The 115,343-nt window shown below is 44.2% G+C and carries 115 protein-coding genes, 6 pseudogenes, 7 riboswitches and 1 other annotated feature (2 of these 129 running past the window's edge); of the genes and pseudogenes, 80 read left to right on the top strand and 41 right to left on the bottom strand.

Features of this window, described 5'->3' with window-relative positions:
• The 8 genes from RBH91_RS07915 to RBH91_RS07950 all read left to right on the top strand — a co-directional run.
• Positions 1–122, top strand: partial view of an ABC transporter permease gene (locus tag RBH91_RS07915; RefSeq protein WP_307894083.1) — the end only. 805 nt of this gene lie to the left of the window's left edge; 122 of the gene's 927 nt are visible here — the last part of the coding sequence; its start codon lies off the left edge, out of view; it ends in the stop codon at positions 120–122.
• 5 nt (positions 123–127) lie between these two features.
• Complete coding sequence (locus tag RBH91_RS07920) at positions 128–1,090, top strand: ABC transporter permease (RefSeq protein WP_307894084.1); 963 nt, start codon at positions 128–130, stop codon at positions 1,088–1,090.
• A 3-nt stretch (positions 1,091–1,093) separates the two neighbouring features.
• Positions 1,094–2,092, top strand: a complete 999-nt coding sequence (locus tag RBH91_RS07925) for an ABC transporter ATP-binding protein (RefSeq protein ID WP_307894085.1) — start codon at positions 1,094–1,096, stop codon at positions 2,090–2,092.
• Positions 2,093–2,122: 30 nt separating this feature from the next.
• Entirely contained in the window at positions 2,123–3,745 is a 1,623-nt protein-coding gene (locus RBH91_RS07930; protein ID WP_307894086.1) for a peptide ABC transporter substrate-binding protein, read from the top strand.
• An 89-nt stretch (positions 3,746–3,834) separates the two neighbouring features.
• Positions 3,835–4,758 (top strand): S66 peptidase family protein, encoded by a 924-nt coding sequence (locus RBH91_RS07935; protein WP_307894698.1) that lies wholly within the window; start codon positions 3,835–3,837, stop codon positions 4,756–4,758.
• A gap of 19 nt (positions 4,759–4,777) precedes the next feature.
• On the top strand, positions 4,778–5,875 hold the full coding sequence (locus RBH91_RS07940; RefSeq protein WP_307894087.1) for a mandelate racemase/muconate lactonizing enzyme family protein: 1,098 nt from the start codon (positions 4,778–4,780) through the stop codon (positions 5,873–5,875).
• Positions 5,872–6,759 carry a C40 family peptidase gene (locus tag RBH91_RS07945; RefSeq protein WP_307894088.1) on the top strand — a complete coding sequence of 296 codons (888 nt, stop codon included), beginning with the start codon at positions 5,872–5,874 and terminating at the stop codon, positions 6,757–6,759. The genes RBH91_RS07940 and RBH91_RS07945 overlap by 4 nt, the downstream gene beginning before the upstream one ends.
• Before the next feature lie 21 nt (positions 6,760–6,780).
• Positions 6,781–7,794, top strand: a complete 1,014-nt coding sequence (locus RBH91_RS07950) for an ABC transporter ATP-binding protein (RefSeq protein WP_307894089.1) — start codon at positions 6,781–6,783, stop codon at positions 7,792–7,794.
• 81 nt (positions 7,795–7,875) lie between these two features.
• On the opposite strand, the gene RBH91_RS07955 is transcribed toward RBH91_RS07950, so the two are convergent.
• Entirely contained in the window at positions 7,876–8,742 is an 867-nt protein-coding gene (locus RBH91_RS07955; protein WP_307894699.1) for a dimethylarginine dimethylaminohydrolase family protein, read from the bottom strand.
• Between the two features lie 187 nt (positions 8,743–8,929).
• Between RBH91_RS07955 and RBH91_RS07960 the strand changes: the two genes are divergently transcribed.
• The 13 genes from RBH91_RS07960 to RBH91_RS08020 all read left to right on the top strand — a co-directional run bounded on the left by RBH91_RS07960 (position 8,930) and on the right by RBH91_RS08020 (position 19,296).
• A complete protein-coding gene (locus RBH91_RS07960; protein ID WP_076762333.1) occupies positions 8,930–9,448 on the top strand; it encodes an acyl-CoA thioesterase in 519 nt (172 codons plus the stop codon).
• Positions 9,449–9,579: 131 nt separating this feature from the next.
• The gene (locus tag RBH91_RS07965) at positions 9,580–10,317 is read left to right on the top strand and encodes a DUF421 domain-containing protein (RefSeq protein WP_307894090.1); all 738 of its coding nucleotides are present in this window, start codon (positions 9,580–9,582) and stop codon (positions 10,315–10,317) included.
• Between the two features lie 257 nt (positions 10,318–10,574).
• Positions 10,575–11,882, top strand: a complete 1,308-nt coding sequence (locus RBH91_RS07970) for a pectate lyase family protein (RefSeq protein ID WP_307894091.1) — start codon at positions 10,575–10,577, stop codon at positions 11,880–11,882.
• Positions 11,883–12,001: 119 nt separating this feature from the next.
• On the top strand, positions 12,002–12,334 hold the full coding sequence (locus RBH91_RS07975) for a PadR family transcriptional regulator (protein ID WP_307894092.1): 333 nt from the start codon (positions 12,002–12,004) through the stop codon (positions 12,332–12,334).
• A 5-nt stretch (positions 12,335–12,339) separates the two neighbouring features.
• Entirely contained in the window at positions 12,340–13,089 is a 750-nt protein-coding gene (locus tag RBH91_RS07980) for an HAAS domain-containing protein (RefSeq protein ID WP_076762337.1), read from the top strand.
• 79 nt (positions 13,090–13,168) lie between these two features.
• Positions 13,169–13,666: a small multi-drug export protein gene (locus RBH91_RS07985; RefSeq protein WP_307894093.1), complete on the top strand. Its 498-nt coding sequence runs from the start codon at positions 13,169–13,171 to the stop codon at positions 13,664–13,666.
• Positions 13,667–13,670: 4 nt separating this feature from the next.
• Positions 13,671–14,192, top strand: a complete 522-nt coding sequence (locus RBH91_RS07990) for a DinB family protein (RefSeq protein ID WP_307894094.1) — start codon at positions 13,671–13,673, stop codon at positions 14,190–14,192.
• Between the two features lie 47 nt (positions 14,193–14,239).
• A riboswitch (guanidine-I (ykkC/yxkD leader) is annotated at positions 14,240–14,339 on the top strand.
• Between the two features lie 59 nt (positions 14,340–14,398).
• A complete protein-coding gene (locus tag RBH91_RS07995; protein WP_307894095.1) occupies positions 14,399–14,728 on the top strand; it encodes a DMT family transporter in 330 nt (109 codons plus the stop codon).
• Positions 14,728–15,042 carry a DMT family transporter gene (locus tag RBH91_RS08000; protein ID WP_307894096.1) on the top strand — a complete coding sequence of 105 codons (315 nt, stop codon included), beginning with the start codon at positions 14,728–14,730 and terminating at the stop codon, positions 15,040–15,042. The genes RBH91_RS07995 and RBH91_RS08000 overlap by 1 nt, the downstream gene beginning before the upstream one ends.
• Before the next feature lie 117 nt (positions 15,043–15,159).
• On the top strand, positions 15,160–16,062 hold the full coding sequence (purU, locus tag RBH91_RS08005; RefSeq protein WP_307894097.1) for a formyltetrahydrofolate deformylase: 903 nt from the start codon (positions 15,160–15,162) through the stop codon (positions 16,060–16,062).
• Positions 16,063–16,128: 66 nt separating this feature from the next.
• Positions 16,129–16,343 (top strand) — a binding site (T-box leader).
• A 60-nt stretch (positions 16,344–16,403) separates the two neighbouring features.
• Positions 16,404–17,501 (top strand): glutamate 5-kinase, encoded by a 1,098-nt coding sequence (gene proB, locus RBH91_RS08010; RefSeq protein WP_307894098.1) that lies wholly within the window; start codon positions 16,404–16,406, stop codon positions 17,499–17,501.
• Between the two features lie 14 nt (positions 17,502–17,515).
• A complete protein-coding gene (locus tag RBH91_RS08015; protein ID WP_307894099.1) occupies positions 17,516–18,763 on the top strand; it encodes a glutamate-5-semialdehyde dehydrogenase in 1,248 nt (415 codons plus the stop codon).
• A 107-nt stretch (positions 18,764–18,870) separates the two neighbouring features.
• Positions 18,871–19,296, top strand: coding sequence for an organic hydroperoxide resistance protein (locus RBH91_RS08020; RefSeq protein WP_307894100.1), 426 nt, complete (start codon positions 18,871–18,873; stop codon positions 19,294–19,296).
• Between the two features lie 58 nt (positions 19,297–19,354).
• Here RBH91_RS08020 and RBH91_RS08025 read toward each other — a convergent pair whose 3' ends face one another.
• Complete coding sequence (locus tag RBH91_RS08025) at positions 19,355–19,801, bottom strand: MarR family winged helix-turn-helix transcriptional regulator (protein WP_307894101.1); 447 nt, start codon at positions 19,799–19,801, stop codon at positions 19,355–19,357.
• Between the two features lie 174 nt (positions 19,802–19,975).
• Between RBH91_RS08025 and RBH91_RS08030 the strand changes: the two genes are divergently transcribed.
• Together RBH91_RS08030 and RBH91_RS08035 are read left to right on the top strand one after the other, a co-directional pair.
• A complete protein-coding gene (locus RBH91_RS08030) occupies positions 19,976–20,389 on the top strand; it encodes an organic hydroperoxide resistance protein OhrB (protein WP_076762346.1) in 414 nt (137 codons plus the stop codon).
• Positions 20,390–20,483: 94 nt separating this feature from the next.
• Positions 20,484–21,134 carry a hypothetical protein gene (locus RBH91_RS08035; protein WP_307894102.1) on the top strand — a complete coding sequence of 217 codons (651 nt, stop codon included), beginning with the start codon at positions 20,484–20,486 and terminating at the stop codon, positions 21,132–21,134.
• Between the two features lie 58 nt (positions 21,135–21,192).
• Here the strand turns inward: RBH91_RS08035 and RBH91_RS08040 are convergent, their stop codons facing one another.
• The gene (locus RBH91_RS08040; RefSeq protein ID WP_307894103.1) at positions 21,193–21,663 is read right to left on the bottom strand and encodes a guanine deaminase; all 471 of its coding nucleotides are present in this window, start codon (positions 21,661–21,663) and stop codon (positions 21,193–21,195) included.
• Positions 21,664–21,811: 148 nt separating this feature from the next.
• Here RBH91_RS08040 and RBH91_RS08045 point away from each other — a divergent pair, with 148 nt between their 5' ends.
• Positions 21,812–22,444 carry a histidine phosphatase family protein gene (locus tag RBH91_RS08045; protein WP_076762349.1) on the top strand — a complete coding sequence of 211 codons (633 nt, stop codon included), beginning with the start codon at positions 21,812–21,814 and terminating at the stop codon, positions 22,442–22,444.
• 62 nt (positions 22,445–22,506) lie between these two features.
• Here RBH91_RS08045 and RBH91_RS08050 read toward each other — a convergent pair whose 3' ends face one another.
• From RBH91_RS08050 to RBH91_RS08065, 4 genes are all read right to left on the bottom strand, one after another.
• On the bottom strand, positions 22,507–23,250 hold the full coding sequence (locus tag RBH91_RS08050) for a hypothetical protein (protein WP_307894104.1): 744 nt from the start codon (positions 23,248–23,250) through the stop codon (positions 22,507–22,509).
• Positions 23,247–23,561 (bottom strand): DUF5082 domain-containing protein, encoded by a 315-nt coding sequence (locus RBH91_RS08055; RefSeq protein WP_307894105.1) that lies wholly within the window; start codon positions 23,559–23,561, stop codon positions 23,247–23,249. The genes RBH91_RS08050 and RBH91_RS08055 overlap by 4 nt, the downstream gene beginning before the upstream one ends.
• 207 nt (positions 23,562–23,768) lie before the next feature.
• Positions 23,769–26,057 carry a 5-methyltetrahydropteroyltriglutamate--homocysteine S-methyltransferase gene (gene metE / locus RBH91_RS08060; protein WP_307894106.1) on the bottom strand — a complete coding sequence of 763 codons (2,289 nt, stop codon included), beginning with the start codon at positions 26,055–26,057 and terminating at the stop codon, positions 23,769–23,771.
• 150 nt (positions 26,058–26,207) lie between these two features.
• Positions 26,208–26,397: riboswitch (cobalamin riboswitch) on the bottom strand.
• A 141-nt stretch (positions 26,398–26,538) separates the two neighbouring features.
• Complete coding sequence (locus tag RBH91_RS08065) at positions 26,539–27,492, bottom strand: S8 family peptidase (protein WP_076762353.1); 954 nt, start codon at positions 27,490–27,492, stop codon at positions 26,539–26,541.
• 291 nt (positions 27,493–27,783) lie between these two features.
• Between RBH91_RS08065 and RBH91_RS08070 the strand changes: the two genes are divergently transcribed.
• The 3 genes from RBH91_RS08070 (at position 27,784) to RBH91_RS08080 (ending at position 30,332) form a co-directional block, all read left to right on the top strand.
• Positions 27,784–27,942 (top strand): transcriptional regulator SplA domain-containing protein, encoded by a 159-nt coding sequence (locus tag RBH91_RS08070; RefSeq protein WP_307894107.1) that lies wholly within the window; start codon positions 27,784–27,786, stop codon positions 27,940–27,942.
• Positions 27,943–28,080: 138 nt separating this feature from the next.
• A riboswitch (M-box (ykoK) riboswitch) is annotated at positions 28,081–28,245 on the top strand.
• Positions 28,246–28,496: 251 nt separating this feature from the next.
• A complete protein-coding gene (gene mgtE / locus RBH91_RS08075) occupies positions 28,497–29,852 on the top strand; it encodes a magnesium transporter (protein ID WP_076762354.1) in 1,356 nt (451 codons plus the stop codon).
• A 90-nt stretch (positions 29,853–29,942) separates the two neighbouring features.
• Positions 29,943–30,332 carry a hypothetical protein gene (locus RBH91_RS08080; RefSeq protein WP_307894108.1) on the top strand — a complete coding sequence of 130 codons (390 nt, stop codon included), beginning with the start codon at positions 29,943–29,945 and terminating at the stop codon, positions 30,330–30,332.
• Between the two features lie 32 nt (positions 30,333–30,364).
• Here RBH91_RS08080 and RBH91_RS08085 read toward each other — a convergent pair whose 3' ends face one another.
• Positions 30,365–30,697, bottom strand: coding sequence for a MerR family transcriptional regulator (locus tag RBH91_RS08085; RefSeq protein WP_076762356.1), 333 nt, complete (start codon positions 30,695–30,697; stop codon positions 30,365–30,367).
• 191 nt (positions 30,698–30,888) lie between these two features.
• Here RBH91_RS08085 and RBH91_RS08090 point away from each other — a divergent pair, with 191 nt between their 5' ends.
• The 3 genes from RBH91_RS08090 (at position 30,889) to RBH91_RS08100 (ending at position 31,970) form a co-directional block, all read left to right on the top strand.
• Positions 30,889–31,044 carry a hypothetical protein gene (locus RBH91_RS08090; protein WP_094777347.1) on the top strand — a complete coding sequence of 52 codons (156 nt, stop codon included), beginning with the start codon at positions 30,889–30,891 and terminating at the stop codon, positions 31,042–31,044.
• 109 nt (positions 31,045–31,153) lie between these two features.
• On the top strand, positions 31,154–31,327 hold the full coding sequence (gene fbpA / locus RBH91_RS08095; RefSeq protein ID WP_076762357.1) for a Fur-regulated basic protein FbpA: 174 nt from the start codon (positions 31,154–31,156) through the stop codon (positions 31,325–31,327).
• Positions 31,328–31,508: 181 nt separating this feature from the next.
• Positions 31,509–31,970, top strand: a complete 462-nt coding sequence (locus RBH91_RS08100; protein ID WP_307894109.1) for a MarR family winged helix-turn-helix transcriptional regulator — start codon at positions 31,509–31,511, stop codon at positions 31,968–31,970.
• Here RBH91_RS08100 and RBH91_RS08105 read toward each other — a convergent pair.
• From RBH91_RS08105 to RBH91_RS08115, 3 genes are all read right to left on the bottom strand, one after another.
• On the bottom strand, positions 31,967–33,811 hold the full coding sequence (locus tag RBH91_RS08105) for a DNA ligase D (RefSeq protein WP_307894110.1): 1,845 nt from the start codon (positions 33,809–33,811) through the stop codon (positions 31,967–31,969). The two genes, RBH91_RS08100 and RBH91_RS08105, sit on opposite strands and share 4 nt — an antisense overlap.
• Before the next feature lie 3 nt (positions 33,812–33,814).
• Positions 33,815–34,690, bottom strand: coding sequence for a non-homologous end joining protein Ku (gene ku, locus RBH91_RS08110; RefSeq protein ID WP_307894111.1), 876 nt, complete (start codon positions 34,688–34,690; stop codon positions 33,815–33,817).
• A 792-nt stretch (positions 34,691–35,482) separates the two neighbouring features.
• Positions 35,483–37,129 carry a diguanylate cyclase domain-containing protein gene (locus RBH91_RS08115; RefSeq protein WP_307894112.1) on the bottom strand — a complete coding sequence of 549 codons (1,647 nt, stop codon included), beginning with the start codon at positions 37,127–37,129 and terminating at the stop codon, positions 35,483–35,485.
• A 291-nt stretch (positions 37,130–37,420) separates the two neighbouring features.
• On the opposite strand from RBH91_RS08115, the gene RBH91_RS08120 reads away from it, so the two are divergent.
• The 4 genes from RBH91_RS08120 to RBH91_RS08135 all read left to right on the top strand — a co-directional run bounded on the left by RBH91_RS08120 (position 37,421) and on the right by RBH91_RS08135 (position 41,209).
• Positions 37,421–38,062, top strand: a complete 642-nt coding sequence (locus RBH91_RS08120; RefSeq protein WP_307894113.1) for a DedA family protein — start codon at positions 37,421–37,423, stop codon at positions 38,060–38,062.
• Between the two features lie 47 nt (positions 38,063–38,109).
• A riboswitch (yybP-ykoY riboswitch) is annotated at positions 38,110–38,282 on the top strand.
• A gap of 50 nt (positions 38,283–38,332) precedes the next feature.
• Complete coding sequence (locus RBH91_RS08125) at positions 38,333–39,100, top strand: TerC family protein (RefSeq protein WP_076764100.1); 768 nt, start codon at positions 38,333–38,335, stop codon at positions 39,098–39,100.
• Positions 39,101–39,377: 277 nt separating this feature from the next.
• Positions 39,378–40,133, top strand: a complete 756-nt coding sequence (gene sigI, locus RBH91_RS08130) for an RNA polymerase sigma factor SigI (protein ID WP_076764103.1) — start codon at positions 39,378–39,380, stop codon at positions 40,131–40,133.
• Positions 40,130–41,209 (top strand): anti-sigma factor domain-containing protein, encoded by a 1,080-nt coding sequence (locus RBH91_RS08135; protein ID WP_307894114.1) that lies wholly within the window; start codon positions 40,130–40,132, stop codon positions 41,207–41,209. Before sigI ends, RBH91_RS08135 begins: the two co-directional genes overlap by 4 nt.
• 12 nt (positions 41,210–41,221) lie before the next feature.
• Here RBH91_RS08135 and RBH91_RS08140 read toward each other — a convergent pair whose 3' ends face one another.
• Both RBH91_RS08140 and RBH91_RS08145 read right to left on the bottom strand, forming a co-directional pair.
• A complete protein-coding gene (locus RBH91_RS08140) occupies positions 41,222–41,419 on the bottom strand; it encodes an alpha/beta-type small acid-soluble spore protein (protein ID WP_076764108.1) in 198 nt (65 codons plus the stop codon).
• Positions 41,420–41,556: 137 nt separating this feature from the next.
• Positions 41,557–42,276: a DUF1836 domain-containing protein gene (locus tag RBH91_RS08145; RefSeq protein ID WP_307894115.1), complete on the bottom strand. Its 720-nt coding sequence runs from the start codon at positions 42,274–42,276 to the stop codon at positions 41,557–41,559.
• A 141-nt stretch (positions 42,277–42,417) separates the two neighbouring features.
• On the opposite strand from RBH91_RS08145, the gene htpX reads away from it, so the two are divergent.
• The 5 genes from htpX to RBH91_RS08170 all read left to right on the top strand — a co-directional run bounded on the left by htpX (position 42,418) and on the right by RBH91_RS08170 (position 47,380).
• Entirely contained in the window at positions 42,418–43,311 is an 894-nt protein-coding gene (htpX, locus tag RBH91_RS08150; protein ID WP_076763677.1) for a protease HtpX, read from the top strand.
• A 157-nt stretch (positions 43,312–43,468) separates the two neighbouring features.
• Complete coding sequence (locus tag RBH91_RS08155; RefSeq protein WP_307894116.1) at positions 43,469–44,818, top strand: TrkH family potassium uptake protein; 1,350 nt, start codon at positions 43,469–43,471, stop codon at positions 44,816–44,818.
• 112 nt (positions 44,819–44,930) lie between these two features.
• Positions 44,931–46,934 carry a penicillin-binding transpeptidase domain-containing protein gene (locus RBH91_RS08160; protein WP_307894117.1) on the top strand — a complete coding sequence of 668 codons (2,004 nt, stop codon included), beginning with the start codon at positions 44,931–44,933 and terminating at the stop codon, positions 46,932–46,934.
• A gap of 102 nt (positions 46,935–47,036) precedes the next feature.
• The gene (locus RBH91_RS08165) at positions 47,037–47,198 is read left to right on the top strand and encodes a protein YkzP (protein WP_164470268.1); all 162 of its coding nucleotides are present in this window, start codon (positions 47,037–47,039) and stop codon (positions 47,196–47,198) included.
• Complete coding sequence (locus tag RBH91_RS08170) at positions 47,195–47,380, top strand: hypothetical protein (RefSeq protein ID WP_307894118.1); 186 nt, start codon at positions 47,195–47,197, stop codon at positions 47,378–47,380. The genes RBH91_RS08165 and RBH91_RS08170 overlap by 4 nt, the downstream gene beginning before the upstream one ends.
• Positions 47,381–47,443: 63 nt before the next feature.
• On the opposite strand, the gene RBH91_RS08175 is transcribed toward RBH91_RS08170, so the two are convergent.
• Positions 47,444–48,469, bottom strand: coding sequence for an acyltransferase family protein (locus tag RBH91_RS08175; RefSeq protein WP_076797434.1), 1,026 nt, complete (start codon positions 48,467–48,469; stop codon positions 47,444–47,446).
• Positions 48,470–48,789: 320 nt separating this feature from the next.
• On the opposite strand from RBH91_RS08175, the gene RBH91_RS08180 reads away from it, so the two are divergent.
• The 3 genes from RBH91_RS08180 to RBH91_RS08190 all read left to right on the top strand — a co-directional run bounded on the left by RBH91_RS08180 (position 48,790) and on the right by RBH91_RS08190 (position 51,703).
• Positions 48,790–50,994 (top strand): PAS domain S-box protein, encoded by a 2,205-nt coding sequence (locus RBH91_RS08180; RefSeq protein ID WP_307894119.1) that lies wholly within the window; start codon positions 48,790–48,792, stop codon positions 50,992–50,994.
• A gap of 7 nt (positions 50,995–51,001) precedes the next feature.
• A complete protein-coding gene (locus RBH91_RS08185) occupies positions 51,002–51,499 on the top strand; it encodes a methylated-DNA--[protein]-cysteine S-methyltransferase (RefSeq protein WP_307894120.1) in 498 nt (165 codons plus the stop codon).
• 90 nt (positions 51,500–51,589) lie between these two features.
• On the top strand, positions 51,590–51,703 hold the full coding sequence (locus tag RBH91_RS08190) for a hypothetical protein (RefSeq protein ID WP_223831590.1): 114 nt from the start codon (positions 51,590–51,592) through the stop codon (positions 51,701–51,703).
• A gap of 7 nt (positions 51,704–51,710) precedes the next feature.
• On the opposite strand, the gene mtnA is transcribed toward RBH91_RS08190, so the two are convergent.
• The 3 genes from mtnA to RBH91_RS08205 all read right to left on the bottom strand — a co-directional run bounded on the left by mtnA (position 51,711) and on the right by RBH91_RS08205 (position 55,059).
• Positions 51,711–52,772: an S-methyl-5-thioribose-1-phosphate isomerase gene (gene mtnA, locus RBH91_RS08195; RefSeq protein WP_307894121.1), complete on the bottom strand. Its 1,062-nt coding sequence runs from the start codon at positions 52,770–52,772 to the stop codon at positions 51,711–51,713.
• A 5-nt stretch (positions 52,773–52,777) separates the two neighbouring features.
• Entirely contained in the window at positions 52,778–53,971 is a 1,194-nt protein-coding gene (mtnK, locus tag RBH91_RS08200) for an S-methyl-5-thioribose kinase (protein WP_307894122.1), read from the bottom strand.
• An 82-nt stretch (positions 53,972–54,053) separates the two neighbouring features.
• Positions 54,054–54,197: riboswitch (SAM riboswitch) on the bottom strand.
• Between the two features lie 82 nt (positions 54,198–54,279).
• Positions 54,280–55,059: a carbon-nitrogen family hydrolase gene (locus tag RBH91_RS08205; RefSeq protein WP_307894123.1), complete on the bottom strand. Its 780-nt coding sequence runs from the start codon at positions 55,057–55,059 to the stop codon at positions 54,280–54,282.
• 94 nt (positions 55,060–55,153) lie between these two features.
• On the opposite strand from RBH91_RS08205, the gene RBH91_RS08210 reads away from it, so the two are divergent.
• From RBH91_RS08210 to RBH91_RS08230, 5 genes are all read left to right on the top strand, one after another.
• A complete protein-coding gene (locus tag RBH91_RS08210; RefSeq protein ID WP_307894124.1) occupies positions 55,154–56,344 on the top strand; it encodes a pyridoxal phosphate-dependent aminotransferase in 1,191 nt (396 codons plus the stop codon).
• A 49-nt stretch (positions 56,345–56,393) separates the two neighbouring features.
• A riboswitch (SAM riboswitch) is annotated at positions 56,394–56,493 on the top strand.
• An 86-nt stretch (positions 56,494–56,579) separates the two neighbouring features.
• Positions 56,580–57,797 (top strand): 2,3-diketo-5-methylthiopentyl-1-phosphate enolase, encoded by a 1,218-nt coding sequence (mtnW, locus tag RBH91_RS08215; RefSeq protein ID WP_307894125.1) that lies wholly within the window; start codon positions 56,580–56,582, stop codon positions 57,795–57,797.
• Positions 57,794–58,462, top strand: coding sequence for a 2-hydroxy-3-keto-5-methylthiopentenyl-1-phosphate phosphatase (gene mtnX / locus RBH91_RS08220; RefSeq protein WP_307894126.1), 669 nt, complete (start codon positions 57,794–57,796; stop codon positions 58,460–58,462). Before mtnW ends, mtnX begins: the two co-directional genes overlap by 4 nt.
• Positions 58,453–59,079 carry a methylthioribulose 1-phosphate dehydratase gene (locus RBH91_RS08225; RefSeq protein WP_307894127.1) on the top strand — a complete coding sequence of 209 codons (627 nt, stop codon included), beginning with the start codon at positions 58,453–58,455 and terminating at the stop codon, positions 59,077–59,079. Before mtnX ends, RBH91_RS08225 begins: the two co-directional genes overlap by 10 nt.
• Before the next feature lie 18 nt (positions 59,080–59,097).
• The gene (locus tag RBH91_RS08230) at positions 59,098–59,637 is read left to right on the top strand and encodes a 1,2-dihydroxy-3-keto-5-methylthiopentene dioxygenase (RefSeq protein ID WP_307894128.1); all 540 of its coding nucleotides are present in this window, start codon (positions 59,098–59,100) and stop codon (positions 59,635–59,637) included.
• 27 nt (positions 59,638–59,664) lie between these two features.
• On the opposite strand, the gene fosB is transcribed toward RBH91_RS08230, so the two are convergent.
• Together fosB and RBH91_RS08240 are read right to left on the bottom strand one after the other, a co-directional pair.
• On the bottom strand, positions 59,665–60,117 hold the full coding sequence (fosB, locus tag RBH91_RS08235) for a metallothiol transferase FosB (RefSeq protein ID WP_307894129.1): 453 nt from the start codon (positions 60,115–60,117) through the stop codon (positions 59,665–59,667).
• Positions 60,114–60,437 carry a YkvA family protein gene (locus tag RBH91_RS08240; RefSeq protein WP_307894130.1) on the bottom strand — a complete coding sequence of 108 codons (324 nt, stop codon included), beginning with the start codon at positions 60,435–60,437 and terminating at the stop codon, positions 60,114–60,116. Before RBH91_RS08240 ends, fosB begins: the two co-directional genes overlap by 4 nt.
• A 202-nt stretch (positions 60,438–60,639) precedes the next feature.
• On the opposite strand from RBH91_RS08240, the gene RBH91_RS08245 reads away from it, so the two are divergent.
• Positions 60,640–60,885, top strand: a complete 246-nt coding sequence (locus tag RBH91_RS08245; protein ID WP_076763795.1) for an aspartyl-phosphate phosphatase Spo0E family protein — start codon at positions 60,640–60,642, stop codon at positions 60,883–60,885.
• A 66-nt stretch (positions 60,886–60,951) separates the two neighbouring features.
• On the opposite strand, the gene RBH91_RS08250 is transcribed toward RBH91_RS08245, so the two are convergent.
• Complete coding sequence (locus tag RBH91_RS08250) at positions 60,952–62,463, bottom strand: sporulation kinase KinD (protein ID WP_307894131.1); 1,512 nt, start codon at positions 62,461–62,463, stop codon at positions 60,952–60,954.
• Positions 62,464–62,699: 236 nt separating this feature from the next.
• Here RBH91_RS08250 and RBH91_RS08255 point away from each other — a divergent pair, with 236 nt between their 5' ends.
• Positions 62,700–63,149 (top strand): MarR family transcriptional regulator MhqR, encoded by a 450-nt coding sequence (locus tag RBH91_RS08255; protein WP_148955829.1) that lies wholly within the window; start codon positions 62,700–62,702, stop codon positions 63,147–63,149.
• Between the two features lie 24 nt (positions 63,150–63,173).
• Here the strand turns inward: RBH91_RS08255 and motB are convergent, their stop codons facing one another.
• From motB to RBH91_RS08270, 3 genes are all read right to left on the bottom strand, one after another.
• Positions 63,174–63,953: a flagellar motor protein MotB gene (gene motB, locus RBH91_RS08260; protein ID WP_307894132.1), complete on the bottom strand. Its 780-nt coding sequence runs from the start codon at positions 63,951–63,953 to the stop codon at positions 63,174–63,176.
• The gene (gene motA / locus RBH91_RS08265; RefSeq protein ID WP_076797428.1) at positions 63,946–64,749 is read right to left on the bottom strand and encodes a flagellar motor stator protein MotA; all 804 of its coding nucleotides are present in this window, start codon (positions 64,747–64,749) and stop codon (positions 63,946–63,948) included. The genes motB and motA overlap by 8 nt, the downstream gene beginning before the upstream one ends.
• Positions 64,750–64,950: 201 nt before the next feature.
• Positions 64,951–67,044 (bottom strand): ATP-dependent Clp protease ATP-binding subunit, encoded by a 2,094-nt coding sequence (locus RBH91_RS08270; RefSeq protein WP_307894133.1) that lies wholly within the window; start codon positions 67,042–67,044, stop codon positions 64,951–64,953.
• 220 nt (positions 67,045–67,264) lie between these two features.
• Here RBH91_RS08270 and RBH91_RS08275 point away from each other — a divergent pair, with 220 nt between their 5' ends.
• The 5 genes from RBH91_RS08275 to queF all read left to right on the top strand — a co-directional run bounded on the left by RBH91_RS08275 (position 67,265) and on the right by queF (position 70,922).
• The gene (locus tag RBH91_RS08275; RefSeq protein ID WP_307894134.1) at positions 67,265–68,299 is read left to right on the top strand and encodes a YkvI family membrane protein; all 1,035 of its coding nucleotides are present in this window, start codon (positions 67,265–67,267) and stop codon (positions 68,297–68,299) included.
• Positions 68,300–68,379: 80 nt separating this feature from the next.
• Positions 68,380–68,424, top strand: a riboswitch (PreQ1 riboswitch).
• Positions 68,425–68,580: 156 nt separating this feature from the next.
• Entirely contained in the window at positions 68,581–69,240 is a 660-nt protein-coding gene (queC, locus tag RBH91_RS08280; protein ID WP_076763866.1) for a 7-cyano-7-deazaguanine synthase QueC, read from the top strand.
• Between the two features lie 2 nt (positions 69,241–69,242).
• On the top strand, positions 69,243–69,683 hold the full coding sequence (queD, locus tag RBH91_RS08285) for a 6-carboxytetrahydropterin synthase QueD (RefSeq protein ID WP_148955823.1): 441 nt from the start codon (positions 69,243–69,245) through the stop codon (positions 69,681–69,683).
• On the top strand, positions 69,676–70,407 hold the full coding sequence (gene queE / locus RBH91_RS08290) for a 7-carboxy-7-deazaguanine synthase QueE (protein WP_307894135.1): 732 nt from the start codon (positions 69,676–69,678) through the stop codon (positions 70,405–70,407). Before queD ends, queE begins: the two co-directional genes overlap by 8 nt.
• A 17-nt stretch (positions 70,408–70,424) precedes the next feature.
• Positions 70,425–70,922, top strand: a complete 498-nt coding sequence (queF, locus tag RBH91_RS08295) for a preQ(1) synthase (RefSeq protein WP_009328607.1) — start codon at positions 70,425–70,427, stop codon at positions 70,920–70,922.
• 586 nt (positions 70,923–71,508) lie between these two features.
• On the opposite strand, the gene RBH91_RS08300 is transcribed toward queF, so the two are convergent.
• From RBH91_RS08300 to RBH91_RS08320, 5 genes and pseudogenes are all read right to left on the bottom strand, one after another.
• Positions 71,509–72,300, bottom strand: coding sequence for a DUF817 domain-containing protein (locus RBH91_RS08300; protein ID WP_307894136.1), 792 nt, complete (start codon positions 72,298–72,300; stop codon positions 71,509–71,511).
• 108 nt (positions 72,301–72,408) lie between these two features.
• Positions 72,409–72,630 (bottom strand): helix-turn-helix domain-containing protein, encoded by a 222-nt coding sequence (locus RBH91_RS08305; protein ID WP_268510871.1) that lies wholly within the window; start codon positions 72,628–72,630, stop codon positions 72,409–72,411.
• A 10-nt stretch (positions 72,631–72,640) separates the two neighbouring features.
• Positions 72,641–73,123 carry a DUF2975 domain-containing protein gene (locus RBH91_RS08310; RefSeq protein WP_307894138.1) on the bottom strand — a complete coding sequence of 161 codons (483 nt, stop codon included), beginning with the start codon at positions 73,121–73,123 and terminating at the stop codon, positions 72,641–72,643.
• A gap of 793 nt (positions 73,124–73,916) precedes the next feature.
• Complete coding sequence (locus RBH91_RS08315; protein WP_307894139.1) at positions 73,917–74,228, bottom strand: hypothetical protein; 312 nt, start codon at positions 74,226–74,228, stop codon at positions 73,917–73,919.
• 68 nt (positions 74,229–74,296) lie between these two features.
• Positions 74,297–75,668 (bottom strand): annotated as a pseudogene (locus RBH91_RS08320) (lipase family protein).
• A gap of 52 nt (positions 75,669–75,720) precedes the next feature.
• Between RBH91_RS08320 and RBH91_RS08325 the strand changes: the two are divergent.
• Positions 75,721–76,060 (top strand): annotated as a pseudogene (locus RBH91_RS08325) (DUF1433 domain-containing protein).
• Positions 76,061–76,586: 526 nt separating this feature from the next.
• Here the strand turns inward: RBH91_RS08325 and RBH91_RS08330 are convergent.
• Positions 76,587–77,242, bottom strand: a pseudogene (locus tag RBH91_RS08330) (ribonuclease YeeF family protein); the annotation flags it as partial.
• A gap of 254 nt (positions 77,243–77,496) precedes the next feature.
• Between RBH91_RS08330 and RBH91_RS08335 the strand changes: the two are divergent.
• Positions 77,497–78,618, top strand: a complete 1,122-nt coding sequence (locus tag RBH91_RS08335; protein WP_307894140.1) for a response regulator aspartate phosphatase — start codon at positions 77,497–77,499, stop codon at positions 78,616–78,618.
• A gap of 677 nt (positions 78,619–79,295) precedes the next feature.
• On the opposite strand, the gene RBH91_RS08340 is transcribed toward RBH91_RS08335, so the two are convergent.
• The 4 genes and pseudogenes from RBH91_RS08340 to RBH91_RS08355 form a co-directional block, all read right to left on the bottom strand.
• Entirely contained in the window at positions 79,296–79,475 is a 180-nt protein-coding gene (locus RBH91_RS08340) for a hypothetical protein (protein ID WP_307894141.1), read from the bottom strand.
• Between the two features lie 24 nt (positions 79,476–79,499).
• A complete protein-coding gene (locus tag RBH91_RS08345; protein ID WP_307894143.1) occupies positions 79,500–80,069 on the bottom strand; it encodes a hypothetical protein in 570 nt (189 codons plus the stop codon).
• 171 nt (positions 80,070–80,240) lie between these two features.
• Positions 80,241–80,362: pseudogene (locus tag RBH91_RS08350) on the bottom strand (hypothetical protein); the annotation flags it as partial.
• Between the two features lie 616 nt (positions 80,363–80,978).
• Positions 80,979–81,167: a YkvS family protein gene (locus tag RBH91_RS08355; protein WP_076797425.1), complete on the bottom strand. Its 189-nt coding sequence runs from the start codon at positions 81,165–81,167 to the stop codon at positions 80,979–80,981.
• Between the two features lie 169 nt (positions 81,168–81,336).
• Here RBH91_RS08355 and RBH91_RS08360 point away from each other — a divergent pair, with 169 nt between their 5' ends.
• The 6 genes from RBH91_RS08360 (at position 81,337) to RBH91_RS08385 (ending at position 88,031) form a co-directional block, all read left to right on the top strand.
• The gene (locus RBH91_RS08360) at positions 81,337–81,531 is read left to right on the top strand and encodes a hypothetical protein (RefSeq protein WP_076764006.1); all 195 of its coding nucleotides are present in this window, start codon (positions 81,337–81,339) and stop codon (positions 81,529–81,531) included.
• 231 nt (positions 81,532–81,762) lie between these two features.
• Positions 81,763–82,365, top strand: coding sequence for a cell wall hydrolase (locus RBH91_RS08365; RefSeq protein ID WP_076764004.1), 603 nt, complete (start codon positions 81,763–81,765; stop codon positions 82,363–82,365).
• Between the two features lie 206 nt (positions 82,366–82,571).
• Positions 82,572–83,912 (top strand): polysaccharide biosynthesis protein, encoded by a 1,341-nt coding sequence (locus RBH91_RS08370; protein ID WP_076764002.1) that lies wholly within the window; start codon positions 82,572–82,574, stop codon positions 83,910–83,912.
• An 83-nt stretch (positions 83,913–83,995) separates the two neighbouring features.
• Positions 83,996–84,493, top strand: a complete 498-nt coding sequence (stoA, locus tag RBH91_RS08375) for an endospore biogenesis thiol-disulfide oxidoreductase StoA (protein WP_076764000.1) — start codon at positions 83,996–83,998, stop codon at positions 84,491–84,493.
• 261 nt (positions 84,494–84,754) lie between these two features.
• Entirely contained in the window at positions 84,755–86,662 is a 1,908-nt protein-coding gene (locus tag RBH91_RS08380; protein WP_307894144.1) for a heavy metal translocating P-type ATPase, read from the top strand.
• A 274-nt stretch (positions 86,663–86,936) separates the two neighbouring features.
• Positions 86,937–88,031, top strand: a complete 1,095-nt coding sequence (locus RBH91_RS08385) for a M24 family metallopeptidase (protein ID WP_307894145.1) — start codon at positions 86,937–86,939, stop codon at positions 88,029–88,031.
• A gap of 130 nt (positions 88,032–88,161) precedes the next feature.
• Here RBH91_RS08385 and RBH91_RS08390 read toward each other — a convergent pair whose 3' ends face one another.
• A complete protein-coding gene (locus tag RBH91_RS08390) occupies positions 88,162–88,296 on the bottom strand; it encodes a hypothetical protein (RefSeq protein ID WP_261379687.1) in 135 nt (44 codons plus the stop codon).
• A gap of 108 nt (positions 88,297–88,404) precedes the next feature.
• Here RBH91_RS08390 and RBH91_RS08395 point away from each other — a divergent pair, with 108 nt between their 5' ends.
• The 12 genes and pseudogenes from RBH91_RS08395 (at position 88,405) to RBH91_RS08445 (ending at position 101,121) form a co-directional block, all read left to right on the top strand.
• Positions 88,405–89,376, top strand: coding sequence for a LacI family DNA-binding transcriptional regulator (locus tag RBH91_RS08395; protein WP_076762656.1), 972 nt, complete (start codon positions 88,405–88,407; stop codon positions 89,374–89,376).
• A 133-nt stretch (positions 89,377–89,509) separates the two neighbouring features.
• Positions 89,510–90,355, top strand: coding sequence for a glucose PTS transporter transcription antiterminator GlcT (gene glcT, locus RBH91_RS08400; protein WP_148955808.1), 846 nt, complete (start codon positions 89,510–89,512; stop codon positions 90,353–90,355).
• 222 nt (positions 90,356–90,577) lie between these two features.
• Entirely contained in the window at positions 90,578–92,674 is a 2,097-nt protein-coding gene (ptsG, locus tag RBH91_RS08405; RefSeq protein WP_307894146.1) for a glucose-specific PTS transporter subunit IIBC, read from the top strand.
• A 98-nt stretch (positions 92,675–92,772) separates the two neighbouring features.
• Positions 92,773–93,039: a phosphocarrier protein HPr gene (locus RBH91_RS08410; RefSeq protein ID WP_003181247.1), complete on the top strand. Its 267-nt coding sequence runs from the start codon at positions 92,773–92,775 to the stop codon at positions 93,037–93,039.
• Entirely contained in the window at positions 93,039–94,757 is a 1,719-nt protein-coding gene (gene ptsP, locus RBH91_RS08415; protein WP_307894163.1) for a phosphoenolpyruvate--protein phosphotransferase, read from the top strand. The genes RBH91_RS08410 and ptsP overlap by 1 nt, the downstream gene beginning before the upstream one ends.
• A 120-nt stretch (positions 94,758–94,877) precedes the next feature.
• Complete coding sequence (locus RBH91_RS08420; RefSeq protein ID WP_307894165.1) at positions 94,878–95,111, top strand: splAB operon transcriptional regulator SplA; 234 nt, start codon at positions 94,878–94,880, stop codon at positions 95,109–95,111.
• A gap of 74 nt (positions 95,112–95,185) precedes the next feature.
• Positions 95,186–96,214 carry a spore photoproduct lyase gene (gene splB, locus RBH91_RS08425; RefSeq protein ID WP_076762651.1) on the top strand — a complete coding sequence of 343 codons (1,029 nt, stop codon included), beginning with the start codon at positions 95,186–95,188 and terminating at the stop codon, positions 96,212–96,214.
• A 207-nt stretch (positions 96,215–96,421) separates the two neighbouring features.
• A complete protein-coding gene (locus tag RBH91_RS08430; protein ID WP_307894166.1) occupies positions 96,422–96,556 on the top strand; it encodes a hypothetical protein in 135 nt (44 codons plus the stop codon).
• An 898-nt stretch (positions 96,557–97,454) separates the two neighbouring features.
• Positions 97,455–98,381, top strand: a pseudogene (locus RBH91_RS22655) (cache domain-containing protein); the annotation flags it as partial.
• 15 nt (positions 98,382–98,396) lie between these two features.
• Positions 98,397–99,323, top strand: a complete 927-nt coding sequence (locus tag RBH91_RS22660; protein ID WP_404802503.1) for a methyl-accepting chemotaxis protein — start codon at positions 98,397–98,399, stop codon at positions 99,321–99,323.
• A 127-nt stretch (positions 99,324–99,450) separates the two neighbouring features.
• Complete coding sequence (locus RBH91_RS08440; RefSeq protein WP_307894170.1) at positions 99,451–100,236, top strand: SDR family oxidoreductase; 786 nt, start codon at positions 99,451–99,453, stop codon at positions 100,234–100,236.
• Between the two features lie 12 nt (positions 100,237–100,248).
• Positions 100,249–101,121, top strand: coding sequence for an NAD(P)-dependent oxidoreductase (locus RBH91_RS08445; protein ID WP_076762648.1), 873 nt, complete (start codon positions 100,249–100,251; stop codon positions 101,119–101,121).
• Positions 101,122–101,175: 54 nt separating this feature from the next.
• Here the strand turns inward: RBH91_RS08445 and RBH91_RS08450 are convergent, their stop codons facing one another.
• Complete coding sequence (locus RBH91_RS08450; protein ID WP_307894172.1) at positions 101,176–101,952, bottom strand: CAP domain-containing protein; 777 nt, start codon at positions 101,950–101,952, stop codon at positions 101,176–101,178.
• A gap of 343 nt (positions 101,953–102,295) precedes the next feature.
• Here RBH91_RS08450 and RBH91_RS08455 point away from each other — a divergent pair, with 343 nt between their 5' ends.
• Positions 102,296–104,404 (top strand): peptidoglycan D,D-transpeptidase FtsI family protein, encoded by a 2,109-nt coding sequence (locus tag RBH91_RS08455; protein WP_307894173.1) that lies wholly within the window; start codon positions 102,296–102,298, stop codon positions 104,402–104,404.
• A 160-nt stretch (positions 104,405–104,564) separates the two neighbouring features.
• Positions 104,565–106,376: a PAS domain-containing protein gene (locus tag RBH91_RS08460; protein WP_307894175.1), complete on the top strand. Its 1,812-nt coding sequence runs from the start codon at positions 104,565–104,567 to the stop codon at positions 106,374–106,376.
• A gap of 17 nt (positions 106,377–106,393) precedes the next feature.
• Here the strand turns inward: RBH91_RS08460 and RBH91_RS08465 are convergent.
• Positions 106,394–107,574, bottom strand: a pseudogene (locus tag RBH91_RS08465) (aminotransferase A); the annotation flags it as partial.
• Positions 107,575–107,770: 196 nt separating this feature from the next.
• Entirely contained in the window at positions 107,771–107,926 is a 156-nt protein-coding gene (locus RBH91_RS08470; protein ID WP_162274724.1) for a hypothetical protein, read from the bottom strand.
• A 173-nt stretch (positions 107,927–108,099) separates the two neighbouring features.
• Between RBH91_RS08470 and RBH91_RS08475 the strand changes: the two genes are divergently transcribed.
• The 3 genes from RBH91_RS08475 (at position 108,100) to RBH91_RS08485 (ending at position 111,034) form a co-directional block, all read left to right on the top strand.
• Complete coding sequence (locus RBH91_RS08475) at positions 108,100–108,621, top strand: RDD family protein (protein ID WP_307894176.1); 522 nt, start codon at positions 108,100–108,102, stop codon at positions 108,619–108,621.
• 102 nt (positions 108,622–108,723) lie between these two features.
• Positions 108,724–110,043 carry an MFS transporter gene (locus RBH91_RS08480; protein ID WP_307894177.1) on the top strand — a complete coding sequence of 440 codons (1,320 nt, stop codon included), beginning with the start codon at positions 108,724–108,726 and terminating at the stop codon, positions 110,041–110,043.
• A gap of 73 nt (positions 110,044–110,116) precedes the next feature.
• Positions 110,117–111,034: a chemotaxis protein gene (locus tag RBH91_RS08485; protein ID WP_307894178.1), complete on the top strand. Its 918-nt coding sequence runs from the start codon at positions 110,117–110,119 to the stop codon at positions 111,032–111,034.
• 31 nt (positions 111,035–111,065) lie between these two features.
• On the opposite strand, the gene RBH91_RS08490 is transcribed toward RBH91_RS08485, so the two are convergent.
• The 4 genes from RBH91_RS08490 to RBH91_RS08505 form a co-directional block, all read right to left on the bottom strand.
• On the bottom strand, positions 111,066–111,527 hold the full coding sequence (locus RBH91_RS08490; protein ID WP_076762194.1) for a YkyB family protein: 462 nt from the start codon (positions 111,525–111,527) through the stop codon (positions 111,066–111,068).
• Positions 111,528–111,666: 139 nt separating this feature from the next.
• Entirely contained in the window at positions 111,667–112,968 is a 1,302-nt protein-coding gene (locus RBH91_RS08495) for an MFS transporter (RefSeq protein WP_307894180.1), read from the bottom strand.
• Between the two features lie 87 nt (positions 112,969–113,055).
• On the bottom strand, positions 113,056–113,553 hold the full coding sequence (locus RBH91_RS08500; RefSeq protein WP_083696907.1) for a L,D-transpeptidase family protein: 498 nt from the start codon (positions 113,551–113,553) through the stop codon (positions 113,056–113,058).
• A 190-nt stretch (positions 113,554–113,743) separates the two neighbouring features.
• Complete coding sequence (locus RBH91_RS08505) at positions 113,744–114,601, bottom strand: metallophosphoesterase (RefSeq protein WP_076762197.1); 858 nt, start codon at positions 114,599–114,601, stop codon at positions 113,744–113,746.
• Positions 114,602–114,745: 144 nt separating this feature from the next.
• Between RBH91_RS08505 and fadH the strand changes: the two genes are divergently transcribed.
• Positions 114,746–115,343: the 5' portion of a 2,4-dienoyl-CoA reductase gene (gene fadH / locus RBH91_RS08510; RefSeq protein WP_076762198.1), read on the top strand. 167 nt of this gene lie beyond the right edge of the window; the window shows 598 of its 765 coding nt (coding positions 1–598); its start codon is at positions 114,746–114,748; its stop codon lies beyond the right edge, outside the window.

Here is a 115,343-nt window from a genome sequence, read left to right on the forward strand (position 1 = left end):
ATTATCCCGTCATCATGGGGACCACCGTCTTTTACAGCATCATCCTCATCGTTATGCTATTTTTAGTCGATATGGCCTACGGAATCCTAGATCCGCGCATTAAACTGCATAAGAAAGGGTGAGATATATGAGCCTCCCAGTTCGTACGGAAAATGACACACCGCCGGGCGGGCATATCCCGAATGAATGGTTTTCGCCTAAGAAGCAGGAAAGGGGTGAAAGCGAATCTGTTGTAAGGCCAAGCCTTTCATACTGGCAGAATGCCTGGCGGATTTTACGAAAGAACAGGCTGGCGATGGCCGGTTTAAGCATTTTGATCTTCCTCTTCGCCATGGCGGTACTCGGTCCGATTTTTTCTCCCCACAGCGTCACACAGCAGACGCTCTCCCAGCAAAACCTGCCGCCGTCCCCGCAGCATTGGTTCGGAACGGACGAGCTTGGCCGCGATGTTTTTACAAGAACGTGGTATGGGGCAAGGATTTCTCTTTTTGTCGGCGTGATGGCAGCTTTGATCGATTTTGCAATCGGTGTTCTCTATGGCGGCATTGCCGGCTATAAAGGCGGCAAAACCGATCATGTCATGATGCGGATCATCGAAGTCTTGCACGGACTTCCATACTTATTGGTCGTTATCCTTCTCATGGTGCTGATGGGTCCCGGACTGGGAACGATTATCGTTGCGCTGACGGTCACCGGGTGGGTCGGCATGGCGCGCATCGTCAGGGGGCAGGTTTTAAAAGTAAAGCATGACGAACATGTTCTCGCTTCCCAAACCTTCGGTGCCAATACAGGGCGGATGATCAGACGCAATCTGCTTCCGAACATGATGGGAGCGATCATCGTCCAGATGACGCTGACAGTGCCGTCAGCCATATTTGCCGAAGCCTTTTTGAGCTTCCTTGGCTTGGGGATTCAAGCCCCCTTTGCCAGCTGGGGCGTGATGGCGAACGACGGTTTGCCCGTTATTTTGTCAGGGCACTGGTGGCGGCTGTTTTTTCCAGCTTTCTTTATTTCATTAACGATGTTCGCCTTTAACGTTCTTGGAGACGGTCTGCAGGATGCGTTAGATCCAAAGCTGAGGAGGTCATGATGTTTGCGAAAAAAAGTACTGGAAGTCGAGAATCTGCATGTTTCATTTGCGACATACGGAGGGACCGTTAAAGCCGTCCGCGGCGTCAGTTTTGATTTATATGAAGGGGAAACATTTGCGATTGTCGGCGAGTCAGGCTGCGGAAAAAGCGTGACTTCACAAACTATCATGAAGCTGCTTCCGAAGTTTTCCGCAACCATTACAGACGGTTCGATCCGCTTTAAAGGAAAGGATTTGCGCCATTTGACTGAAAAGGAGATGAGGTCGATCCGCGGCGCCGAGATCTCGATGATTTTTCAAGATCCGATGACTGCGCTGAATCCGACCTTAACCGTCGGCGATCAGCTGAGAGAAGCGCTGCTGGAGCATCGGACGATCTCCAAGGATGCGGCGGAAAAAGCCGTGCTTTCCATGCTTGAGCTCGTCGGCATCCCGAATCCGAGAGAGCGTTTGAGGCAGTATCCGCATCAATTCAGCGGCGGGATGAGACAGCGGATCGTTATTGCGATGGCGCTGATCTGCGAACCGGAGGTCCTGATTGCCGACGAACCGACAACAGCGCTTGATGTCACCATTCAAGCGCAGATCCTTGAGCTGTTTAAGGATATTCAGCGAAAAACCGGAGTCTCGATTATTTTAATTACCCATGATTTAGGGGTCGTCGCACAGACGGCCGACAGAATCGCGGTGATGTACGCCGGAAAAATCGCGGAGGCGGGACCGCGGAAAGACATTTTTTATCATCCTCAGCATCCGTACACAAAGGGGCTGCTGAAATCCGTTCCAAGGCTTGATCTTGAAGAAGCGGAGCTTGTCCCGATTGACGGGACGCCGCCGGATTTGTTTTCACCTCCCGCAGGCTGTCCGTTTACAGCCCGCTGTTCATTTGTAATGGAGGTGTGTGAAAGGCTGTACCCTGTGAAAACGGAAGTCTCAGCGGGGCATGATGTGTGCTGTTGGCTTCAGGATGATCGGGCAAAGCGGACTGTATTATCGATATAAGTGTTGGATCATATGAAATGGGGGGATTTGATGAAAAGGTTGTGGCGTACTTTGGTCATCGCGGTGCTTTTCGTGATGCTGTTCGGATGCACGGCAAATGAACAGGCTGGACAGGAAGCGGAAAAGAAGGGGAAAGAAGCAGAAAAAGAACAAATACTGAGGCTGAATAATGAAAATGAACCGACTTCATTCGATCCGCCAATCGGCTTTAATAATGTGTCATGGCAGGCGCTCAACAACTTGATGGAGGGATTGACAAGGCTTGGCGCAGACCATGAGCCTCTGGCGGCGTCAGCGGAAAAATGGGACATTTCTGAAGATGGGAAAACATATACTTTTACAATTCGCGAGCAAGCGAAATGGTCCAATGAAGACCCGTTGACAGCGGGTGATTTTGAATATGCGTGGAAGCGGCTGCTTGATCCGAAAACAGGTTCGTCCGCCGCGTTTTTAGGCTATGTTATCGAGGGCGGTGAAGCGTTTAACAGCGGAAAAGGCACAAAAGATGATGTGAAAGTTGAAGCATTGGATGACAAAACACTTAAAGTCACATTGACAAGCCCGCAAAAAGCGTTTTTAAACATTGTGGCCAATCCGGCGTTCTTTCCTGTCAATCAAAAAGTCGCCGAAGAAAATCCAAAATGGCATGAGGAAGCCGAGACTTTTGTCGGGAACGGACCGTTTAAGCTGACAGAGTGGAAGCATGATGAAAGCCTGACAATGGAAAAAAGCGATACGTATTGGGATCAGGATACTGTAAAGCTTGATCAAGTCACATGGGCGATGGTCGATGACAGAAATACCGACTATCAAATGTTCCAGTCGAATGAGCTTGATACATCCTATGTACCGGCAGAAATGAGCGAGAAGCTGATGGGCTCTGATCAGGTGAAAGTCTTCGAGCAGGCAGGGATTTATTTTTACAGGTTCAATGTCAATATGGAGCCGTTCCAAAATGAAAAGATCAGAACAGCGTTCGCGATGGCCGTTGACCAGGAGGAAATCGTTGATTATGTCACGAAAAACGGGGAAAAAGCGGCGCATGGCTTTGTTTCTCCCGGGATGAAGGGGCCGAACGGCAAGGACTTTCGCGAGGAAGGCGGCGATTTGGTTAAATACGATGCAGATGAAGCGAAAAAACTGTTGGAAAAAGGCATGAAGGAAGAAAATTATCAAAAGCTTCCTGCGGTTACATTGACATACAGCACAAAGCCTGAGCATAAAAAAATGGCAGAAGCGATTCAGCAAAAGCTGAAAAGTACGCTTGACGTCAATGTGAAACTCGCAAATATGGAGTGGAACACATTTCTTGAACAGCAAAAGGCGCTGAAATTTCAATTTTCCCAAAGTTCTTTTCTGCCGGATTACGCAGACCCAATCAACTTTCTGGAAAGCTTTCAAACCGATAATTCGATGAACAGAACCGGGTGGAGCAGCAAAGAGTATGATCGGCTGATCAATGCGGCAAAAAATGAAGCTGATGAAGAAAAACGGCATGAGCTGATGCATCAGGCTGAAAAGCTGTTATTTGCCGGAATGCCGATCATTCCGATCCACTTCTATAATCAAGTCCATTTGGAAAAGGAGAATGTAAAAGGCATTATCCGCCACCCGGTCGGCTATATCGAGCTGAAATGGGCCGAGAAGCAATAATCTGCAAGAAACCTTGTCCGCCTGTGGTCTTCTGTGCACCTTTTAGCACAAGAGCCGGGCGGATTTTTCACAAAAGGGGGTAATCTGTGTTGAAAATTGCGCCTCAAGGATTAAAAAGAGGAGATGCGGTCGGAGTGATCGCACCCGCCAGTCCGCCTGATCCCGGGAAGCTTGATGCAGCCGTCCGGTTTTTAAAAGATCTGGGGCTCCATGTCAAAATGGGCCGTGCCGCTGCAAAAAAACACGGCTATTTGGCCGGAAAGGATGAAGACCGTCTGCGCGATTTGCATGATATGTTTGAAGATCCTTCTATTAAAGCGGTGATCTGCGCGTGCGGAGGATATGGCACGGCAAGAATCGCCCAGCAAATCGATTATCGGATGCTGAAAAACAACCCGAAAATATTCTGGGGCTACTCAGATATTACGTTTTTACATACAGCCATCCGGCAGAACGCCGGTCTCATCACCTTTCACGGACCAATGCTCAGCTCTGATATCGGACGGGATGATGTCCACCCGCTGACAAAATACTCTTTTCAGCAGCTGTTTCAACAGATGACGCTCACCCTTACAGATGAGATCACGCCTTTAGAGACGGTTGTGGAAGGAAAAGCGAAAGGGGAGCTGACCGGCGGAAATCTCGCCCTCCTGGTGACAACGCTCGGTACGCCGTTTGAAATTGATGCAAGAGGGAAGCTGTTATTGATTGAAGATGTCGATGAGGAGCCTTACCGAATTGACCGGATGCTTAATCATCTGAAAATGGCCGGGAAATTTTCTGAGGCGGCCGGGATTCTGGTTTGTGATTTCCACAATTGCACACCGAAAAAACGCGAAGAATCACTGACACTGCAAGACATTTTCCAAGACTACATCGTTTCTGAGGGAAAGCCGTCGCTGTCGGGCTTTAAAATCGGCCATTCATCACCGAACATCGCTGTGCCGCTCGGAGCGGAAGCCGTATTGGATGCCGATCAAAAACAGCTGACGATCGAACCGGGTATTTCTTGAAACATAAAAGGAGGTCGGCATGAAAATTACCGATATCAACACATACCGTATCGCTGTTCCATTGAAAAAACCTTTTAAAACCGCGCTTAGAACTGTACATACACTAGAGGCCGTCATTGTCAAAATGTCGGCTGAGAACGCGGCGGCGGGCTGGGGGGAAGCGCCCCCGACCGCCGTCATCACCGGTGAAACCCTTGACAGTATCGAAGGTGCGATCAAAGAGGTGCTCGCCCCGGCGCTGATCGGCCGCAGTTTATTAAGGGCGGAAGCGATTTTTCATGACATCGAAAAGCTGATGATCGGCAATACAAGCGCAAAGGCAGCCGTAGAAATGGCCGTTTACGATTGTTTAGCGCAGATGTGCGGGCTGCCCTTGTATCAATTTTTAGGAGGTTACAGGCGGGAAATTGAGACGGACTTTACCGTCAGCGTCAATCCACCTGAAGAAATGGCGGAAGATGCCGCCCGCTATATCAAAGAAGGGTTTCGTATTTTAAAAATAAAGGTTGGAAAAGACGACATTCATACAGATATCGTCCGCATCCGCGAAGTCCGCAAGCAAGCGGGGAACAACATTCGAATTCGGCTTGATGCCAATCAAGGCTGGACGGCAAAGCAGGCCGTCAGAGCCATTCGGAAAATGGAGGATGAGGGCCTTGATATTGAGCTTGTTGAACAGCCGGTCCCTAAACATGATCTTGAAGGCTTAAAACAAGTAACAGATGCAGTAGATACACTGATTATGGCGGACGAAAGCGTCTTTACCCCAGAAGAGGCTTTTCAAGTGCTTAAAACAAGAAGCGCTGATCTCATCAATATTAAGCTGATGAAAGCGGGCGGCATCAGGCAGGCGCTGAAGATCAATGCCATTGCAGAAGCATGCGGGGTGGAATGCATGACCGGAAGCATGATCGAAACGAGGCTCGGCATTACAGCAGCAGCCCATTTTGCTGCAAGCCAAAAAAATGTAACAAGATGTGACTTTGATGCCCCGCTTATGCTGAAAGAAGATATCGTTGAAGGCGGTATCAGCTATGAAGGCAGAAAAATGACATTGCCTGATGCTCCGGGACTTGGGATTGACCATATCAAAATGTTAAGGGGGGATGACGGGTGAATGTTTATACAGCCGCTGTATCAGTGGCTAATGTCTGGACGCATTGGGGAGCGCCGCGCAAGGTTGATGAAATGATGCTGTCACAGCCTGTTCGAATCAGAAGCTGGCTTGACTCGTTAACATATGAGGACCGTCTTGAGCTATGTACGGAAAATCTTATTCAAACACAAGTGTTATTCGGCGAAAAAGTAGTGGTGCTTGATGAAAAGGATGGCTGGGCCTCTGTCGTCATTCCCGGGCAGCCGTCTGCAAAAGATAAGCGCGGTTATCCGGGCTGGATTCCAAAAAACTGCCTGGCAAGAACACATGAACCGCAGACGGAAGCATTCGCCGTCATTCAAAAACCGACAGCTTTTTTATATGACGAAGAAAAAACAAAAGAGTTCGAATTGAGCTTTCTCACAAAGCTTTCGATGTTATCCGAAGACAGAGCCTGGTTTGAAGTCGCTACACCACTCGGCCGCAAATGGCTGAAAAAAGCAGATGCGAGAATCTCGGCAAGCGCCAAAGGCTCCGGAAAAGACATTGTTCAAACAGGAAAAACTTTCTTAAACCTGCCGTATCTTTGGGGAGGAATGAGCGGGTTTGGCTATGACTGTTCAGGCTTTGCCTTCAATATGCTGAAAGCAAACGGATATCACGCGCCGCGGGATGCCGGTGACCAGGCGCAAGGAGGAAAAGAAATTTCCTTCAGCAGTCCCGAGCAGGGGGATTTGCTGTTTTTTGCATATGAAGAAGGCAAAGGACGGGTTCACCATGTCGGCATTTACTGCGGAAACGGTCAAATGCTGCACTCTCCAAAAACAGGAAAATCAATTGAAATCATATCTCTCAAAGACACGATATATGAAAAAGAATTGTGTGCAATAAGGCGCTACTTTTAACCAAAAACGGGGGAGATCGGCTTGAACAGAGACACTTTATTAAAAGTCAGCCGGCTGAAAATGCATTTTGACGCCGGAAAAGGCAAAACAGTTAAAGCGGTTGACGGCATTTCTTTTCACATAAAAGAAGGGGAAACATTCGGGCTTGTCGGTGAATCAGGGTGCGGCAAATCGACAACCGGCCGCGTATTGATGCACCTTTACGAACCGACTGAAGGTGAGGTGACATACCGGGGGATCAACATTCACAACCTGAATGACAGAGAGGCGTTTCAGTACAAACGCAAAATCCAAATGATTTTTCAGGACCCGTACGCCTCATTAAATCCGCGGCTAACGGTCAGGGACATCATGCTGGAGCCGATGGAGATCCATGATCTGTACGGGGGAAGAAGAGCGCGTCTCGAAAAAGCGGACGAGCTTTTGGAAGCAGTCGGCCTGCACAGAAGTTTTGCAAATCGCTATCCGCACGAATTCAGCGGCGGCCAAAGGCAGCGGATCGGCATTGCCAGGGCGCTCACACTTGAACCGGAGTTCATCATCGCGGACGAGCCGATTTCAGCCCTTGATGTATCCGTACAGGCTCAAGTCGTTAATCTCCTGAAAACATTGCAAAAAGAAAAAGGGCTCACCTTTTTGTTTATCGCCCACGATCTCTCAATGGTCAAGCATATCAGCGACCGCATCGGCGTCATGTACCTCGGACACATGGCTGAAATCACAGACAGCGCCCGGCTCTATAAAGAGCCGCTTCATCCGTATACGCAAGCCCTTTTATCGGCCATTCCGATTCCCGATCCCGACATCGAAGACAAACGGAAGCGAATCATTTTAAAAGGTGAGCTTCCAAGTCCGATCGACCCGCCAAGCGGCTGTGTCTTCAGAACGAGATGCCCGGCCGCTATGGACATTTGCGCGGCGCAAAAGCCTGAGTTAAAAGAAGCGGACGAAGGCCATTTCGTCGCCTGTCATTTATATGACGGAGACGTGGGGAAAGAAGCGGACGGCATGAAGGTGACGCTGCAGGCCAGATAAAGCGCGACCCGTGGTGTGAAAGAATAAAGGAAGATATCGAACGTCCGATTTCACATAAAAAAGGAGCCTTATCGGGCTCCCTCACCTGCAGCTCCTGACAATCGGCATTGTACAGCATCTAAAAGAGCCGCCGGATTTTATAATCTCTGACAGGTCGATTTCAATGACTGTATAGCCTCGTCTCCTGAGCTGTTTGTTGACATCTTGATTATCGGGAAGGCTGATCACGGTTTTATGACCGATGGACAGTACATTCGTTCCGAGAGTGAACTGTTCATCGTCAGTTATTTCGATCATATCGTAGCGCTTGCTGAGCATCTGATACTCTTTTTCTCCCAAGGCTTTTGGGTAGACGAGCGCTTCGGTTGGAGAAAGTATATTAAAGACGCAATCCAAATGGAGAAATGTTTCTTCGAACGGCACAGGAATCACTTCATATGAAGGAAGCTGTCGCTTCAGCTCTTGAACCGCTGAAAACGTTGTCCTATGGCTGATTCCGGCATAAACCGTGTTTTGGTCAATAAGAATGTCCCCGCCTTCAATCTTATATCCCTGATTAAAGGTGGTGCAGGTGATGCTTTCCTTTGCTAGCCATTCCTGCAGAACATTTTCTTCGCCTTGGCGGATATCTGCTGATAGCCGAGAGGAAAAAACGGTTTCGCCGACGATAAACCCGATATCCCGGGTGAATACTTGCTCTGGAAATTGGCTCAACGGCGGCAGCAGCACCACTTCAACATGTTGTTTTTCCAGTTCTTGAATTAGTGTTTCATGCTGGCGGACAGCAAGTGTTTTATCGATATTTTCTTTATGGAAGTATTTTTGCGTTTCATTGATGACTTCTGCAATTTCCATATACTCCGGCCTGCATAGCACAACTTTTTCTAAAATGTCATATTCGCTCGTACAGTTGGCTTTATGGTCTTTTTTCGGTACGGCTGAATCCATGTTCTCTCCCCCGTCTCTCTTTAATACTTTCATTATTCCCTTCCCAGCAAAGGAAATAAACGTTTTAGCAAGAAAATCTCACAAGTGATCCGGATAAAAAACTTTAGACAAATGAATTCTAATAGTGTTTAATAAAGAAAATTCCACTTTACAAACACAGGACACAGACATCAAAGGAGTAATGGATATGAAGGGACCAGAAAAAAGATACTGCCGGGAATCAAAAGTTGTCAAAACAAGCCGCGTATTTCCGCTCGATACAAACAATCACAACACCTTGTTCGGCGGAAAGCTGATGAGCTATATTGACGATATTGCTTCGATATCTGCGGCGCGCCATTCCAGGTGTGAAACGGTTACAGCTTCAATGGATTCCGTCGATTTTCTCGAGCCGATCCGCCAGGAAGATTCCGTTTGCCTCGAATCTTATGTGACTTGGGTCGGGAGAACATCGATGGAGGTATTTGTGAAGGTGATTAAAGAACATTTACTATCAGGCGAACGAAAGCTTGCCGCCACATCCTTTTTAACATTCGTGGCCCTTGACAAAGACGGAAATCCTCAGGCTGTTCCGCAAGTTGAGCCGGAGACGGAAGAAGAAATCATGCTTCATCAAACAGCCCAACAGCGCGCGGAAGAACGCAAAAGTCATCGAAAACACAGTAAAGCACTTGCCCAGGCGCTTGCCGTAGACAAGCCTTGGTAAACATTTGAATGTAAGCTGCTGTAACTCATCCCTCTTATCTAGGGACTGCGGTTTCAGCAGCTTTTTGAATATATCACGCAAATAAAGTTGAACATAAAAGAAATGACAAAAAAGGGAAGAAGAAATGCAATATGAATTTTGGACATTTTTGGATATTTTTGATCAAGCCGGCTTTAGTGTTCACCATTGCCTATATTCTTTTTCGGATAGCAGGAAAGAAAGCCGTTTCCCAAATGACGAATTTTGATCTTTTGCTGACCTTCGCCATCGGAACGATTATCAGCGAACCGATTCTTACTTCTAAAATTTCGATGTCCATTTATTACGCACTTACTTTTCTTATCTTTTATTTGGCTGTTGAAAAGCTGTCACTGCACAATAAATGGAGGTGGTTTCTTGTTGTCAGCCCGACCGTTCTGATCAGAAACGGGGATATTGATGAAAAGGGCTTGAAAAAGGAGCGGCTTACCGTTAATGAACTGCTCGGCAAGTTGCGCGAAAAAGGATATGCCGATCCCCGTGACATCGATCTTGCATTGATCGAAGAATCAGGTCAAATCAGCGTCATCCCAAAATCTGAAGCGAGGCCGGTTCAGCCGCGTGATTTAAATATCAGGACTGAACGAAACTTTGTACCGATTCCCCTGATTTTGGACGGTGAAATCATCGAACACAATTTAAAATATTTGAAAAGAACGAAAGAATGGCTGTTCGAAAAGTTGGATGAAAAAGGAGTATCACAAGCGAAGTTGTCATCCGTTACACTTGGTACCTTAAACGAAAACAATGAACTCATGATTGATATGGAAAAAACCGGCGCTCCGTTATCGAACAGCCCTTATCTTTATAAACCCGGCCGGGACAAGTAAAACTATCGCCGAATAGGCGATTTTTTTTATTTTATTATTTCGAAAAATTTTATCCGATATTACCCTTCTTCCTCATCCTTTGTTTTCAGCCACTTCACCTCCGTTTATCGGGAAGTTATGCCCTATGTTTGATGGGGAATATGTCATTGATCGACAGAAGTATGACAAAGAAGATAGGAGGAAAATATGTTGTTTTTTGTATTTTAATAGAATATATTAGTTTTTGTGAAAAAATTTTGATAGAAGGAGCAAGTATAATGAAAAAGCTTTTTGGATTCATGATGCTGTCTGCCATGCTGCTGCTCAGCTCTTCTTTGTCCGTCCAAGCGAAAGACTACGGACGTGAAACCCTGGGCTCAAAAGACGGCTGGGGCGCTTATGGAGAAGGAACAACCGGAGGAGCCGACGCTTCCTCTGACCACGTCTATACAGCTGAAAACCGTAAGCAGCTTGTTGAAGCATTGGGAGGAAATAACAGCAAAAACGGCACCAATGAGACGCCGAAAATCATCTATGTGAAGGGAACGATTGATCTTAGCGTTGATGATAAAAACAAGCCTTTAGGCTATGATGACTATAAAGATTCTGAATACAGCATTGAGAAGTATTTAAAAACTTATGATCCAAAGAAATGGGGAAAAAAAGAGCCGTCAGGAAAGCTTGAAGAAGCAAGACTCCGGTCTGAAAAGAACGAGAAAGAGCGCGTGATCATTAGAGTCGGCTCAAATACGACCATCATTGGAGCTGGAGAAGATGCGAAAATCGTCGGCGGCGGTCTATATATCAAAGGCGCCGAAAATGTCATTATCCGCAACATCGAATTTGAAAATGCCTACGATTTCTTCCCAGGCTGGGATCCGACCGATGGAAGCAGCGGAAACTGGAATTCGGAATTTGATAATCTCTTAATTGAATCATCTAAGCATATCTGGATCGACCATTGCACATTCAATGACGGAAGCAAGTCTGATGAAAAGACCGAGACTTATTTCGGACGCGAATTCCAGCATCATGACGGATTGCTGGATATTAAAAAGCAGTCCGACTTCATCACTGTTTCCTATAATGTATTTTCAGGCCACTCTAAAAACACGATTGTCGGATCAAGCGACAGTTATAAAGCCGACAACGGACATCTGAGAGTGACATTCCACCATAATATGTACGAAAATATTAAGGAGCGTGCTCCGCGTGTACGTTACGGCAAAGTGCACATTTACAATAACTATTTTAAAAGCACGAAAGAAAGCTACAACTATTCATGGGGTGTAGGATATTCTTCAAAAATTTATGCTGAAGACAATTACTTTGATCTCCCGGAAGAAACGAAGACTTACAAATTGATGAAAGTCTTTAAAGGTGACGCATTATATGAAAAAGACACACTGGTGAATGATCAACAAAGCGTGTCAAAGATTGATGTTGTCAGCACATATAATAAAGAAAAAAATGCGTCGATAAAAAAATCAGTGGGCTGGACGCCTAAGCTGTATGAAAAAATCGATGACGCAGAAGATGTTCCGGAAATTGTCGAAGAACAGGCCGGCGCGGGAAAATTACAATAGCTATAAGGCGGACATGCTTGCATGTCCGTTTTTTTATTTTAGGTATCTTGCAATGCAAAATAGTGTGTGGTACGATTCAGGTATCTTGTATTGTAAGATAATGAAAGAAGGAGATTGTGATGAGTTCGACACAAATGCTGAAGGGAATCTTAGAAGGATGTCTGCTGGCCGTCATCTCGGAAGGGGAGATCTATGGCTATGAAATGACAAAGGTGCTTGCGAAATACGGTTTTTCGGATATTAGCGAAGGGAGCATATATCCGATACTTTTGCGCATGCAAAAGGAGAAATGGGTCAATACAGAGCTGAAGGCGTCGCCGAACGGGCCGGAGAGAAAATATTATACGCTTGCCCCCCGCGGTGAAGAAGAGCTTCATTCCTTCATGATGCGGTGGAAAATGTTGTCTGAAAGCGTAGGCGCATTGCTCGATAAAACAGTTGATGAGGAGTGAAGCATGTGCTGTCTAAAGATATGCAGCAAGTTTTAGACGATATGAGAATATACTTAATGTCCGCAGGAAAAAGCGACAGGGAAATTGAAGGGATCATGGATGAATTGACGGTTCATGCCGAGGAAGGCGAAAGGGACGGAAAAAGTGTTCGGCAAATTTTCGGAGACTCTCCAAAGGCATATGTTCAAGAGATTTCAAAAGAGCTTTCATCAAGACCGATGGAGATTGCGCAGATCGTGTTTATCATTTTTCTTGGCGCTGTATCTTATTTTATTTTCAATGATGCTGTTCATGACAGCCTCGAATATTCGCTTTATGTGCTGGCGGGCTATCCGATTTATCTTTTGCTGGGAGCTGTTTTGACTTCTTTTTTAGGCCGGATTTCAGCATTTAAAGCAAAGAAAACCGCTGTTTTGTATATGTCGATTTACTCCATCTTTATGTTTTCTTCCATCTTGGCCATCATCTTTGCCGACCGCGTATATGGCACCCCGGTTCTGTCGATTGACGGGGCGGGACGCTGGCTGATTATGGGGCTTTCTTTCATCTGCATTGTTCTTGTTTCTTTCTGGGCGAAAGTAAAAGTTTTGGCCGCACTGCCTGTTCTTTTGGCCGGCGTTCATGTCATGTTTCAAGTCCTTGGATGGGATTCGGAGGCATGGGGGATTGCAGAAGCGTATATCCCTTATATCGGCTTGATTGTACTTATGGCCTTTGAAGCCAAGCGTTCCAAAAAAACGGCTGAATATGAATGAAATACCGGAAATCTTTAGATTTTTAAAAGGAGCTTTTTTAGCAGTTTGAATCTATCAAAATATGAAAGGTGACTGATAAATGGACATTTTATGGGGATACATTCTCGTCTTTATTTTAGCGGCGATTCCCTGGTTTGAGGTGATCGGAGTCGTTCCGCTGGCGATTATTGCCGGGCTCAAACCCGTTCCCTCCGCTGTCATCGCTCTGTTTGGAAATCTGTTGACCGTTTTGATGCTCATTGTGTTGATTGACAAAGTGAAGCGGTGGCTGAACGGAAGAAGAAAGGAGAGTGTGCAGAAAGATAAGCTGTCAAAGCGGAAAAGCAGGGCAAAGAAGATTTGGCACACTTATGGACTGCCAGGCCTCTCCTTCATCGGCCCTTTTTTTATCGGCTCCCACCTGACCGCTTTTATGTGCATGGGATTTGGGGCAGGACGGAGGAGAACCGCCTGGTGGATGACGGGAAGTCTTGCTTTGTGGACGACGGCATCCGCGATCGCCGCCTATTATGGATTCAGCTTTCTCGCTCCTGAGCATGAAGGAATCCTGAAAAATATCTTTAAACAAGAGGAGTGAAGGGATGTCATTTGTTAAAGATCTGCATACCGATGAAGAAATGGCGCCTGCCGTCGCTGTTCTTTTTTCAGCGGTCAACGAAAATATCGAGCGCCTGAAGTCGATCGTCTCCGGCATCAGCCAAGAGGCGCTCGAGTATAAAGGCGAGCATGGCAGTGAAAACAGCATCGCGCAGCTGGTCTATCATTTAATCAATGTGGACATTCGCTGGGTTTACAGGCTGAAAGAAGAAGAGTTTCCAAGAGAACTCGAAGAAAGCTACGGGCCGATGACGGATGAAGACGGACTTCTGCCTGAAGTGAAAGGGGTGCCTCTGTCCGTTTTAATCGAACTTTATGACAATGTGCTGGAGCTCTTGAAACATACCGTTAAAAAGCTTTCGGAAACCGACTTGCTGAAGAAGGTTCCGTATGAAGACGGTACTGCGACAATCCGCTGGGGGATTTGGCATATGTCAGACCATAACCGCTATCATCAGGCGCATATTCAGGCATTGCTCAAAGAATTCCGCAAACAGGATAGTTGATATTTTGCATAAAATTTGATATAATATCAGTTAACAAATTTCATATCGTTAAAGTTTTCTAGGGTTCCGCGCATTGGATGTGGTCTGGTCCGAGAGAAAACACATATGAAGTTCATATGCACACGGAGGGACAAAAGCCCGGGAGTATCGTTGCCATCGATAACCCGGGTTTTTTCTGTGGCTGAAAATGAATGGAGGGAATGCATATGAGATGGGGCAGTGTTGTACTCGCAGCCTTGTTTGAAATTTTTTGGGTGATGGGGCTGAAACACGCCGATTCAGCTATTGAATGGATCGGAACGGCGATTGCCGTCGCGGCCAGCTTCTATATATTGGTGAAAGCGGGCGAGAAGCTCCCGGTCGGCACCGTTTATGCCGTGTTTACCGGCCTCGGTACAGCGGGCACGGTTCTGTGCGAAATCATTTTGTTTCATGAACCGGCCGATATTGCCAAGCTTGTGCTGATTGGCGTTTTGCTGTCCGGTGTGATCGGACTGAAGCTTGTGACAAATGAGGAGAAAGGGGAGGTTTCATAATGGAATGGATCTATTTAATTGCCGCCGGATTGCTGGAAATGCTCGGTGTGACGATGATGAACCAATTTCATAAGGATAAGCGGCTGAAATGGATCTTTTTGCTGATGGCTGGGTTTGCCGCTTCATTTTTCTTGCTTTCCCTTGCCATGGAAGCTTTGCCAATGGGGACGGCCTATGCGGTATGGACCGGAATCGGCACCGTCGGCGGCGCGCTTGTCGGCATTCTTTTTTACGAAGAGCCAAAAGACGGAAAACGCATCTTTTTTATCGCGCTTATATTGGGATCTGCCGTCGGATTAAAGCTGCTGAGCTGAATGGAAGGTCTCCCGTCCGTCTTTGATAAAATAGGTGTACACAAATTGATTTTTCAATGAACTCAAGTATAATGAAGAGATAGTTTACGAATTACAAGCAAAGAGGGTTTTTACGAAATGAAAGCATATATGAAACAACAGTTAAAGCAATATCAGGACATCAATAATGAAAAGGCTCGACTGCTCGTCAGCTGTCCGGATCAGCCGGGAATTGTCGCAGCCGTTTCCGCGTTTTTATTTGAAAGTGGCGCGAACATTATTGAATCCAGCCAGTATACAACAGATCCTGAAGGAGGCCGGTTCTTTCTCAGAATCGAGTTCGAAGCTGCAGGAATTCGTGAAAAAATCGGACAGATGAAAGAAACATTCGCGTCTGTCGCGGAGTCTTTCCAAATGACGTGGAGCATCACACCTGCAAGTGAATTAAAACGGGTCGCCATCTTCGTTTCAAAAGAACTGCACTGTCTGCATGAGCTGTTGTGGGAATGGCAGAGCGGCAATTTGATGGCGGAAATTGCTGCGGTTATCAGCAATCATGAAGACGCCAGAGAAATCGTTGAATCGCTGAACATCCCGTTTCTCTATATGAAAGCAAACAAAGACATCCGCAAAGAAGTTGAAAAACAGCAGCTTGAGTGGCTTGAAGAATATCGCGTAGATGTCATCGTCCTTGCCCGCTATATGCAGATTTTAACGCCTGACTTTGTTGCGGCGCACCCGCACAAAATCATCAATATCCACCACTCGTTTCTGCCTGCATTTATCGGAGCCAACCCGTATAAGCGCGCATACGAAAGAGGCGTCAAATTGATCGGGGCGACATCTCACTATGTGACAAATGAACTGGATGAAGGTCCGATTATCGAGCAGGACATTGAACGCGTTGACCACAGAGATCATGTGGAGGCGTTGAAAAACATCGGCCGGACGATTGAAAGAAGCGTTCTTGCAAGAGCGGTCAAATGGCATCTGGAAGACCGGATTATCGTGCATGAAAACAAGACCATCGTCTTCAATTAAAAATTGCTGCCGATCAAAGAAAAGTTCTTGACAGCGGTGTTTTTCCTAGGCATAATAATAAAAAATCAGCGAGCGTTGAAGAGGACCAGTAAGCAGATCTTTCTGTGAAAGAGAGTGAAATGGCATGCTGAAACATTTCACCACAAGAAACCTGCCGAACCTGCCTCAGAGTCTTAGGGGGAAAACCTAGGCGCATACCCTGCGTTACAGGGAAAGCGGAATGTGCTTTTTTTGCGCATTCAATGAAGGTGGTACCGCGGAAAGCCCTTTTCGTCCTTTTCTATTTGACGAAAAGGGCTTTTTTTATTGGCTTCTGCCTGATCATCTCGGAGGGGAAAAACGTGAAAAAACAACGGATTGTCATTAAAATCGGAAGCAGTTCATTAACGGACTCAAAAGGCGGCATTGACGAGGTAAAAGTCAATGACCATGTCCGGGCGATTGCCGCTTTGAAAAAAGAAGGCCACGACGTGATTTTTATTTCTTCCGGCGCTGTCGCCGCCGGCTTTTTTCAGCTCGGCTATCCCGCAAGGCCGGTCACATTAAAAGGAAAACAGGCTGCGGCTGCCGTCGGACAAAGCCTTTTAATGCAGCAATATATTCAGCATTTTGCAGAACACGATTTAATACCTGCGCAAATCTTATTGACGAGAAATGACTTTGCCAAAAGAGAACGGTATCGAAATGCATATGCGACCGTCACGGAATTGATCGAAAGAGGACTTGTTCCCATTATTAATGAAAATGATTCGGTTTCTGTTGAAGAATTGACATTCGGTGATAATGATATGCTCTCCGCCTTAGTGAGCGGATTGATACATGCTGACAAATTAATCATTTTAACGGACATTAACGGTCTTTATGATGCGAATCCCGCTGAACATCCGGATGCCCGGCGCTTTGATTATATCGCTGAAATAACAGACGATCTTTTAAATTATGCGACTTCCATCGGCTCAAAAGTCGGAACGGGCGGAATGAAATCAAAGCTTTTAGCTTCAAAAACCGCTCTTTCGTTAGGCGTCAATGTTTTCATCGGTACAGGATCGGGTGAAGACAAGCTGATACAGATATTAAAGGGGAACGGTGACGGAACATACATCGGCCAGTCTGACCTGTCTTCTGTCAATAATCACAAGCAGTGGATCGCCTTTCATTCGCCTGTTTCAGGAAAAATCATCGTTGATGAAGGAGCGGAACTGGCGATTACGGAGAACGGAAGCAGCCTGCTGCCAGCGGGAGTGACGGATGTACGCGGGGACTTTTCAAAGGATGCAGTCGTTGAAGTGTACGGTCCGAATGGATTGGCCGGGAAAGGCCAGACGCTTTATTCCGCTCGAGAGCTTCTCCAGGTGAAAGGAAAACGAAGTGATGAGTTTCATTATGAAAAAGGAATTGAAGTTATCCATCGAAACGACTGGATTAGCATAAAAGAATAAGGGGCTGAACAATAATGAGTGAAGTGATTGAAAAAGCAAAAAAGGCGAATGCCGCAAAAGAAGAGCTTGTTCACCAGACGACGGAAAATAAAAACGAGGCGCTTTCCTTGATTGCCGAAGCGCTTCGTTCCCATCAAGATGATATATTGGAGGAAAACCGCAAAGACATTGAAATGGGCAAAGAAAAGGGGTTTTCACCCGCGCTGTTGGACCGGCTTTCCTTAAGTCCTGAAAGGCTGAATGATATCGCAGATGCCATCACTCTTCTCATCAAGCTTAATGATCCCGTGGGAGACAGCCTTGAAACCATTCGCAAAGAAAACGGACTGTTGATCGAAAAAGTTCGTGTGCCGATCGGTGTTGTCGGGATGATCTATGAGGCTCGTCCGAATGTAACGGTTGATGCTGCCACACTTTGTTTGAAAACGGGAAACGCTTGTGTGCTCCGCGGCAGTTCATCTGCGATCAACAGCAATAAAGCGCTCGTCCGCGTGATTCGTGCAGCGCTGGACAAGTCGGTGCTGCCAAAGGATGCCGTCCAGCTGATCGAAGATACGAGCAAAGAAACGGCTAAACAGCTGTTTACTTTAAATGATGGTTTGGATGTGTTAATTCCAAGGGGCGGAAAAAACCTCATCGATATGGTTGTCCGGGAATCGACGGTTCCGGTGCTTGAGACAGGAGCGGGGAACTGCCATCTCTTTATTGATGAATCGGCACAGTCCGCTATGGCGCAGCAGGTTGTCATCAATGCGAAGACACAGCGGCCGTCAGTCTGCAACGCGATCGAAACGGTGCTCATTCATGAAAACTGGGCGGATCAGCATACGAAAGATCTGCTTCAAAAGCTTGAGGAGGCAGGCGTCAAAATCAAAGGAGACCAAACGGTTTGCGAGCTGCTTCCTTCAGCGGAGCCTGCTGAAGAGCTTGACTGGGAGACAGAGTTTTTAGCCCCTCTCATCAGCATTAAAACCGTCAAGAGCCTTGATGAAGCAATCCGCCATATCCACCGATACGGAACAAGGCATTCAGAAGCGATTCTGACCGAAAATGAGGAAAACGCCCGCTTTTTCTTAACATCTGTAGATGCGGCTGCGGTTTACCATAATGCTTCCACCCGGTTTACCGACGGGTTTGAATTTGGATACGGAGCCGAAATCGGCATCAGCACGCAAAAGCTTCACGCCAGAGGCCCGATGGGTCTTGAGGCGCTGACTTCCTCAAAATACATCATTAAAGGGAACGGACAAATTCGCAGTTGAAAAGCGGACATCCTGCCTATAGAAGGGCAGGATGTTTTTTTGTTGCAACATTTATTTATTTTGTATAAAATTTAATTGTGCACAATTAAAAATAAAGGAGAATGATCATGACTAAACCGCTTCTTACCGCTCAAGCAACCGCCAAAGGAGGCAGAGACGGACAAGTGACCTCTTCAGATCGCGTATTGGCATTGGAGCTTGCTATGCCAGGAACACCGAAAGCAAAAGAACAAGAAAAAACGACCAATCCTGAACAGCTGTTTGCGGCAGGATATGCGGCATGCTTTGACAGTGCGTTGCAATTGACCGCCAAAAAAGCACGCCTCCACATTGAAACAGAGGTAACGGCAAATGTGAGCCTTCTAAAAGATGAAGCTGACGGAGGATATAAGCTTGGCGTCGCACTTCAAGTGAAGGGCACAGATATTGAAAAAGCTGAATTGGAAAAACTCGTTCACAAAGCACACACAGTCTGTCCGTATTCAAAAGCAATTTCCGGTAATCTAGACGTGAGTCTTAAAGTCATTTCATAAAAAGAGGCGCCTTCATATCAATTGAAGGCGCCTTGATTTCTTTAAAGAACTGCGCAGTTCAGCTGTTTTCTTTCGTCAATGATGCAAGGAGAGAATGGAGCGAGTGTTTTAAATCTTTTAGCTCTTCATCCGTCAAGTCTGTCTGCTCCAGCATATCAGCGGGAATGCGGCTTGCTTTTTGTTGAAGCGACTTGCCGCTTGCTGAAAGCTTCACGACCACAGACCGTTCATCTTCAGGAGACCGCTCTCTTGTAAGCAGTCCGCCCTGTTCCATTCTTTTCAGCATCGGGGTCAGCGTTCCTGAATCGAGATAAAGGAGCTTCCCCATTTTTTTCACGCTCAATTCTCCGTGTTCCCATAATAAAAGAAGTGCTAGGTACTGGGGGTACGTAATATTCAATTCGTCAAGCAGCGGCTTGTACAATTTCGTCATTTCGCGCGAGCTTGCATAAAGCAGAAAACACAGCTGCCGTTCAAGCTTCATATGTTCAAATTCATTTGCCATCAGTTCACCAACTCTTTTTTTGTTCTTTTTTATTGTATAAGATTTTTTCCCCTTTTCCTATTCTTTGCACAAAAACAATGGGCAAGGGTTTTCTTAAAATGCATAAGCCGATGTTTAAAATGCTTATTTTGTGAAATATAAAGAATAAGGAAAAAACGTAAGGAGGAAAAAATGATGACTGCATTATTCACAGCGAAAGTAACGGCAAAAGGCGGAAGAAGCGGACATGTTAAATCAGATGACGGTGTGCTCGATCACAACATTGTGATGCCGAATGAAAAAACAGGGGGCGAATCAGGAACAAATCCTGAACAGCTGTTTGCCGCAGGATATGCGGCATGCTTCGGCGGAGCTTTGGAGCATGTCGCCAAAGAACAAGGGATCGAGATTGACTCTGAGGTGGAAGGACGCGTCAGTTTGTTGAAAGATGAAAATGACGGCGGCTTTAAGCTTGGCGTTCAGCTGCTCGTCTCCACAGGCGGGCTTGAAAAAGAAAAGGCGCTGGAACTTGTCAAGGCCGCGCATGATTTTTGCCCATATTCCAAAGCGACGAGAGGAAATATAGATGTCGATCTTGAAGTAAAATAAACCCGAGCTTAATTCCGAGAAAGCAAACAAAAGCTTGTTTGCTTTCTTTTTTAAAATGAGACAGCAAAAAACAAAGCCCTGAAAGGAGCAGCATATGAAACATTTCAAAACAGCGATCGTGCTCTGCGGTCTGGCTGTGTTCTCGATGATCACAGCCTGTGGAAGCGGTGCACAGGAGGATGGCGGGAATCAAAAAACAGCAGAAACAGCGGATCGCAAAAAAGTTGATTTGAGAAAATACTCTCTTGATCAAAACAGCCGTACAGAAGACGATTTTGATCTTATAGGAAAGCTTATTCATGCTGAAGATGACCAAATGACACTCAAGATCAAAGATCGGGAATTGATTATTCCAAAAAGCAAGCATTTTAAAAGTGAAGAAGATCACGATGATTTAATAGGGAAGCTTATTCAAGTAGAAGTGGACGGAAAGACGCAGGAAGCGGAAGAGGCAGAGCTGATGCCCCAGGCGAAAGCTGACGAAAACGGCGTCTATGAGCGGGAGGCTGACGGCGGCCAAAAGGTCATCGGAACGCTTGTCAGTGAGTCTGATCATGATGTAACGATCCAAACCGAAGCGGGGGATAAAACGTATCAGAAAGCATCCGGTTATGAAAGAGATATAGCCGAGGCGCCCGAAAAATTGAAAGGCAAAACCGTAAGGCTTGAGATCCAAAAGGATGGGAAAGTGGAAAGTCTGGATTTTGAAGCCGAAGATCAAAAACTTGATTGGTATAAAGAATGATCGGCATCGGAAACTTTGTAAATTAAAAGGAGCTTCCCGAAAAAAGGAAGCTCCTTTATCAATACTCTATTTTATTATCCGTGTTTTCCCACGTGAGGAAAGGCTCCAGTTTATCCTGAAGCTCCATTTTATAAAAAGGAATGTTTCGTTCGCTTCGTTTTTTCATGATTTCTTCATAAATAAAAGTATCGTCAAAGCCTGCTGATGCTGCATCAGAATGCTTTGCGGCAAAATATATTTCTTTCGGCCTCGCCCAGTATATCGCCCCTAAACACATCGGACAAGGTTCACAGCTTGTATACAAAATGCAGTCGTCAAGCTGGTAATCGCCAAGTGCTTCACAGGCAAGCCGAATGGCCGTCACTTCTGCATGTGCAGTTGGATCATTGCTGGTTGTCACATTGTTTTTTCCTTCGGCAATGATTTTGCCGCCCTTGACAATCACAGCGCCAAAAGGCCCCCCTGTTCCTGATTTCACGCTTTCAACTGCAAGGTCGATTGCGCGCTGTAAGAATGTTTCGTGATTCATGTCTGTATCCTCCTTGGTTGTCTTGCCTTTTTATTATAGCTGATGGTTCCCGTAAAACAAACGTAGTTCAGAATATTCTTTATATTTGATCCGAAGACGTTGATCGAATACAATAAATGCTAGTATCATAAGGACGGGAGAGGATTGTTTGCTTACCTTGTACATTGCAAGACACGGCCAGACGGAGTGGAATATTGAAAAGAGAATGCAAGGCTGGGAGAATTCCGATCTAACAGCGCTCGGTTTAGCAAATGCGAAGGCGCTCGGCGAAAAGCTGAAAGATGTTCAATTTCAAGCGGCTTATGTCAGCACAAGCGGGCGCGCCGTTGATTCTGCCCGGGCGATTCTAAAGGGCCGCTCCATTTCCTTCGTTCAAGACGATATCTTTAAAGAAATCGGCCTAGGCTCTTGGGAAGGAAAAACATATGACGAAATCAAACAACATGATCCTGCCATGCTGGAAGCCTATTTTCAAACGCCTGAACAGTACATGCCGAATGGAGGGGAGAGTTTTCAGGACTTTGAAAGGCGGGTCAGACAAGCGCTTACTCTCATTCTCCAGAAGCACAAGGAAGGGAATGTTCTCCTTGTCAGCCATTCTGTTTTTATCTTGATGCTCTTGAATATTGTTAAGAAGCGGCCGATTCGTGAATTATGGAACTCAAGCTATGTCCATGATACAGCGCTTGCAGTTGTCAGCATATCTGAAGAAGGAAGCGCAGTCATTTTAAAAGAAGGAGACGGGGAGCATCGAATCAAACAGACGAATGTCATTTGGTAGTGCTGTACTTGCTCCTGTGGATGGATAAAGACATAAAGCCTGACCCCAGGGTCAGGCTTTTATTATGTATGGGAATGATTGACGCCATTCTGCTCCTGTTTTGCTTTCTCGCTGAAGCTTGCCAGGATGGCGGCGGCGTTTTTTTGGTTTTCGTGAAGACATACGGTTTTGAGATCGGACAGGGCCGCTACAGCAGCTTTTTTGGCAAACGTGAAAGCCGTATAGGAGAGAGGGCCTTTTGCAACCTGCTGATAAGCCAAAAGGCAAAGGTTCCCCGCGATGTTGCGGCTTAACAGGCGCCGTACAGACCACAGCCGCTCTTTTCCATGATCATCAAACTGGATATATAAGGCCTTCCTGTTTCCCGTGAACAGGCCTGACAGCCCGTTTTCTTTCAATTGTTTCATTAAAATCAACGGTTCAGACAAAAGCGACGCCGTCATTTTAAAGCCGTCAGCGGAGCTTTTGGAAGCCGCCAAAAACGACATGATGGGCGGGTAGCCGGCAAGGTGCCCTCCATTCTGAAAAAGCCGGTCGGCAAGCATTTGATCTGTTTTTTTTATATGGGTTTCAGTATAGCGGAGCAAATGCTCCAGGTCATCAAGCGTATGCAAAAATCCTTTCAGTTCATATTCCATTTCGGTTTGAGCCTGATCGATATCACTTGTTTTCGCTGCTTTCACACTTGAGAGCAGGACATGAAGGTGACGATGCAAAAGATGCATCAGATCACTGATTTTCTGATGTGAATGGCGAAATTGGCGGGCGAGAGCATGTAAATCATTTACATTCAGTCGAATGCTCATATCGGCTTCTCGGCTTCCAGCTGAAGCCGTTCGATCTCCTCGGCAGCTTGCTGTTTAATGATTCTCAGCTTGTCATACACACGAGATTCCGCGCGGTCAAGATCATCCAAAAGTGCATCATACATTTTCCGTGCCTGCCCCCGCCAGCCATTGATATACATTTGATGAGCTTTGAGAATGCAGGAGCTTTCCTGTCTCAGCTCAGCTATGGCAGAATTCAAATCTCTCACATAATGTTGAAGAGAATGAATGTCTTCTTGGTATGCTTTTCTTCTTAATTCCCGTTCTTGGGCATTTCCATCGTCAATCACTACATATTTTCCTTCCCTTCCATCATCTACTATGAATATGTTAAAAGAAAAGAATCCGGAAGAAAATCGTACGAATGAATCAAAAGTCTTAATGTTTTTTCGCTGAACAGACTTTGGATAATGGTTCTTTTGATCTAAACAGGGCGGCAGGCAAGAAAAAGAACCATCCGTTCATTCGGATGGTTCCCTCCTGAATTTTTTGTGAAATTAAACAGTCTGAGCCAGTTTATCCCTTGCTTGTTTAGCGGCTTCGACCATGTTTTTTAATGCGGCGATCGTTTCTTCAGGCTGTCTCGTTTTTAATCCGCAATCAGGATTGACCCAAAAACGGTCAGCCGGGCAAACTTTCAGCGCATCCTCAATGATTGTCAGCATTTCTTCAGTAGGAGGGACGCGCGGACTGTGAATATCATAAACGCCGAGCCCGAGCCCTTTTAAATAAGGATGCTGTTCAAGATAATCAAGGAATCCGCCGTGGCTTCTGCTGTGTTCGATCGTAATGACGTCTGCGTCCAAGTCTTCAATCGTATCCACGATATCTTCAAAGTTGCTGTAGCACATATGTGTGTGAATCTGCGTTGTGTCTTGAACAGATGAAGTGGACAGTCTGAAAGCTTCGGCAGCCCATGTGAGATACTCATTCCAATCCCGTTCTTTCAGCGGAAGGCCTTCCCTTAATGCAGGCTCATCGACTTGGATGATTTGGATTCCGGCTTTTTCAAGCGCTTCGACCTCTTTGCGAAGGGCATGCGCGATTTGGAAGGCGATTTCTTTTCTCGGCAGATCATAGCGGGCAAATGACCAGTTTAAAATCGTCACAGGTCCTGTCAGCATGCCCTTTACTTTTTTAGAAGTCAATGACTGCGCATAAACCGTTTCTTTTACCGTCATCGGCTCTTTAAATTCAACATCCCCATAGATCACAGGCGGACGGACGCAGCGGGAGCCGTAAGACTGAACCCAGGCGTATTTGGTAAAAGCGAATCCCCCAAGCTTTTCACCGAAATATTCAACCATGTCAGTCCGTTCGAATTCTCCGTGCACAAGGACATCAAGCCCGATGTCTTCCTGAATGTCAATCCATCTTTTTGTTTCCTCTTTAATAAACGACCTGTATTGTTCGTCTGACCATTCTTGTTTCCGCCACTTTTGCCGTGCGCTTCGCACTTCAGCGGTTTGCGGGAAGCTTCCGATCGTCGTTGTCGGCAGAACAGGAAGGCCGAGAGATTCATTTTGAATCCGCAGTCTTTCTTCAAATGCCGTCAGACGGGCAAAGTCTTCCTCAGTCAGTTTGTCTCGTTCTTCGGCAAAAGCTGTATTGGTCGCGGCGCCGTATCGTTTTAGAGCTTGAAGGTGTTCGTTTGCATCATTGATCTGGCTTTGTACGGCCGCTTTCCCGGAAACTAAGCCTTCCTTCAGAAGCGTAAGCTCTGAAAGCTTTTCCTTAGCGAAGGATAAACCGTTGATCAAATCATCGGCAAGCTGTTCTTCAGGGTGCTTTGCTACCGGAACATGGAGCAGGCTGTTTGAAGGCTGAATCCAGATTTCGCTGGCCCCGAGTCCGCTTATCAGCTCGGCCGTCCAATCAAGACGCTCTTCAAGATTGGCTTTCCAAATGTTTCGTCCGTCTAAAATGCCCGCGGCAAGCACTTTATCTTTCGGGAAGCCGTGCGCTTTCAGGTGCTCGAGGTTTTTGCCTTTGTCATGAACGAAATCAAGTCCGATTCCTTCAACAGGAAACGAAATCAGTTCTTTATAGGCATCGACTGAATCAAAGTATGTTTGCAGAAGTACATTCAGCCCTGACACGTTATCTTTAATCTTCTCATAGATTTCTTTTGCAGCGGCTGCTTCAGCAGGTGAAGCCGTGACAAGAGCGGGTTCGTCAATTTGCACCCATTTGACGCCTTCCTGTTCAAGCTCTTTTAGAAGTTGGGTGTAAAGCGGGATCATTTGCTGATAAATGTCTTTGATGTCTTGTGTCTCGTAGCCTTTTGCCAGCGCTACAAAAGTGTAGAGCCCAAGAATGACGGGCTTCGTTTCCACGCCCAATGCCGTTTTTGCTTTCTTATAATCTTCAAGCGGTTTGTTTTTTGTTAAGCGGTATTGTGCATTTTTTTCGTATTCAGGGACGATGTAGTGATAGTTTGTGTTGAACCATTTCGTCATTTCGCAAGATACAGCTTCTTTTGTTCCTCTTGCCATTGCAAAATAAGTATCCAACGGGTCGTTTAAATCCTTGAATCTTTCAGGAATCCAGTTGAACATAACCGCCGTGTCAAGAACATGGTCATAGAACGTAAAGTCTGAAACCGGTATGATATCGATTTGCTGATCAAGCTGAGTTTTGAGCGCTGCAAAAAATTGTTCGTCGATTTCTTTCAGAAAGGTCTCGCGATCTGTTTTTCCTTTCCAATAAGCCTCAAGCGATTTTTTCCATTCCCTGTTCAAGCCGATTCTTGGAAATCCCAAGCTGCTTGTTTTCACATTTGTCATTCAGGTATCCTCCTTTTAATGTTCAATAAAAAAAGACACTCACTCTCCGGACAGATTGAAGGTGAATGCCTAATACAGCATTTTTGCGAACGAGAAATAAACGTAGCCTATTGTTACGTCAACTCGAACACCTCCTATCGACCGTAGGTATATGGTGCATCAGAACAGGCAGGTCTCCTGGCTCGTGGATCAACAGTTATTTCACCCTTCCCATATAGAAACAGTGGGTTTTTTGAAATAACCTACTCATTTACAGTGGCGGGACCGCGTTGGATTTTCACCAATCTTCCCTTTTAAAATCTAACCTCGCATTAGATTACCGTGTTCCTAGTGTTGAAATTGTTTAGTAGATTATATACCCTCATGTTCTTTTAGTCAAAATAATTTTTGAATTCTTACTATTAAAAAGATTCTTCATTATCAGCCGGGAATTATCCGACATCATGAAAAAGCCGCCGACCAATGTCGGCGGCTCCGGTTGTTAAAGGGAAAGAAGTTTTGTTTCGCCAGCCTTTTCAGCTAAAATCTCAGGAGCTGTCAAATATAAAAATCCGTTTCCGATCAGCGCCTTTGAATAATCGAGAGGAAGAGTCCTGCGGATCAGCTGAGCGTATAGTTCCGGCTCTGTCAGTTTTCGTTTAAATGCGTCCTCTTCCATTGATTTTATAAGAGCAAGCGCGCCGCTGGCATGAGGAGTAGCCATCGACGTTCCGGTTAACTTCCCGTATTGCTGACCAGGCAATGTTGATAAGATTTCTTCGCCTGGTGCGACGAGATCTATTTCCTTATTGGCGTTTGAAAATTCAGACGATTCTCGCGTCAGCGATACAGAGCCGACAGCAATCACTTCATTGTACGCGGCCGGATATGAATATTCCTCTGTACGGTCATTTCCGTCGCCTTCATTTCCGGCTGCACAGACGACGAGAACACCGCTATTGACGGCATTTGCCACAGCTTCTTTCAATTCGGGAACATCGGCCGGTCCGCCAAGCGACATTGAAATGATGTCCGCTTTTTGTTCAACGGCATAATTGATGCCGTTGATAATCCATTCATATGCACCGCTTCCGTCTTCTCCGCCGAGCACCTTAACGATTAAAAGGTTTGCCTCAGGGGCAACACCGGAAATCCCGCCGTTTTTGTCATTGGCAGCAATCGTACCCGCAACATGGGTGCCATGTCCATTATAATCATTAAACTGATCTTCTTTTCCGTTGTCATCGTCAGTGAAGTTTTTGCCTCCGATAATTCTATCCGCTAAATCAGGATGGGTTGCGTCACAGCCTGTATCAAGCACTGCCACAGTGACATCTTTTCCTTTAAAACCTTGTGACCACAGCTCCGGTGCCTTAATCGCATCGATTCCTTCCGGCAGTTCATTCACGTCCATCAGCTTCGCGTCAGTGACATAAGGAATTAATCGCATTTGCATTTCAAAGCCCTCCTTGTTTTGTGCTGCTTTAGATGGGTTACAAGGTGCGTGATTATATTTTAAAACATTTATTTTGCTAAAAAAAGGTTCATTTGTATGAATTTTATGAAAAATCTAAAAAATAGAGAATAGGTGAGGAAAGTCGAATAATAGGAAATGATGCTGTTATTGTAAGCAATAAGACCTGAGCCGAATGGTAAAAGAGATGAAAGAATAACTAGATCCATGAGAGTTGATTTCCTCATATTATCGGGAGCAAAAGGCCATCCTAATGAAAAAAGGAGGTGGCTGATGATGAAAGAAAAAGAAGAATACCAAAGGCAAGAGCTTTCAATCGAACAAGCCCAATATGTACCCCATCCGAAATTTGACGAAGAATACGCGCTTTTGCTGCATGAAAACTATCATTTGCTGTCAGAGGAAGACATTCCAAAGCTAAGCGAAGAATAGCGGGAAAATGCTGCACTTGACGAAGAACAGGTTTATTTTTGACGAAAAAGGGAATTAACGTGACCAAGAACGTATTAAAGTTGTTTTTTTTATTGACAGTCACCCTTTTTTTCTGTAATCTCATTGTGTCCGGTAAATACAGCTCTTCGTTAGGTGAGGCTCCTGTATGGAGATATGCTGCTGCCCAAAAATGTCCAAAGACGCCAATGGGTCAACAAGAACCATCGACATAAGGTGGTTTTTAACGCAGCTGGCATGCTGCCTATGCCATACAGTGCTAAAGCTCTACGATTGAAGGCGTTAGGGTTTTATTTTTGTATGGCTTTTAACACCTTCATTTAATGAAATAGGTGTTTTTTTATTTTTTAAGGAAAGTCAATCTTTCCGGATCATACAAGGAGGTGTGAGTATGGATTCTCCCCATTCGAGGCGGTTTAAACATACGAGAAACATTATTTGGCACAAAACACTGATTCACGGTGAGGAGATCCATACATATCACCCCTTTTGCTATGGTGGTATAGGGATCTCCTAAAAAGGAGGTACAGATTGCCATGGTACAAAACATGACATATGATGAACTGATTTTACGAATTATTATTTTGCTTAGAGATGGAAAACGAAAAGAGTTTCAAAGCGTTTTAGAAGAACTGCAGCCGTATGATATGGCAATTTTGTTCAAGGAAATGCCTGAAAAGCACCGCGGACGGTATCTGTCTTTTTTAACAGTTGAAGACATCACCGATTTAATGGGTGAGCTTGATAAAGAGGAGCAGCTGTCCGTTTTAAACAAAGTCGGCAAAGAAAAAGCGATCCATGTGATGAACAAGATGGACAATGACGATCTTGCCGCCCTCTTAGAGGAGATGGATCCGAAGCTCAAAGATCAGCTTCTTTCAAGCATGGAAGCGGAAGAATCAGAAGCGGTCCGCGTGCTGATGAATTATCCGCCGGAAACGGCGGGAAGAATCATGACAAACCGCTATGTGTGGATTCCGCAACATTATACGGTCAAAGAAGCCGTTGTAAAGCTGAAAAGCTTCGCCGAAATCGCCGAATCGATCAACTATTTGTACGTTATCAATGAGAACAAACAGCTCGTCGGCGTTTTATCCTACCGCGATTTGATTTTAGCTGAACCTGATGAAAAGGTTCAGGATCTCATGTTTACGAGAGTCATTTCGGCAGAGGCGCTCCAAGATCAGGAAGAGGTCGCAAGGCTTATTGAACGATATGATTTTCTGGCAATTCCCGTGGTGGAAAAAAACCACGAGCTTGTCGGAATCGTAACGGTGGATGACATCATCGACATCGTTATCCAAGAAGCGAATGAAGACTATGAAAAGTTCGCAGCTTCAGGTAAAGCGATCACGTTTGATACAAAATCGTTTGTCGCCGCATACCGGCGCCTGCCTTGGCTGATATTGCTTCTGTTTATCGGTTTGATCTCCGGAAGCATCATGAGCTATTTTGAAGACACGCTGCAGCGGGTCGTCGCACTGGCCTTCTTTATGCCGATGATCGCCGGGATGACAGGGAATACAGGAACCCAGTCTTTAGCCGTTGTCATCAGAGGCCTTTCAAAAGAAGAACTGAACAAAAAAACGATTTTTCGTCTGATTTTCCGCGAGCTGAGAGCCGGCATCATTATCGGCCTGGTGTGTGCGGTGGTGATTACGGGAATCGCGGTTGTCTGGCAGGGGAATTTGCTGCTAGGATTTGTGGTAGGAACTTCGCTTTTTGCCACGCTGATCATCGGAACGATGGCTGGCACGGTCGTCCCGATTATTCTCCACAAATGCAATGTCGACCCAGCGATCGCTTCAGGACCGCTGATCACAACCTTAAATGACATCCTGTCTCTTTTGATCTACTTCGGTATTGCAACTGCTTTTATTCATGCATTATAAAGCAGCCGCCCTCCTCATAAAGGAGGGTTTTTGCTTGCCAGACGCCCTGAAAGTTTATATATTTTAGGCAGAGATCAGGGAGGTTGAGGCATGCAAAGGATAGCAGCGATTGTGATATGTTTGGCTTTTACGGTGATCACCGGGTGCCAGAATGAGGATGAGGGGAAAGACCGGCGGCTGGCCGCCGTTGAAAACATGCTGGAGGCCATATTGGAGGAAGACCTGTCTGAAATGAAGCGGTTGTACGTTGAGGGAGCTGTTCCTTCTCCGGAAACGATCCTTAAAGAAAAGCAAAAATGGGGGATTTCCGGACTTAACGCCGATGATTTTCAAATATCTGAAGCAAGCATCCACGTTTTTCATGCCGCTTACAAGATGGAAAACAGCGGAGAGTCCGGAAGGGTCGCGTTTCGGATTCGCGATGATCCCGACAAAGGCATCATGATTGATTTTATCGGACAAATCAGCAGGAAATCATGAGGCGAATCATTCGGCGGGAATGATTCGTTTTTTTAGCGGTTTCTGTATTTAAAGTGAGCGTTAAGCTGCCCTTCGAGCATTTTTTTCCTCAGCTGCTGATCGTTTTTTTTGCTTTGTTCTTTTTTGCGCATGTCCTTGAGAATTTCTGCCGTCTGAACGCCGTCTTCACGCTTGTTTGCAATATCCATCAGCCGTTCTACATCGGCAAAGGAGTACTTTCGCGTGCCTCTTGAAGAGCGCTGCGGATAGATCAGCTTCCGTTCTTCATAATAGCGGATCTGCCTGACTGATAAGCCTGTGAGCTCGCTGACGATGCCAATTGATATCACCTTTTTATCTTTATAAGAAAGGTCTTCGACTGTCATTTTCCCACCCCTAAGATGACTTTTTTTGTATTATATAAGAAAATGCGAGAAAAAACCTGGCGATTGTAAGAAAATCTAACATGAATTAAATATTTTTAAAAAAAATACGGAAGAAAAGTTTACAGAAAAGGTGCAGCGGGAAGATATGTCTTGTATGCTGTGGTAACAGAGCAGATTAGGAGGAATTTATGATGAAGGAACACCAAGCTGTCTCACTCGCAAAAGAAATCGTGGCGTTAGACAATAAAAGGGATGAACTGTTCGAGACATTAATGAAGCTTGCCGGAAAGGATGCATTTCCGCTCCTGCGGGCGGTGCAGAACGGCTTTTATCAGAAATCCTCTTAAATCAGGAAAGGGGAGCGAAAAGAAGTGCAATTTTTACATGACCTTTATTTTCAGTTAACAAAAAAGTCGTATTCTTGAATAACAGGATACACGAAGGAAGGGAGAAGCTATGAGCAAATTATTAAAAAACGCATTGGAAAAAGAGAGAAATCACTATTCGAAAAAACTGATTTCCCTTGGCGTCTATCATCAGGAACATTTACAGAGGATGACGATTACAGAGCTCAGAAACGAATATTTTTATTTTTTTCAAAAACATAAAGCCCGCCCGTTTTCAAAATAAGCCATTTTGAAAAATGCGGGCTTCTTTTTCATATCTTAAAAAAAATAAGCAGGAGTTTTCTTTCGTATAACGAAAATATATACATATAGAATATAGGAAAATAATGACCTTACTTTTTCGTATTTGTAAGGGTTTTCATTTTCCTGGGTTCATTAAGAAAATAGTATAAGAGGTAGATGATATGAGACTTTCGTTTAATGAGGAAGAAGTTCTCCGTGCTATGTCATTGTACAAGGTTTTTGCCAGGGCTTTTAAAAGCGTATCTGAACATAGTATTCGGGACAGTAAGGAACATGGTTTTAACCCGACAGAATTTGCTGTATTGGAGCTTTTGTATACAAGGGGAGCCCAAAAACTGCAGCAAATCGGCTCCAGGCTGCTCCTTGTAAGCGGGAACGTAACGTATGTGATTGACAAATTAGAAAAAAACGGTTTCATCAAACGAGAGCAAGACCCGAAAGATAAGCGGTCTGTTTACGCGAACTTGACGGAGAAGGGAAGGGCTTATCTCGATGAGATTTATCCGATTCACTCTTTAAGAATCGCGCGGGCTTTTTCAGGTTTGACAAAAGAAGAACAGGAGCAGCTGATGGCCCTCCTGAAAAAAGCCGGAATTCACAGCCAGCATCTTTTGTTTCGCTAAACCGAACGGCCGCTTTCTTTTAAGTGTTCGAGAATAGCTTTGATCTGTTTGTCTTGGGGCTGTCTGAAAAAGCGTTCGAAAGGACAACCCAGTTCTTTTGTCCGCTGGACGACAGCCTCCATTGTAAAATCAGCGGGAGACAGGCTTGAGTTGACTTCAGTCCAAAACAGCGGTGCGGCTACTGTGCCAAACGCATTTCCCCTTGTGGAGTAGGGGCAGATGATCGTTTTACCGGGAGCATGCTGGACATAGTCAATATAAAGCTTTCCGCCCCTGTTTTTAATGAGGCGTTCCGTTGTGAACAAATCCGGAAAAAGCGAGACGCAATAGGATGCGGCAAAGCTTGTGAAAGAACGTGTGTCTTCATAGGTAAACGCATTTTTTGAAATCGGTATATAAATCTGAATCCCTTTATTTCCCGACAGCTTGGGAAAAGAAGCGAGACCCAGCTGTTCAAATAATCGGCGCAGCTCCTCCGCCGCGCGGACGGCAAGGGGAAATTCCGATTGTGATGGCGGATCAAGATCAAATACGATTTCAGTCGGATGAACTGTATCAGCTGTTTGAAAAGGAATATGAAATTCCAGTGCCAGCTGATTGGCAAGCCACAATAAAACAGAGTAGTCTTGACAAATGATATGGTCGTGCTCTCCATCTTTTATAGATGTAATAAATTCGGGAGCGTAATCAGGTTTGTTTTTTTGAAAAAAAGATTCTCCGCCGGACCCATGGGGATAGCGAATAACTGTGAGTGCCCGGTTTTCTAAAAAAGGAAGCAGAAAATCGCCGATTTCATTCAAGTAGCTGATATAATCGGCTTTTGTTTTGCCGTTTTTGGGAAAGATCACTTTATCAAGGCTTGTCAGTTGCAAATCAGGGTGGACATTTCTGGAGTGCAGCAGCAGCCGCGTGTATGTGCAGTCTTCCCATGCCACATCGAATTCAAATGATTCAAACGAAACCTCCCGCAATGTTCCATAATGGATCGTCAAATAATTCACTGTCAGGCAAATGGAAGGATCGATTGTATATTCGCCGGTCTTTATTTCGGTTCCATGTTCTTTTACGATGGCGAGAATCGCGTTTCTTTCCTGTTCCTCAAGTCCGTGTGAGACTGATCCCATTTCTTTGATTTGACCGCGGTCAAAAACAGCTATCGTAACATAGCCGTTTGTCATATTATAGCCTGTCATAAATACGGTGGCTTTTTTGTAGTTTTTAAGCTTGAGCCATTCTGCGGTTTTTTTGTTTTCCATCCAGCGGCTGTCTTTTTTCTTCGCAACAATTCCTTCTCCGTCAAGTCTTTTTACTGAATCCCAGAGAGAGTGAAAGTCCCGCGTTTCAGGGATATATTGAATCCGTTCAGTTGAAATTGGATCGGGAGCCAAGGGGAGGCCGAGGCATTTCAGCAACTCAAAAAGCTTCTGTTTCCGTTCTGAATAAGGCAGTGAAGAAATGTTTTCCCCTTTATATGCCAGCAGATCAAAGGCTAGATATTGGCACGGTTTATGTTCCGCCGCTTTCTCGATCAAGTCGGCTTTTTTAGTCAAGCCCCTTTTTTGAACATATTCAAAATTTGAACGATAACGGTTTGTCAAAGATACGACTTCACCGTCAAGCGTCATCGGGAGGTGTTTTTCAAGGCCGGCAAGCTTTTCTTTGACATATGAAGTTATTTCCGGAAACACGCTGTCCAAGGGCTGTCCGTTTCTGCTGATCAAGGAAATCTCGGTGCGGGAAACGCTTAAAAGCGCCCGGTATCCGTCATATTTGGCTTCATACCGCCAATTGCCTCCTGAAGGAGGAGCCGCTGTAAGAACGGGCTGCATCGTTAGTCCCATCTTTTATTTTGCCTCGGTCGCTTTTTTTCGCGTCGTTTTCCGTTTTTTCTCCACTGTTCCTTGTGCCTCGGCTGTTTTGGCCTTCTTCTCCTGTTTTTGCGGCGTTTTCGATCGTTCGATGCTTGCTTGAAGAGCGCTCACAAGATCGATGACATCTTGGCGCGGCGCGGCATTTGCATCAGGTGTGACACCTTCATTTTGATCGATCTTTTCTTTGATTTTATCCATCACTGCCAGTCTGTACGTATCCTCATATTGTTCAGGGGCAAATGTCGTTGTCAGTTCATCAATCAAAGAAATGGCTGTTTGCAGTTCCTTTTGGTTCACCTCTGTTGCTTCCGGTACACCGGGAACGTGTGCGGCATTGCGCACTTCATCAGGGTAGTGGATGGACTCCATCAAAATACAGTTTTCATATACCCGAAGAATGGCGAGCTGTTTTTTAGAACGAATCGTCATATGGGCAATCCCGATTTTTTCCGTTTTTCTGAGCGCTTCGCGCAGAAGGGTGTATGCTTTTACCCCGTTATCTCCGGGTCCGACGAAATAAGAGCGGTTAAAATATATGGGATCGATTTCTTTCAGCTGCACAAAGTCAACAATTTCAACCGACTTATCTTCCTGCTCTTCTTTGAGCTGCTTCAGCTCGTCGTCTGTTAAAACGACATATTTGCCTTTTACATATTCATATCCTTTGACAATGTCGTCAGGAGCGACTTCCTGATGACAGTTTGAGCATTTTTTTTCATATTGAATGGGAGAGCGGCATTCTTTATGAAGAGACCGCAATTTAATGTCTTTGTCTTCTGTTGCTGCAAACAGTTTAATCGGGATGTTAACAAGACCAAAGCTGATTGAGCCTTTCCACATCGTATGCATCGGTTCGGTTCAACTCCTTTTCTTTTCATGATGCCTCTATACAGATTGTTTCATGAGTAGCAACTTATGGATTCAGCCAACAAAAAAAGCATTCAGGCGTTAAACCTGAACGCTTTTTCCGTTTCGTTCAAACAGCAGCTGTTCTGTTTCAGCTGCTGTGAGGGGACAATTCATTACAACCTTTTGCACATTCTTCCTGTATGGCGGTTTCTACTCCTTAGCTGCAATATTCAATGAAAGCCCGCAGCCCAAGGATATGATCGCGCTGCGATTTGTTCAGACTTTGAATCGGTATGAATCTCTTTTAATGAAGGATTGGTCAATTTTAGTTCTTTTCAAGAATGCTTATTGAATCGCTGCCTGCTCCAAAATGATCGACACGGATGCCGATGCCGAGCTGATGCAAAAATTCAAGCTTGCCAGCCGGGCAGTTCAAATGGTCCATGAGAATATTCTCCGTCACTGCGGCCGCAATCGCCCGGGCGGGAGCCGGTATTTTTTAAGGCTGTTTTCAAAAGCTGTGATCGATCGTTCTGTCTGAAACAGCTGGGGGAAAGGGTTGACAGAGATGATTATCGGCCTGCCGCTGTAGCCTGGCGGCAGGCTGTGTCAATCAGCCAGTCGCCAATTCCGATCATAAGCCAGGATCTGCGGTCAAGCCGATGAATTCTTCTGCTTAGAGAAGTGTTCCGTCAGGCGTTTTCAGCCGGATCAGCGCTTCGGCACCCGTCATTTTTTTCGGAAGAGCAGCTGATCTGCGGTAAAATAAGCGTTATTGAACAGGACTTCTCTTCAGTCGGTTTCATCTTTTAAAGAAAGCTCGCTCTGTTTGCCGATTGAAGAAGAAAAATATTGATATCTGCTTCTATTTTTATCTTTTGCAGCGTACATGGCCATATCAGCTTTTTTCATGAGTTCTTCGCCGTCAGTTCCATCGGCTGGAGAGACCGCGATTCCGATGCTGACAGATGTTTTAAGGCGATGATCTTTAATGCGAAATACAGATTCAAACTGCCTGATCAATTGCTCGGACAGCTCATCAATCTGATATGCCGGTGTAATGATAATAAATTCATCACCGCCCAAACGAGCAATAAACCCTTGATCAGGCACACATTTCGCCAGCCGTTTGGAAGCCTCTATCAAAAGCCGATCTCCGATGTTATGGCCAAGGGCATCATTAAAGATTTTGAAACGATTGAGATCTAAAAATAAAACAGCTGTACCTGAATGCTTGTCATTCAGCACATTTGCCAAATGCTCGACTGCATATCTTCTGTTCGGCAGATCTGTCAATGCGTCATAATGCGCCATTCTGCGAATTTTCCGTTCTGCTTCACGCTGCTTCGTCATATCTTTGCAGATGACATATATACTGTCCAGCTCCTGTCTGACATAAACCGGTATGAGCGTCAGATTCAAGTCGAACCGTACATTTGATGCCGTGATTTGGGTATCGCGGTTGATTGCTTTTTTTTCGCTTTTGACCTGAAGGAACCAGCTGAGAAGTTTTTCGTGATCTTCTTGGCACAAGACAGAGGAAAACTGCATTGGTTCAATTCGCATTTGATTTAGGAGGCTGTATCCCGAAGAATTAGCGAAAAGCATGTCCCCTTCAAGGGAGAAAACATAGATTGGATCAATATTATGCTTGATCAGGGACTGAAACCGTTCTTCATTATCTTTGACTTTTTCGGCTTGAATGAGCAAGCGTTTGTCGGTAAAGGCTCCCAAAATCATGAGACCTTGGAGCATAAGGGTGATCAGCACGATGACGATGCCGAGCTCAACGGTATCCATTTCTGGATGGCCGGCATCCCGGCTGCCATTCTTATATAATGTTGCTGCTGCCATTCCCGTATAGTGCATTCCAGAAATGGCGCCGCCCATTAAAAACGCGCTGCCGATTTTTATGGATAGTATCCGGGATGAACCGGTTTTTTTCGCGAGCACAAACGACAGCTTCAAGGCGGCGAAGGATGCTGTAATGGCAATCGCGAAAGACGCGCCGTAAAGAACGGGGTTGTAAACGATTGATATGGATTCCATCGCCTCCATGCCGATAAAATGCATGGAGGCGATGGCGCTGCCCATAGCAAAAGAACCGGCCAAAAGCCTCCGGTTGGAAAGGCTCTGCCTGTTTACGATATAAAAGGAAATGAGTGATCCGCTAAAAGCGGCGATGATCGACAGCAAGACGAATGCTAAATCGTATGTCATTTCCGCCGCCGTGTGAAATGACATCATGCCGATAAAATGCATGGACCAAATGCCAAGGCCCATTGTCAGTGAGCCTGTGAACAGCCATCCTTTGTTTTTCCATCCTTTTGTGTGAACGACCCGTTCGGATAGGTCGAGGGCCGTGTAAGCTGCCAAAACCGCAGTGATATAGGATAATATAATCAGCCATTTATTATATTCGCCAATAACTTCTGTCACTTTTTTCTCCGCCTTTTTACTGAGGATGTCGAATTTAAATCATATGTACTTTGCTGTTAAAGGCTTGACTGCCGTGCAACGAACCATTTGATGAAAAAGCGGCAATAGCGCTGAAAAATAGCGGTATAGTTTGTGAATTATACTACATATCATGATATTCGCCAATGAGCAATGTTCTCCTGCTGTTTTTTAAGAAGGGCCTTTACCGTTTTTCTCTTCAATTTTCTCGAAATGTGTTAAAATTATTTTTGTACGTTCTTTAGAACTTGAAATTATCAATCGTTAAAGGTTGTGATCGATATCGAAGCGTTTATTTTATCAATGGCAGAGGCGTTTAAAAGTCTCTCGTATTTTGGCATTTTTCTCGCGCTATGTATAGAATTCGTGCCGGCTGAAATCGTTCTTCCGCTTGCGGGGTACTGGGTGTATCAAGGTGACATGTCCCTTTTGGGAGTCGTCGCGGCGGGTTCTGTGGGCGGTGTTGTCGGACCGCTGACGCTTTATTGGCTGGGCAGATATGGGGGGCGGCCGTTTTTAGAACGGTACGGCAAGTATTTTTTTCTCAAGCCTGAAGCGCTTGAGAAGTCGGACCGCTTTTTTGAAAAACATGGCGGTTTTGTTGCGTTCAGCGGCCGGTTTATCCCAGGAATCAGAACGCTGATTTCGATTCCCTGCGGGATCGCAAAGATGAATGTGTGGGTATTTTGCATTTATACATTTCTGGCCATTACACCGATTACGTTTGTTTACGTCTATTTAGGCTTTTACCTCGGTGAAAATTGGAGCGCGGTCGGAAGCCTTCTGGACAGGTACCTTCTTCCGATCGGGATCGGAATTGTCGTCTTGTTTGTTTTGTATCTCTTTCTGAAAAACAGGCGAAGCAAGATGAAAGCGCAAAGCGTTTCGTCCTTTTTAAATAAAAATAAGGATTGACAGCTGACGGCCCGGAGGTTAATATTATCTTATAATTCAATATTTTCTTTTATCCCAAAGGGGAGTAGCGTCCGGATTTACATCCGGAAACAAAGTCGTCAGTTCATGGATTTTCATCCATCGGCTTTGTTGGCATGTTTTAATCAATGATAACCATGTCTAGCAAGACCTTTGCCTAATGTTGGCAGAGGTCTTTTTTGCTTTCTGAAAATACCCTGCCGCATTAGCGGGAATAAGAGAAAGAGACAATCACATAGGAGGAGTTATAAAATGGATGCAGCATTGTTACTTGAATATGGTTGGGTTCTTCTCATTTTAGTCGGGCTGGAAGGCATTTTGGCTGCGGACAATGCACTCGTCATGGCGGTCATGGTTAAACACTTGCCTGAGAAAGAAAGAAAAAAAGCGCTCTTCTACGGATTGGCCGGCGCGTTTGTGATGAGGTTCGGAGCCCTGTTTGCGATCTCTTTCCTTGTCAACGTCTGGCAGGTACAAGCGATTGGAGCGCTCTATCTGCTTTACATTTCAATCCATCATATTTTAAAAACCCATGTTCTGAAAAAAGACGAAAAAGTCAAAGAAACAAAGAAAAGCGGTTTTTGGCCGACTGTTATTAAAGTGGAATTGGCGGATATCGCCTTTGCGGTTGACTCCATTTTAGCAGCTGTGGCGCTTGCTGTTACACTCCCTGCGACAAACATGCCGCAGATCGGAGGGATTGACGGCGGTCAGTTTCTGGTCATCTTAGCCGGCGGCATCATTGGCCTTATTATTATGCGTTTTGCTGCAAGTGCTTTTGTGAATTTGCTGAAGAAACGTCCGAGCCTGGAAACAGCGGCTTTCATCATTGTCGGCTGGGTCGGTGTCAAACTGACGCTCTACACGCTTGCACACCCGCAAATTCATATCGTATCTGAACATTTTATTCATTCAGGCACATGGAAGTTCATCTTCTGGGCGGTGCTGATTGCCATCGCACTCGGCGGATGGTTCATGACAAATCCGAAAAAACAAGAAAAAGGGGCTGCGCAAGAATAGGGCCCACCCAAGCTGCCGGCGTTGCCGGCGGTTTTTTTATGCGGACATTTGCCGGCTTTTGTCGATATAAAACGAAATAACATTTCATTTTAATAACAGAGATGTTACAAAAACAGCAGGAAAACCCCCTTAATCATCAGGGAAACAACGAATTGTTCTAGAAGATAAAACAAATCAATGTCATAATTGAAAAATTAGAAATGAATTCCTTGTTTTCTCCTTTGCGAATCCCTATCAAATTAGCTATCATAAATGAGTAGTATAGGGAGGAACTGAGGTGAAACCAGTGCTTAGCCTTTTGTTTAAGACAGGAAAAAAGAAACCGACATTAGAAGAGTCTGTAATCAGCATACAAAAAGGAAATCAGCAGTTGCAAAACGAGCTTATAGAGCAATATAAGCCTTTTGTGGCTAAAACGGTTTCATCTGTGTGCAAACGATATATTGATGAAAAAGATGACGAATTCAGCATCGGCTTGATTGCGTTTAATGAAGCCATTGAAAAATATTCTTCCGAAAAAGGAAATTCTCTGCTTGCATTTGCAGAACTGATTATTAAACGCAAAGTGATTGACTATATAAGAAAAGAAGCAAGAAACGCCCAAAATATCAATATGGATTTACAAGAAGGGGAAGAGCAGGAATCATCTCAAAGCATGATTGAAGCGGAACTTTCCATTCACGAATTCAACCGCCAGCTTGAACAGGAACAGAGGCGGGAGGAGATTTTCCATTTTAAAGACAGTCTGAAAAGCTTCGGCCTATCTTTTTCTGATTTGCTGGAGCATTCTCCTAAGCATATAGACGCCAGGCAAAATGCCATTAAGGTGGCGTATACGCTTGTCGAACATGAAGAATTAAAAGAAATTCTCTTTCAAAAGAAGCAGCTGCCTGTGAAACAGCTTGAGAAACTAGTGGCTGTAAGCAGAAAGACGGTAGAGAGAAACCGCAAATATATCATCGCTATGGTCATTATTATAACGGGTGATTATGTATACCTTAAAGATTATCTAAAAGGGGTGCTCAACTCATGAGAAGAGGGATTATTGTAGAAAAAAATAAAAAATTCGTCACATTGCTTACCCCTGACGGACAATTTTTAAAAACCAAAAACACAGAGGAAGATTATGAAATCGGTCAGGAGATTGCCTTTCCTGCGGAGACCAGAATGGCAAGAAGGCGCGCGGGTTTTTTTGATCTGCTTTCGCTCCGTCCGCTGAAAGCCGGCGTAATTTCAATCGCAGCGATCATGCTGTTCGCTTTTATGATCATTCCTGATGTTTTTAACAACAAAGCATATGCTTATATGACGATAGACATCAATCCCAGCTTTGAATTGACGCTCAACAAAAATTGCGAAGTCGTCGATTTGGTTCCGCTGAATCAGGATGGAAAAGACTTGCTGGACAGTATAGAAAATTGGGAGAATTCAGACATTAAAGAAGTGATCAGCGAAATCGTGGAAGACAGCGACAAGCAAGGGTATGTCAAAAATTCAAAAGAAGTTTTGATTGCTACGGTTTATGAAAATAACGACGATGATACATATAAATCAACGGTAAAAAGTGAAATTGATGATGTAAAGAAAAGGTATGAAAAACGGGATTACAAATTGAAATCGGTGGAATCAGACATGGATACGCGTGCAAAGGCGCAGAAGGAAGGAATGTCAACAGGCCGTTATATCCGCACGCATGAAAATGAATTGGAAGATCAAACCCCGGATGATGAAAAAGAAGATAACAAAGACGATCAAAATGAAGACACAGAAGAGGATCAAAAAGAAAAGGCTGTAAAAGAAGAAGATCAGCCGCAAGAAAATACGGATAACGAAGAATCCGATACAAAAGATCAGCCAAACGGCGATCAATCTTCAAATCAAGATCAGATGGAATCTGATCAGGATACTAAGCAAGAAGAGGAGACAACGACCCCCAAAAATCAAAACCCTCAAGAAAAAAATGAAAATGACAAGGAAAGTCAGCAGACCGATGAAGGGAAACAAAGCGGTTCCGATGCCGAACATCAAAAAAAATCTCCTTTTCAAAAGGAGAAAAAGCCATCTGAACACTTAAATCAAGAATATCCGCCGAGCAGTCCCGGCGAATAATTCAGAATCCATCTATTTGTCAGTCTGTCCATTCATCTGTGCTTGTGCCTGCTGTACAAGACGTTTTGTCATTTCCCCGCCTACAGATCCATTCGAGCGAGCGACTGAATCTGATCCGAGCTGGACGCCGAATTCTTGAGCAATTTCGAGTTTGAATTGGTCTAATGCCTGCTCAGCCCCAGGAACAACCAGTTTGTTTGTTCTTGTCATGTATTCTCAACTCCTTTTTCTCTAATGTACTGCTTGTTTAGTTTGAAATGGACAGAAGATTTTTATGCTGGCAATTGTTGAAGCTCGTATAAAGAGCGCCCGGCTTAATATAAGCCGGGCGTGTCATAAAACGAAAATTATTTCATGTCATATTTGCTGAATACGTTATCGATCATAGCCTGAGCCGTTGTCTGTATATGCGAGGCGATAACGGACAGCACAGTGACAGCTGTGATGTCTCTTGCTTTTTTCCATTCAGGATCGGCAAGCTCTTTATAAAATGTCCGAAGCTGTTCGGTCTGCTCAATGACGATCGTTTCCAGCGCCGATTCTTTGAGCGTATAATCTTTGATCCGATATACATGATCAAGCACCTGTGCATAACCTTCATAAAAACGGAGCGGGCTGACAACGTCGTCAGAACGGTCTGTTATCGTATTAAATACCGTTTTTAAAATAGGGCGAATCGTTTCAAAGTCATAAACCGATTTTAAATCTCGTACAATAAGAAGGATAACGGCTTGGTCAATGGAATATTTTTTGCCGAGCTCCGGATGCCCCATCAAATCTTTAATATCGCGTTTGATCCAATTTTGGATGGCCGTTGACTTTAAAGAAGTCAGTTCGCATAAATTGCCGAGCTCAACAATTTCATTTGTGGAAAGTCCATGTTCCGTTTTTTGTTTTTTTCGTTCATACCGGCTGATGAATTCGGGAATGTCGAGATCGTTTTCCGCTTCATTGCTCGACACATTGGCTGATCTCAGCAGGATTGTCAGCGGACTGATATCAAGCTGTCCTTTTAAAGCATACATCAGTTCGGCCATTTCCAGGCGAGTCAGTTTAAAAGGTTTCATATTACACCTCGTTATGCATTGAAAATGAAATAGCAAATATTATAAACTATATCTTACGGCTTATCACTTGCATTTTCAAATCAATGACTTATAATTTTATTATATGAGTTCATTTGATCTTATTATAACATGGAGGTTATTATGGGAAAAAGAATCCTTCTCTTTCTTTTATCGAACATCTTAGTCATTACGACCATCGGAATTGTCTTGTCGATTATCGGTTCTTTAACGGGCGTCGGGACGTATTTCACCTCTGACGGCGGCATCAATATAGGAGCGCTTCTCGTCTTCAGTGCGGTTGTCGGTTTTGTCGGCTCCTTTATGTCGCTCTTGATGTCAAGATGGATGGCAAAAATGGCGATGGGCGTTCAGGTGCTGAACCCGGAGAAACAAACGCTCAGCTATGAAGAACAGCAATTGGTTGACCGCGTTCATAAATTGTCGCGTGCTGCCGGTCTCACGAAAATGCCTGAAGTCGGGATTTACAATTCCCGTGAAGTGAACGCATTTGCGACAGGGCCGTCGAAAAAACGCTCACTGGTCGCAGTCTCTACCGGTCTTCTCCAGGAGATGGATGATGCTGCTGTTGAAGGCGTGCTTGCCCATGAAGTGGCACATATCGCAAACGGAGATATGGTCACGATGACATTGCTCCAGGGAATTGTCAATACATTTGTCGTTTTCTTCGCACGCATTGCCGCTTGGGCGGTTTCACGGGTTGTCCGCGAAGAGCTGGCCCCGATCGTTCATTTTATTGCGGTTATTGTTTTCCAAATCGTATTCTCCATCCTTGGCAGCCTTGTCGTTTTCGCATATTCGCGGCACCGCGAATATCATGCTGACAGAGGCGGAGCAGACCTTGCCGGCAAGGATAAGATGATTCACGCACTCCGTTCTCTTGAGCAGTATACGTCAAGAATCAAAGAAGAGCAGGCTTCTGTCGCGACATTAAAAATCAACGGCAAAAAGCATACATCGCTTTTCTCTACACACCCTGATTTAAATGAAAGAATCCGTCGTCTTGAAGCTAAATAAAATGGTCGGAAACCCCCTATAAAAAGGGGGTTTATCTTTTTTAATTTAAAAATACAAAACCGCCTGTACATCAGAGGATGATTCCTTTAAAATGGAACACGTTATACAGAAGACGATGTTTGAAAGCTAGTGATAACTAAAAGAAGAAGGAACGATTATGAAGGTTTTACTAAAAAAGCTTTTGCGCGTGCTGTCGCCTGTGCAGCTGATTGCGCTCTATTATTTTTTGGCGGTTACAGTCTCCGTTATATTATTGAGTCTCCCCGTTGCACATCAAAAGGATGTGGAATGGTCTTTTATTGACGCTTTGTTTACTGCGGTAAGCGCTGTGAGCGTAACCGGCTTGACGGTTGTCGATACCGCAGATACATTCAGCACGGCTGGGATATGGATTTTGGCGTTCGTACTTCAGTTTGGCGGCATCGGCATTATGACCCTTGGAACCTTTGTCTGGCTCATTTTTGGAAAGCGGATCGGCTTGAAAGAGCGGCGCCTTATCATGACGGATCAAAACCAGACCAGTCTATCAGGTCTTGTCAAGATGATGAAGCATGTGCTCGGCCTGATTCTTTTGATCGAGCTATTTGGCGGGCTGATTCTCGGCACTTACTTTCTAAAGTATTTTGATTCAGCCGGTGAAGCCTTTATACACGGGTTTTTTACAAGCGTCAGTGCCACGACCAATGCCGGCTTTGATATTACGGGCAATTCGCTGATTCCGTTTCAGCACGATTATTTTGTCCAGTTTATGGTCATCATGCTGCTTATATTCGGAGCGATCGGTTTTCCGGTGCTGATCGAGGTGAAGGATTTTCTGCTCAGCGGAGAACGGAAATTCACCTTCAGCCTGTTCACCAAATTAACTTCAGTCACATTTTTCCTTTTGGTGATTGGAGGAGCGATTGCCATATTTGTCATGGAAGCCCGCTATGCTTTTTTAGGAAAATCGTGGCATGAGATTTTATTTTACTCTCTGTTCCAGTCGACAACGACACGGAGCGGCGGACTTGCCACAATGGACATCAGCCAGTTTACGCAAGCGACCATATTGTTTATGTGCCTGCTCATGTTTATCGGTGCGTCGCCAAGCTCTGTCGGAGGAGGGATCAGAACGACGACCTTTGCTTTAAATCTGCTGGCCTTGTTCCACTTTGCCAGAGGGAACAAGTCGGTGAAGATTTTTAAGAGAGAGCTGCACCAGGCCGATTTAATGAAATCTTTGATCGTGACGCTGATGGCCGTGATCCTCGTATTTTGTTCAACGCTCGTCCTCACCGCAACGGAAAAACATTCCTTGCTGGAGCTGCTGTTTGAAGTATGTTCAGCCTTTGGCACAACCGGATTATCCTTGGGCATTACTCCGGATTTGAGCACCGTCGGCAAAAGCGTCATTATTATTTTGATGTTTATCGGACGAATCGGTATTGTGACGCTGCTTTATTTAATCGGACGAAAAGAAATTGAAGCGAATTACCATTATCCAAAAGAAAGAGTTATTATCGGATAAGGAAGGCAGTCGAACAGGGCTGTCTTTTTTTTATGATCTTAAAGTCGCTCACTGTATTTATTTGTATGATATAATGCTTAAATGGCGGACTTGAAAAAAAGGGGGAAACATGATGAAAAAGAGAATCGTCCATTTGTTTATGGCCGCCGGATTTCTATTGCTCGCCGGAGCTTGTTCAAACGAACCGACGGCAAAAGAAAGCATGGATCAATATGTAGACAAATGGAACAAGCAAAACTTTGAAGAGATGTATGAGCAGCTTTCATCTAAAGCGCAAAAATCCATTTCTAAAGATGATTTCATCGAACGCAATACATCAATTTACGAACAGATCGGAGTTTCCGATTTGAAGGTTTCAGCCGTCGACGAGGATGAAGAAGGAAAAGACAAAGAGAAAAAAGATTCGGAAACGATACCATATAAAGTCAGTATGAACACTTTGGCCGGACCTGTCTCTTTTGAAGGAAAAGCAAAGCTTGTGAAAGAAGAAAAAGACGGTGAAACTTCTTGGAAGATCAACTGGAATCCGTCCTTCATTTTTTCTCAGCTAAAAGAAGGAGAAACAATCCGGATTACAGCGAGTGAGCCTGCCCGCGGCAACATTTACGACCGAAATGGAAAAGCGCTCGCCACAAATGCGACAGTGCCTGAAATCGGCGTTGTTCCGGGAGAGCTTGGAGATGATAAAGACGGTGTTTTGAAAAAGCTTGCAAACATGCTTGATATGGAGAAAAAAGATATTGAAAAACAGCTGTCTGCAGGCTGGGTGAAAGATGATTCATTTGTTCCTCTGAAAAAAGTGAAGCCGGAGAATACCGACCTTCTCAAAAAAGCGACTTCTTTACCAGGCGTTTTGAAACAAGACACACAATCAAGATACTATCCTTTTGGCGAGAAGGCCGCACATCTAACCGGATACATAAGGCCAATCACAGAAGAGGAATTAAAGCAGGATAAAGGAAGTTACAGTGAACATTCGCTGATGGGGATCGTCGGTCTTGAACATGTTTATGAAAAGCAGCTGAGGGGTGAAATCGGCTGGACGATTTCCGTACCTGAGTCAGGTGCAACGATCGCATCAAAGGATGCTAAAGACGGAACGGACATCCATACGACGATAGACATCAAAAAGCAGGAAGAGCTGTACAGCCAATTAAAAGATGATTCCGGCACGGCGGTGGCCCTTCAGCCGCAAACAGGGGAAACATTGGCGCTTGTCAGCGCACCTTCCTATGACCCGAATGGATTTTTGTTCGGCTGGAAAAAGGGAGAATGGGAAAAGCTGAACAAAGACAAAGAGGCGCCATTCACTTCTAAATTTAATAAAACGTATGCACCAGGATCAACCATCAAGCCGATAACCGCATCCATCGGCCTGAAAAACGGAGCGATTAAAACGGATGAGGCGAAAAAAATCGTCGGGAAAGAATGGCAGAAAGATTCGTCATGGGGCGGCTATAAAGTGACAAGGGTGTCCGATCAATTGAGCGAAGTCAACTTGGAAAACGCGCTGATCACATCAGACAACATCTTCTTCGCGCAGACCGCCCTTGATACCGGGAGCGACAAATTTACCGAAGGGCTGAAATCATTCGGCTTTGAAGAAAAGCTTGGTTATGAGTTTCCGACCAAGGCTTCCTCGATATCAAACGACGGGATTGACTCGGAGATCCTTCTGGCCGATTCTGGCTATGGCCAGGGACAGATGCTCATGTCTCCGATACACCTCGCCGCAAGCTATACGCCGTTTTTAAATAACGGGGATTTGATCAAGCCTTACCTCATCAAAAAGGATGGGGATGAGAAGGAAATCTGGCACAAAAACGTTGTCCCGGCCGACGGAGCAGAGACGATTACAAAAGGTCTCAGAGGCGTTGTTGAAGATCCGCGCGGCTCAGCATATAAACCGGTTGTCAAAGGTCTTTCAATCGCAGGCAAAACGGGAACTGCGGAGCTGAAAACCAAAAAAGACGAAAAAGGCAAAGAAAACGGCTGGTTCACAGCCTACGACTATAAAAACAAAGATCTTTTGATTACGATGATGATCCAGGATGTCTCAGACCGCGGAGGCAGCTCATACGTCGTCAATAAAGTCAAAAATGTCTTCAAAAAATAAGCGCCGTTTATCGGTGCTTATTTTTTTCCGGTAAATGGATGTGTGGTGTGTCTGTTTTAGGAAAGGATATCGAATGAAACGACAAATGAAAGGAATGTCATCATGAAAAGAAAAGTTGCCAGAAATGAAGCCGCTCTTAACAATAAGACACCTGCAGAAAGCATGCATGACCATCAATATATCACACAGTTTGATGCTGAAAACGGAGACAGGGGCGCCAACCGCAACTCGAAAAACGGCAAACAGGGAGAATCGCGGCAGTGAAAAAGCACCAGAAAAGCAGGGAGCGGCAAAATCATAAAAAACCGATGAACAAAAAAGTTCTCCAAGAGGAATTTTCAGGTGAACTCGGTGATGTTAATGCTTTTAAGTTTATTGATGTGATCGAGCAGAATAAAAAAAAGAAAAAAGCTAATGATCAAAAAGAAAATAAACAAAAAGACTAAAGAAAATCCCCTCCGCAGCGGATTCATGCTGTGAAGGGGATTTTTCTTGAGACAGAATGGACTTTATTTAAAATAGGCTTTATATAGGCTGCCTCTTTTGAGCCAGCGTATGAAGTTCGTAATCTTCAATTCGATGACCGGCTGGGCCACCGTTTTAACAAATCCGCTTGACAAGCAGAAGGTTAAGATTGCGGTTGCCGTCATCAAAAGGGTCAGGCTTTGATAATCAGCCAGCCATTCTTCTGCACCGGTTTTTCTGAATGTTTTAATGATAAAGCCGTGCAGTAAATAAACATAGAATGTCCTCGTTCCCCAAAGGGTAAAGAAATACTGCCTTTCAGGAACAAGCGCCAAGAACGCAAAGGTCGAGGCAAACGTTAAAACAAGAAGCGCTGCACGGTTCAGTCCGCTTTTCATCCCGACATCGCCAAACTCTGAATATGGTTTGGAACCAAACAGCCATGAATAGTCAAAATCAACGAAGAAATAGAAAACAAACGTTGCCATTAAAACCGCTAAAGCGACCTGTTTGCCTTTCCAGCCTTTCAGCATTTTAAAATGGTCTTTTTGCAAATAATAGCCTGCCAAAAAGACTGGGAAGAAGACAAAAGTCCGCGATAGGCTGAGCGTGTTGCTGACGGCATCGATATAACCGACAAGAACGGAGATGGCAAGACTTGCTGCAAACGCCCATTTTGCCGGAAACCTTGTAAATGGAAACAGCAGCAGATTCCAAAAAAACAAGCTCAATAAAAACCAAAGCGACCATTGCGGTTCAAGCGGATTTGCAGCAGACAGACTTTGATCATCTATAAAGGAATAGAAAACCGTATAAATTCCTTGGAAAATCAAATAAGGAACCATCAGTTTCCATGCGATTTTTTTGACATATCCCGGACGGTTGAACCCTTTTGCAAAGTAACCGGATATGAGGATAAATGCAGGCATGTGGAACGTATAGATAAATTTATATATATGAAGAAACACATCATTATCATTGATATAAGACCGGATTATATGTCCGAATACGACAAGGAAAATTAACAGGAATTTTGCATTGTCAAAATAGCTGTCACGAGAATTCGTCATAACATCACCCTTTTCTTTAAACTTGGCCGTCCAAAACTTGTGCGGTTTACATTAAAGAAGCGTTCAAACGCTGATGTTCTTTTCGAATGACGTCTTCCATCAGTCTTGCCTCACGTATTCAATTTTAAAATAGAAAGCGGGTCATTCTCTATGTATTAAGCCTCATTGTTAGGTTGATGTAATTGAAAAGTAAGGAACTTTTTGATCGTCATCTTTCTGTAAAATGGGCGGAAATCTTGTAAAAGTTTGAAACATATGAAGGAAGATTTGCCGGTTTGTAGAATTATTGGGGGATAGGTTTTCAAGAAGGAGTGTAACAAATGGAGGAAACTCTTGATTTGAAAGAATCCTTGAATCTGCAAAACCAGCTGAAACAATTAAGGAAAGAAAATGAAAAGCTAAAAGCGGATTTGCATCAGTATGAACTGATGTTTAACGGGACGCTTGACGCTATTTTTATTTTAGATCAGCAGATGAAAATTGTTCAGGCGAACGATGCAGCCTGCAATATCCTGCAAAGCCACAAAAAGAATTTGCTGAACCGCTCGGCGCTCGATTTTCTGCACGCAATTCCGCCTGATGAAGTAAACCAAAACATTCACCGGTTTTTAGAACGGGGATATACGAAAAAAGAAGTCGCGATCAGGCTGGATAACGGCTCTGTCAAATACATAGAGTTCACCGCCAGCAAAGGGATAGGAGAAGATTGTTTCTTTGTGGTCATGAGGGATATTTCATCAAAAAAAATACTGGAACGCGAACGCACCATCAATGAAAAGCTTTTTAAAGATCTGTTTCACAGGGCGGTTGAAGGGATCGTCATTTTTGATAAACAAGGCTGTTTTATCGATGCAAACCAGTCTTTTTGCCAAAGCTTCGAGATCAAGAAAGACGAGCTTTCCAAGTTGAAGCTGTCGCAGTTCGTACCCTCTGAAAACAGCAGCAGGCTCGATAAAATTTGGAGCGCTCTTTTTAGAAGAGGGAAGGCGAAAGGAGAGCTCCCGGTGCGGCTTAGATCGGGAGAAAACAGGCTGTTTGAGCTGACGATCACATCGAATATTTTAAACGGTTTTTATATGTCCATTATGAGGGACATCACTGAGAAAAGATCGATGGAGAAGCAGCTTTTTAAAAGTGAAGAGCGCTTTCGGGAAGTGTTTGAAAATGCGATGGACGCTATTGTTCTGATGGGCACCGACGGACGGGTCGTAAAGGCCAACCAGACGGCCTGCAAAATCTTTGAACTGCCGATGGACAAGCTTTTAAACAAAAAAATAACCGATTTTATTGATAAAAATGATAAACGGTATCAATTCATTCGAAAGCAGTACAGCGAAAAGGGGGAAATTAGAGAAGAGCTGCTTTTCCGCATGGGCAACGGGCAATATAAAGAACTTGAGTTTACTGCAAAGCGCATCATGTTTGACAGCCAGCATTTAACCATCTTAAGAAATGTCAGCGACCGAAAACGGATGGAGAAAGAACTAAGGGAAAGCGAACTGAAATTCAGAAAAGTATTCAACGGATCGATGGATGGGATTGTTTTGTTCAATAATCAATATGAGATTATTGATGCGAATCCTCTGGCCGGAAAGATACTCAGCCTTCCCCTTGAACAGTTGAAAACATCCAACCTTCTTGACGTCATCTCCGCTTACAGAATAGAAAATGCGGCCTCCCTTGCAGCAGCCATTTCCTTTGAAGAAATGGACAATGACATTCCGTTTCTATTAACTGATCAAAAACGAATTTTGGAGTTTTCGTTCAAGCGAAACATCATTCAAAATATGAATTTGGCTATGCTCAGAGATGTGACGGAACGCAAGGAGCTGGAAGAGCGCCTGCGCAAATCGGACACGCTCCATGTCGTAGGAGAGCTTGCGGCGGGAATCGCCCACGAAATCCGCAATCCAATGACCGCCTTGAAAGGGTTTATCCAATTGCTGAAAGGCAGTATAAAGGAGGATCACACGCTCTATTTTAATGTGATCACATCGGAATTAAAAAGGATTGAATCGATTATTACGGAGTTTCTGATTCTCGCGAAGCCCCAGGCGATCATGTATGAAGAAAAAAATGTCGTTAAAATCATGCAGGATACAATGGATCTTCTGCATGCACAAGCCAACTTGGACAATGTGCAGATGCACCTCAGCTGCCGCGGCCAGATTCCGCTGATTTATTGTGAGCCGAATCAGCTCAAACAGGTCTTCATCAACGTTTTAAAAAACGCGATCGAAGTGATGCCTGACGGCGGCAATGTGTATGTGTCAATCAAACCGAAAGGCAGCGATCATATCGTCGTATCCCTGACTGATGAAGGAATCGGCATGACGGAAGACAAATTGAAGCGGCTTGGAGAGCCTTTTTATACCACAAAAGAACGGGGCACTGGACTTGGCCTTATGGTCAGCTATAAAATTATTGAAGAGCACAAAGGGAAAATTGAGGTTGAAAGTGAGGCCGGGAAAGGCACGACTTTTCATCTGACGCTCCCAATCAGACAACAGCAGGAGGAGGCTTAATCACATCGTGAGTTTTTATATTGAGGTGACCTCGCCATTTGGACGAGCATATATCGTCGAGCAAAACGAGCACATTACACATGTGCTTTTCGGTAAAGAAGAATTGGAGATATTGAAAGAAAAAGATTCAGGGCTCAAGCTGATGGAGACGGCATTATTGCAAGATGCAAAGCGGCAGCTTGAAGAATACTTCAGAGGTGAGCGCAGAGCATTCAAGCTCCCGATGCACCAAGAGGGGACGGCATTCCAGCAGAATGTGTGGGAAGCGCTGCTGTCCATTCCTTACGGTGAATCGCGGAGCTATTTAGATATCGCCTGTGCGATCGGAAATCCTAAAGCGGTTCGGGCAATCGGCCAGGCGAACAAAAAAAACGCGCTTCCGATTTTGATTCCGTGCCACCGTGTCATCGGAAAAAACAATACGCTGACAGGGTATGCAGGAAATGAAACAGATAAAAAAGCGGTGCTGCTTGAGATTGAAAATATTCCTTATAAAGGAAAATAATAAAAGCGCACTGTTTCTTTTTTTTCACCAGCGACATATAATTTTATTAAGTTAAAAATGTTGGTCTTGGTAAAAAAGGAGGACGAAGCGATGAAATCAAGCCGCCCGCAAAAAATAGCCGGCTACACCGAATTGTTCGTCAAACTGCATGTCCTGACAGCAGAACAAAAAAAAGACATCATGAAATGGATTAAAATCCGCTAAAGCGTCCTTATAAAACGGCTTTAGCGGAAAAAAGCGCTTCAATTTCTTCCTCAAATCTGTCTGTTATAATCCCTTTCTCTGTAATGATTCCTGAGATCAGATGATTCGGGGTGATGTCAAAAGCGGGATTGAACACAGGCACTCCTTTCGGCGCAATTTGAGTCCCTGCGATCTGCCTGACTTCATCTGGATCGCGCTCTTCAATCGGAATGTCGTCACCGGATGAAATCGAGATGTCAAAAGTGGACAGGGGAGCAGCAATAAAAAACGGAATTTGAAAGGATTTGGCTAATATCGCCAACCCGTAGGTTCCGATTTTATTGGCTGTATCTCCGTTTTTTGCGATCCGGTCTGCTCCGACAATGACAGCGGAAATATTTTTTTCTTTCATCGTATGAGCGGACATGCTGTCGGTGATGAGCGTGACGTCGATTCCGCCCTGCATGAGCTCCCATGCCGTCAGGCGCGCACCCTGGAGTACAGGTCTTGTTTCACAGGCGTAAATATGAAGGTCAAGATCTTTTGTTTTGGCCAGATAAAACGGGGACAGCGCTGTGCCATATCGGCTTGTCGCGATCGAACCGGCATTGCAGATCGTCATGATGTTATCACCCGATTTAAACAGCTGCAAAGCATTTTGTCCGATCTGCCGGCATGTTTCCTCATCTTCAATCTGAATCTGAATCGCTTCATGGATGAGATCGGTTTTTGCTTCATTCACTGATCTTGCACCTTCTGCACAGTTCACCAGCCGGCTGAGAGCCCAGGATAAATTGACGGCCGTCGGTCTTGCCTGATTTAATTCATCCTTGAGCTTTCTGAGTTCCCGCTGGAATTCTAACACGTCTGCCGTATCGATGTTTTGGGCACAAAGGGCGAGGCCAAACGCGGCTGTGATCCCGATGGCCGGCGCCCCGCGCACTTTTAAAGTTTGAATGGCATCATAGATGTCTTCCATCGTTGTTAAATGGAGATATTCCGTCTTTTCGGGAAGTTTTTGCTGATTTAAGATTTTAACCGATGTTTCTTCCCACTCCACAGAGCGGGGCACCGCAAATTGTTTTGGCATTTTATTCACTCCTTCAGCTGGTTCTGAAACGCTTCAATGATATCTTTCGGCGTCCGGAAATCGCTGCGTTTTTCGATTAATTCTGCGCCTATGTTAAGGGCGAGCTTTTTTTGACTGATCCTCCGCTCAAATGGAACGATGGCATCAAGGTCGGCGACATGGGCAAGGCCGATCGTCCGGCGGATCATTTCACAGCCGGCAAAGCCTGCGGCGTCTTCGAATGTTTTTTTCAGGACGGCTTCAAGTTCTCCAGGTGTGCTTTTGTAGTGATCAAGACAGTCCTTTTCCCATGCTTCGCTGAATGTGCGGCTGAATGTGTTCCAAACGGTTTCGACATGGCTGTATAAAGGCGCGCGTCTGTTTTCTTCGCGGGCCAGTGCATTCAACAGCAGATTGGCGATAAACTGGCCGATATCAAAACCGATCGGGCCGAAAAAAGCAAATTCGGGGTCGATGATTTTCGTTACGCTTTCACCGGCGAAAATGCTGCCTGTATGCAAATCGCCATGAATGAGCGTTTCAGCCGAAGTTGAAAACTGCTTTTTTAATTTTTCCGCTTCAAGTTTTAAAGCCTCATTGCTCCACATTTTTTCTGCCTCATCACGCAGCTCTTCTTCAAATTCATTTGTTTCATGGTCAAAGAACGGGTCCGTAAAAACAAGGTTTTCCGTAATATCGCATAAATCCGGGTTTGTAAATTGCTTCACAAGCCGCTCTTTTATTTTTGGGTCCAATGCATAATCAGAGGAATAGAACAGCGTTTTTCCGAGAAATTCTCCGATATCCTCAGACAGGTGCGGATAGTCGTTTCCTTCGAGCAGTCCCTTTCTCGCGATTTGCAGGCGGGATAGATCCTCCAGCACGGTTACGGCTAGCTCTGTGTCTGAATAATAAACCTTTGGCACAAGATGCGGTGCGTGTTCAGCCTGACGGATCAATGCGCTGCTTTCGATTCTCGCCCTGTCCAGTGACAGCGGCCAGCTTTCACCGACGACTTTCGCATAAGGTAAGGCCTGCTTGATGATCAAGCCTTTCTGTTGCCCCTGATCATAAACATGGAAGACAAGATTGAGATTCCCATCTCCGATCTCACGGCACGTCAATGTGCTGCTGCTCGAAAAAAGTCCGAGGCGGACCGCGAGTGCGGCCGCTGAGCTTTCTGTTAAAATTTCGTATGAAGCGGTTTTCGTTACGGTCATATGTGATTCCTCCCAAAGTCGTTAACAAAAGTAAAAAGCCTCTTTCTCAGTGAGAGAAAGAGGCTAATCATCATATCCGCCTCTCTTATCTCTCAGAATGTGATCTGATGGAATTAGCACCGTGCCCTAGCAGCGCAAAATTGCTCGCGCCCCATTTCACAATGGTATTACGGTCGGTTGCTGTTGGGGTCATAAGGCCAGTCCTTCACCCAACTCTCGATAAGAGAAATCAATATAAAATTTTGAAATTTCAGTTCGATCAGTTGCTGAAAATGTTACCAGTATCACGGTTTTCTTGTCAATACTTTTTAATATAAATCTTTGCGGATGTCCTCAAAAACCGGAATTTGTCCTCTCGCTTGATCAATGTCATTCAGATCAATCTCAGCTTTGACAACCGTTTCTTCATGTCCGGCTTCTGCGAGTACATGCCCGAGCGGATCTATGATCATGCTGTGGCCGGCAAATTCGTTTGCAGGGTCTTTTCCTGAACAGTTGCAAGCTGCGACAAAGCATTGATTTTCAATGGCTCTGGCTATTAAAAGGCTTCGCCAATGATCGAGCCTCGGCCGGGGCCATTCCGCCGATACGAAGATGATGCCCGCTCCTTTTGAAGTGTGCTTCCTGATCCATTCCGGAAAACGGATGTCATAGCAGATAAATCCCGCAGCTCGTGCACCTTCAATCTCAAAACTGCCGTCAGCCGAACCGGAAGATAAATAGAGATGCTCATCCATCAGCTGAAAAAGGTGTGCTTTGCTGTATTCTTTGATCAGGTTTCCGTTTTTGTCTGCGATGTACATGGTGTTGTATACACCATTCTTTTTTTTAACGGCGACTGAACCGCACACAATATGGACATTGTTCGCTTTCGCCGTTTTCTGAAGCCATGTCTTGGTTTGTTTTCCGTCTTCGTCGCCGATTGTATCAAGGTTTTTTAAATCATAACCCGTCGTCCAAAGTTCGGGGAGAACAAGGATATCCGCATGGCTGCTTTCCGCTTCAATCAGCCGTTCTGCTTTTTTGAAGTTTTCTGAAGGGTTGCCGTAAGATATATTGAATTGCAGGCAGGAAATCGTCCGTTTCACTCTGGGTCACCTCATTTTTTACTTTACATTTTACCTTTAACAATATATGATGATGGACTATCATTTCAAGAATTTTTCAAAGCGGGTGAAAAAAATGAAATTTGAGCTTTCAAATGTGCTAAAAGAGCTGCCGGAGCAATTTTTTGCTTCCTTGGTCAAAAAGGTGAATGCAAAAATCGCAGCCGGCCATGATGTGATCAACCTCGGTCAGGGAAATCCCGATCAGCCGACACCGGACCATATTGTCGAAGCGATGGCAGAAGCCGTGCGCAACCCCGAAAATCATCAATATTCCGCTTTTCGCGGGAGCCGTTCGCTGAAAGAGGCGGCAGCCGAATTTTATAAAAGAGAGTATGGCGTTTCTGTCGATCCTGAACGGGAAGTCGCCGTATTGTTTGGAGGAAAAGCGGGTCTCGTAGAGCTGCCGCAATGTCTGTTAAACCCGGGTGATGCCGTGCTTGTTCCTGACCCGGGATATCCCGATTATTGGTCAGGTGTTGAGCTGGCAAAAGCCGTCATGGAAACGATGCCGCTCACAAAGGACAATCACTTTCTGCCCGACTTCAGCGTGATTCCGGCAGATGTAAAAGAAAAAGCGAAGCTGATGTACTTGAACTATCCGAACAACCCGACGGGAGCCCAGGCTACATCTGCTTTTTTTGCAGAAACCGTCCAATTCGCCAAAGACAACGGCATTTGCATCGTACATGATTTTGCCTACGGGGCGATCGGCTATGACGGCCAAAAGCCGGTCAGCTTTCTTGAAACAGAAGGCGCAAAGGAAGTCGGAATCGAAATTTATACACTTTCTAAAACGTACAATATGGCGGGGTGGAGAGTCGGCTTTGCTGTGGGCAATGCCTCTGTGATCGAAGCGTTGAATCTTTACCAGGATCATATGTATGTCAGCCTTTTTAAAGCGGTGCAGGACGCCGCAGCGGCCGCTCTGCTTTCAGATCAAAGCTGCGTAAAAGAGCAAAATGAGCGGTATGAAAAAAGGCGGGACGTCTGGATCAAGGCTGTACGCGATATCGGTTGGGACGCCGCTGCCCCGGAAGGCTCTTTTTTCGCATGGATGCCTGCCCCGGAAGGCTATACATCAGAGGAATTTTCAGATTTGCTTCTGGAAAAAGCCAATGTCGTTACAGCGCCGGGGATTGGATTCGGCCAATATGGCGAAGGCTATGTGCGAGTCGGCCTGCTCACCAGTGAAGAGCGCTTGCAGGAAGCGGCGAACCGGATCGGCAGGCTGAATATTTTTAAGAAGACCGGAGTCTGTCATTGACAACGGGGGAAAACGATGGGATAATTCAAAATAATTTATAAAATCAATATTCTTATCAAGAGCAGGCAGAGGGACGAGCCCGATGAAGCCCGGCAACCGACTTTTAAAGCACGGTGCTAAATCTTGCAGCTGGCGCTGAGAGATAAGGATTCGAATCGCAGAAACGAAACCTCTTTTTAGCACAGATGCAAAAAGAGGTTTTTTTATATGCATGCAAACAGGAAGGAGCTTAAGAATGAGTGAACTTAAGGCAACATATGTCCTGACAGATCCCGGAGCTCATCCAGAAAAGCGGGCTGAACAGATTGCACTCGGCCTGACGGTGGGGTCTTGGACGGATTTGCCGCAGCTGAAGCAGGAGCAATTAAAAAAGCATAAAGGACGCGTCGTCCGGGTTGAAGAAACAGAAGGCGATTTGGGAGAAAAACAGGCAGTGGTCACCATTGCCTATCCAGAAGCCAATTTCACCAGCGATATTCCGGCCGTCTTGACGACCGTTTTTGGAAAGCTGTCACTTGACGGAAAAGTCAAATTGGCAGATTTGGCATTTTCCAAAACGTTTAAACAATCACTGCCAGGTCCGGCATACGGGGTGTACGGCATTCGCAAAAAAATCGGCGAATTTGAAAGGCCGCTATTGATGAGCATTTTCAAAGGCGTTATCGGCCGCAGTATGGAAGATTTGAAGGAACAGCTGAGACAGCAGGCGCTCGGCGGGGTGGACTTGATCAAGGATGACGAAATCTTGTTTGAAACCGGCAGTGCCCCTTTCGAAAAACGAATCATCGAAGGCAAAAAAGTGCTTCAGAACACCTATGAAGAAACCGGCCATAGAACGCTTTACGCCGTTAATTTGACGGGAAGGACGCTGGAGCTGAAAGGCAAAGCGAAAAAGGCCGCTGAGCTAGGTGCCGATGTTTTGCTGTTTAATGTATTTGCCTACGGGCTGGATGTCCTCCAAAGCCTTGCAGAAGACGACGAAATACCGCTGCCGATTATGGCTCATCCGGCCGTCAGCGGTGCACTTACTTCTTCACCGTATTACGGTTTTTCCCATTCACTTTTGCTGGGCAAGCTGAATCGTTATCTAGGGGCTGATTTCAGCCTGTTTCCTTCTCCGTATGGAAGCGTCGCCCTCGCGAAGCGGGAAACGCTCGCCATTCATGATGAATGCACGAAAGAGGATGTCTTTAAACCGTCTTTCGCCGTACCGTCGGCGGGCATTCATCCCGGCATGGTCCCGCTCTTGATGAAAGACTTTGGCATTGACCATATCATTAATGCGGGCGGCGGCATTCACGGCCATCCAAACGGAGCCGCAGGCGGAGGAAGGGCGTTTAGAGCGATCATCGAAGCCGTTCTTGAAGCCGAGCCTGTCGAAGAAAAAGCAAAACGCTCCCCTGATTTAAGACTCGCCCTTGAAAAATGGGGGAAGGCCGAGGTTTCTGTATGAGAAAGCCGCTGATCATCTGCGATTTTGACGGGACGATTACAACAAATGACAACATCATCAGCATCATGAAAAAGTTTGCTCCGAAAGAGTGGCTCGCTTTAAAAGACGGCGTTCTCTCCAAGGAACTGCCGATCAAGGAAGGAGTCGGGGGCATGTTTGGGCTTTTGCCGAGCAGTCTCAAGGATGAGATGACGGCATATGTACTCGAGCAAGCGAAGATCCGTGATGGGTTTAAAGAATTTGTTTCCTTCCTGGATGATCACGGGCTCCCATTTTACGTCATCAGCGGGGGTATGGATTTTTTTGTTTACCCTTTGCTGGAAGGGATTGTGGAAAAAAATCGCATCTATTGCAATCAGGCTGATTTTCAAGGTGACAGCATCTTGATCAAATGGCCGCATCTGTGCGATGACAAATGCGAAAATGAATGCGGCTGCTGCAAGCCTTCGATCATCCGCAAGCTTCAGGGAGAGGGAGACTTCCTCGTGATGATCGGGGATTCTGTTACAGATGTTGAAGCAGCCAAATGTTCTGATTTGTGCATAGCCCGTGATTATTTGCTGAAGGAATGTGAAGATCTGCATTTGCATCATGTTGCGTTTGAGGATTTTTACGATGTGAAACGTACACTTGAAGAGACCTTGGAGGTGAAGGAATGGTTGTGAAGCAAAAGCGCTGGCAGGAGCTGGCCGAAGTAAAAAGGGAACTTGCGGCAAGAGATTGGTTTCCTGCAACCAGCGGCAACCTTTCGATCAAAGTATCGGATGAACCGCTGCGCTTCCTGGTCACAGCAAGCGGGAAAGATAAACGAAAAGAGACGAATGAGGATTTTTTGCTGGCCGATGAAGAAGGCAGGCCCGCAGAAAGCGGCCATTCCCTTAAGCCGTCAGCAGAAACGCTGCTTCATGCGTATGTCTATCAAAAAACAAATGCGGGCTGCTGTCTCCATGTGCATACCGTTGACAATAACGTGATCTCAGAGCTATATGCAAGAGAGAAACAAATCACATTTAAAGGCCAGGAAATCATCAAGGCTCTCGGATATTGGGAGGAAAACGCGGAAATCACCATCCCGATTATCGAAAATACCGCCCATATTCCAGATTTGGCGGCTGAGTTCGCCGCCCGTCTGTCAGGCGATTCGGGGGCTGTCTTGATCCGGAGCCACGGCATTACGGTCTGGGGAAGAACGGCGTTTGAAGCAAAGCGGGTGCTTGAAGCTTATGAATTTTTGTTCAGCTGGCATGTAAAGCTAAAAGCGTTCAGGCCAGAGTACGTCTAAAAAAGGAGGAAAAGAGGCATGGCAACGATCCGTATTCATGATGAACAAAACACAACCATCGAGCAGCATGAAGAGGTGGAACAATTTCTTGAGCAGCAGAAGGTTATTTATGAAAAGTGGGATATCACAAAACTGCCTGCTGGTTTAAGAGAAAAATATGAATTGACAGACGAAGAAAAACAGGAGATTTTAGATGTTTTCGCAGCGGAAATTAAAGACATCTCAGAGCGCCGCGGTTATAAAGCGCAGGATGTCATCTCGCTCTCTGATCAACATCCTAAATTGGATGAACTGCTGAAAAATTTTAAACAGGAGCATCATCATACAGATGATGAAGTAAGGTTTATCGTCAGCGGCCACGGCATCTTTGCGATTGAAGGGAAGGACGGCACATTTTTTGACGTTCTGCTGAATCCGGGAGATTTGATCTCTGTTCCGGAAAATACCCGTCATTATTTCACACTTCAGGAAGACCGGAAAGTCGTAGCCGTCAGGATTTTCGTCACGACTGAAGGATGGGTGCCGATATATGAGAAGGAACATGCTCAACAGTCATAAAAAAAAGCGTCTCAAGGGACGCTTTTTTTACTTGTTTTTTTCATGCAATGCTTGGATATGGCCCTCATGAAATGACAGATGGGGCTTTTCTTGTTGATAGTATTCGAGCCGGTCGAAAACAGAACCCGTGTGGAGCTCGAATTTATGTCCGTCAGGATCGGAAAAATAGATCGAATCTTTATCACCTTTATGACGTTTTCTTCCTGTTAGCACATTCACGCCTAAATCTCTTAATTTCTTCTCCCAATCAAGCAAATCTTCCTGATTGATGGAAAAGGCTATGTGTGTGTAAGAATCGTGAATCTCAGTCCGCTTCAAATCCTTTTCTTCGTTCAATGCAAGCCAGATCCCATTCAGGTCAAAATAAGCAGTTTTCTCTGCTTTTACGAGCCATTTGGCATCAAACACTTTTTCATAGAATGAAATAGAGGCTTCAAGATCAGAGACTGAAAACAGCAGATGATTAAGACCTTGAATCATTTGACATCATCCGCCCCGTCCGTTTGCAATGCTTCAAAACCAGCCAGTTCTTTCGCGATTTGCCTGAATAGAAAGGCGAGCACAGCAGCATCATCCAGCCAGCCCGCTCCTGCGAGAACATCCGGTATCACATCAATGGGAGACAGTACATAGATAAAGGCCAGAGCGGCCAGTAAAATCGTTTTTTTAGGGAAAAGCGGGTAGTTTCCTTTTCTCCACGCTTTACATGCGCTGAAAAACAATTTGAGGCTGGAGAACGCTTCTCTGACAGCGAATAATGTCCTCAGTCTTAAAGCCGGCTTTCTTATGTTTTTTCTCATCAAAAGACCTCCTGTAAAAGGAAAATGCTTTCCAGTGTTTATCTTATTTTATCCTTGGGTATAATTCAACAAATCTATTATACTGATTTCGAAATATTTTTTTGAAAAATAGGTTTACAAAATAAGTATAATCTGTAATAATGCTCAAGTACGCAAAATCTGGGTGATTCACGAAACTTTAACGCGGTAAGGGGTGAAGCGTATGCAAAGATATTTAGAGAAAGAAGCGCTGCTGGTCTCCATCAACGAAAAGCGGCAAATGATGGTTGAAGCTGCTGAAGTCTATGGATATACAGGGGATGAGACGATTAAGCAGAGCCAGGAATTGGATCAATTAATTTATCAATATCAAAAATTGTCGATGAATGATCATTATACACCAGACAAGCCGCTGCATGATTTTTTAGATGGCATCGACTGTCTGATTGTTGAAAAATATACAGCATAATGCTGATGAATCAAAAAAGAGCTGCCGTTAAACGGAATGCCAGCTCTTTTCAGAGCGGGAGCTGCTTTAGTCATCCTGTTCTTTTGAAGTCGGAAGCGTGATCGTTACGGTTGTGCCTTTATGCCGCTCGCTTTCGATCTGAATGGTTCCTCCATACATGGAAATGATTCGCTTGCAAACGACAAGGCCGAGTCCGGTTCCTTTTTCCTTGGACGTGACAAAAGGCTGGAAAATCTTCTCAATCATCTCTTTCGGAATGCCCTCTCCGACATCCTTCACAACAATTTCTGCTGTTTGTTGATCATGTTCAATTTGAATCAGCAGTTTCCCACCGTCTTTCATTGATTCCAACGAGTTTTTGGCGACATTTAAAACGACTTGCTTAATATGATCCTTTTTACAGAAAACGTATGCCGGATTTTCCGCACGGTTCTTGAACTTCACTTCGACATTATATAAATTGGCTTCAGAATGAATAATCGGCATGATCTCGTCAATCATTTCATTCAAGGCATTTAGCTGCCATTGTTCAGCCGTCGGTTTTCCAAGCACAAGAAACTCACTGACGATCTGGTTGATCCGCCGGATTTCCTGATCGATGATCGAGAAATACATTTGATCTTCTTTAGATTGATATTTTTTCTGAAGAAGCTGGATGAATCCGCTGATTCCGGTCAGCGGATTTCTGATTTCATGGGCGGTGCTGGCCGCCAGGGTGCCGATTAATTCCAGCTTTTGCGCTTCATTCTGGGCGCGTTCCTGTTTGGTCCGCCGTTTAAGCAAAACGTATTGAATCAGGAGGAACATAATATTAAGCAGGATAAAGATACTTAAAAAGGACAAGAGAAGACTGTGAACAAGTTCATCAAGCTGAACAGGTTCAGGATAGACTTCAAGCTTCCAGTCGATCTGGTCCAAAAAAGCATCAACAGTCCCGCCGTCCGGCTTCTCAGCAGGCGAGTGACCGGCCGAGAAGAGGACTTCGTTCTTCTGATTGAGAATTTTGATGTAAAGCTCAGGGCTCAGTACATTCATGATATTTTTTAAATAATCGATGCGAATGGAGGCCAGCAAAAAGTTTGTCGTCCTCCCCTCGCTATTAAAGACGGGGGTGAATATATTGAGCTCTAGCTTGTCCGTCAGAATCCCGGCCTCATCTGTGATCACGGATTTCTTTGAGTTTTTCGCCTTTCGGAGAATATTCTTGTAGGTGACCGGCTTTTTTTCTTTAACGGGCGCCGTGCTGACCATGACATCGCCGTTTTCATTTAAAAGATACAAGGCCGAAAAGCGCGGCTCTTTTTTATAGGTTTCCCTCAGAATGTGCTTGATATGTTCTTCATTGATGGGGTGGTTGAGGGCCGTTGCCACTGAACTGAGCCTCGCTTCTGTTTCACCGATCAAATAATTGATTTGGTTCCGGTGAATATTCAGCATAAGAGTCGCGGTCTGCCGATGTTTTTCGGTGATATTTTCGCGTTCTTGTTCGTATATAAAAAAGCTTATAATCAAGGCCGGTATCATCACCAGGATTAAATAAAGCCTTATTTTCTTCCATATATTTTTCGAATTGCGCATTTTCTCACTCTCTCCCAATCGATACAGGAATAGAGGTATTATATCACTAGTAAGAGCCGATTTATAGAAAAGATAACCAATACCTTGAAAATAGGACACAATACCGTGGAATTTCCGGATATATCTATTTGATGTTCATTTCCTATCATCATAACATGGCTTGAATGTTAACAGTTGACATTTTCCTCATAGTTTATTAATGTTTTCCTGTAGTTGTTTCTTTGGAGATGAGAGATATGAGTAATAGAGAACAGTCATTAAAATTATTTATTGTATTATCACGAGCGTACAGATCAATTAACGATCATATGAATAAACATATTCATAATCATGGTCTGAATCCGACGGAATTTGCTGTTTTGGAGCTTCTCTATCACAAAGGTGATCAGCCCCTGCAGCAAATAGGGGATAAGATCCTTCTGGCGAGCGGGAGTATTACATATGTGGTTGACAAGCTTGAGCAAAAACAGCTGATCATCAGAAGAGCCTGTACAACAGACCGCAGGGTCACGTATGCGCAGATTACGGATAAAGGAGTCAAGCTCCTGGAGCAGATTTTTCCGGGTCATGCTGAAGAGCTTCATCAAATGATCAGTGTTTTGAGTGCTGAAGAGAAAGAAGCTTGCATCGACATGCTGAAAAAAGTAGGTCTGAACGCAAAAAACTTTTATCAGAGCAAAGAATAAGGAAGCTGCCAAATCGCAGCTTCCTTATTCTTTTTTATTCAGATTTTCTTGTCCGATCGGCAGGATGAGAATTTCAACCCGTCTGTTTTTCCTTCTTCCATCTTCCGTATCGTTTGAAGCGATAGGCTTATATTCTCCGAAGCCTTTTGCGCTGAATATCTGAGCGTCAAGCTTTGGATTTTCGATCAAGAGCCCCATGAAATTGACAGCGCGCATGACGCTTAAATGCCAGTTTGATTTAAATTGAGAGTTTTTAATCGGCACATTATCTGTATGTCCGCTGATCACGATATTGCGCGGCGGATTCAGCACGAGGAGATCGGACACTTCTTTGGCGAGCGGAATGTCCTGCTTGCGGATCTCCGCTTTCCCTGAATCAAAGAAGATATTATCCTCGATTGAAAGAAGAAGCCCTTCGTCTGTAAGCTTTGTATTAACCTGGCTTTCAAGCTTCTTCTCTTTGATAAACCGGTTGACCTGTTCCTGGATTTTTTTCAGCGATTGCTTGTCCTTTTCTTTTTGATCTGCGGATACATCTTTAGATTCATCTGGACTTTTTCCGTCCTCGGTTGTGCTTGTTTTCGGCTCGGTGAAGCTTGAATAGTCCATCATTCCCGTACCGCCGGTAAACACGGCATTGAATGATTTAGACAGCATGTCGAACTTTTTGGCGTCGATCGAGCTCATAGCAAACAGTACGATGAACAGCGCCAAAAGAAGTGTAAGCAGGTCGGCATAAGGAATGAGCCAAGATTCATCTACATGTTCTTCATGGTCTTTATGCTTCTTTTTTTTTCTAGCCATTATTGGTTTCCCCTTTTTCTCCTTCTGGAATCACGATGCTGGAGCGTTCGCTAGGAGAGACATACATTAAAAGCTTTTGTTCAATGACTTTCGGAGCCTGTCCTTCTAAAATGGAAAGGATGCCTTCAATCATCACTTCACGGACTTTGACTTCCTGTTTTGATTTGCGCTTTAATTTATTGGCAAAAGGATGCCAGAGTACGTAGCCTGTAAAGATCCCGAGAAGCGTGGCGACGAAGGCGGCGCTGATCGCATGACCGAGAGCTTCAGTGTCACTCATATCTGCAAGTGCGGCAATCAGTCCGACAACTGCTCCCAATACACCCAATGTCGGGGCATATGTGCCTGCCTGGGTAAAAATGCCTGCTCCCATCTGGTGCCGTTCCTCCATTGCTTCGACTTCTTCAGTCAGAACGTCCCGGATAAAATCGGCACTTTGTCCGTCTACCGCCATGCTCATGCCGTTTTTCAAAAACTCATCATCGATTTCATTCAAGTTTGCCTCCAATGCGAGAAGGCCTTCGCGTCTGGCAATTTGCGCCCATTCGGAAAACATGGGGATCAGTTCATTGAGTTCGATCATCTTTTGCTCTTTAAACAAAATGCCGAAGAGTTTGGGAACTTTTTTGATTTCGCGGATTGGAAATGCGATGACAACTGCTGCGATTGTTCCGACAAGTATGATCAGCCATGCCGCCGGATTGACGAGAACGGATGGGCTGACACCTTTCATAACCATGCCGACACCTACTCCGATGATAGCTAAAATGATTCCAATTAACGATGTTTTGTCCATTTTTTCACCAATTCCTTTAACTAACTTTTCTATCGTTAATATCGGTGCCGCAATATAGGAACTTTAGGGTGTTTCAGAAATTGTTGCAAAATCAAGGTGAAAAGGGACTTTTGAATGATCGAATGGAAATAAATTGAATTCAGCTGTGTCTTGTGCATTACAAAGGAAAAGCCGGCTTCCATTGCAGGAAGCCGGCAAGTGTTAAGCGATTGTTTTCACCGCAATATCACCGTTTTCAACTGTGACGTGAAAACCTGTGATATGTTCTTCTTCAAGCAGCAGGTCAGTCATTTGATCTTCAACGACTCCCTGAATCGTTCTTCTTAAAGGACGTGCGCCAAATGCAGGATGGCATCCGATTTCAGCTATTTTTTCTTTTGCTTTTTCTGAAACCGCAAGTGTCAGCTGCTGGTCGCTTAATGTTTCTTCAAGCTCTTTCAGGAGCAGATCGACGATTTTGACGAGAGCCTCTTTTTCAAGAGACTGGAATTCGACAATACTGTCAAATCTGTTCAAGAATTCCGGTTTGAAGTAGCTGCTTAAAGAATCGATTAATGATTGTTCACCCATCAGCTGCTCTTCTCTGTTAAAGCCGACTGTTGTCCGTTTTTCAGAAACGCCTGCATTGCTTGTCATGATGATGACGGTGTCTTTAAAGCTGACTGTCCGTCCTTGGCTGTCTGTCAGACGTCCGTCTTCCATGATCTGCAGGAACATGTGTTGAACATCAGGGTGGGCTTTTTCGATTTCATCGAGCAGGACGATGCTGTACGGGTTTCTCCGGACTTTTTCTGTTAGTTGTCCGGCTTCATCATGTCCGACATATCCCGGAGGTGATCCGATCAGTTTGGATATGGCGTGTTTTTCCATGTATTCGCTCATATCAAGGCGGATCATGGAATCCGTCGTGCCGAACAGTTCTTCGGCAAGCCGTTTGGAAAGCTCTGTTTTACCGACGCCTGTCGGACCGACAAACAGGAAAGAACCGACAGGCCTGTTTTTGGATTTTAGACCGGCGCGGCTTCTTCTCACGGCTTTCGCAACTTTTTTGACTGCTTCTGCCTGTCCAATGACGCGGCTTGAGAGATTTGCCTCAAACTCTTTCATTTTCTTCTGATCATCATGCTGAAGCTTGCCGACCGGAATGCCTGTTTTTTGTTCAACGATCGCTTGTATGTCTTCCGCTTTGACTGTTGCTTGTTTTTCTTCTGTTCGGTTCTCCGTTTTGCTGTGCAAAGCTTCTTCTTCATCACGAAGCTTTGCCGCAAGCTCATAATTTTCTTTCTGCAGCGCTGCTGCTTTTTCTGCTTCGATCTCTTTTAGGCGTTTTGACGCTTGTTCACCGCTGACTGCATCGATCTGCAAGTTCGCTTTTGAACCCGCTTCATCCAATAGGTCGATCGCTTTGTCGGGAAGGTGGCGGTCTTGGATGTAGCGGCTTGAAAGAACAACACAGGCTTTGATCGCTTCATCTGTATATGATACACCGTGATAGGTTTCGTATTTTTCTTTCAGACCGTTCAAAATGGCCGTTGCCTGTTCAATTGTAGGCTCATGCACCATGATCGGCTGGAAACGGCGTTCTAATGCGGCATCCTTTTCAATTTGACGATACTCTTTCAAGGTCGTAGCGCCGATGACTTGCAGCTCGCCTCTGGCAAGCGCAGGTTTTAAGATGTTTCCCGCGTCCATGGACCCTTCAGCAGAGCCGGCACCGACAAGAAGGTGGATTTCATCTATGAAAAGAATGGCGTTTTTGCGTTCTTTCAGCTCTTTCATCAGCTGTTTCATTCTCTCTTCAAATTGTCCCCTGATCCCCGTATTAGCCACGAGGGAGGCGACATCAAGCATATAGAGCTCTTTGTTTTTCAGCTTATTCGGCACATCGCCTTGAGCGATTTTTAAAGCAAGTCCTTCTGCAACGGCTGTTTTACCGACCCCGGGTTCCCCGATTAATACCGGGTTGTTTTTATTTCGGCGGTTTAGAATTTCGATCACGCGGTCCACTTCATCATCGCGGCCGATCACAGGATCGACGAGGCCTGTTTTTGCAGCATTCGTCACATTGACTGCAAGCTCATCAAGCAAGCCTTTTTTTGCTGCGGTTTGCGGCTGTGCTTGAGAAGGCTGGCTGAAGAAAGAATTTCCTCCAAATAAGTGATTTCCGGAGTACATAGAAGGCTGAGTCAGCTCTTTGTAGCAGTTTTCACATAAATCCATTTGTTTTTTTGTGTAATTGATTTGCATGTTTAGGCGAATCGTCGCCTCATTTTTTTGACAATGTTGACAACGCATTTGCCAAAACCCCTTTCAATATAATTTGACCTTTATTGACCAATTGAGTTTTAAAAAATGGTCTGTTCTTTGACCAACTTTGACTATAGTATACCTTGACTATCTTTGACTTTCAAGTATGATGCTTTTCTTTTTTGTTCCGGCATCCTGAAGTTGTCCTTCTTTTTAAGGAACCTGTCTCATACGATGAAGAAAGGGAATTTGTTGACGGAGGAGAAATATGAGTCAATCACAAGGATCAGCGTTTCAGCTGGCATTTGTTTATGTAGGAACTGTCGTCGGAGCCGGATTTGCGACGGGAAGAGAGATCGTTGAGTTTTTTTTAAGGTTCGGCTGGACAGGTTTGGCCGGAATCATGATCAGCGGGCTGATGTTTACTTTTCTCGGTGCGAAAATCATGCTGATTTCAATCAGAATCAATGCCAAATCCTATCAGGAGTTAAATAAGTTTTTGTTTGGCCCCACGCTCGGAAAATTTGTCAATGGTTTCATGCTCATGATATTGCTTGGCGTGACCTCTGTGATGCTGTCAGGAGCGGGGGCGATCTTCGAAGAACAGCTCGGCCTTTCCAATCAGTCGGGGATGCTTGTGACGATTGCTTTGAGTCTGTTCGTAATGATGAGGGGTGTAAAGGGAATATTCGGTGTCAATATTATCGTCGTTCCTTTATTGCTGTTTTTTTCATTGATCGTCCTGTTTGATTCGTTTATTTTTGGCGGGCCTTCCGTCCACACGCTGCCGGCATCTTCGGCAAAGATAGACTGGGTGCTGTCGGCTGTTTCATACGGCGCTTTTAATTTGTCGCTCGCACAGGCTGTGCTTGTGCCGATCGCTTCTGAATTAAAATCAGAACGGCTGATTAAAAAGGGGGCGTTTATCGGAGGGACCCTGCTTACCCTTGTATTAATCGCGAGTTTTTTATCGCTTTCTACATTGCCTGATGTCCTTTTATATGAAATTCCGATGGCGCAGGTCGTCTATATTGTCCAGCATTCTGTACATATCATCTACCTGTTTATCATTTTCGGGGAAGTCTTCACATCGGTCATCGGCAATTTATACGGTCTGGAAAAGCAGATCAATGAATATCTTCATATGAAAAGTTTTTATATCTTCATCTTCATTTTGCTGACGATTTACTTAACCGGACAGATCGGCTACGGAAAATTAATTTCCACCATCTATCCATTATTCGGGCAGCTGAGCCTTGTCTTTATTTTCTTTCTGATCATCAAAAGAGTGCCAAAACGATGAGGGAGGGTTCCGCACTTGGCGAAAGCCCGGATTTGTGATAAGATGGCGAAAGAAAATTGAACAAAATCCGCTCGGAAACTGCGGGAGAGGTTCTAGCAAAACCCTCTATAAAAAACTAAGGAAAGCTGTATCCTTGGGGTATGGCCTTTTTTATTGTTTTTTTGCTAGAACACCTTTCCTAAAAAAGAAAGGTGTTTTTTCTTTCCGATATCAGAGCTTATGTAGCAAAGCATCCACCAGAATTTTTTTGGAAAAGGGTGAAAAGCGGAGAAGGAGGAATTATGAAACAGGAAAAAGCGGTCGTCGTATTCAGCGGCGGTCAGGACAGCACAACTTGCCTTTTGTGGGCATTAAAACAATTTGAAGAGGTGGAAGCGGTCACCTTTCATTATAATCAGCGGCACCAGCAGGAAATTGACGCTGCGAAACACATTGCCGAAAAGCTTGGCGTCAAACATCATCTGCTAGATATGGCGCTTTTGAATCAGCTTGCGCCAAACGCTTTGACAAGGGATGATATCGAGATTGAAGCTAAAGAAGGAGAGCTTCCGTCCACATTTGTTCCTGGACGCAACCTCGTGTTTTTATCATTTGCTTCCATCCTTGCCTACCAAATCGGTGCGCGCCACATCGTAACAGGCGTATGTGAGACGGACTTCAGCGGCTATCCGGATTGCCGGGATGAGTTCGTGAAATCATGCAATGTCACCGTCAATCTGGCAATGGAGCGCCCGTTTGTGATTCATACGCCGCTTATGTGGCTGAACAAGGCAGAAACTTGGGAGCTGGCCGATGAGCTTGAGGCACTTGAGTTCGTTAAAAATGAGACACTGACCTGCTACAACGGAATCATTGCAGACGGATGCGGCGAATGTCCGGCCTGCAAACTGCGCGCTAACGGCTACAACGAATATATGAAAATGAAAAGGGAGAGAGCTTAACATTGCTTACACAAGTCTACCCGCAAACAAGTCATCCTTACGCATTTGAATTAAATAAAGATATGCAGATGTCGGCTGCCCATTTTATCCCGAGGGAAGATGCAGGTGCATGCAGCAGGGTGCACGGCCACACGTATACAATCAATATCACGATTGCCGGAGATGTATTAAATGAATCTGGTTTTCTCGTCAACTTCAGCACGCTTAAAAAATTGATCCATGGAGAATATGACCACACGCTTTTAAATGATCACAAGGAATTTTCAGGTGAGAGCGCTGAACAGATACCTTCGACTGAAGTTGTGGCGAAAACGATTTATGACAAGGTAGAGGCCTATTTAAAAGGACTTGAAAACCGGCCTCGTTGTGTTCAAGTGTTTGTCAGGGAAACTCCGACAAGCTATGTCGTGTACCGTCCAAAACCGGGTGATCAACATGGCTAAGCCGATTCCGGTGCTGGAAATTTTCGGCCCGACCGTTCAGGGAGAGGGCATGGTTATCGGCCAAAAAACGATGTTTGTCAGAACAGCCGGCTGTGATTATTCATGCAGCTGGTGCGATTCAGCTTTCACATGGGACGGCTCGGCCAAAAAAGACATCAACTGGATGACCGCAGAAGAAGTATACGAATCTCTTAAAGAAATCGGCGGAAACGCCTTTTCACACGTTACGATTTCAGGGGGAAATCCAGCGCTTTTAAAACAGCTGGACGGCCTGATTTCTCTTTTGAAAGAAAACGATATTCGGACAGCACTCGAAACGCAAGGGACATTTTACCAAGACTGGTTTGTGAATATCGATGACTTAACCATTTCGCCAAAGCCGCCAAGTTCAAAGATGAACACCGATTTTAAAAAGCTTGATCATATCGTCGGCAAGCTGGATGAACACGGCAGGCTGGACTCAGCAAGCCTGAAGGTCGTCATTTTCAACCCGCTCGACCTTCAATTTGCAAAAAAAGTCCACCATCGCTATCCCGATATCCCGTTTTACATTCAGGTCGGGAATGACGACGTTCATACCGAGGATCAGGGGCGGCTCGTTGAAAGGCTCCTTCAAAAATATGAAGAACTGGTCGAAGCGGTCACCCGCGACCCTGAATTAAACCGAGTCCGCGTTCTTCCCCAGCTTCATACCCTCATCTGGGGAAATAAACGGGGTGTTTAACAGAAAGGAAGATGAAAATGACAACAAGAAAAGATTCAGAGCTTGAAGGCGTAACCCTCCTGGGAAATCAAGGAACCAATTATTTGTTTGACTACTCTCCGGAAGTGCTGGAGTCTTTCCCGAATAAACATGAAAACAGAGACTACTTCGTAAAATTCAACTGCCCGGAATTCACATCCCTGTGCCCGAAAACGGGACAGCCTGATTTTGCGACCATCTATATCAGCTACATCCCCGATAAAAAAATGGTAGAAAGCAAATCTTTGAAACTGTATCTCTTCAGTTTCCGCAACCATGGCGATTTTCACGAAGACTGCATGAACATCATCATGAACGATTTAATTGAGCTGATGGACCCGCGCTACATCGAAGTCTGGGGCAAATTCACGCCGAGGGGCGGAATCTCCATCGACCCGTATACAAACTACGGCAAGCCGGGCACAAAGTACGAAAAAATGGCCGAGTACCGGATGATGAATCATGATTTGTATCCGGAGACGATTGATAATCGGTGATGGTTTTTCCGTTGGATGAAACGGAGTGTGGTCACGAAATCGAACGGTTTTGTGATCGGAGTGTGACGTCACTGTGTAATCCGGTCACATAAAAAGTGTGACCCGTAAAAATACGGTATTTTTATAGTGAAATGGTCGAGGTGATCAATACGTTTGTAACCTAGACGTGCGTAATTGCACGTCTATTTTTTGTCTGAAATTCTGTTCGAAAAAACAAGCATACGTCGTTTTTAAAAGGCGTATATGATTCCGGAACGCTCGAAGAAATTGGCTTATATGCGGTGCGTCAAACGTTCATCGCAACGAAGCGAAGCATATTCGAAATCTTTTGCCGGCTATAATAACAGCGTGCCGGACAGGATGTTAGACCAACTATACGAGACAAGATTCGATTCGTTAATCGAAGGGTGAAAGGGGATATTTTCGTCACCCGTCTCGTTAACGTAACTTCCTATTCATTTATCCATATATTTAAGTCAACATTAAGCCCACTTCGATTTTCGAGGTAGCAGCTCCAACAGAGGTGATATGCATATGACTTAATTGTGTAGTATTCCACAGTTTAAATAAAGAAGGTTCTTAACAGTTATAAAAATTGACCAGTATCTACTCTAGTGCAATTTTTCCCCTTTACCTGTTTTAACGTCGCTACTATAAGAAAGCTAACAATCACTAATAAAAGCCATGAACTCACCTTTCCTAGATGAACGAGACTCCATGCATCGGTTTGGTTTGGATATTTCCAAGCCCCAAAAAACGTTGCGATATTTTCGGCTATCCATATAAAAAATCCGATGAGCACAAAAGAAAGTGCGAGCGGCATACGGTAACGAGTTCCATTAACATCGTATGTGACCCATGATTGCCAAAAGACGATCATGACAAGTCCAGATAACCACCAACGAACGTCAATCCAATAATGGTGGGTGAAAAAATTCAAATAAATCGCAGAGGCAAGATGTACAACGACCAAAAACGGCGGCCACTTAACCAGTTCAACCTTAAGCCTCCTCCAAGCCTGGCAAAGATAACTGGCTACACTTGCGTACATAAAGCCGCTATACAAAGGCACTCCGAAAAATTTGGAATACCCTTCCTCCGGATAAGCCCAGGAGCCCATATGTACCTTGAAAAGTTCAAGAGCAAGTCCAATAAGGTGGAACAATGTGATCACCTTTAGTTCATCCCGTGTTTCAAGCCCGGAATACACCATCCACCACTGCATGAGAAGGCAGATGATGAGCAGCCAGTCATACCGTGGCAGGAAGGGAAGTGGTATGATTTGTGTAATAGCCAAAGAGGCAAAAATAACGACAGGAAATAAACATGACAGGGCCTGTTCCCAACCAAAATGAACGAGTTGTTTTAGTGCTCTCATGATTTGTGCCTCCGAAGTTTTTTTCTGAATATATGAAAACGACTTAGGGTTATGTGCATAGGGTCACCGCCGAATAACTTTCTTTTTCTTTCAATATTAAATACTTTATTAATTCTGGGTGTCTTCATCACTGCGGTATTCCAAAATATCTCCGGGTTGACATTCTAAAGCCTTACAAATCGCCTCTAAAGTTGATAATCGAATGGCCTTTGCCTTTCCATTTTTCAATATAGAAAGATTAGCCATCGTGATTCCAACCTTCTCTGAAAGTTCGGTAACGCTCATTTTCCTTTTAGCCAGCATTACATCAATATTGATTATAATTGCCATTGTTTTCACCTCAGACTGTTAAATCATTTTCTGATTTTATATCTATAGCTTCTTGCAAAAGCCTTTGGAGAACAGCAGCAAAGACTGCGATAACCATTGAAGCTAAAATAAGGACCAATCCGATTAGGATGATACCTGGAGCGTCGTCCATCTCCGCGATGAGATAGAAGAGCGGCATGCCTACCGCAAATAAAGTACTGATGGTGATTGCACAGTATTTTATATTCTTTAAAGCCCGTACAGATAATTCCGAGAAAGCTTTATTCCGGTCAATATAGCTTAAAAGTTTAAAGGCTTGATACAGAGCAAAGTAAAAAGGTATCGCCGCTGCATACAAATCGGCATAAACGAGATATTTCAGATAAGAAATACCTGGATACAATTCGGCTGCAAAGTTCGCTATTTCCGGTACGAAAAATATGCACAAAGCAAGAACTGGCATTCCAATAAGAATAACAGCTATCTTTAAAAAGAGTGTTGATCCTCGTTTCATAAAAAGCACCTCACCTATTTTTGTCGATTTGAATTTAACATATTATTTATCGTTTTACAATAAAAAAATATTGATATAGATGATTTTATTATTGTTATAGAATGATCCTTTTGATTTTAGACAAGATGGCAGATGGCGTTACTTTGCCGGAAACAAAGCCGTTTATAACAACTGAGCAAGTGCAAAGCAACACGTCAGCGGAGTACACATTACCTTTTGAAGGTCTTTACGGCTTCCGCCATACGACACGAAACGCTCACGCTCAAAGCCGCTTGAGAACGATACTTAAAAACGAAGATTCAAGATAAGCCAGAAATCACGATCGAATTAGATTTCGTTGAATTGAAAAACGCCGGTTACGCGGTCGCTAAGCCGGGCCTCGGCGATACCATTCCGCCTATTTACAATGAAAAGCACTAGATATGTTAAGAGCGAACCGAATCTTAAATTCCTTAAAGTTTTAAAAGAAAAAGAATCGATTTTTCTCAAACGTATTTCAAGTTTATCGGATATATATATTGAAATCCTTAAAAGCCTAACGGGTCTTAATAAAATGGCTTTAAAGGAATATGTGTCATAACAAGAGGACCTGCATATGTTGTGTTTTAAAAATAAAACAGCTGCCGATTAACACGTCTTTGCCCTTGTGCGAACACTCGGGGTGAAGTCGAGGAGTTATTCGAGGTGAAGATCGAAGACGCTGACGAATAATCGGCGTCTTTTTAGTGTGGCGAAAACAGAAGAGAGAATGTTGTTATATTTAAATACATATAAGACGCCAATTAAGGCGCCTTTATCTCGTCTTAAATCCATTCACAAAATTTTCTCCGTCCTGCTCCATTTTGATAAGCTGCTGGGCGCTTTGGCTGATCCGCTGGGCGAGCGCCTGCTGCGCTTTTCCTTCGAAACTGTAGAGAAGTGATGAATAGACGCTGTTTATTTCTTTTTGTATGTCGTCTACTTTAAACTTCGGTCTGAGGGTGTTGCGAATGGATTCGAGTTTGGTTCCGGCTGTGCCTCTTATGCCCGTCTTCAGCATATTTAGCTGCCTGCGCTTCTCCATCGGGTCGTTTTGCTGTTTGATTAATTTATTTAACGTATCCATTTACTCAACTCCTATAGTTTAAGCCAGTTTGCCAGCATCTTGTCTTTTGATTTAAAGTCTTTTGCGATTTACGCCAGGTATCCGCTGATGTCTTCTAAATCGGAAATCGTATTTTGCAATGAAGCAATGTATGCTTTTTCAGCATGGACATCGTAAAACAGCGGATTTCCTTTTTTGTCAAACGACTGTGCCAGATCATTCAGTGTATTGTTTACATCATCGAGCGTAAGCTGATCATATAAACCGTCCGACCTGGCGATAGGTGTCGTATTTCAGGTCGTTGATCGCGGCGTCGTGTTCCTGATAGGTGTTCTCGGCCTCTCGTTTCATTGTCCGCAGATCGTTGATGATTGCATTTACTTTTTCCGCGAGCTGTTTCGCGACTTCGGGTGTGACTTTAATCGCTCCGCTGGCAGACGCGACCTCGGCGGGCAGCATCGCTTTTAAATTTTTGTCATAAACGAGCTCTTCGCCATCTATATTTTGAATGTTGCCGTCTTCGTCGAAGGAGAAGTTATTACTGCCGACCCAGTGTGTATCAGGCATTCCTAAGATTGCAGTCTGAACGAAATACCCAGCGTTTTGCCCCATTTGTTGGAATACATCGCCTTGCATTCTCGTCTCGCGTACGGCATTTGATAATTCAGGGTCCTTCGTATAAATCGTCGTTCCATTGTGGCGGTCATACTCGTTCCACCAACCGGATCCGATCATATCGTCTGGATTGATGATCGATTTTATGTACCGGTCATATTCACCGTTATTAATTTTCTTTCGCTGCTCTTCCGAGTGCAGTTTAACGATCGCTGGGTTATTGAATGCAACGGCGTAGATATTGTTATTAACCGCACTATATTCTGCCTCAGCTCCACCGAGAGAATGGCCGGTTGTTGATACGATTGTCGAAGTGCCTTTATATTTTTGTTTAACTTCCCGTACAAGTTGGTCGGCCTGATCGATTTGGGACGTTTTCGTAACCAATTTATAATTGCCGGAGCTAAGCATCGCGTCTTGTGAAGGAGTCCCATTGTATTTTCCAAGTGTTTTAGAAGAATCTTTCGCATCTTTTTCGATTATGTAGTGTTCCTTCTTTTTCGGATCGATTCCCATCACAACGTTTCCGCCATCTGCATCCACGAGATCCTGAAAGAACTGACTTTTCGCGTCGGTTCCGGCGAAAGCCACGACAACGTTTTCGGGGGAATCGGATCTAACCCAATGTCCATCTTTAGTCTTTTTTCCTTGAGATACGACAATCGCGTCAAGTCCTGTGTCGCTATCCCTCTTGATTTTTTCTATGTACCAATACGAATTCTTTTCGGTTTGTATTGGTTTTCCGGACTTCAACAGATCGTCCAACCGTTCTCGGTCGTAGGCTTCTCGATTAAGAATGAAATAAGTTTTATCTGATATATTTGGCATTTTTATGTCGTTACTCAAATACATCGCCTCTTTATTTTTGTAAAATTAGGATATGAAAGGGTTGATTTCTTTGAAAAAGAAAAAGTACATAATTATCCTTATTTTAATAATTATAGCAGTTGGAGGATTTATTATGAAGTATCAGCATGATCAAAAAGAAAAAGAGATTGCTTATGTTAAAGAAGCTCAAGAACATATGGAGAAGTTTTTGTATGAAAATTAAAAGGTTTAAAGATGTTAGTTTTTCTGATGATTATTACATAAGCCCTATGGGGGGTATAACGGTAGAAGGGTATTTAAATGGAGATGAGCAAAGCAAATTCCAAGGAATATATGATCCTCCTAATCAGGAGATACAGTCCTATACTATCTATGATGATGAGATCGAAAAAACTAAAATTAATAAATAGAGAAGCCCGCTCAATCGAGTCGGGCCTTTTTCGCTTTATATGCTCTTTTTTCATGCCGCATCCGCGGTACTATAACGGTTTACTGTTCCTCTTCAATCTCCTCGACATAAAATAATTCCTTTATAGGTACGTTTAATCCTCTACTAATAATGAATAGTGTTGTGATGTCATTTTTCCGATATGCGGTGACAAGTTCGTATTTCACTTCACCGCCGGATATATATTTCCGAACAATTTGTCTGTTTGAATAAAGTGTGTATTGGCCGCTGACGAAGCTCTTGCCTGTGCCGATTTCATCGGTGACATCGACAGAGCCGAGCTTTTTGAACCCCTTCATATTATACACTCTGCCATTGATGACGCGAATACCTGTATCAATCTTTTTGGAATGGTCTGCTTTGGCAAGCGAATCGACTTCAGTTTCTTCTTGATCGGACAATTTTTTCAGCATGATTTCCATCGGCGACGGCTCGGCATTTTCCATCTCTCCCTTGAGACCGCCGACCGGACCATTGATGTTTGTATTCTCATCCGGCTTTAAAATAGAGCCTTTCTGATAGCCGGTGATTACAATTTCAGGCCCGGTATACATTTTCCCGAACCTTGCGTTGTATTTTTGCATCGTTTCAAGATCGTTTTCAGCGGTTTTGAGAGCGTTCGTCTGTTCTCTATCAAACGTATGCAGCTTTTCAATCGTCTGGTTGATGTCTGTCTTTCAGTACTTTTCGATTTTGTTCATGAAAATCATTGTCATTCAAATCCGGCAAATCGACAATTTGGCTGACTTTCGCAATCGTGGCGTTGGCTTTGGACACCAAATGTTTCGTTGTTCGATCAGCTGCGTTTAAGCCTTGTTCCAGTTCGTGTTCGAGAAACGATTGTGAAATAAGTCCGTTGTGATTCGGTTCAAGGGATTCCAGTGCATCTTTGATTTTTTTCAGGGCTGATTGATATTTGCCGATAAAAGATTCATAGAACCTCAAGAAAAGGGTATGGCATTCCTCGTAAAAGGCCCGTATCGCATCGCCGCCTTTTCCTTTTAAAGCATCGTCTAGAGATACAATACCTTCAACGCTCTTTTTGAAGTTTGCGATTTCATCTGATTGTTGTTTTAATTGTTCCAGCTTTTTGGTCAATTCCGTTCCGTAACGCCTGAATGTCTTGTACTAAAGTAACAGTCAGCAAAGAGTTAACCACTTTATGGAAAATAATTGAGGGATAAACCCTGGAAAACCATGAAAATGAATCTTATTGATTAGGTCTAAAAACATGTTCTGCTTAATTTGTTTACATATTAGAGTCTTTTATGGGAATGATAACAATATATGGTTGTAAATAATAGGTTTATTTTGTAGAATAATTACTATACAGATAAAGGAAGTCTAATATTTTAATTTTTCTAAAAACTTGTATCTTGAGAGAAAGGGAGAGGCGACGTGGATGTGATACCTTATGATTTGGTTGCGACGAAAATGAACTTTTGGTATACAGCTTTAAAAAACAATTGGCCGGGACAGGCGGAGGATACTAGGAAAGAAGTTGAAAGAGAATTAGATCAAATGGAACAAAACCAAGATGTGGTTGTCTATTATAACTTATTGTTGTTCCGGCACAACCTTCAATTTGATTATATGTATTCTGATCCCGGTGGTAATTTAAATAGTCGATTTGAGGAATTCAAAAAAATTCGAGATCAGAACAACCTTGAAGGAATGCTGGAATATTATTATCAATTCTTCGCGGGAATGTATCATTTCAGACAAAAAGAACTGATACTTGCTTTGAATTTCTATAGGAATGCCGAAAAGCAACTTGATTTTTTTGACTGTGATGAGTTGGAAAAAGCAGAATTTTATTTTAAAACATCAGAAGTGTATTATCACATGAAACAGACATTTTTCTCAATGAATTATGCTACTCAAGCATACAACATTTATAAAAAGTATGACACTTATGGAGAACGCAGAGTTCAATGTCAATTCATACTTGCTGGTAATTGTCGAGATCAAATGCTTCCTGAAAAAGCTATACCAAGCTTAAATCAAGCATTGAATGAATCTAATAAAATAGCCTCCGCTCATTTAATTGGCTCATCGCATTTGAATCTTGGAATATGTTATAATCAACTTGAAGAACTTGAAAAGGCATCCAATCATCTCCAAAAAACCCTTGAAGTGTATAGAGAAGTTAATCACAGTTTTTTATCAAAAGCTTTGTTTAACCTCGCACACGTTAGAGCGAAGCAAGCTGAATGGGTGACAGCCAATGATCTTTATTTTGAAGGAAAAGAATCTGCCGAAAAAAGTCACAATGCATACGATATTGCAAAGCTTGAAATGTTAAAGGGGCTTTACTTGATTCATGATCTGGATTTAGTTAGGGAGTCTTTTAAGTTCTTCAAAGAAAATGGTTTGTATGCAGATGTGGAAGACTACGGAATCATTGCGGGAGAAATTTTGGAAACTGAAGAAAAGATTCGTGATGCCTGTGAGTTTTACCGTATTGCTTGCGATGCAAGAAGACAAATTCAAAGGAGTGGTTATGTAAATGAAAGCTAAATTTTTGATTTGTGCTGTTTTGTTATTAGGTACAGTAGGTGTGGCTAGTTCCGCATATGTTCAAACAGATAACGCTTCTTTTAAAGTCGCAGAAAGATTCGCATCTTAATAAACAAAGACTAGTTAATGATGAAATTATTTTATTTAGATATATCACTATTCCGTTTTACAAGAAAAAATAGCACTGAAAGCCCAACTCTAATTGAGGAGGGCTTTTTTATTTGAGATCAATTTCGATTTCTGTTCCTTTTCCGCGATCACCTTTAGTGCGACGAACTCTCCAGCGGTCATCCTCGCCAATGTTGACGATGATATGCCTAAGTCGTTTCTAAAATCCGTTTTATTCTTCTATACATTACTGATTCGGAGATGGATGTCGAGACAATTGCTAATATGAACACGGTTGAGCTTTTGGCGCATCTTGGCGGACACTTAAAGGAGGTAATCGGAGCATGAACGTATATTACAGACAAACTGTCGTCGGTTGGTGAAACGTCTACTCTGCCGGTTCAGACGATCAATTCGTAAAATTAAATTCGGAGGACTTTCACACATTGCTTCCGCACGTATCCCAGCGAGCATTTGCGGGCTGCGAAGAGATCGAGATGAAGACAGCGCAGGAGCTATTCGATAAGGAGGTGCGGGGAAAAAGGGTGCCGATCAAGGCACCCGTTCTTTCACGCTTCTTTTTCTCTCCCAAGGATTTTGTCTAAAATAAATGAGAAGAAAGCAAACAGCAAGGACATGACCGCCATATCAACAATAGTTACGCCTGAATCCTTTTTGATCACAAAAAATAAAACTAGTTGTAGTATGAAGGTAATGATAAAAAACGATACGTATCTGGCTGCATTCATACGATGACATCCCCTTAATCTCTATTATTTTCCAATGCAACGGACACTAAACCACGCTAAACTTCCGGCTAAACCGAGAACACCGCCACGGATAGCACCACGTCCGACAATTGAAATTATTTTGATTGCGGCCTTTTTCCAAAGTCTCTTTTTTATCATTTTTTCAAGACCGCCGCCGATGAATCCTATTCCAGTAAAGTCGATAATTTTTTCTTTAAGGCATCCCCACCATGAAGCCGTCTGAAATTGACTTGACTGAGCCGCAGGATCGGGGACACCTTTCAAGTCCTCTGCTGTTAGTTCCTCTCCATTAACAAGTTTAACAAAAGCTTCCACTGTAGCAACGGCCGATTGACCGAATTTTTCCGCGACAATATCCTTATTGACAACGAATTTACCGTCAACTTCTGAAGAGGCTTTCCCGAAAATGAACTCTAAGTCCTCGGCTAATTGTTGCACTTCAATTTCTTCCTCGATTGTCGGCATTTCTAGCTGAATTTTTGATTCTGTCCTTGCTTGCGCTTCTGGAGAAAAAGGGACTAAACACATCCCAAACATACAAGCAACTGTCGTTGTCACGACTAGTTTTTTCATTACCACATCTTCCTTTCGTATGTTTTCGTATGTAGTTGATAGATTCATTGTACCAGTATAAGGAAAAGAATTTCATGAGGCTTACATAATATTATATAAATAGGAAAAAGTTAGGATTTACATAAGTCTTTAAAAATAAAAAAGACACCGAAAAACAGTGTCTTAAAGAATTCATATCCTCTTTTTCATTCTGCGTCTGCGCACTCACGTAAGAAAATCCCGTCCTTCACCGAACTTTTAAACAGCGTGTAGTCGCAGTTGTCACAGCGGCCGTAATGAACATCCGTATATTCGTAGTTTACAATCTTTATCTATCGGTCAGGCCGTTTGTTTTCCGCATGTAACGAATCAGCGCGCTTCAATGATGCCCTATACGGATTGATTCGAAATCATCCAAAGCATGGCCGCGATCTGATTTCGTGATTTAGATATTATGATACCGAAAATGGTGGATATAAAGTAACCCGTCAAATAAAGACATATTGGAATTACAGTTTATTAAAATGATACAAGCTTGCCTTTAGATTTCTAAATAGCGAACTCGAATCAGGGTTCCGGTAGAATCCGTTTTTAACAAGCTTACTCTTGAATTCAATTCATTTTTATTCTCTATCATGCAATGATTGGCTTGCTCGAAATTTGACATAGATGGAAAGAGTTCATTAAATGATGTACAACTTTTTATATCGTCTCTATTCGGGACAATGATAAAGTTTATTCGATCTAACCAAATTGCGTTGCCTTAACTACAATTTCGACTGAAAGACTTACGCAGGACGTTGCGCAATGCAGGGAAATCAGAGAAAAACCGCCGGAGTCCATCAGGCGGTTTTCTTTTCTTAGAAGATCTTGCGGAATTTGTTTTGATTTTGCGTAGAAATATTAGTTATTGCTGTGAAGAATCGATGATTAATGAAAGGAGTCTTTAATAATTTTATAGTTTTTATGGTTGACGACGGTTAAGGAGTCCAATTCCAAGTCTCTGTAGTTATCCATAATCGTGACATCAACGATAACTGAGTTTTCGTTTACTTTTTCCACGATTCCGGTGAGTCCATTTTTAAATTCGATGACGTTTCCGACTTTTGCAATCTTCAAATGACTTCCTCTCCTTTAAAGTGAATTAACCCATTGAAAGTATTTTGCAATATTTTCTTGGAGAAGTAAAGCGATTTGGGAAGCAACAGCACTATTGTTGTGCCCGCTTTCACTTAGTGATATAGTTATTTAGTTAAAGATGATTCCCAAGGAGAAGGAGAGAGGCAAGATGACTGATGAAAATGCCATTGACCAGATCGAGAACCTGAGATCAGGAAGCATTCATGAACTCCGCGTGAAAAAAGAGGATTTTCTTTCTTTTAGAGCCATCTTAACAAAGCAGGAAGATTTTAAACATTTTCGGGGCATCGCCGAGCACGGGGGAGACATTATCTTTCAATATATGAAAGAACCTAGAAGCTAAAAGGCTTTCTCAGAATGACTGAGAAAGCCTTTTTTTATTTGAAGGTGTGCCATCCATATGTTGCTGGGTGTTTTGTTTTTTTTTGTAAAAAACGGTGTGGTCGATACAATTATGTGCCAGCAGAACGGATTGATGGAAAGCCTGCCAATAATTTATCAATGAAAACAATGAATGGTCTTGTTATTGTAAGAACTATGTTTTTTCGAAGAAGATTTGACAAGGAGGAATGAAATGAAATCGAAATTTGCTGCGATAGCTGCTTTTTTAATCTGTATGCTGCCGGCGGCAAGAATCGAACATGCTCAAGCTGTCATGTTATTCTCGAAAAAAGATAAACAGGAAATGGAACGGCTGCTTCAAAGCCTTGATCCCGAACAACATCCATCTTTTTCTCACTTGACAGATGAAAAAAATTTCATCGAAACTTTGCCTAAGCAGGATGTGGAGGAGAAAGAAGAAAAAGAGGATTCTCCAGAGATTACAGGTGAAGAAAAAGAATTGTTATCCAGGCTCGTACATGCAGAAGCTAAAGGCGAGTCATTTAAAGGTAAAGTGGCAGTGGCCAATGTCGTCCTGAATCGGGTTGGTGACGGCGGTTTTCCTGACAGCATAAAAAGCGTGATCTACCAAAAAAACGCTTTCGAGCCTGTTCTGAATGGCAGCATTAATAGAAAACCAGACCGCGAATCAGTTGAAGCTGTCGAAGTAGCGGTTGATCATGATAAAAAAGAAACGGACGCTTTATATTTTTATAATCCCGACATCGCCACGGATGGCTGGATTAAAACAAGAAAAGTCGTCGAACGCATCGGCAATCATGTCTTTGCGATATAACTATGCAGTCAAGGCTGACCGAGCCTTGGCTGTTTTTATTTCTCGTATTCTTTTTCAAGATTATCACCCTTTTCATATGATGAAAAGAATTAATTTTTTGATACTTTATTGAAAAATCTTTTCAAAATGAAATGTTAAAAAGAAAATAATTTTGAGACTTGTCTCATATGATGGGATATAACCACCCTAAGACAAGGAGAGACCTCATGAACCGTTTTATAAAAGGAATCGTTCTTCTTTCGCTAGCAGCTTTTTTTGCAGAATGTCTTGAGTTCGTCATTAACATGATTCTTGCACGGGAGCTTGGCGAGCATGGCATGGGGCTCTATATGAGTGTGTTGCCCTCGATATTTTTAGTAGTGGTTATAGCAAGCCTTGAGCTGCCTGTTTCAATATCGAAGTTTATCGCGGAATCCAATCCGAAGCTGCATGAAAGCATGCTGAAACACGCCTTGAGGATGACGGCGGTCTGCACGGCATTTTCTACAGTAGCTGCAATTATCATCCTACCCTTTATTCCGGTATTTGATTCTTACCATCCTTTAATCAGAGGCATTGTGATCGGGATGATCCCTACTGTTGCATTTACATCGATTGCAAGAGGATACTTCATGGGCGTCCAGCAAATGGGGAAAATCGCAATAGCGAATGCATTGAAAAAAATCTTTCAGCTCATCGGGTTGTTTTTATTTTTTCAATGGTATTCCTTTGAATTGGATACCTCTGTTCTGATCTCGCTGTTTGTCCTTTTTGCCAGTGAAGTTGTTGTTTTTGTGTATTTATATTCCCAGTTTGTTTTAGTCAGGAGGACTGCAGCAAAAGGGCGGCATGTCCATTTGCGGCGAAATGATGTATTGAAACGGCTGCTCACCGTTTCGATACCGACGACGGGATTGCGGGTTTTTCATGCCATTACAAATGCCGTCGAACCATTTTTGGTAAAGGGGACACTGCTTGCCGCAGGCGTTTCCAGAACAGCGGCCATCGACCAGTTCGGCATGCTCTCTGGCGTTGCCATGACGATAGGCTTTTTTCCGGCTTTTATCGCCCATTCGCTAATGGTCGTCATGATTCCGAGTATTTCTGAAAGCTATGCCTACGGACAATACGATAGAGTTATCAAACGGCTCAAGCAAGCGATTTTCATGACTCTTCTTTACGGAATCCCGTCTGTTATGGTGATGTATCATTTTGCGGAGCCGCTGACCCACTTGTTTTTTGATTCAGTAAAAGCCGCCTTCTACCTTAAGCTGCTTTGGCCGTATTTTTTATTTCATTTTTTCGTCATGCCTTTGCAAGCTTGCTTAATCGGGATGGGATTGGTCAAAGATGCTTTTTATCATAATGTCTGGGCAAGCGTCATCTCGTTTTTGATGATGTATACGCTTGGATCAATGCAGAGTCTGCAGATGACGGGGATCATCCTTGCGATGAACACGGGGATGCTTTTACTGACGGCTCTCCACTATGTCACGATTTGCAAAGAACTGGGCGTCTCCTTGTTTTTAACGAATAAATCAGGTTCGCCGAGAATAGAAAGTCGCTGAGATGAAAAGCGGGGCTTTGATCTCCTTCATACTTTCCGGCTTTATCGGGGAAGCTAAAATAAAAAAGGGGAGATCAAGATCATATGAAAAGAAAAGGCGCTTTTTATGATCCACTCATTCTTTTGCTGTGTGCAGGCATTTTCTTCTTTCAGCCGCCGGCGCTTGCAAAAAATGCTGCACCTGCAGTCATGCATATGAAAACGATAGAAGGACAGCGGGTGATCATCCCGGCCGAAGGACAGAAGACGATCATTCATTTTTGGACGACCTGGTGCCCTCCGTGTCGGGAGGAGCTGCCCCGTTTTCAGTCTTATTATGAAGAAAAACAGCCCGATGTAAAATTAATCACCGTTAATTTGCTTCATGCGGAAAAAAACGAGCAGACGGTGAAGCAGTTTATTAAAGCGAACAAACTTTCATTTCCGATTATTTTTGACACTAAAGGCGACATGATGAAAGCCTACAATGTCATGACGATACCTTCAACGTTTTTTATCAATGAAAAAGGCGAGCTTGAGAAATCGGTTGTCGGACCGATCACAGTTGAACAGATGAAGGAATGGACCGGGAAGAAAAGCTGAACTGATGTTCGGCTTTTTTTTGCGGATAAACAAAAATGATAATTAATATCAAAAAGAAATTATAATAATTATTATTTGAAAAGGGATCATCCCGTGCTATAATGAACTTAGAAAAAGGGTGTATTTTCAAGAGGTGCAAAACGGGCACATCCTTTATATAAAAGAAAAAGATGTATTATTTATGCTGTCGGATGGCGGCAATTTGTTTTTTAAAAAGATAATTGACGATGAATTACATTCTCAATTAGGGAGGACTTTAAGATGCAATTAGATATCCGGAATCAATCACAGCCAAAACAGCATAGGCTTCATTTTGAGAATTGGAGACAGCATGGCGAATTAGCTGCCGCGCTTTTATCAGGTTTCCTCATCCTTGCCGGCTGGCTGTCGTCCAGCTATGAAACATTGTCTATCATTCTGTTTTTGTCAGCCTTTTGTATTGGGGGTTTTGCAAAAGCAAAAGAGGGAATTCAGGAAACCCTTTCAGAAAAGACGCTGAATGTCGAGCTTCTGATGATATTTGCGGCAGTCGGGTCTGCGATCATCGGCTACTGGGCCGAGGGGGCCATCTTGATTTTTATATTTTCACTCAGCGGCGCCCTTGAAACCTATACATTGAATAAAAGCAAGCGCGATTTGACGTCGTTAATGAAACTGGAGCCGGAGGAAGCCGTTTTACTGGAAGCGGGTGGCTTGAAAAAAGTTGCAGCGGCTGAGCTGAAGTCAGGCGATCTTATTATGGTCAAGCCGGGGGAGCGAATCGCCGCCGATGGAGAAATCGAATCTGGAAAAACAAGCGTTGATGAGTCTGCTCTCACGGGTGAATCCATTCCGGCGGAAAAAATGAACGGAGATGCCGTATATGCCGGCACGGTTAATTTGAGCGGCTCTCTAACAGTGCGTGTCACAAAGGCAAACGAAGATTCCCTTTTTAAAAAAATCATCAAGCTGGTGGAATCCGCCCAAAACAGTGTTTCACCTTCTCAAGCGTTTATTGAACGTTTTGAAAATCTTTATGTCAAAGTGGTTTTGCTCGCAGTCGGACTGCTGCTTTTTCTCCCTCATTACGCGCTCGGCTGGACCTGGAGTGAGACGTTTTACCGGGCGATGGTGTTTATGGTGGTGGCTTCGCCTTGTGCGCTTGTCGCTTCCATCATGCCGGCAGCCTTGTCGCTGATATCTAATGGGGCGAGAAACGGACTGCTTGTCAAAGGCAGTGTTTTTCTTGAAAAGCTAGGCAACACTCAGATCGTTGCCTTGGATAAAACGGGAACGATCACAAACGGAAAACCTGCTGTAGAAGATATGCTTGTAGCTGAAGGCCTGGAGGAAAAGGAATGCCTGGAAGCTGCGGCAGCCATTGAAAAACAGTCTGGCCATCCCCTCGCAAAAGCGATTGTCAAATATGCTGAAGCAAAAGGGATTTCTTCAGTCGCAAATGTATCGATAGAGGAGACGTCCGGTTTTGGGGTCAAGGCTCAATACCGGGGGGAGACATGGCTGCTTGGAAAAGCCGGATTTGTCGGTGAAGAGGAAACAAAACAATTTTTTGCTGCATCAGTTCAAAGGCTTGCTGAACAGGGAAAAACGATCGTTTACTTGAAAAAAGGCGGCCGTATTGCCGGATGTTTTGCATTAAAGGATCAAATCCGGCCTGAAGCGAAAACGGTGATTGGCGAGCTGAACCAGCTCGGCATTCAGACGGCGATGCTGACCGGGGACCAGCCTGAAACGGCAGCGGCGATTGCGCGGGAAGCGGGGCTGAAAATGGTTGTTTCAGAATGCTTGCCTGACAGAAAAGTAGAGGAAGCGCAAAAGCTAAAAGGAACGTATGGGACAATTGTCATGGTAGGAGACGGCATTAACGACGCGCCTGCTCTTGCAGCCGCCGATGTGGGCATTGCAATGGGAGAGGGAACTGATGTGGCCTTGGAAACGTCTGATGTTGTGCTAATGAAAAACGATTTAACAGGACTGACGAACATGATTCGGCTGTCCAGGAAAATGAACAGGATCATAAAACAAAATGTCATTTTTTCTTTGACTGTGATCTGTCTTCTGATCTGCACCAATTTCCTGCAAATTCTTGACCTGCCGCTCGGCGTTATTGGACATGAAGGAAGCACACTGCTTGTCATCTTAAACGGACTGAGACTATTAAAATCGTAAAATAGGAAGCGGCTGTCATGCTAAGGGCAGCCGTTTTTGTTTTGAACTCTCCTCACAATGACAGAAAAAAGCAAACAGACCAACCTTATCAATCGGTTGCGGTCCTTTTAAAAATGTTTTAAGCAAACGGCTCCTCTTAAGACGCCGGCCAACTAATAGAATCCAAAACACCGCACGATAAAACGGCCCGGAATCTGAGCAAGAAGTAAGAAAAACTGCTACAATATAGATGAAGGTTTTACATACATGAATCGTTTTTAAGGAGTGACCAAACGTGGAAAGAATTGAAAAAATCTCTTCCTGGTTGAAGGAAAAAGATATTTCGTCAGCTTTTATCCATTCAAAAGAGAATGTTTTTTATTTAACTCGCTTTTATACAGAGCCCCATGAAAGGCTGATGGGCGTTTTTGCATTTCCAAATGAAGAGCCGTTTTTTATTTGTCCGCTGATGGAGAAAAATCAGGCGAAAGCAGCGGGCTGGGCGTATGACATCATCGGCTATGAGGATCACGAAAACCCGTGGGATCTGATAGCAGAAGCCCTGAAAAAACGAAACCTCAAGCTTTCGAAAGTGGCAGTCGAAAAAGAAGCGATTTCCCTTTCGCGTGCTGAAATGCTGAAAGAGGTTACGAACGGCGCTGAGCTGGTGTCTGCAGAAATGAAGCTGAACGAACTCCGCCTTGTAAAAGATGAAAACGAAGTCCGCATTCTCCGCGAAGCGGCAAAGCTCGCCGACTACGGGGTTGAAGCGGGAGCCGCCGCTTTAAAAGAAGGGATTGCAGAAATCGAAGTTGTCGCCAAGATTGAATATGAACTGAAGAAAAAAGGAATCCAGGGAATGTCCTTTTCAACGATGGTTCTGTTTGGCGAAAAATCGGGGCAGCCGCACGGAAACCCCGGAAGCAGGACGCTTGAGGCAGGCGACTTTGTCCTTTTTGATTTGGGCGTGATCATTGACGGGTACTGCTCTGATATTACAAGAACCCTTGTTTATAAAAACGCCAATGACCAGCAGAAGGACATTTATGAAACGGTGCTAAAGGCCGAAACCGCTGCTCTCCAAATGAGCAAGCCCGGCGTAAGGATCGGCGATCTAGATTTGAAAGCGCGGGGCATTATCGAAAAAGCGGGATATGGAGATTATTTTCCGCATCGCCTTGGTCACGGGCTTGGCATTTCGACGCACGAATACCCATCCATGAGCCATAACAATGACGAACGATTAAAAGAAGGAATGGTTTATACGATTGAGCCGGGCATCTATGTACCGGAAATCGGCGGCGTTCGAATTGAAGATGATGTCCTTGTCACAGCAGATGGTGCTGAAACTCTGACCAAATATCCGAAACAGCTGACCGTGATTTCTTAACATGAAAAAGAACCCGTTGTAAAGCGGGTTCCTTTTGTTTGTTTCAATGTCGTCAATTCGTGTATGGCTGGATTGCAAAAAAACTTCCACACTCTTTTCCTTTATTTTGACTTCATTTACACTAAAGATATCAATCCTTTGAGATGAAAAAATCGTCAAAAGAGCGAAATGGTTTGACCTCATGCTTTTCTTTAAGCGGTTTCATAGCCGCTTTTGAAGACAGTACGATGATTATACATAAGAGGATCAGAATAAAGATACCCATTTTTCTTCTCCTTTCCAAATTGAAAACGTGTTCAGCACCGGTGCTGTTTATATTCTAAAGTATGAAACGCATTCCAGATCAAGAAAGAATTGAAAGAAGGGAAAACGAATGGCGAATATCAGGGAAATAGCCAAAGCGGCGGGTGTTTCAATTACGACTGTTTCAAGGGTTCTCAACGGACATCCCTATGTAAAAGAAGAAAAGCGGAAAAAAGTCCTTGAGACGATTGAGCGGCTTGAATATGCGAGAAATATGCATGCCGTCCATTTATCAAAAGGCTTTTCCAACATGATCGGCGTTGTACTTCCGACAATCAGCCTTCCGTATTTCTCTGAATTGATTGAAGGAATTGCCGAAGAGGCGGCCAAAGCCGGCATTCACTTTGCGCTTTATCAAACAAATTATCAATTGGAAAAAGAAATTTTTGCATTGGAGCAGTTGAAGCAGCGGCAGGTCGACGGCTTGATTTTTTGTTCAAAAGCGATGTCTGATGAGGAGCTTTTAAACTGGCGGGAAACAGGGCCGTTCATCCTTTGTCAGGATTCGAGGGAACAGCATTTTTCAACGATCAGCATCCCGCATCAGGAAGCGTTCCGCTGCGGATTGGATTTTCTGATTGAAAAGGGGCATAGAAAAATCGCGATCGGCTTGGCGAGGAAAAATGGAGTGAACAGCCACTTCCGCTTGACCGCTTATAAGGAAGCGCTCGCCGCCATAGGGGAAACATACCGGGAGGACTGGGTTTTTGAGAGGTCATTAACGATTACCGACGGGCGAAAGCTGTTTTCGGAATGGAGCAGAATGGAGGAGAAACCAACGGCGGTGTTCGTTGCCAATGACCAAGTATCAGCAGGGCTCTATCTTGAAGCTCGGCATCACAATATAGATATTCCCGGCAAGCTCGCTATTTTAAGCTGTGATAATCAGCCGATCAGCGAAGTTCTCGGTATTTCAACGATCGAAATTAAGATAAAAGACATGGGCAGACACGCCTTTCGCCTCCTTCAAAAAAGAATCAGCGGACATGATCCTGAAAAGCAGATCATCTCCTACAAACTGGTGAAACGATTGACAGTCTAATAAAAAATATCAATCATTTTTCAGTTAGTGATCAAATTTCGACATTTTTCATCAAAATCGTTGAAATAAATTGACGCGCTTTCATGAGTTTTGTACGATATGAGAGATTGATGACAAAAAGGAGCTGAGGATCGTGAATAGATCCTTTACCGTTGAAAAGGTACTCAACAACAACGTTTTAATCGCTCTGCACGAAGATTACAGAGAGGCTGTCTTGATTGGAAAAGGGATCGGATTTGGCAAAAAACGCGGAGATCTTATCGATCATGAGAACTATGAAAAAATGTTTATCCTCGAAAATGATAAAGAGCAGACGCAGTATAAGAAGCTCCTCACATATGTCGATGAGAAAATGGTTGATATCGCCAATGACGTCATTTACCATATCGCGCAAAAGATCGGCCAGCCGCTTAATGAGCATATCCATGTCGCTCTTACAGACCATATTGCATTTGCAGTTAAGCGCTTAGAAAAGGGTTTTGATATGAAAAACCCGTTTTTGCTTGAGACGGAATCGCTTTATCCGCAAGAATACGAAGTGGCCAAAGAAGCTGTCAAGATGATCAATGAACAATCCGACATTCAGCTCCCTGATGGGGAAATCGGTTTTATTGCGCTTCATATTCACAGCGCGATGACGAACCGGCCGCTGTCTGAGGTCAATCAGCATTCACAGCTGATCTCGCGGCTTGTTCAGGTGATTGAAGATGCTTTTCAGATGAAAGTCAACAGAGAAAGCGTTAATTATTTGCGTCTGATCCGTCATTTGCGGTTTACGATTGACAGGATCAAGCGGGAGGAACCCATTCAAGAGCCGGAAAAATTAATGTTGTTGTTGAAAACGGAATATCCGCTGTGTTACAATACTGCTTGGAAGATGATAAAAATCTTGCAGCAATCGCTCAAGAAACCTGTTCATGAGGCAGAAGCTGTTTACTTAACATTGCATTTGTACCGTTTAACTAATAAAATTTCATAACGCCTTTATAACGTGTTACTGATTCGATCAGGCATGAGTGAAAAAGGGAAGAAATGAAGAGGCTGTCTTTTATTTCTTTGTGTACCCGCTTTCACCCATGCCTTTTTTGTCGTTTTAAAAACGAAATGTAAACGGTTTAATTGAAAAAAAGAATGCCTTTTGTACGAAGTTGTCATGAATTTTTGCTGTAAGGTCAAACTATCCTTAGAGGGGGTAAAAACAATGTTTAAATCGCTATTCGGCGTTCTGCAGAAAATCGGGCGGGCGCTTATGCTTCCTGTTGCGATCCTGCCGGCTGCAGGGATTCTGCTTGCCTTAGGTAACGCCATGCAAAATCCGCAAATGACAAAGGTTGCGCCGTTTCTAACAAATGATGCGGTTCAGCTTGTTGCGAAAGTGATGGAAAGTTCAGGTGATGTTGTTTTCACCAACTTGGCGCTGTTATTCGCAGTCGGTGTTGCGATCGGCTTGGCCAATGGTGACGGTGTCGCCGGTATCGCCGCGATCATCGGATATCTTGTCATGAATGTCACGATGAGTGCGGTACTTCTTCAAAACGGCTCGATTCCGAGCGATGCTGTTGAAAGAGCACAATTTTTCACTGAGAACCATCCGCAATATACGACAATGCTCGGTATTCCGACTTTGGCGACCGGGGTGTTCGGCGGTATTATTGTCGGTGTTCTCGCCGCTGCGATGTACAATCGCTTCTTTAAAATCGAACTTCCGCAATACTTAGGATTCTTTGCCGGAAAACGCTTTGTTCCGATTATCACATCAATCAGCGCTTTGCTTCTCGGACTAATCATGCTTGTGATCTGGCCGCCGATCCAAGGTGCGTTGAACAGCTTTTCAACAAACCTGCTGGCCGCCAATGAAGCGCTTGCAGCCTTAGTTTTCGGAACGATTGAACGTGCACTGATTCCATTCGGATTGCACCATATTTTCTACTCGCCGTTCTGGTATGAGTTCTTCAGCTATACAAACCAGGCTGGAGAAATTATCCGCGGAGACCAAAGAATTTTCATGGCGCAAATTAAAGACGGTGTTGAATTGACAGCGGGAACATTTATGACTGGTAAATATCCGTTCATGATGTTCGGTCTTCCTGCCGCAGCGCTTGCGATCTACCATGAAGCAAAACCGAAAAACAAAAAGCTTGTCGCAGGTATTATGGGTTCAGCTGCGCTGACGTCTTTCTTAACGGGTATTACTGAACCGATCGAATTCTCATTCTTGTTTGTTGCACCGATTCTTTTTGCGATTCACTGTGTGTTTGCCGGGCTGTCATTCATGATGATGGACATCCTGAATGTCAAGATCGGAATGACGTTCTCCGGAGGTCTGATCGATTACTTCCTGTTCGGCATTCTGCCTAACCGTACGGCCTGGTGGCTTGTGATCCCTGTCGGCTTAGTGCTGGCTGTGATCTACTACTTCGGATTCAGGTTTGCGATCCGAAAGTTCAACATGAAAACGCCTGGACGTGAAGAAGAGACAGAAGAAGCTTCAAGTGGCGGCTCGGAATCAGCCGGAGACCTGCCATACGAGATTCTTGAAGCAATGGGAGATAAAGAAAACATCAAGCACCTTGATGCATGTATTACAAGACTTCGTGTAACCGTCAATGATCAGAAGCAAGTTGATAAAGAGCGCTTGAAAAAGCTTGGCGCATCAGGCGTACTTGAAGTCGGCAATAACATTCAGGCGATCTTCGGACCGAGATCAGACAATTTAAAATCACAAATGCAGGATATTATGTCAGGACGCACACCGCGCCCTGAAAAAGCTCCGAACGCCGCTGAGGAAGTCGAGCAGCAGATTGAAGAAGCAATGGTTGAGCCTCTTCAAAATGAAGCGGGTGAAGAAGTATTCGTTTCACCGCTTGCAGGAGAGCTTCATCCGATTACTGATGTACCCGACCAAGTTTTCTCTGGAAAAATGATGGGTGACGGATTCGCGATTCTCCCTTCAGAAGGCACAGTCGTTTCTCCTGTAAGAGGAAAAGTGCTGAACGTCTTCCCGACAAAACATGCGATCGGTCTGCAATCCGACGGCGGCAGAGAAATTCTGATTCACTTTGGAATCGATACTGTCAGCTTGAAAGGTGAAGGTTTCACGTCGTTTGTTTCTGAAGGAGACCACGTTGAACCGGGACAGAAGCTGCTTGAAGTCGATATTGAAAAAGTGAAGGACCAAGTTCCTTCTCTGATGACGCCTGTCATTTTCACAAACCTTGCAGAAGGCGAAAGTGTGAGCTTGCAGGCAGAAGGCAATGTCAGCATCACTCAGGACGAAATCGTCCGCATTGAAAAATAAATTCACAAAATGGCCGTACTTGTCAGATGACATGTACGGCTGTATGATATAATATTGTGAATGTATTAAAGCTTTAAATTAAAAGGAGATTGATAAAAATGGCACAAAAAACTTTTAAGGTAACTGCAGATTCTGGTATCCACGCGCGTCCAGCGACAGTTCTTGTACAAACGGCAAGCAAATATGATGCAGATATCAATCTGGAATATAATGGCAAAACCGTAAACCTTAAATCTATTATGGGTGTTATGTCACTTGGCATTGCAAAAGGTGCCGAAATTACGATTTCTGCTTCAGGCGCTGACGAAAATGATGCTCTTTCCGCACTTGAAGAAACAATGAAAAGCGAAGGACTCGGCGAGTAATGCTTGAATTGAAAGGAATAGGTGCGTCAGCCGGTATTGCGATCGCAAAAGCATATCGGCTTGAGGAGCCTGATCTAACGGTTGAAAAGAAAAATATCTCTGATTCTGAGGCGGAAGTAAATCGTTTTGAACAAGCCATCGAGCATTCGAAAAAAGAGCTTGAAACGATTAAAAGCCATGCTTTAAAAGAGCTTGGAGAAGATAAAGCGGAAATCTTTTCTGCGCATCTTTTGGTTTTAAGCGATCCTGAACTATTAAACCCGATTAAAGATAAAATCAAATCAGATTCCGTGAATGCGGAGTTTGCTTTAAAAGAAACGGCGGACATGTTTGTCACAATGTTTGAGTCAATGGATAACGAATATATGAAAGAACGCGCCGCAGATATCCGCGATGTCACAAAGCGTGTCACTGGACATCTTCTCGGTGTTGACATTCCAAACCCGAGCCTCATTTCCGAAGAGGTCATTATCGTTGCCGGTGACTTGACTCCTTCTGACACAGCTCAATTAAACCGCCGTTTTGTTAAAGGGTTTACAACAGATATCGGCGGACGGACATCCCATTCAGCTATCATGGCCCGCTCTTTGGAAATTCCTGCGGTTGTCGGAACAAAAGCGGCGACGAAGGACATTCAAAATGGCGTAACTGTGATCGTAGACGGGATCAACGGCGATGTGATCGTCGATCCTTCACAGGACATCATCAGCCAATATGAAGAAAAGCATCAAAGCTTTTTGGCGCAGAAAGCGGAATGGGCCAAGCTAGTCAACGAACCGACTGTAACAAGCGACGGCCACCATGTTGAACTTGCTGCGAACATCGGGACTCCTGATGATGTAAAAGGCGTTCTCGAAAATGGCGGGGAAGCCGTCGGACTTTACCGTACAGAGTTTCTTTATATGGGCAGAGATCAGCTTCCGACTGAAGAGGAGCAATTTGATGCCTATAAAACCGTTCTTGAGCGTATGGAAGGCAAGTCTGTTGTCGTTCGTACCCTTGATATCGGAGGAGACAAAGAGCTCCCATATCTTGAGCTGCCAAAAGAAATGAATCCTTTCTTGGGGTACAGAGCCATCCGTCTCTGCCTTGATGAGCAGGACATTTTCAGAACACAGCTTCGCGCGCTGCTTCGGGCTAGTACATATGGAAACCTGAAAATCATGTTCCCTATGATTGCGACTGTTAATGAATTTAGACAAGCAAAAGCGATTCTTTTAGAAGAAAAAGAAAAGCTTCAATCTGAGGGGCAGACAGTTTCCGACGACATTGAAGTCGGAATGATGGTTGAAATTCCGTCTACAGCAGTGATCGCTGATCAATTTGCTAAAGAAGTCGATTTCTTCAGCATCGGAACGAATGACCTGATTCAATATACAATGGCTGCTGACCGGATGAATGAACAGGTATCTTACCTTTATCAGCCATACAATCCTGCGATTCTCCGCTTGATTACACTTGTCATTGAAGCCGCTCATAAAGAAGGAAAATGGGTCGGCATGTGCGGTGAAATGGCTGGAGATGAAATTGCGATCCCGATTCTTCTAGGCCTTGGCCTTGATGAGTTCTCAATGAGCGCAACTTCAATCCTTCCGGCGAGAACGCAAATCAGCAAGCTTTCCAAAAAAGAAGCAGAATCGTTCAAAGAACAAATTCTGTCAATGAGTACAACAGAAGAAGTCGTCCAATTCGTAAAAGAAACGTTCAATCGGTCGTAAATCATTTGTAAGAGCCCAGACGGCATTCCATTGCCTGTCTGGGTTTTTTGTTTTGCAGGAATGAGCTTTGATCCGGACGGGGATAATACATGTTATCGATCTGGAGGAAGGGGTTTTTTTATGTCAAGACAAGATTTCAAGGCGGGAGATCAGGTGTATGTCATTTACCGGAATCCGCATGCCGCAAATGTAGCCCATATTAAAGAAGCTGAAGTTGTCGAACACCCGCTGCATGAAGGCGAACTGGCATTGTTTCTGTATGATACATACCACGCGCTCGCAGAAGATGATGCTGTTTTTTCTTCATATGAAGAGGCAGAGCGGATTTATCGTGACTTATTTGACGGGCTTTAAACATTTTCTAAGTATAACAAATCCGGTTCATGCAAAAGGTATTGGAAATAAGGTAAAGGATGTGTCAGCTTCCAATGATTAAACCGTTTGTTCCCCAGCTTGTCTACATTGAACCGAAGGCTTTGGAATACCCGCTCGGCAGAAAACTGAGAGATCAATTTTTACATATGGGCCTTGAGATCAGAGAAACGACTTCCCACAACCAGGTGAGGAATATTCCGGGAGAAGGCCACCTGCAAAAATACCGGAATGCAAAATCGACTTTAGTCATCGGCGTCAGAAAAACGCTGAAGTTCGACTCATCAAAACCGTCCGCAGAATACGCGATTCCGTTTGCGACTGGATGCATGGGCCACTGCCACTACTGCTATCTGCAGACAACGATGGGCAGCAAGCCTTATATCAGGACATATGTCAATGTTGAGGAAATCCTTGATCAGGCTGATGAGTACATGAAGGAGCGCGCTCCTGAAGAAACACGGTTTGAGGCCTCCTGCACATCTGACATCGTCGGAATTGACCATTTAACACATACATTAAAACACGCGATTGAGCATTTCGGAAAAACGGATCTTGGAAAGTTGCGTTTTGTGACAAAGTTTCACCATGTCGACCATTTGCTTGATGCTGAACATAATGGAAAAACAAGGTTCAGATTCAGCATCAATGCCGATTATGTCATTAAAAGCTTTGAACCCGGCACTTCTCCTTTGGATAAACGGATCGAAGCGGCTGTGAAAGTGGCGGAAGCAGGCTACCCGCTCGGCTTTATCATAGCGCCCATTTATATATATGACGGGTGGCAGGAAGGTTACAGGGTGTTATTGGAAAAGCTGGATCGTGCACTGCCGCAGCACACCAGAAATGACATCACCTTTGAAATGATCCAACATAGATTTACAAAGCCTGCAAAGCGCGTCATTGAAAAAAATTATCCGAAAACAAAGCTTGAACTTGACGAAGAAAAACGCCGCTATAAATGGGGCAGATACGGAATTGGAAAATATATTTATCAAAAGGATGAAGAAGCCGAGCTTCGGCATGCGCTGGAATTATATGTGGACAAATACTTTCCGGAAGCAAAAATCGAATATTTCACATAACAGAGCCTCTCCTTGAAAACAGGCTCTGTTTCTTCTATTTAATTACCGTGAGCAAAATAGCAAAATGAATGTGGAGATGAAAAAGGGATGGAAGAACTGAACCGGGCGATTGAACTGCGGAAAAACGGCAATCTGAAAGAATCCAACAAACTGCTTCTGCAATTTGGTAAAGGCTGATCCAGACAATGCGCCTGGAGCTTTGATGTCATGGGAGAAGAAGCAAAAGCTGTTAACAGGCAATCAGACTGGGATTGTGCAGATAGAACATTTGGGAAAAAGGAGACAGTTCTGAAAGGAATCGAATCGTTTCCGAATAACAGAGTCATCCAGATGTTTACATAATACAATTTAAAAGAGCACCATCAAGCCATGGCGCTATTGCTGCAGGTGCCTGCTGATACAGCGGCAGACAGTGAAATTCTAAACTATAAACATGCAATCGATTTCTATTCTGATCAATTGGACCGCATTTGGAAATAAACAAACCGGGGAAACACCTGATACGACAGGAGTTTCCCATTTTAATATGGAAGGAGGATTTCCCAGTCTGGAATCACACAAAGAGTCGGAACGTCCGCAATGAAAGGGAAGGAGCGCGTTTTACTCCGTCCCATACAGCCAGCCATATTGTTCATCTGGCTGACTTGTGATCATGCCGTATCCACCCGCCGCCCAGCAGCCGCTTCAGCCCTCTCATAACCAATTCGTATTAGGGGTACGGAAAGAGTCTCTATTTTTTGATGTATGCGAAAGTACTCCCTGTCTGTCACTTATTTCTCATTTGTGATGAAGACGGATTGGAGTAAAATCGACAAGCCCCAAGCAGGCCGGTCTTCTGCAACCGCCCGCAGAGCCCTCTTCCGGAAATATATCAATGTGGGAACGAAGCTCTTTTCATTCCATAAAAGTTCTGCGGTCAGTTTCCCTCTGCAAAAATACCCGCGCGGAAACATCGTCATCTGAATTATTGCGGATTTCAACCTGCTGATCAGAAGTGCCGTGATCGACGTAAAATCGTTTTATTGATCGAACCACCACATTTCCCGCATGATATCGTTAAATTTGCCTCTAGTCTTAAACAATACAGGAGAAAAGCCGATAAAAAAAGTATGAAAGTGTACGTAAAGGAGGGATTCGCATGTTTAAAAAACTGCACATTAAAATAGCCGGATTCGTAGCTGTCTTACTGATTCTGACAGTGATTGTTCTCCAATTGTCAACAACGTTCATACTGAAATCCATGCTTCAGGAAGAAGCGGAACATTCAACCTCAAGCCTGCTCAACTCGATTAAAGGGAATATAGAGCTTCAATTGAAGAACTATGAAATCGCTTTAAACCGTATGAGCGACGGCCAAATGAGTCAGTCGTTTTTAGAGAACGATGAAGATAAAACGCTCGTTAAGCTTGTTAACAATGAATTAGAGCAAATCAAGGAAAAAAACGAGTTTGTCAATTTTGCTTATATCGGTACAGATAAAAAAGAAACGCTTATATACCCGGAAACTACATTTGATAAAGATTTTGATCCGACGACCCGGCCATGGTATACACTAGCTGAAAAAACACCTGACCAGGTCGTTTGGACTGAACCATATGAAGATGTTGTGTCAGGAGAGATGATGATAGCGGGGGCAAAAGCAATCGTTGTCAACAATAAAGTAAAAGCTGTAATCGGCTTTGACATTTCATTAAATTCATTAAACAAAATCATTGAAAACCAAAAGATGCCTTATGACGGATATGCATTTATCATCGACCAAAACGGGACAATGCTGGCACATCCATCAAAACAGGGTGAAGACATGTCACAAGATAAGACGTACAAAGACATTCCTTCCGCAAAAGACGGGATCAAGATAGGCAAAGACAATGTCATCGCTTATCAGACGATCGACGGCACGGGCTGGAAAGTCGGGACGCAGTTTCAAACTGACAAACTGCTGTGGGTCGCACAAGAAATGAACAAAATTGTGATGATCGTCTCAGTCATCGCTTTAGCGGTCGCGATCATCTTGAGCTATTTCTTGGCCAAAACCATTACAGGGCCGATCAAACAGTTGATTGGCAAAACCAAATCCGTCTCTGAGGGAGATTTGACTGTTCAAACGGCCGCTAAGTCAAAAGATGAAGTCGGAACGCTTACAAAAGACTTTAACAAGATGGTCGAGCACATGAAAGAGATGATTCTTAAAGTGAGAGCGTCATCTGGAAAGGTAGCGGAAACAACCGATCAATTGCGGGCTGTCTCTGGAGAAACGGTATCAACGAGCGATGAAATCGCCAAGGCGATTGAAGAAGTCGCGACTGGTGCGACAGAACAGGCGGCAGAAGTTGATACCGTCAATGAAAAATCCGAGCGGCTGTCTGTCAAAATGAAAGGAATCGAAAATCATGCCGACAGCATCCAGAAGCTTTCAAGAACATCTGAAGAAGCAAGCTACAAAGGAATTGATGCGCTCGGGCAGCTCTTGGCGAAGTCAAATGAGGCCAACACCGAAACGAAAAAAGTGGAGCATATGCTTCAGCAGCTTGAAGACAAAACGAAGAATATTGAAGATGTCGTCACAGCGATCTCGGCGATATCTGATCAGACCAACCTACTCGCTCTAAATGCGAGCATTGAAGCAGCACGAGCCGGAGAAAGCGGACGCGGTTTCGCCGTAGTCGCAGAAGAGGTCAGAAAGCTGGCCGAGCAATCGGCAGCCTCTTCACAGCATATCAGTGAAACGGTCAAACAAATTCAGCTTGAAACAAAAGAAGCCGTTTCGGCGATGACTGAAGCAAGCAAGATGAATGAAGAACAAAATGACATGATCCATGAGACAGGGGAAGCGCTCAGCAAAATTACCGCCGAGATGCAGAACCTTGTCAAATCGATTGATCACATCTATGCAGAGATCTCGGATATGAGCGGAGAACAGCAAAGAATGACGGACTCGATTCAGAGCATTTCAGCGATTTCCCAGCAATCCGCCGCTGCAGCCGAGGAAGTCAGCGCCTCCACAAATGAACAGCTGACGGCTTTGGAAACGATCGCTACATCAACTGAAGCGCTAAGCAGCGCAAACAAAGATCTCTTAGATGCGATTAACAAATTTAACGTATAATGAAAGCTTCGGCTCCGGTGGTAAAGCCCCTTCTTGATCAAGAAGGGGCTTCATTTTTTAAAATCTCAGCATCCCAATTTTCTGAATATACATGTTACACTAGAAGAAAGAAGGGAGTTGATGTCTGGTGGAATTGAAGATCAAAGGCAAAACCGCGCTGGTCGCGGCCAGCAGCAAGGGCCTCGGAAAAGCGATCGCTGCGGCTCTTGCTGAAGAAGGCGCCAATATCATGCTGTCCGGCCGAAATGAAGCGGCATTAAAAAATGCCGCGGAAGAGCTGAGCGGCCTTGGGAGCGGTACGGTTTCATACGAAGTATGCGACCTCGCGAACGGGGATGAGATCAAAGCGCTTGTAGAAAAGACAGCTGAAGTGCACGGCACGGTGGATATGCTTGTCAACAATGTCGGAGGGCCTAAAGGCGGCAGCCTGTTAGAGCTCACAGACGATGATTGGACATCATCGTTTGAACTTCATCTGCTCAGCTATATCCGCTTGATTCGCGAAGCTTTTCCATACTTAAAAAAGAATGGCGGGCGCATCATCAATATCGCTTCATCATCAGTCAAACAGCCGATCCCGGGTCTGTTGCTTTCCAATACGTTTCGGATGGGAATTGTCGGTCTCACAAAATCTCTCGCGGAAGAATTGGCGGAACACCGCATCTTGATGAACACGCTTGCTCCCGGAAGAATCGCGACAGACCGTGTGGCAGATCTTGACCGGCAGAAAGCCGAAAAAACAGGCCTTTCCGAGCGGCAGGTGAAAGAAGATTTTGAACAGCAAATTCCGCTTGGCGCCTATGGAAAACCGGAAGAATTTGCACAATACGCAAGCTTTCTATTATCTGAGTGCAATACATACATGACTGGACAAACGCTGCTCATAGACGGCGGAATGGTCAAAGCAATATAAGGGGGAAACAACATGAAAAAAACAATCGGATTTATCGGCCTCGGTGTCATGGGAAACAGCATGGCCGCGCATATTTTGGCTGAAGGCTATCCCGCAGCCGTCTTTACGAGAACAAAACAGAAGGCGGACAACTTGGTGGAAAAAGGTGCGGTATGGAAATCGTCCGTGAAAGAACTGGCACAAGCGGCAGATGTCGTCATTACAATGGTCGGTTACCCCAAAGATGTTGAAGAAGTCTATTTTGGCAGCGGCGGAATTATTGAAAATGCCAAAACAGGTTCATATCTCATTGATATGACAACCTCCAAACCTTCGCTTGCCAAAAAAATCGAAGCAGCCGCAAAAGAGAAGGGGCTATATGCTTTAGACGCTCCGGTGTCCGGCGGAGACATCGGTGCACGTAACGGCACGCTTGCCATTATGGTCGGAGGAGAAAAGAAAGCCTATGATGAATGCTTCCCGATTTTTTCAGTCATGGGGGAAAACATTCAATATCAAGGTCCTGCAGGAAGCGGCCAGCACACGAAGATGTGCAACCAGATTGCGATTGCCGCGGGTATGATCGGTGTTGCCGAAGCGATGGCCTACGCCAGGAAATCAGGGCTGGAGCCGAAAAACGTTTTAAAAAGCATTACAACAGGAGCAGCGGGAAGCTGGTCGCTTTCCAATCTCGCACCAAGGATGCTGGAAGGCGATTTTGAACCGGGCTTTTATGTCAAACATTTCATTAAAGATATGGGGATCGCGCTTGAGGAAGCGGAGCTGATGGGTGAGAAAATGCCCGGCCTGGAGCTTGCCAAAACCCTTTATGACAAGCTGGCGGAAAAGGGAGAAGAAAACAGCGGCACACAAAGCCTGTACAAGCTTTGGAGCGATTACAGGTAAACAAAAAACCACTTGCATTTCCGAATGGAAAGCAAGTGGTTTTTTAGATCATGCTTATTTTCCGATGAACTGCTGGGTCCAGTAGTTGCCGTCTTTCACATATCCTACACCGATATGTGTAAAGTCAGGGTTCATAATATTTTTTCTGTGGCCTTCACTGTTCATCCAAGCTTTGACAACTTCTTGAGGCGTTCTTTGGCCTTTTGCAATGTTTTCGCCGGCAGTACGGTATGAGATGCCGAATTTCTTCATCATGTCAAACGGAGAACCGTAAGTCGGACTGTTATGGTCAAAGTAGTTGTTGTCTTTCATATCTTGAGATTTTGTGCGGGCTACCTTGCTTAATTTTTCGTCTAATGTAAGAGGTTTTAAGCCCTGTTTCTTTCTCTCAGCATTTGTCAGCTCAACGACTTCTTTTTCATATGCGCTGACTGAAGAAGAAGCTGAAGTTGTGTCTTTCTTTTGCTTGGAAGTCTGCTCTTTTGAAGCCGCAGGCTTAGAAGCTTCCTGTTTTTGAGTCTGAGTGTTTTCAGGCTTAGAAGCTTTAGGTTTAGAAGCTTCAGGCTTAGAAGCCTTAGGAGCAGAAGCTTTAGGCTGCTGAGTTGCTTGTTTCATATAAGATTGAAGCAGTGACTGAATTTTTTCTTGATCAGCTTTAGAAAGCTGGTTCGGATTTTGAATATTCAGTTTGCCGGCCAGATCAGAAACATTTATAGAATGGATGGTTTTGACTTGAACTTGTGGCTGTTCCTTAGCGTCTGCGTGCTGAATGCCGCTGAATGTAAAGATTGATGCAGCAGCAGCAGCTGTTAAAAGAAAAGCTTTTTTCATAAACTATTATCCTCCTAAATGTTGTGTTTTGTTTCGTACAGTAGCATCATAACACGGTTTTTTTGAAATAATAGATCCATTAATTCCCTTTGACAAGCGATTATTGTTAATTTTGACATAAAAAAATGAAAATCCCATTCCGGCAAGGTGTAACCAAATCTCTTTTTTACACGTCTTGTCATAAACGTACCAAATTTTAAATATGTTAGATAAATTTTAATATAAATAGAGATTGACAGCTTTTTATGAAACTTTAGATTGTAACAACCATTACAAAAGTGTTACAATAAACATCAGTTAATTAATGTAAAAATTGAATATTGTGAGAGGAGAGAGAGTTTCAGTGACTGAATCTGGACATGATCCGGCTGAAATGAAGAAAAGCAGACGATCACGGATGTGGCGGATCAACCTGTATTTCTTTGCGGTGTTCGCTTTGTTCGCGACGCTGATTGTAAAGCTGGGCCTCGTGCAAATCGTCGATGGAGAGGTATATGAGCAGGAGGCTTCCAAGACTGAAGCCAAAATTGCGTCCTATCCGGCTCCGCGGGGCAAAATGTATGATAGAAACGGGCGTGTTGTTGTCGACAACCAAAGCGTTCCCGCAATCACATATACCGTCATGACAAGCACAAAAACCAAAGAAAAAATAAGCACAGCTCAAAAACTCGCAGAATTGATCGATATTGACACATCGTTTTTGAAAGAGAGAGATTTGAAAGACTACTGGCTTGCTAAACATCCGAAAAAGGCGGCTGCGCTGCTGAAAGACGGAGAGAAAACTCTGAAGTCTGACAAAACATATAAGCTTCAGGTTGAACGTGTTCCTCAGGAAGAGATCAGAGCGCTGGAAAAGGATAAGGAAGAGCTTGAAATCGCGGCCATTTTCAGAAGGTTTTCAGGCGGCTATGCATATGAACCGCAAATCGTCAAAGCGATGGATCCGAAAACCACTTCAAAAGACGATGCAAAGCTGCTGGATGAAAAAGCTTCAAAACAGCTGCCTGCCAATGATTTGACCTATGAAGAAGTATCCCGCGTTTCCGAGCATTTGGAAGAACTGCCTGGGGTCGATGTCATTATGGACTGGACCCGCAAATACCCTTACGAAAAGACGCTGTACTCCATTTTCGGAGGCGTCACGACACCTGAACAGGGACTGATCAAAGAAAGGCAGGATTTTTATCTGACGAGGGGCTATGCCCGAAATGACAGAGTCGGAAGAAGCTATCTTGAGTATCAGTATGAAGAATATTTAAATCCTAAAAAAGCAAAAGTTCAATATACGGAAAATCGTTCAGGCGAGGTCATCAGCCAGGAAACGATTGATGAAGGAAGGCGCGGTTACGATCTGCAGCTGGCATTCGATATGGAGCTTCAAAAAAAAGTCGATAAAATCATCGAAGAAGAGCTCAATACATTCCGCGGTTCAAATTACATGCTTGACAGAGCATTCGTCGTGATGATGGACCCGAACAACGGCGATATTCTGTCAATGTCCGGAAAGCGGATCGTCGACGGCAAAATGACCGATTATGCGATCGGTGCATTTACGACCCAGTATGAAATGGGCTCGGCTGTGAAAGGCGCGACAGTGCTGGCCGGCTACCAGAACGGCATGCCGCACGGACAGCATTACCTGGATACACCTTTACATTTTGCAGGAAAAGTCAAAAAAGGCTCCTACACCGGAAACAGCATCGGCTGGACTGATGAAGTCCGGGCGCTTGAAAAGAGTTCGAACGTTTATATGTTCCATGTCGCGATGAATATTGCAGGGGTCACATATAAACCCTATGGCTCCCTCCCGGCGGACCTAGAGGACTTAGAGAAAATGAGATATTACTACAGCCAGTTCGGCCTTGGCGTCAAAACAGGCATCGACCTGCCGCAGGAATCAGCCGGGATGCAGACGACCCCGGATGTTGTGGGGGGGCTTATTCTAGATGAAGCCATCGGACAATACGATACGTACACGCCTCTGCAGCTTGCTCAATATATTTCTGCGATTGCCAATGGCGGATACAGGGTTCAGCCGAGGATTGTGAAAAGCATCCACCAGCCTGAGAGCGAAAAGCTCGGTCCGGTCATCGAAGACCGCTCTGCCAATGTTCTCAATCAAATCAACAACTCTCAAAGCGACATCCAAATCGTCAAGCAGGGATTAAAGAGGGTTACTCAGACAGGAACAGCAGCCGGAGCATTTGGGTCTCTTGACGTATCTGGCAAAACCGGAACGGCTGAAACCCACTATTACGGCACAAACAGAAACTGGTGGGGGACTGAGACATACAATATCACCTTTGCCGGCTATTACCCATCGGAAAATCCGCAGGTTGCTTTCAGTGTTGTCGTCCCGTCTATTAACGACAAAACGAAGATGAATAAAAGAATCGCCGCCAAAATCGTCGAAGCTTATGTCGATCTGCAGAAAAAATACAGCAAGGATTAGACAAAAAAGAACACGGATTTTTTCCGCGTTCTTTTTTTGTTATCAAAATTTGACGAATGCTAGAAGTTTTGAAGGAGATTCCTCGCATTTTAGCGAATCCTTTTAAGCAAAATAGTTTTAAAGAATGCTGGTCATGAATAGGGTATAAAGGAGGGATATGATGGAACAGAAAACAAAACGTTTTGAGCAATATAAGCCTCATAAGAATTTACAGGCAGTCCTTTCAGCAAACGGCCGTTTTATATACATATCTGCAAACTGCAAAAAACTTTTAAGCTATCAGCAGAATGAGCTGATCGGTACGTATTTGAAGGACTATTTACACGAGGACGATCTTTTTCTGGTAGAAAGCTATTTTTACAATGAACATCATTTGCTGCCATGCACCTTCAGATTTGTGAAAAAGGATTATACAATGATCTGGATCGAAGCATCGATTGATTTCGTGACTACCCATGTCGGAGAAAAAGAACGGGAAATCGTACTCAAAATGAGAGTGTTTGAAGACCGTCCCTCTAGGAAGAACAGCTCGAAAGAAGAGGAAGCCAATCTGAAAGAAGCAGCCAGACCTCCGGCAAAGGAGGAATTTGAAGCGATGGTTGAAGGCTTGCCCAATCCTCTGTGTATCAGCGTTCAAGGGGAAATCGTCTATGTCAATGACGCCATGGTCACCCTGCTCGGAGCAGAACATAAACAGCAAATTATCGGAAAGTATTCCTATGATTTTATTGAGAAAGAGTACCATGATATCGTCAAGAATCGAATTAAGAGGATGCAGCAGGGGCTTGAGGTCGGGATGATTGAGCAGACTTGGAAAAAACTAGACGGAACAAAGATTCATCTTGAAGTCAAATCAGCGCCGACCGTCTATCAAAACAAGAAAGCCGAGCTTCTGTTGCTCATCGATATTTCGTCAAGGAAGAAATTCCAGACCATTTTGCAAAAAAGCAGAGAACGCTACCAGCTGCTGATTCAAAACTCAATTGACACCATTGCCGTGATTCATAAAGGAAGATGGGTCTTTATGAATGAATCAGGGATTCGACTGTTTGAGGCGAAGTCATACGAAGATCTCATCGGCAAGGATATATACGAACATCTTCATCATTGTGATCATGAAGATGTAAAAGCAAGGCTGAAACGGATTACCGACCGGAAGTCTGAATCTGAGATCATCAAGCAGACATGGCATACGTTTGAAAAGCGGCTTATCTATACGGAAATGGTTTGCATTCCGACGACGTTTTTCGGGGAAACGGCCGTTCAGGTCATTTTAAGAGATATTTCTGAACGAAAGCAGACTGAAGAGCTGATGGTGCGCTCTGAAAAATTGTCGATTGCAGGGCAGCTTGCAGCCGGAATCGCCCATGAAATCCGCAATCCGCTCACTGCCATTAAAGGGTTTTTACAGCTGATGAAGCCGACGATGGAAGAAAATGAACATTATTTTGATATTATCTTTTCCGAATTAAGCAGAATCGAATTGATTTTGAGCGAGCTTCTCATGCTGGCCAAGCCGCAGCAAAATGCGCTGAAAGAAAAGCTTGATCTGATCAAGCTGATTCGTGAAGTGACGGCTCTTTTAGAAACGCAGGCCAATTTGAACGGCATCATGATCAATACCAGCCTGTCAGACGAAAAAATTCATATCAAAGGGGACCAAAACCAATTAAAGCAAGTGTTTATCAACTTGATTAAAAATGCTGTCGAATCAATGCCTGACGGCGGCACGGTTCATGTAAGCGTCAAGGAGACGGATGAGTCTGTCACAGTCGAGGTTCAAGATGAAGGAGAAGGGATACCGGATCATGTCCTCAAGCGAATCGGCGAGCCTTTTCTGACGACGAAAGAAAAGGGAACCGGCCTCGGTTTAATGGTCACCTTCAACATTATCGAAAATCACAATGGAACAATCGAAGTAGACAGTAAAATGGAAAAAGGCACGACCTTTGTCATTTCCTTTCCAAAATAAATAAAAACAACGGCGTAAAAGCCGTTGTTTATGTAGTCTGTATCGACTGCCTCTTATTAAATACAAAAGACTCCAGCCGGTCCAGTCCTTCCCTTAGTGTATCAGGAGAATATGCATAAGAGATCCTCACATAGCCTTCCCCATATTCAGAAAACGAGCTGCCTGGCACGATTGCAAGCCCCTCTTCTTCAAGAAGCGATATGCAGAAATCAAAGGAAGACATTCCAAACGATTTAATGGAAGGGAAAATGTAGAATGCGCCTGACGGTTTGATGACGTCGAGCCCCATTGTCACAAGCCTGTCGTACACGTAGTCAAGCCGCTTCTTATATTGCTCCCTCATGATCAGTGCATCGTCAAATCCATTGGTGACGGCTTCCAAAGCCGCTTGTTGAGAAATGGAAGAAGCGCATGATACATTGTACTGATGGACCTTTAAGATATGTTTGGCAATTTCTTTAGGAGCAAACAAAAATCCGATTCTCCAGCCGGTCATACTGTGTGACTTGGACAGTCCTCCGATAACAATCGTCTGATCTCTTAAAACCGATGCGATCGAATGGTGCGATCTGTCAAAGGTCAGTTCGCTGTAGATCTCGTCTGACAGAACAAATACATTTCGGCCTTTTAAAAGTGAAGCGATTTCCTTCAGTTCATCCTCGGAAAGCGTCATTCCCGTCGGGTTTGACGGATAGGGGAGAACAACGCATTTTGTCTTGGGCGTCAGCGCTTCCTCGATCAACTTGGCTGTCAGTTTAAAGCCGTGAGAAGTCGTATCAATGATCAAAGGGGACGCGCCGCACATTTTGATAATCGGTTCATATCCGGGGTATACCGGTCCCGGAAGAATGACTTCATCGCCGGGTGATAAAATCGTGCGGAAAGCGGCGTCGATGGCCTGGCTGGCCCCTGTTGTGACAATGATTTCGCTCTCTGCTTCATAATTTAAATCGGCCTTTTTTTTCATATAAAGCTGAACAGCCTGCCTCAGCTCCGGATATCCGGCGTTATGAGTGTAAGATGTACGATTTTCATCTATCGCTTTTTTGGCAGCCTGTTTGACATGATGGGGCGTGAAAAAATCAGGCTGGCCGATTGTTAAAGAGATTACATTGTCATACTGGGATACAAGATTTGAGAATTTACGGATTCCTGAGATTTCAATTTCTTTTACATTTGAATTCAGCAAATGTTCCATTTTTTCATCACCTTAAAAAATGTTATGGTTTATCTTATTTTACCATCATCAGATCAGTTGTCATCTTTTAAACAATCAATTTTATGAAAACTATAACAAGTATATGCGGGAACCTTGTGTGATATGCAGACAGGCCGCTGATGACGGATTATAGAAAAATAAGACAATCTAGAGATTGCCTTATCGGTTGGTCAGCTCAATATCCATAATCTGAATCAAGGTTTTCTTTCCATGATATATAAACCTTATCTTCACCGTCTGCAACATTCTTTGCCATCTCTTCATAAACATCTTTGCTTACGTCTTCTAAAACGGTTAATTCACGACTCTTCATTAACACAATCGTTCCCATCATTAACACCTTTCACGTTAAAATCCTTGACCATTGTAACACGATAAACCTGAAAGTCAATGAATACCTGTGTGGCGCGTACATTAATTTAAGTTTAAAAAAACGTATTACATATTGATAAAATTCGGCCTGTCTTAGTAGTATATAGAAGTCAGGTGTTAGGAGGAAGTGCATTGGAATTAAGTAAACATGAAACCGCTCCTTCTGCTGGGAGCGAATATGCCGGCATCGGCTCGCGTTTTTTGGCTTCCCTTCTCGATGGAATCATTCTAGGGATTCCGCTGTATATCATCTGGGCTGTTTGTGCAACGCTGATGATTATGGGAGATCTCGAAGTCGTGCGCATCCTTGAGAAAAACCCCGATTATGTCACAAATCAGGAATTCTTTTTTGTTTTGGTTGGGTTTCTGAAAGTCATGGGGATTTTGGCAAGCATTTCATTTATCGTATATTTTCTTTATTTCACGCTGATGGAGTCATCGAAATGGCAGGCAACACTCGGCAAGAAAATCATGGGCATTCAGGTGGTGGAAGCAGAGGGCGAAAGACTCTCTTTCGGCCGTGCTGCCGGACGCTTTCTAGCCAGAAGCTTTTTATCCCCGATTTTATTGATCGGCTACATTTTAGCGTTTTTCACAGAAAAACGGCAGGCGCTTCATGATCTGTTGGCCGGAACAATCGTCATAAAAAAATAACGGACAAAAGACAGCACGCTTTCAGCTTGAATGCGTGCGTGCTGTGTTGTGCAAAACATTCTGCAAGACGGCAAGATTAAAAAATTGAGGAGGCATGCTTCCATGGATATTCAGCCGGAACATGAACGGGCTCCAGAACGGGCGCGGAGAACAGGGATCAAGCTGTTTTTGACACTGCCGATTCTCTCTTGGGCATTATACGATTTTGCAAATACGATTTTTTCGTCAAACATTGTGACGATCTTTTTCCCTTTTTATTTGCAGGAGATCGTGGGGGAGAACGCCAGTATGAATCAAGTGGCGAGTACATTTATATCATATTCAAATGCCGCGGCAAGCTTTTTGCTCGTCATTTTTACGCCCTTGTTCGGGGTGTTGATTGACCGCACAGGCAGAAAAAAAAGATATATCGGCGTGTTTACGCTGATTAGCGTAGCCTGCACCATCTTAATGGGAGTTTTTGCGGGTCTGCCTTTTCAGCAGACGGTATACGGCCTTCCTTTATCTTTGATTTTCGTTGTTGTCATGTTTGTGACCGCGAAGTTTTTTTACCATTCCAGCTTGGTGTTCTATGATACGATTTTGGCTGACTTAGGAACGAAAGAAGAGATCCCTCTCCTCTCCGGATTTGGAATAGCGGTGGGGTATATCGGTACATTGGTCGGTTTAACCGTTTACCTCATGGTCGGCAATCATGATTTTCATCAAGCATTTATTCCTTCTGCTCTTTTATTTCTGCTTTTTTCTCTTCCTTATCTCATTTTCACAAAAGAGCGGAGAAAGCCTGAAGCAAAAGAGAATAAATCGTTTTTCAGCGGGTACAGAGAGATCATGCGAACGTTTAAAGACATTCGTTTATACCGCCCCGTTTTTTTATTTATGATCGCCTACTTTTTTCTCAATGATGCGCTTGCTACAGCAGTGGCGATGATGGCGGTCTATTCGAAAACGATTATCGGCTTTACGACAGGCCAGTTTATTCTGCTTTATCTTGTCTCAACCGCTTCAAGCATCATCGGCTCATTTCTGCTTGGATATGTGACGAAGCGGATAGGGGCCAAAAAAGCGGTCAGCCTCGTTGCCGCCATTTTAATCATTGCTTTGACCATCGCCGTATTCACTTCTTCAGCAGCACTGTTTTGGTTCGCGGGCAGTCTTTTTGGAATCGCGCTGGGAGGAACATGGGTTGCATCAAGGACATTGATTATTGAACTGACCCCGGAGAATAAAAGAGGCGAGTTTTTCGGCTTGTTTGCTTTATCCGGAAAAATCTCTTCCATATTCGGCCCGCTTCTTTACGGTTCGATTACCCTGATGTTTAAAGACCTTGGAAACACCGCAAGCAGAATGGCTTTCGGTTCTCTGATTCTACTCGCTGCCATCGGGCTTATCATTCATCAAAATGTAAAAGCAAAAGCTTGAGAAGAGCATCAACTTTTAAAGAAAGACGCCGATATAAAAGGTACAACACAAAGTAGGATAGAGAGGGATATCAGTGTCTTTAAACCAACAGGAAATTTTATTAAGTTCCGGAACCAATGAATTAGAAATTGTGAAGTTCGAAGTTGGTCACAACATTTTCGGCATAAATGTAATGAAAGTCAGAGAAATTATTCAGCCCGTTGACATCACGAAAGTGCCTCATTCCCATCAACATATGGAAGGGATGATTACGCTGCGCGGAGAAATTCTTCCCGTCATTGATCTATTCTCTTTCTTTAATGTGGAGCATGGAGAAGAAGTGAGTCAGGAAAAATACATTGTCACCGAATTCAACAGGCGGAAAATCGTGTTTCATACAGGCGCGGTCTCGCAAATTCACCGGGTGTCATGGGAGGAAATTGAAAAACCGTCAGCTTTGAATCAAGGAATGGAAAGGCATCTGACCGGCATCATTAAGCTTGATGGAGAGATGATTTTCCTTCCTGATTACGAAAAAATTATTTATGATCTTGAATCAGAATCAGGCATTAACCCTTATCAGATGAAAGATGAGAAGTATGATCAGAGGCGCACTGACAAAAAGCTGCTCATTGTCGAGGATTCTCCTTTGCTGCTTCGCCTTTTGGTGGAAAAGCTGAATGAAGCGGGATACAATAACATCGTGTCGTATGAAAACGGCAAAGAGGCTTATGACCATGTCCTCGAATTGATGGAAGACGGTACGCCTCTCCATGAAAAGGTTGATTTGATGATCACCGATATTGAAATGCCGCAAATGGACGGACATCGATTAACAAAGCTGCTAAAAGACAATCCGTTAAGTTCAGAGATGCCGATATTGATTTTCTCTTCCCTGATTACGGACGACCTTCGCCATAAAGGGGAAAGAGTCGGCGCAGATGAACAGATCAGCAAACCTGAGCTTAACGAGCTGATCGAGAAGCTGGACAAATATATTTTCAAACAATAAAAAAGCCTCTTTCCGAGGCTTTTTTAATTGTTTAAAAATAGCTTTCACCGAGCTTCTTGAATACGGGTTTTGTCGAAGGCCGCTTTCTGTTGGTGACGAGCGGTTTTTCTTTCATTCCCGTGTAGTTTTGAAGAAGCTGTTTGGCTACGTTCAAAGACATATGAGCTTTAGGGTTCCGATACGAATGATTTAGTGTACCTAAGTGCGGAAGATTTACGAAGTCTTCTTTAGTTGGAGGCATGTGAAAAAAGTAGTCTCCGAGAGAAATCAGCACATCTGACTGCTGCTGGCTGAATCTTGGGTTTTTTGAAAAGTGAAGTCCTACCTTTTTACCTTTTCCTTCGTTGACCAGCTTTTGTAAAGCTTTCTTTTTCAGGACATACAGGTATTTGGGATTAGTTGCGGTTTTGGCATGGCGATTGACTGTGTAAATCGCTTTTGAAAGGTTCTCAATCGTTGGCTTTAATTCTTTAGTATGATTATGGTCGTCCATTTTTTCTCTCCTATCCATTCGTTCCTCATCACCTCCTAAAGATGTAAGGCTTATGTCTAAATTATACGAAATACAAAAGAAAATGCAAATATATCATAGAAAAAACGCGCGAATTTTTAATGAATCGCGCGTTTTCGCCTTATAAAACTGAGTTTATTTTTGCTTTTGTATTTTTTTGTCTCTTCAATGAAGATTGGACGTCGATTTCCGTGCTCTCGGCGCTTAATTTAGGCAAGGCGATAAAATAATATAACGCAGCCAGCAGAATAACTCCTGCCAATCCGTAATATATATAATCTACATCGGTAATGATGCTTGGAAATAAGACAGCGATCAGACCAAGAGCCGAGGATTGCGCCAGCATTGTGAGCGGATCCGTCCAGCCGCTGACCCTTCCCATCAGCTTCGGATGAACGATTTTAGGTATCCATCCTCCAAGGGCTGTATTGACCGGACCGATGCATATCCCGGCCAAAAACGCAGCCAAATAATATACAGGCAAATGATCTGTAAACCCAAGCAGAATAATAAATATTCCAGCGATAAAAATCGGCACCGACATCATATATTCCGGTTTCACCTTTTTTTCAAGCAGAGCGGCGACGGCGATCCCGGTCAAAAGTCCGATACCAAGAACGATTGTAAAAAGCGATGTATGCCACTCATAGCTGTCGGGGGACAGCTCATACTTCATTTTAAACATCGGCAGGACCGAAAGCCCGCCGCTTACAAGCCCGAAAACAAAATATCCGAACACGAGAGAGGTCAGCAGTTTATTTTTTAATATATAAACGATGCCTTCCTTAAAATCGTGCATTGAATCTTTGATGGTGATGTTTGTCCAGCCTTTTTTCCCATTTGGCTGCCGCGCTTCAAGCGGAATATCGCATGAGCGGATCAAAAAGCCGGAAACAATAAAGCTGATCAAATCAAGAGCGATCGCTCCATGCAGGCCGATCGTCTTATACATAAAGGCTCCCAGCCCTACGCCGAACAGCATGAATAAGCTGAAAAGCATTTGATTAAGCCCGGCAGCTTTGGCATATTGATCTTTTCTCAAAATCGCCTGAACCAAACTGGCTTCAGCCGGATAGAAAAATTTTGTCACCGCGCTTCTGATAAACAGAATGAAAAACACAAGCGGTATGATTTGCAGATATAAAACAAAAAAGAGAACGACAGTCAAACCCGCTCTGATCCAGTCACAGTTTTCCGCTACCTTCTTGCGGTCAAAACGGTCAGCGACCACCCCGACAATAAAGAAAACGAAAATCGTCGGCAAAGAATACATCAGCTCGGCGATTGTCGTATATGCCGGCTGGCTGCTGAATCGGTCGAGCAAGAAAAAAGCGAAAGCCATATTTCCAACTGTCGTTCCCATTTGAGAAGCGAAAGCTGCGAAAAAAAGTCGGACGAAATTACGATTTTTAAAAATATCCATATATACGCTCCTTACCCTAAAGGTCCCACTATATCTTAATATAAGACTTTATAATGTTCAAATTTGTTTTTCCTGGAATGTCATGACTTATGGTGTAATGGACACTCGGGTTCCGTTAGGCACGATAGAAGCAAGTTCCACAACATCCTGATTGTGCATGCGGATACATCCTCTTGAAACAGCTTTGCCAATTGACGCAGGGTTATTCGTCCCATGGATGCCGTAATGTTGTTTTGACAGGCTTAACCAATAGGCGCCGAAAGGTCCGCCCGGATTTGGCTGCCGGTTCACAATGACAAATTCACCTCTTGGCGTTTGTGTAAGGATTTTTCCGACGGCAATCGGATATGTTTTCATCAATCTGTTCTGATCAAACAATTGCAGGGTTCTGGCGCTGAGAGAAACGACAATCCGATAAGGGATGGTATCCGGATCTCTGATCTCGGGGATGATAATGGTCTGGCCGGCATTGACCCGGCCGCCGTTCAAACCTGGATTTGCCCGAACAAGTGCATCGCGCGATGTTCGAAAATCGAGGGCGATGCTTTCCAGTGTTTCTCCCGGCTTTACTTGATACTTTAGCAATGTTAAGAACATCTCCTTTTCTGTAAAACGAAAAAGGAGCCTTTTCCGCTGCTTATATATAGACGGAAAGAGGCTGTGGAAGTTTCGTTTTTTTTTTTATTAAGATGAGGTTAAAAGGAGCGGGAATTTTTTCTATTTTTCTTAATGTATGCAGATACATCTCTTTTTGAGCCGAAGGACCAGTTATAATTTACTGTGATTCCAATTGAAATACGGTAATTTCGGGCTTTGACAGAAAACGGAGGGGCAGCCTCGTTGTTCCGATACCGCGATTGACGTAGATTTTCATTCCGTCCCGCTCATACATCCCTTCCGTATAAATTTCTCCGTATGGAGGGGTGATCAGGGGACCGAATACAGGGAGCTGGACCTGTCCTCCATGGGTATGTCCCGATATTTGCAGATTGACGGGGTAATCCTTTGCTGTTAATGCAGCATCGGGTTCATGGACAAGCAAAATCGAAAATGCCTTTTCGCTCAGTTTGGAGAGAATGGCTTCATAGTTTGGTTTGCCGAGCATTAAATCATCGAGTGAAGCCAGCTCGATCATGCTGCCGTCGATCAATTCGAGTGTCATAAAGTCATTTCGCATGACGCGAAAACCGGCGGAGGCCATTAGTGTCTGATAGACTTTTGTCCCGTAGCCGCCGTGATCATGATTGCCGTAAATCGCGATCTTTCCGTAAGGGGCGCTGAGCTTTTTCAATGCTTGTACAGCCCGCTCATGGTCTTGAAAGTGATGCGGTTTATCAATTAAATCGCCGCTGAATACGATGAGATCCGGATTGAGGCGATTCACTTGATGGACGATATCCATTAGTTCGTCTGCTGTAAAGTATTCGCTTAAATGGGTGTCGCTGAACTGGACGATCCGAAATTTGTCAAACCCTTTAGGAATCAGCGGGTGTTTGATGGGAATAACATTTGTCTCAAGCATGTGCGGTTCAAGATAACGGGCATAGCCAAAGCCCCCCGCTGTCGTTAAAATGCCTGCTGCGGTCAGGCCTAGAAGCCCTTTTAGAAAATGTCTTCTGGACAGATTTTTCATAATCAACCAACCTTTAATAGAATCACTACATTATATCATCTGAGAGAGCCAATCAGGACAATCCGCGAGTTTTGTTAATTTTTTTTTACCGATATGATAAACTATAGATTGAATGAATACTCATTCATGACAAGGGGGATGAATATGGACAGAAAAGTTGTAATCGTTACCGGCGGATCGAACGGAATGGGAAAAGCGATTGCCAAAAAGCAGGCTGAAGAGGGCTGGAATGTGATGATTGCGGGGAGAACACAAGAAACGCTTGAAGCTGCAAAAGAAGAGATCGAAACATTTGCAGGACAAGTCGCGATATGCCAAATGGATGTCCGATCGGCTGAAGGTGTAGAACAGATGATAAATGAAACGTCCGCCCGGTTCGGCACGATAGACGCTTTGGTGAACAATGCGGCGGGCAATTTTATCTGTCCGGCAGAAAAGCTGTCAGTCAACGGGTGGAAGGCTGTCATCGACATCGTTTTAAATGGAACATTTTTTTGCAGCCAGGCGGCCGGCCGATATTGGATCAAACATCAGAAAAATGGCCAGATTTTAAATATGGCGGCGACCTATGCATGGGGCGCCGGTGCCGGCGTCGTTCATTCCGCGGCCGCAAAAGCCGGCGTGCTTTCTTTGACGAGAACGCTGGCCGTCGAGTGGGGGAGGACACACGGCATCAGGGTCAATGCGATTGCACCGGGACCGATTGAAAGGACGGGCGGAGCGGAAAAGCTGTTCGAATCGG

Source organism: Bacillus swezeyi, assembly GCF_030908325.1.
Lineage (GTDB): Bacteria > Bacillota > Bacilli > Bacillales > Bacillaceae > Bacillus > Bacillus swezeyi.

Coding starts and splice junctions, on each gene's coding strand:
- RBH91_RS07920 (WP_307894084.1), top strand. CDS start 128: ATGAGCCTCCCAGTTCGTACGGAAAATGACACACCGCCGGGCGGGCAT.
- RBH91_RS07930 (WP_307894086.1), top strand. CDS start 2,123: ATGAAAAGGTTGTGGCGTACTTTGGTCATCGCGGTGCTTTTCGTGATG.
- RBH91_RS07940 (WP_307894087.1), top strand. CDS start 4,778: ATGAAAATTACCGATATCAACACATACCGTATCGCTGTTCCATTGAAA.
- RBH91_RS07955 (WP_307894699.1), bottom strand. CDS start 8,742: ATGGATTCAGCCGTACCGAAAAAAGACCATAAAGCCAACTGTACGAGC.
- RBH91_RS07960 (WP_076762333.1), top strand. CDS start 8,930: ATGAAGGGACCAGAAAAAAGATACTGCCGGGAATCAAAAGTTGTCAAA.
- RBH91_RS07965 (WP_307894090.1), top strand. CDS start 9,580: ATGAATTTTGGACATTTTTGGATATTTTTGATCAAGCCGGCTTTAGTG.
- RBH91_RS07970 (WP_307894091.1), top strand. CDS start 10,575: ATGAAAAAGCTTTTTGGATTCATGATGCTGTCTGCCATGCTGCTGCTC.
- RBH91_RS07975 (WP_307894092.1), top strand. CDS start 12,002: ATGAGTTCGACACAAATGCTGAAGGGAATCTTAGAAGGATGTCTGCTG.
- RBH91_RS07985 (WP_307894093.1), top strand. CDS start 13,169: ATGGACATTTTATGGGGATACATTCTCGTCTTTATTTTAGCGGCGATT.
- RBH91_RS07990 (WP_307894094.1), top strand. CDS start 13,671: ATGTCATTTGTTAAAGATCTGCATACCGATGAAGAAATGGCGCCTGCC.
- RBH91_RS07995 (WP_307894095.1), top strand. CDS start 14,399: ATGAGATGGGGCAGTGTTGTACTCGCAGCCTTGTTTGAAATTTTTTGG.
- RBH91_RS08000 (WP_307894096.1), top strand. CDS start 14,728: ATGGAATGGATCTATTTAATTGCCGCCGGATTGCTGGAAATGCTCGGT.
- purU (WP_307894097.1), top strand. CDS start 15,160: ATGAAAGCATATATGAAACAACAGTTAAAGCAATATCAGGACATCAAT.
- RBH91_RS08015 (WP_307894099.1), top strand. CDS start 17,516: ATGAGTGAAGTGATTGAAAAAGCAAAAAAGGCGAATGCCGCAAAAGAA.
- RBH91_RS08020 (WP_307894100.1), top strand. CDS start 18,871: ATGACTAAACCGCTTCTTACCGCTCAAGCAACCGCCAAAGGAGGCAGA.
- RBH91_RS08025 (WP_307894101.1), bottom strand. CDS start 19,801: ATGGCAAATGAATTTGAACATATGAAGCTTGAACGGCAGCTGTGTTTT.
- RBH91_RS08030 (WP_076762346.1), top strand. CDS start 19,976: ATGACTGCATTATTCACAGCGAAAGTAACGGCAAAAGGCGGAAGAAGC.
- RBH91_RS08035 (WP_307894102.1), top strand. CDS start 20,484: ATGAAACATTTCAAAACAGCGATCGTGCTCTGCGGTCTGGCTGTGTTC.
- RBH91_RS08040 (WP_307894103.1), bottom strand. CDS start 21,663: ATGAATCACGAAACATTCTTACAGCGCGCAATCGACCTTGCAGTTGAA.
- RBH91_RS08050 (WP_307894104.1), bottom strand. CDS start 23,250: ATGAGCATTCGACTGAATGTAAATGATTTACATGCTCTCGCCCGCCAA.
- metE (WP_307894106.1), bottom strand. CDS start 26,057: ATGACAAATGTGAAAACAAGCAGCTTGGGATTTCCAAGAATCGGCTTG.
- RBH91_RS08065 (WP_076762353.1), bottom strand. CDS start 27,492: ATGCAAATGCGATTAATTCCTTATGTCACTGACGCGAAGCTGATGGAC.
- RBH91_RS08070 (WP_307894107.1), top strand. CDS start 27,784: ATGATGAAAGAAAAAGAAGAATACCAAAGGCAAGAGCTTTCAATCGAA.
- mgtE (WP_076762354.1), top strand. CDS start 28,497: ATGGTACAAAACATGACATATGATGAACTGATTTTACGAATTATTATT.
- RBH91_RS08080 (WP_307894108.1), top strand. CDS start 29,943: ATGCAAAGGATAGCAGCGATTGTGATATGTTTGGCTTTTACGGTGATC.
- RBH91_RS08085 (WP_076762356.1), bottom strand. CDS start 30,697: ATGACAGTCGAAGACCTTTCTTATAAAGATAAAAAGGTGATATCAATT.
- RBH91_RS08090 (WP_094777347.1), top strand. CDS start 30,889: ATGAAGGAACACCAAGCTGTCTCACTCGCAAAAGAAATCGTGGCGTTA.
- fbpA (WP_076762357.1), top strand. CDS start 31,154: ATGAGCAAATTATTAAAAAACGCATTGGAAAAAGAGAGAAATCACTAT.
- RBH91_RS08100 (WP_307894109.1), top strand. CDS start 31,509: ATGAGACTTTCGTTTAATGAGGAAGAAGTTCTCCGTGCTATGTCATTG.
- RBH91_RS08105 (WP_307894110.1), bottom strand. CDS start 33,811: ATGGGACTAACGATGCAGCCCGTTCTTACAGCGGCTCCTCCTTCAGGA.
- ku (WP_307894111.1), bottom strand. CDS start 34,690: ATGCATACGATGTGGAAAGGCTCAATCAGCTTTGGTCTTGTTAACATC.
- RBH91_RS08125 (WP_076764100.1), top strand. CDS start 38,333: ATGGATGCAGCATTGTTACTTGAATATGGTTGGGTTCTTCTCATTTTA.
- RBH91_RS08135 (WP_307894114.1), top strand. CDS start 40,130: ATGAGAAGAGGGATTATTGTAGAAAAAAATAAAAAATTCGTCACATTG.
- RBH91_RS08140 (WP_076764108.1), bottom strand. CDS start 41,419: ATGACAAGAACAAACAAACTGGTTGTTCCTGGGGCTGAGCAGGCATTA.
- RBH91_RS08145 (WP_307894115.1), bottom strand. CDS start 42,276: ATGAAACCTTTTAAACTGACTCGCCTGGAAATGGCCGAACTGATGTAT.
- htpX (WP_076763677.1), top strand. CDS start 42,418: ATGGGAAAAAGAATCCTTCTCTTTCTTTTATCGAACATCTTAGTCATT.
- RBH91_RS08155 (WP_307894116.1), top strand. CDS start 43,469: ATGAAGGTTTTACTAAAAAAGCTTTTGCGCGTGCTGTCGCCTGTGCAG.
- RBH91_RS08160 (WP_307894117.1), top strand. CDS start 44,931: ATGAAAAAGAGAATCGTCCATTTGTTTATGGCCGCCGGATTTCTATTG.
- RBH91_RS08165 (WP_164470268.1), top strand. CDS start 47,037: ATGAAAAGAAAAGTTGCCAGAAATGAAGCCGCTCTTAACAATAAGACA.
- RBH91_RS08175 (WP_076797434.1), bottom strand. CDS start 48,469: ATGACGAATTCTCGTGACAGCTATTTTGACAATGCAAAATTCCTGTTA.
- RBH91_RS08180 (WP_307894119.1), top strand. CDS start 48,790: ATGGAGGAAACTCTTGATTTGAAAGAATCCTTGAATCTGCAAAACCAG.
- RBH91_RS08190 (WP_223831590.1), top strand. CDS start 51,590: ATGAAATCAAGCCGCCCGCAAAAAATAGCCGGCTACACCGAATTGTTC.
- mtnA (WP_307894121.1), bottom strand. CDS start 52,772: ATGCCAAAACAATTTGCGGTGCCCCGCTCTGTGGAGTGGGAAGAAACA.
- mtnK (WP_307894122.1), bottom strand. CDS start 53,971: ATGACCGTAACGAAAACCGCTTCATACGAAATTTTAACAGAAAGCTCA.
- RBH91_RS08210 (WP_307894124.1), top strand. CDS start 55,154: ATGAAATTTGAGCTTTCAAATGTGCTAAAAGAGCTGCCGGAGCAATTT.
- mtnW (WP_307894125.1), top strand. CDS start 56,580: ATGAGTGAACTTAAGGCAACATATGTCCTGACAGATCCCGGAGCTCAT.
- mtnX (WP_307894126.1), top strand. CDS start 57,794: ATGAGAAAGCCGCTGATCATCTGCGATTTTGACGGGACGATTACAACA.
- RBH91_RS08225 (WP_307894127.1), top strand. CDS start 58,453: ATGGTTGTGAAGCAAAAGCGCTGGCAGGAGCTGGCCGAAGTAAAAAGG.
- RBH91_RS08230 (WP_307894128.1), top strand. CDS start 59,098: ATGGCAACGATCCGTATTCATGATGAACAAAACACAACCATCGAGCAG.
- fosB (WP_307894129.1), bottom strand. CDS start 60,117: ATGATTCAAGGTCTTAATCATCTGCTGTTTTCAGTCTCTGATCTTGAA.
- RBH91_RS08240 (WP_307894130.1), bottom strand. CDS start 60,437: ATGAGAAAAAACATAAGAAAGCCGGCTTTAAGACTGAGGACATTATTC.
- RBH91_RS08245 (WP_076763795.1), top strand. CDS start 60,640: ATGCAAAGATATTTAGAGAAAGAAGCGCTGCTGGTCTCCATCAACGAA.
- RBH91_RS08250 (WP_307894131.1), bottom strand. CDS start 62,463: ATGCGCAATTCGAAAAATATATGGAAGAAAATAAGGCTTTATTTAATC.
- RBH91_RS08255 (WP_148955829.1), top strand. CDS start 62,700: ATGAGTAATAGAGAACAGTCATTAAAATTATTTATTGTATTATCACGA.
- motB (WP_307894132.1), bottom strand. CDS start 63,953: ATGGCTAGAAAAAAAAAGAAGCATAAAGACCATGAAGAACATGTAGAT.
- motA (WP_076797428.1), bottom strand. CDS start 64,749: ATGGACAAAACATCGTTAATTGGAATCATTTTAGCTATCATCGGAGTA.
- RBH91_RS08270 (WP_307894133.1), bottom strand. CDS start 67,044: ATGCGTTGTCAACATTGTCAAAAAAATGAGGCGACGATTCGCCTAAAC.
- RBH91_RS08275 (WP_307894134.1), top strand. CDS start 67,265: ATGAGTCAATCACAAGGATCAGCGTTTCAGCTGGCATTTGTTTATGTA.
- queC (WP_076763866.1), top strand. CDS start 68,581: ATGAAACAGGAAAAAGCGGTCGTCGTATTCAGCGGCGGTCAGGACAGC.
- queE (WP_307894135.1), top strand. CDS start 69,676: ATGGCTAAGCCGATTCCGGTGCTGGAAATTTTCGGCCCGACCGTTCAG.
- queF (WP_009328607.1), top strand. CDS start 70,425: ATGACAACAAGAAAAGATTCAGAGCTTGAAGGCGTAACCCTCCTGGGA.
- RBH91_RS08300 (WP_307894136.1), bottom strand. CDS start 72,300: ATGAGAGCACTAAAACAACTCGTTCATTTTGGTTGGGAACAGGCCCTG.
- RBH91_RS08305 (WP_268510871.1), bottom strand. CDS start 72,630: ATGGCAATTATAATCAATATTGATGTAATGCTGGCTAAAAGGAAAATG.
- RBH91_RS08310 (WP_307894138.1), bottom strand. CDS start 73,123: ATGAAACGAGGATCAACACTCTTTTTAAAGATAGCTGTTATTCTTATT.
- RBH91_RS08315 (WP_307894139.1), bottom strand. CDS start 74,228: ATGGATACGTTAAATAAATTAATCAAACAGCAAAACGACCCGATGGAG.
- RBH91_RS08340 (WP_307894141.1), bottom strand. CDS start 79,475: ATGAATGCAGCCAGATACGTATCGTTTTTTATCATTACCTTCATACTA.
- RBH91_RS08345 (WP_307894143.1), bottom strand. CDS start 80,069: ATGAAAAAACTAGTCGTGACAACGACAGTTGCTTGTATGTTTGGGATG.
- RBH91_RS08360 (WP_076764006.1), top strand. CDS start 81,337: ATGACTGATGAAAATGCCATTGACCAGATCGAGAACCTGAGATCAGGA.
- RBH91_RS08365 (WP_076764004.1), top strand. CDS start 81,763: ATGAAATCGAAATTTGCTGCGATAGCTGCTTTTTTAATCTGTATGCTG.
- RBH91_RS08370 (WP_076764002.1), top strand. CDS start 82,572: ATGAACCGTTTTATAAAAGGAATCGTTCTTCTTTCGCTAGCAGCTTTT.
- stoA (WP_076764000.1), top strand. CDS start 83,996: ATGAAAAGAAAAGGCGCTTTTTATGATCCACTCATTCTTTTGCTGTGT.
- RBH91_RS08380 (WP_307894144.1), top strand. CDS start 84,755: ATGCAATTAGATATCCGGAATCAATCACAGCCAAAACAGCATAGGCTT.
- RBH91_RS08390 (WP_261379687.1), bottom strand. CDS start 88,296: ATGGGTATCTTTATTCTGATCCTCTTATGTATAATCATCGTACTGTCT.
- RBH91_RS08395 (WP_076762656.1), top strand. CDS start 88,405: ATGGCGAATATCAGGGAAATAGCCAAAGCGGCGGGTGTTTCAATTACG.
- ptsG (WP_307894146.1), top strand. CDS start 90,578: ATGTTTAAATCGCTATTCGGCGTTCTGCAGAAAATCGGGCGGGCGCTT.
- RBH91_RS08410 (WP_003181247.1), top strand. CDS start 92,773: ATGGCACAAAAAACTTTTAAGGTAACTGCAGATTCTGGTATCCACGCG.
- ptsP (WP_307894163.1), top strand. CDS start 93,039: ATGCTTGAATTGAAAGGAATAGGTGCGTCAGCCGGTATTGCGATCGCA.
- RBH91_RS08420 (WP_307894165.1), top strand. CDS start 94,878: ATGTCAAGACAAGATTTCAAGGCGGGAGATCAGGTGTATGTCATTTAC.
- splB (WP_076762651.1), top strand. CDS start 95,186: ATGATTAAACCGTTTGTTCCCCAGCTTGTCTACATTGAACCGAAGGCT.
- RBH91_RS08430 (WP_307894166.1), top strand. CDS start 96,422: ATGGGAGAAGAAGCAAAAGCTGTTAACAGGCAATCAGACTGGGATTGT.
- RBH91_RS22660 (WP_404802503.1), top strand. CDS start 98,397: ATGATTCTTAAAGTGAGAGCGTCATCTGGAAAGGTAGCGGAAACAACC.
- RBH91_RS08445 (WP_076762648.1), top strand. CDS start 100,249: ATGAAAAAAACAATCGGATTTATCGGCCTCGGTGTCATGGGAAACAGC.
- RBH91_RS08450 (WP_307894172.1), bottom strand. CDS start 101,952: ATGAAAAAAGCTTTTCTTTTAACAGCTGCTGCTGCTGCATCAATCTTT.
- RBH91_RS08460 (WP_307894175.1), top strand. CDS start 104,565: ATGGAACAGAAAACAAAACGTTTTGAGCAATATAAGCCTCATAAGAAT.
- RBH91_RS08470 (WP_162274724.1), bottom strand. CDS start 107,926: ATGGGAACGATTGTGTTAATGAAGAGTCGTGAATTAACCGTTTTAGAA.
- RBH91_RS08480 (WP_307894177.1), top strand. CDS start 108,724: ATGGATATTCAGCCGGAACATGAACGGGCTCCAGAACGGGCGCGGAGA.
- RBH91_RS08490 (WP_076762194.1), bottom strand. CDS start 111,527: ATGGACGACCATAATCATACTAAAGAATTAAAGCCAACGATTGAGAAC.
- RBH91_RS08495 (WP_307894180.1), bottom strand. CDS start 112,968: ATGGATATTTTTAAAAATCGTAATTTCGTCCGACTTTTTTTCGCAGCT.
- RBH91_RS08505 (WP_076762197.1), bottom strand. CDS start 114,601: ATGAAAAATCTGTCCAGAAGACATTTTCTAAAAGGGCTTCTAGGCCTG.